The sequence below is a fragment of the Flavobacterium sp. genome (assembly GCF_035292545.1).
In the GTDB taxonomy this organism is placed as follows: Bacteria; Bacteroidota; Bacteroidia; order Flavobacteriales; family Flavobacteriaceae; genus Flavobacterium.
In genome coordinates this window covers 1-103,706 of record NZ_DATDPV010000067.1, presented here as the reverse complement: position 1 = coordinate 103,706, position 103,706 = coordinate 1, and the positions used below count along the sequence as shown (strand labels likewise).

At 34.4% G+C, this 103,706-nt stretch carries 92 protein-coding genes; 60 read left to right on the top strand and 32 right to left on the bottom strand.

What is annotated here, in order from left to right; translation table 11 throughout:
* Positions 1-2,232, bottom strand: a 2,232-nt coding sequence (locus VI621_RS11510) for a BamA/TamA family outer membrane protein (protein WP_324218537.1), incomplete at its 3' end; no start/stop codon positions are given.
* A 1-nt stretch (position 2,233) separates the two neighbouring features.
* Positions 2,234-7,240, bottom strand: a complete 5,007-nt coding sequence (locus tag VI621_RS11505) for a translocation/assembly module TamB domain-containing protein (protein ID WP_324218536.1) — start codon at positions 7,238-7,240, stop codon at positions 2,234-2,236.
* Between the two features lie 246 nt (positions 7,241-7,486).
* On the opposite strand from VI621_RS11505, the gene VI621_RS11500 reads away from it, so the two are divergent.
* From VI621_RS11500 to VI621_RS11460, 9 genes are all read left to right on the top strand, one after another.
* Entirely contained in the window at positions 7,487-8,722 is a 1,236-nt protein-coding gene (locus VI621_RS11500) for an HD domain-containing protein (protein WP_324218535.1), read from the top strand.
* 33 nt (positions 8,723-8,755) lie between these two features.
* Positions 8,756-9,799 carry a UDP-3-O-(3-hydroxymyristoyl)glucosamine N-acyltransferase gene (gene lpxD / locus VI621_RS11495; RefSeq protein ID WP_324218534.1) on the top strand — a complete coding sequence of 348 codons (1,044 nt, stop codon included), beginning with the start codon at positions 8,756-8,758 and terminating at the stop codon, positions 9,797-9,799.
* Positions 9,792-11,180, top strand: a complete 1,389-nt coding sequence (locus VI621_RS11490; RefSeq protein ID WP_324218533.1) for a bifunctional UDP-3-O-[3-hydroxymyristoyl] N-acetylglucosamine deacetylase/3-hydroxyacyl-ACP dehydratase — start codon at positions 9,792-9,794, stop codon at positions 11,178-11,180. The genes lpxD and VI621_RS11490 overlap by 8 nt, the downstream gene beginning before the upstream one ends.
* A gap of 9 nt (positions 11,181-11,189) precedes the next feature.
* Positions 11,190-11,975: an acyl-ACP--UDP-N-acetylglucosamine O-acyltransferase gene (gene lpxA, locus VI621_RS11485; RefSeq protein ID WP_324218532.1), complete on the top strand. Its 786-nt coding sequence runs from the start codon at positions 11,190-11,192 to the stop codon at positions 11,973-11,975.
* Between the two features lie 58 nt (positions 11,976-12,033).
* A complete protein-coding gene (gene efp, locus VI621_RS11480; RefSeq protein ID WP_324218531.1) occupies positions 12,034-12,600 on the top strand; it encodes an elongation factor P in 567 nt (188 codons plus the stop codon).
* A gap of 6 nt (positions 12,601-12,606) precedes the next feature.
* Complete coding sequence (locus tag VI621_RS11475; RefSeq protein ID WP_324218530.1) at positions 12,607-13,536, top strand: UDP-3-O-(3-hydroxymyristoyl)glucosamine N-acyltransferase; 930 nt, start codon at positions 12,607-12,609, stop codon at positions 13,534-13,536.
* A gap of 3 nt (positions 13,537-13,539) precedes the next feature.
* Positions 13,540-13,902: a nuclear transport factor 2 family protein gene (locus VI621_RS11470; protein WP_324218529.1), complete on the top strand. Its 363-nt coding sequence runs from the start codon at positions 13,540-13,542 to the stop codon at positions 13,900-13,902.
* Positions 13,903-13,998: 96 nt separating this feature from the next.
* Positions 13,999-14,871: a succinate--CoA ligase subunit alpha gene (gene sucD, locus VI621_RS11465; RefSeq protein WP_324218528.1), complete on the top strand. Its 873-nt coding sequence runs from the start codon at positions 13,999-14,001 to the stop codon at positions 14,869-14,871.
* 71 nt (positions 14,872-14,942) lie between these two features.
* Complete coding sequence (locus tag VI621_RS11460) at positions 14,943-15,371, top strand: hypothetical protein (protein WP_324218527.1); 429 nt, start codon at positions 14,943-14,945, stop codon at positions 15,369-15,371.
* Positions 15,372-15,438: 67 nt separating this feature from the next.
* Here VI621_RS11460 and VI621_RS11455 read toward each other — a convergent pair whose 3' ends face one another.
* The gene (locus VI621_RS11455) at positions 15,439-16,623 is read right to left on the bottom strand and encodes a cytochrome-c peroxidase (protein WP_324218526.1); all 1,185 of its coding nucleotides are present in this window, start codon (positions 16,621-16,623) and stop codon (positions 15,439-15,441) included.
* 197 nt (positions 16,624-16,820) lie between these two features.
* Here VI621_RS11455 and fabG point away from each other — a divergent pair, with 197 nt between their 5' ends.
* Both fabG and VI621_RS11445 read left to right on the top strand, forming a co-directional pair.
* Positions 16,821-17,567, top strand: coding sequence for a 3-oxoacyl-[acyl-carrier-protein] reductase (gene fabG, locus VI621_RS11450; RefSeq protein ID WP_324218525.1), 747 nt, complete (start codon positions 16,821-16,823; stop codon positions 17,565-17,567).
* 14 nt (positions 17,568-17,581) lie between these two features.
* Positions 17,582-19,609 carry a hypothetical protein gene (locus VI621_RS11445; protein ID WP_324218524.1) on the top strand — a complete coding sequence of 676 codons (2,028 nt, stop codon included), beginning with the start codon at positions 17,582-17,584 and terminating at the stop codon, positions 19,607-19,609.
* On the opposite strand, the gene VI621_RS11440 is transcribed toward VI621_RS11445, so the two are convergent.
* On the bottom strand, positions 19,610-20,341 hold the full coding sequence (locus VI621_RS11440; protein WP_324218523.1) for a YoaK family protein: 732 nt from the start codon (positions 20,339-20,341) through the stop codon (positions 19,610-19,612). It abuts the gene before it with no gap.
* A 240-nt stretch (positions 20,342-20,581) separates the two neighbouring features.
* Between VI621_RS11440 and VI621_RS11435 the strand changes: the two genes are divergently transcribed.
* From VI621_RS11435 to hisIE, 17 genes are all read left to right on the top strand, one after another.
* On the top strand, positions 20,582-21,007 hold the full coding sequence (locus VI621_RS11435) for a thioredoxin family protein (RefSeq protein ID WP_324218522.1): 426 nt from the start codon (positions 20,582-20,584) through the stop codon (positions 21,005-21,007).
* Between the two features lie 7 nt (positions 21,008-21,014).
* The gene (locus VI621_RS11430) at positions 21,015-21,998 is read left to right on the top strand and encodes an FAD:protein FMN transferase (RefSeq protein ID WP_324218521.1); all 984 of its coding nucleotides are present in this window, start codon (positions 21,015-21,017) and stop codon (positions 21,996-21,998) included.
* A gap of 3 nt (positions 21,999-22,001) precedes the next feature.
* Complete coding sequence (locus VI621_RS11425) at positions 22,002-22,211, top strand: DUF4266 domain-containing protein (protein WP_324218520.1); 210 nt, start codon at positions 22,002-22,004, stop codon at positions 22,209-22,211.
* 2 nt (positions 22,212-22,213) lie between these two features.
* Positions 22,214-23,527 (top strand): DUF3570 domain-containing protein, encoded by a 1,314-nt coding sequence (locus VI621_RS11420; protein ID WP_324218519.1) that lies wholly within the window; start codon positions 22,214-22,216, stop codon positions 23,525-23,527.
* A gap of 33 nt (positions 23,528-23,560) precedes the next feature.
* Entirely contained in the window at positions 23,561-24,223 is a 663-nt protein-coding gene (locus VI621_RS11415) for a response regulator transcription factor (protein WP_324218518.1), read from the top strand.
* 7 nt (positions 24,224-24,230) lie between these two features.
* On the top strand, positions 24,231-25,610 hold the full coding sequence (locus VI621_RS11410; protein WP_324218517.1) for a sensor histidine kinase: 1,380 nt from the start codon (positions 24,231-24,233) through the stop codon (positions 25,608-25,610).
* 168 nt (positions 25,611-25,778) lie between these two features.
* Positions 25,779-27,731, top strand: a complete 1,953-nt coding sequence (locus tag VI621_RS11405) for an LTA synthase family protein (protein ID WP_324218516.1) — start codon at positions 25,779-25,781, stop codon at positions 27,729-27,731.
* Positions 27,732-27,817: 86 nt separating this feature from the next.
* On the top strand, positions 27,818-28,936 hold the full coding sequence (locus tag VI621_RS11400; RefSeq protein WP_324218515.1) for a VIT1/CCC1 transporter family protein: 1,119 nt from the start codon (positions 27,818-27,820) through the stop codon (positions 28,934-28,936).
* 60 nt (positions 28,937-28,996) lie between these two features.
* On the top strand, positions 28,997-29,509 hold the full coding sequence (locus VI621_RS11395; RefSeq protein ID WP_324218514.1) for a hypothetical protein: 513 nt from the start codon (positions 28,997-28,999) through the stop codon (positions 29,507-29,509).
* A 247-nt stretch (positions 29,510-29,756) separates the two neighbouring features.
* Positions 29,757-30,614 (top strand): ATP phosphoribosyltransferase, encoded by an 858-nt coding sequence (hisG, locus tag VI621_RS11390; protein ID WP_324218513.1) that lies wholly within the window; start codon positions 29,757-29,759, stop codon positions 30,612-30,614.
* Positions 30,615-30,630: 16 nt separating this feature from the next.
* Positions 30,631-31,920, top strand: coding sequence for a histidinol dehydrogenase (hisD, locus tag VI621_RS11385; RefSeq protein WP_324218512.1), 1,290 nt, complete (start codon positions 30,631-30,633; stop codon positions 31,918-31,920).
* Positions 31,913-32,953: a histidinol-phosphate transaminase gene (gene hisC / locus VI621_RS11380; protein WP_324218511.1), complete on the top strand. Its 1,041-nt coding sequence runs from the start codon at positions 31,913-31,915 to the stop codon at positions 32,951-32,953. The genes hisD and hisC overlap by 8 nt, the downstream gene beginning before the upstream one ends.
* Positions 32,953-34,092 carry a bifunctional histidinol-phosphatase/imidazoleglycerol-phosphate dehydratase HisB gene (gene hisB / locus VI621_RS11375; protein ID WP_324218510.1) on the top strand — a complete coding sequence of 380 codons (1,140 nt, stop codon included), beginning with the start codon at positions 32,953-32,955 and terminating at the stop codon, positions 34,090-34,092. Before hisC ends, hisB begins: the two co-directional genes overlap by 1 nt.
* The gene (gene hisH, locus VI621_RS11370; protein WP_324218509.1) at positions 34,092-34,679 is read left to right on the top strand and encodes an imidazole glycerol phosphate synthase subunit HisH; all 588 of its coding nucleotides are present in this window, start codon (positions 34,092-34,094) and stop codon (positions 34,677-34,679) included. The genes hisB and hisH overlap by 1 nt, the downstream gene beginning before the upstream one ends.
* Before the next feature lie 7 nt (positions 34,680-34,686).
* A complete protein-coding gene (hisA, locus tag VI621_RS11365; RefSeq protein WP_324218508.1) occupies positions 34,687-35,427 on the top strand; it encodes a 1-(5-phosphoribosyl)-5-[(5-phosphoribosylamino)methylideneamino]imidazole-4-carboxamide isomerase in 741 nt (246 codons plus the stop codon).
* Positions 35,428-35,434: 7 nt separating this feature from the next.
* Complete coding sequence (gene hisF / locus VI621_RS11360; RefSeq protein ID WP_324218507.1) at positions 35,435-36,190, top strand: imidazole glycerol phosphate synthase subunit HisF; 756 nt, start codon at positions 35,435-35,437, stop codon at positions 36,188-36,190.
* Positions 36,191-36,208: 18 nt separating this feature from the next.
* A complete protein-coding gene (gene hisIE, locus VI621_RS11355) occupies positions 36,209-36,808 on the top strand; it encodes a bifunctional phosphoribosyl-AMP cyclohydrolase/phosphoribosyl-ATP diphosphatase HisIE (RefSeq protein ID WP_324218506.1) in 600 nt (199 codons plus the stop codon).
* On the opposite strand, the gene VI621_RS11350 is transcribed toward hisIE, so the two are convergent.
* Complete coding sequence (locus VI621_RS11350; protein WP_324218505.1) at positions 36,809-37,201, bottom strand: glyoxalase; 393 nt, start codon at positions 37,199-37,201, stop codon at positions 36,809-36,811.
* A 76-nt stretch (positions 37,202-37,277) separates the two neighbouring features.
* A complete protein-coding gene (locus VI621_RS11345) occupies positions 37,278-38,549 on the bottom strand; it encodes an OmpA family protein (RefSeq protein ID WP_324218504.1) in 1,272 nt (423 codons plus the stop codon).
* Between the two features lie 207 nt (positions 38,550-38,756).
* Here VI621_RS11345 and VI621_RS11340 point away from each other — a divergent pair, with 207 nt between their 5' ends.
* Together VI621_RS11340 and VI621_RS11335 are read left to right on the top strand one after the other, a co-directional pair.
* Complete coding sequence (locus VI621_RS11340; protein ID WP_324218503.1) at positions 38,757-39,176, top strand: NUDIX hydrolase; 420 nt, start codon at positions 38,757-38,759, stop codon at positions 39,174-39,176.
* Positions 39,173-39,559, top strand: a complete 387-nt coding sequence (locus VI621_RS11335) for an acyl-CoA thioesterase (protein WP_324218502.1) — start codon at positions 39,173-39,175, stop codon at positions 39,557-39,559. The genes VI621_RS11340 and VI621_RS11335 overlap by 4 nt, the downstream gene beginning before the upstream one ends.
* Position 39,560: 1 nt before the next feature.
* Here VI621_RS11335 and VI621_RS11330 read toward each other — a convergent pair whose 3' ends face one another.
* Both VI621_RS11330 and VI621_RS11325 read right to left on the bottom strand, forming a co-directional pair.
* Entirely contained in the window at positions 39,561-40,826 is a 1,266-nt protein-coding gene (locus VI621_RS11330) for a mechanosensitive ion channel family protein (protein ID WP_324218501.1), read from the bottom strand.
* On the bottom strand, positions 40,819-41,103 hold the full coding sequence (locus VI621_RS11325) for a DUF3817 domain-containing protein (RefSeq protein WP_324218500.1): 285 nt from the start codon (positions 41,101-41,103) through the stop codon (positions 40,819-40,821). The genes VI621_RS11330 and VI621_RS11325 overlap by 8 nt, the downstream gene beginning before the upstream one ends.
* Positions 41,104-41,205: 102 nt before the next feature.
* Here VI621_RS11325 and VI621_RS11320 point away from each other — a divergent pair, with 102 nt between their 5' ends.
* The 7 genes from VI621_RS11320 to VI621_RS11290 all read left to right on the top strand — a co-directional run bounded on the left by VI621_RS11320 (position 41,206) and on the right by VI621_RS11290 (position 53,627).
* Positions 41,206-41,721, top strand: coding sequence for a DUF6155 family protein (locus tag VI621_RS11320; protein WP_324218499.1), 516 nt, complete (start codon positions 41,206-41,208; stop codon positions 41,719-41,721).
* Between the two features lie 81 nt (positions 41,722-41,802).
* Positions 41,803-43,341, top strand: coding sequence for a DEAD/DEAH box helicase (locus tag VI621_RS11315; RefSeq protein ID WP_324218498.1), 1,539 nt, complete (start codon positions 41,803-41,805; stop codon positions 43,339-43,341).
* 359 nt (positions 43,342-43,700) lie between these two features.
* Positions 43,701-45,242 (top strand): GT4 family glycosyltransferase PelF, encoded by a 1,542-nt coding sequence (gene pelF / locus VI621_RS11310; protein ID WP_324218497.1) that lies wholly within the window; start codon positions 43,701-43,703, stop codon positions 45,240-45,242.
* A gap of 40 nt (positions 45,243-45,282) precedes the next feature.
* A complete protein-coding gene (locus VI621_RS11305; protein WP_324218496.1) occupies positions 45,283-46,896 on the top strand; it encodes a hypothetical protein in 1,614 nt (537 codons plus the stop codon).
* A gap of 16 nt (positions 46,897-46,912) precedes the next feature.
* On the top strand, positions 46,913-47,692 hold the full coding sequence (locus VI621_RS11300; RefSeq protein WP_324218495.1) for an endo alpha-1,4 polygalactosaminidase: 780 nt from the start codon (positions 46,913-46,915) through the stop codon (positions 47,690-47,692).
* 7 nt (positions 47,693-47,699) lie between these two features.
* Positions 47,700-49,664, top strand: coding sequence for a hypothetical protein (locus VI621_RS11295; RefSeq protein WP_324218494.1), 1,965 nt, complete (start codon positions 47,700-47,702; stop codon positions 49,662-49,664).
* Positions 49,665-49,739: 75 nt separating this feature from the next.
* Positions 49,740-53,627 carry a DUF2194 domain-containing protein gene (locus VI621_RS11290; protein WP_324218493.1) on the top strand — a complete coding sequence of 1,296 codons (3,888 nt, stop codon included), beginning with the start codon at positions 49,740-49,742 and terminating at the stop codon, positions 53,625-53,627.
* A 67-nt stretch (positions 53,628-53,694) separates the two neighbouring features.
* Here the strand turns inward: VI621_RS11290 and VI621_RS11285 are convergent, their stop codons facing one another.
* Complete coding sequence (locus VI621_RS11285) at positions 53,695-55,362, bottom strand: DUF4832 domain-containing protein (protein ID WP_324218492.1); 1,668 nt, start codon at positions 55,360-55,362, stop codon at positions 53,695-53,697.
* Between the two features lie 262 nt (positions 55,363-55,624).
* Between VI621_RS11285 and VI621_RS11280 the strand changes: the two genes are divergently transcribed.
* From VI621_RS11280 to VI621_RS11270, 3 genes are all read left to right on the top strand, one after another.
* The gene (locus VI621_RS11280) at positions 55,625-56,965 is read left to right on the top strand and encodes a DEAD/DEAH box helicase (RefSeq protein WP_324218491.1); all 1,341 of its coding nucleotides are present in this window, start codon (positions 55,625-55,627) and stop codon (positions 56,963-56,965) included.
* Positions 56,966-57,135: 170 nt separating this feature from the next.
* On the top strand, positions 57,136-59,049 hold the full coding sequence (locus VI621_RS11275) for a DUF294 nucleotidyltransferase-like domain-containing protein (RefSeq protein ID WP_324218490.1): 1,914 nt from the start codon (positions 57,136-57,138) through the stop codon (positions 59,047-59,049).
* A 2-nt stretch (positions 59,050-59,051) separates the two neighbouring features.
* On the top strand, positions 59,052-59,654 hold the full coding sequence (locus VI621_RS11270) for a 3'-5' exonuclease (RefSeq protein ID WP_324218489.1): 603 nt from the start codon (positions 59,052-59,054) through the stop codon (positions 59,652-59,654).
* Here VI621_RS11270 and VI621_RS11265 read toward each other — a convergent pair whose 3' ends face one another.
* The 16 genes from VI621_RS11265 to VI621_RS11190 all read right to left on the bottom strand — a co-directional run bounded on the left by VI621_RS11265 (position 59,655) and on the right by VI621_RS11190 (position 76,807).
* Positions 59,655-60,140: a 4'-phosphopantetheinyl transferase superfamily protein gene (locus VI621_RS11265; RefSeq protein ID WP_324218488.1), complete on the bottom strand. Its 486-nt coding sequence runs from the start codon at positions 60,138-60,140 to the stop codon at positions 59,655-59,657.
* The gene (locus tag VI621_RS11260) at positions 60,137-60,391 is read right to left on the bottom strand and encodes an acyl carrier protein (RefSeq protein ID WP_324218487.1); all 255 of its coding nucleotides are present in this window, start codon (positions 60,389-60,391) and stop codon (positions 60,137-60,139) included. Before VI621_RS11260 ends, VI621_RS11265 begins: the two co-directional genes overlap by 4 nt.
* 3 nt (positions 60,392-60,394) lie before the next feature.
* Positions 60,395-61,666 (bottom strand): beta-ketoacyl-[acyl-carrier-protein] synthase family protein, encoded by a 1,272-nt coding sequence (locus VI621_RS11255; protein WP_324218486.1) that lies wholly within the window; start codon positions 61,664-61,666, stop codon positions 60,395-60,397.
* Positions 61,667-62,101 (bottom strand): 3-hydroxyacyl-ACP dehydratase FabZ family protein, encoded by a 435-nt coding sequence (locus VI621_RS11250; RefSeq protein WP_324218485.1) that lies wholly within the window; start codon positions 62,099-62,101, stop codon positions 61,667-61,669. It abuts the gene before it with no gap.
* Positions 62,102-62,109: 8 nt separating this feature from the next.
* A complete protein-coding gene (locus tag VI621_RS11245) occupies positions 62,110-62,904 on the bottom strand; it encodes an enoyl-ACP reductase FabI (protein ID WP_324218484.1) in 795 nt (264 codons plus the stop codon).
* 8 nt (positions 62,905-62,912) lie between these two features.
* Positions 62,913-63,965: a type III polyketide synthase gene (locus tag VI621_RS11240; protein WP_324218538.1), complete on the bottom strand. Its 1,053-nt coding sequence runs from the start codon at positions 63,963-63,965 to the stop codon at positions 62,913-62,915.
* Positions 63,962-64,675, bottom strand: coding sequence for a methyltransferase domain-containing protein (locus VI621_RS11235; protein ID WP_324218483.1), 714 nt, complete (start codon positions 64,673-64,675; stop codon positions 63,962-63,964). The genes VI621_RS11240 and VI621_RS11235 overlap by 4 nt, the downstream gene beginning before the upstream one ends.
* Before the next feature lie 8 nt (positions 64,676-64,683).
* Positions 64,684-65,808, bottom strand: coding sequence for an NAD(P)/FAD-dependent oxidoreductase (locus VI621_RS11230; RefSeq protein ID WP_324218482.1), 1,125 nt, complete (start codon positions 65,806-65,808; stop codon positions 64,684-64,686).
* Between the two features lie 259 nt (positions 65,809-66,067).
* On the bottom strand, positions 66,068-67,975 hold the full coding sequence (acs, locus tag VI621_RS11225) for an acetate--CoA ligase (protein WP_324218481.1): 1,908 nt from the start codon (positions 67,973-67,975) through the stop codon (positions 66,068-66,070).
* 24 nt (positions 67,976-67,999) lie between these two features.
* Complete coding sequence (locus VI621_RS11220) at positions 68,000-69,901, bottom strand: acetate--CoA ligase (RefSeq protein ID WP_324218480.1); 1,902 nt, start codon at positions 69,899-69,901, stop codon at positions 68,000-68,002.
* Between the two features lie 17 nt (positions 69,902-69,918).
* Positions 69,919-70,281, bottom strand: coding sequence for a response regulator (locus tag VI621_RS11215; protein WP_324218479.1), 363 nt, complete (start codon positions 70,279-70,281; stop codon positions 69,919-69,921).
* Positions 70,282-70,283: 2 nt separating this feature from the next.
* Complete coding sequence (locus VI621_RS11210) at positions 70,284-72,989, bottom strand: sensor histidine kinase (RefSeq protein ID WP_324218478.1); 2,706 nt, start codon at positions 72,987-72,989, stop codon at positions 70,284-70,286.
* A 254-nt stretch (positions 72,990-73,243) separates the two neighbouring features.
* Entirely contained in the window at positions 73,244-73,471 is a 228-nt protein-coding gene (locus VI621_RS11205; RefSeq protein ID WP_324218477.1) for a DUF6814 family protein, read from the bottom strand.
* A 12-nt stretch (positions 73,472-73,483) separates the two neighbouring features.
* Positions 73,484-75,019, bottom strand: coding sequence for an MFS transporter (locus VI621_RS11200; RefSeq protein ID WP_324218476.1), 1,536 nt, complete (start codon positions 75,017-75,019; stop codon positions 73,484-73,486).
* Positions 75,020-75,039: 20 nt separating this feature from the next.
* A complete protein-coding gene (locus VI621_RS11195; RefSeq protein WP_324218475.1) occupies positions 75,040-76,278 on the bottom strand; it encodes a hypothetical protein in 1,239 nt (412 codons plus the stop codon).
* A 109-nt stretch (positions 76,279-76,387) separates the two neighbouring features.
* On the bottom strand, positions 76,388-76,807 hold the full coding sequence (locus tag VI621_RS11190; protein ID WP_324218474.1) for an IS1/IS1595 family N-terminal zinc-binding domain-containing protein: 420 nt from the start codon (positions 76,805-76,807) through the stop codon (positions 76,388-76,390).
* A gap of 241 nt (positions 76,808-77,048) precedes the next feature.
* Between VI621_RS11190 and VI621_RS11185 the strand changes: the two genes are divergently transcribed.
* From VI621_RS11185 to VI621_RS11145, 9 genes are all read left to right on the top strand, one after another.
* Positions 77,049-77,654, top strand: a complete 606-nt coding sequence (locus VI621_RS11185) for a flavin reductase family protein (RefSeq protein WP_324218473.1) — start codon at positions 77,049-77,051, stop codon at positions 77,652-77,654.
* 53 nt (positions 77,655-77,707) lie between these two features.
* On the top strand, positions 77,708-80,002 hold the full coding sequence (locus VI621_RS11180; protein ID WP_324218472.1) for an FAD-dependent monooxygenase: 2,295 nt from the start codon (positions 77,708-77,710) through the stop codon (positions 80,000-80,002).
* A 6-nt stretch (positions 80,003-80,008) separates the two neighbouring features.
* Positions 80,009-81,610, top strand: coding sequence for an AMP-binding protein (locus tag VI621_RS11175; protein WP_324218471.1), 1,602 nt, complete (start codon positions 80,009-80,011; stop codon positions 81,608-81,610).
* A gap of 2 nt (positions 81,611-81,612) precedes the next feature.
* Positions 81,613-82,038 carry a thioesterase family protein gene (locus VI621_RS11170; RefSeq protein ID WP_324218470.1) on the top strand — a complete coding sequence of 142 codons (426 nt, stop codon included), beginning with the start codon at positions 81,613-81,615 and terminating at the stop codon, positions 82,036-82,038.
* Positions 82,039-82,083: 45 nt separating this feature from the next.
* The gene (locus VI621_RS11165) at positions 82,084-83,064 is read left to right on the top strand and encodes a carbon-nitrogen hydrolase family protein (RefSeq protein ID WP_324218469.1); all 981 of its coding nucleotides are present in this window, start codon (positions 82,084-82,086) and stop codon (positions 83,062-83,064) included.
* A gap of 1 nt (position 83,065) precedes the next feature.
* The gene (locus VI621_RS11160; RefSeq protein WP_324218468.1) at positions 83,066-84,178 is read left to right on the top strand and encodes a cupin domain-containing protein; all 1,113 of its coding nucleotides are present in this window, start codon (positions 83,066-83,068) and stop codon (positions 84,176-84,178) included.
* Positions 84,179-84,184: 6 nt separating this feature from the next.
* On the top strand, positions 84,185-85,093 hold the full coding sequence (locus VI621_RS11155; protein WP_324218467.1) for a fumarylacetoacetate hydrolase family protein: 909 nt from the start codon (positions 84,185-84,187) through the stop codon (positions 85,091-85,093).
* A 57-nt stretch (positions 85,094-85,150) separates the two neighbouring features.
* Positions 85,151-85,903, top strand: a complete 753-nt coding sequence (locus VI621_RS11150; protein WP_324218466.1) for an Asp/Glu racemase — start codon at positions 85,151-85,153, stop codon at positions 85,901-85,903.
* A gap of 96 nt (positions 85,904-85,999) precedes the next feature.
* A complete protein-coding gene (locus VI621_RS11145; protein WP_324218465.1) occupies positions 86,000-86,149 on the top strand; it encodes a hypothetical protein in 150 nt (49 codons plus the stop codon).
* Positions 86,150-86,435: 286 nt separating this feature from the next.
* Here the strand turns inward: VI621_RS11145 and VI621_RS11140 are convergent, their stop codons facing one another.
* Entirely contained in the window at positions 86,436-86,624 is a 189-nt protein-coding gene (locus VI621_RS11140; RefSeq protein ID WP_324218464.1) for a hypothetical protein, read from the bottom strand.
* 1 nt (position 86,625) lies between these two features.
* Here VI621_RS11140 and VI621_RS11135 point away from each other — a divergent pair, with 1 nt between their 5' ends.
* A complete protein-coding gene (locus VI621_RS11135) occupies positions 86,626-86,835 on the top strand; it encodes a hypothetical protein (RefSeq protein WP_324218463.1) in 210 nt (69 codons plus the stop codon).
* Positions 86,836-86,887: 52 nt separating this feature from the next.
* Here the strand turns inward: VI621_RS11135 and VI621_RS11130 are convergent, their stop codons facing one another.
* The 4 genes from VI621_RS11130 to VI621_RS11115 form a co-directional block, all read right to left on the bottom strand.
* On the bottom strand, positions 86,888-87,604 hold the full coding sequence (locus tag VI621_RS11130) for a 3-ketoacyl-ACP reductase (RefSeq protein WP_324218462.1): 717 nt from the start codon (positions 87,602-87,604) through the stop codon (positions 86,888-86,890).
* A gap of 430 nt (positions 87,605-88,034) precedes the next feature.
* On the bottom strand, positions 88,035-88,526 hold the full coding sequence (locus VI621_RS11125) for a hypothetical protein (protein WP_324218461.1): 492 nt from the start codon (positions 88,524-88,526) through the stop codon (positions 88,035-88,037).
* 441 nt (positions 88,527-88,967) lie between these two features.
* Positions 88,968-91,160: a T9SS type B sorting domain-containing protein gene (locus tag VI621_RS11120; RefSeq protein WP_324218460.1), complete on the bottom strand. Its 2,193-nt coding sequence runs from the start codon at positions 91,158-91,160 to the stop codon at positions 88,968-88,970.
* Positions 91,161-91,472: 312 nt separating this feature from the next.
* Positions 91,473-93,449, bottom strand: a complete 1,977-nt coding sequence (locus VI621_RS11115; RefSeq protein WP_324218459.1) for a dehydrogenase E1 component subunit alpha/beta — start codon at positions 93,447-93,449, stop codon at positions 91,473-91,475.
* 184 nt (positions 93,450-93,633) lie between these two features.
* On the opposite strand from VI621_RS11115, the gene VI621_RS11110 reads away from it, so the two are divergent.
* The 8 genes from VI621_RS11110 to VI621_RS11075 all read left to right on the top strand — a co-directional run bounded on the left by VI621_RS11110 (position 93,634) and on the right by VI621_RS11075 (position 99,504).
* Positions 93,634-94,584, top strand: coding sequence for an isopenicillin N synthase family dioxygenase (locus VI621_RS11110; RefSeq protein WP_324218458.1), 951 nt, complete (start codon positions 93,634-93,636; stop codon positions 94,582-94,584).
* 76 nt (positions 94,585-94,660) lie between these two features.
* Positions 94,661-95,011, top strand: coding sequence for a translation initiation factor (locus VI621_RS11105; RefSeq protein WP_324218457.1), 351 nt, complete (start codon positions 94,661-94,663; stop codon positions 95,009-95,011).
* Positions 95,012-95,062: 51 nt separating this feature from the next.
* Positions 95,063-95,932 (top strand): nucleoside phosphorylase, encoded by an 870-nt coding sequence (locus VI621_RS11100; RefSeq protein WP_324218456.1) that lies wholly within the window; start codon positions 95,063-95,065, stop codon positions 95,930-95,932.
* A gap of 3 nt (positions 95,933-95,935) precedes the next feature.
* The gene (locus tag VI621_RS11095) at positions 95,936-96,466 is read left to right on the top strand and encodes a GNAT family N-acetyltransferase (protein WP_324218455.1); all 531 of its coding nucleotides are present in this window, start codon (positions 95,936-95,938) and stop codon (positions 96,464-96,466) included.
* The gene (locus tag VI621_RS11090; protein ID WP_324218454.1) at positions 96,463-97,311 is read left to right on the top strand and encodes a substrate-binding domain-containing protein; all 849 of its coding nucleotides are present in this window, start codon (positions 96,463-96,465) and stop codon (positions 97,309-97,311) included. The genes VI621_RS11095 and VI621_RS11090 overlap by 4 nt, the downstream gene beginning before the upstream one ends.
* Before the next feature lie 25 nt (positions 97,312-97,336).
* Positions 97,337-98,269, top strand: coding sequence for a transglutaminase (locus VI621_RS11085; protein WP_324218453.1), 933 nt, complete (start codon positions 97,337-97,339; stop codon positions 98,267-98,269).
* A 75-nt stretch (positions 98,270-98,344) separates the two neighbouring features.
* Complete coding sequence (locus tag VI621_RS11080) at positions 98,345-98,908, top strand: DUF3575 domain-containing protein (RefSeq protein WP_324218452.1); 564 nt, start codon at positions 98,345-98,347, stop codon at positions 98,906-98,908.
* Positions 98,909-98,919: 11 nt separating this feature from the next.
* Positions 98,920-99,504 (top strand): hypothetical protein, encoded by a 585-nt coding sequence (locus VI621_RS11075; RefSeq protein WP_324218451.1) that lies wholly within the window; start codon positions 98,920-98,922, stop codon positions 99,502-99,504.
* Between the two features lie 4 nt (positions 99,505-99,508).
* On the opposite strand, the gene ung is transcribed toward VI621_RS11075, so the two are convergent.
* A complete protein-coding gene (gene ung, locus VI621_RS11070; protein ID WP_324218450.1) occupies positions 99,509-100,177 on the bottom strand; it encodes a uracil-DNA glycosylase in 669 nt (222 codons plus the stop codon).
* A gap of 130 nt (positions 100,178-100,307) precedes the next feature.
* On the opposite strand from ung, the gene VI621_RS11065 reads away from it, so the two are divergent.
* Positions 100,308-102,476, top strand: coding sequence for an endonuclease MutS2 (locus VI621_RS11065; protein WP_324218449.1), 2,169 nt, complete (start codon positions 100,308-100,310; stop codon positions 102,474-102,476).
* Position 102,477: 1 nt separating this feature from the next.
* Positions 102,478-102,891, top strand: coding sequence for a thiol-disulfide oxidoreductase DCC family protein (locus VI621_RS11060; protein WP_324218448.1), 414 nt, complete (start codon positions 102,478-102,480; stop codon positions 102,889-102,891).
* Between the two features lie 52 nt (positions 102,892-102,943).
* Here VI621_RS11060 and VI621_RS11055 read toward each other — a convergent pair.
* Positions 102,944-103,706: T9SS type A sorting domain-containing protein (locus VI621_RS11055; RefSeq protein ID WP_324218447.1), on the bottom strand; the 763-nt coding region annotated here is incomplete at its 5' end.

Here is a 103,706-nt window from a genome sequence, read left to right as displayed (position 1 = left end):
GCCAAAATTCACCTGATCTAAAACCCAACGCTGTCCGTCCGGCAAATAGGGTTTGCGGATAGGGAAGGCGAGGTCGGTTCGTAAAATCAAAAATGAAAAATCGAAACGCAATCCGGCACCGGTTCCCACAGCGAGTTCGTTCATGAATTTACCAGAGAATTGGGAACCCGCTTTGTCATCATTTTTGTTCATCAGCCAGATGTTTCCGGCATCAACAAACAAGGCGCCATGCACGATACTGAACAGTTTGGCTCTTAATTCGGTATTCATTTCGAGTTTCAAATCACCGGACTGATCGGGTAAAAAAGCAGTCGTTTCGGTGGTCGCATCATACGTTCCCGGACCTATAGATCGCGCCCGAAAAGCCCTGATGCTATTGGTTCCGCCAATAAAGAACTGTTTGATAAAAGGTAATTCGTAGGAGTTTCCATAAGGGTAACCCGCACCGGCAATAACACGGCTGGCGATTTGTACTTTTTCATTTATTTTAAAATAATGTCGGAACTCGGCTTCCACTTTCATAAATTGACTGAACGGCACTTTGAAAACCGTCACGGTATCGCCTTTTTTTACATTGGCACCGGTAAGCAATCCGGCAACATTTCCGGCCAGATCGAATCCGGTTTTGAAATAAATAGTATTCCTTTTTGCCGTTTCCATCGTATTGGTATAGGTGTAGGAGTAGGTCGAACCAAAAATAAGCTGCTTTTCGATCACTTTGTTTAAGGTAGAATTCTGTAGGCTTTGCTCTTTGTATAAATCGGTCACATTGGTCGGACTCACAAAAGTGATATCCACGATGTTGAGCTGATGTTCCTTGCGAATGTTTTCTTTCCATAAATAACCGAACGACCCTTTTACTGAATTCAGGGAATACAATTTGGCCCTGTTTTGATATTCATAACCCAAAGTAGCTTTGGTTCTCGGTACAAAACCGCTGGACGGATTTGTTTTTATCGGTGCAATAAATCGCGGCCAGATTAAGCTGGCTTCTGTTCCGACACGATAAACATCAAAGCCTTTATTAAGTCCTGACATTTGGACTTCTAATCCGCCAAAAGCACTAATGGTCAGTAATTCCGCTCCTTTGAAAGTGTTTCTGTTGCTCCAGTTTACATTTAATTCTGTTCCGGTATAATTCGCCGAATTGGTTTTGGCCAATACTTCCACACGAATCGATTTTTTGGTCAATGGCGTTAAATAATAATAGGCATCCAGATAGTTTCCTGTGGTATCCGCCACTTTGAACTGGTTTTTTACGAATTTAAAAACACCCAGATTTACCAATCTATTTAAGGACAAATTGTGATTGGTTCTGTTGTATAGATCATTCTTTTTGAAATACAGCGTTCGGTCAAAAATCCTCGGATTGAAAAGGTTTTCAGGATCTATAATCGTGAAATCTTTGTATTTTGTTATCGATTTGCTGGTTTTTAAGGAATCAGCTGTCAACAGCGAATAATTTGGATAAATGATAATATCATTGATTCGGAAAACTTTTTTTGCTATTGCCGGAGTCTCATCTTTTACTTTCACAATCAAATCTACCTGATGGTCGGCCACAGTGCTGTCGATCTGCACTTTTAAAAAATCGGGACTGAAATAAAAATAGCCCTGTTCTTTTAAATACAGGTCAATTCGCTCTCTGTCAGCTTTAATTTTATCCAAATCATAGCCTTCGCCCACTTTAAGGAAGCTTTTGTCTTTAGTCGCTGACACTGCTTTTTCTAATTCGGTAGAATCCGAAGGAAAAATGACTTGTTTGATTTTATATTGGCGGAATGGTTTTACGGTGAAATAAGCCGTTACTTTTCTCTTTTTTTCTTTCGATTCGGAAGTGGTTTGCGCATTGAAATACCCTTTGTTTTCCGCATGGTTCTGCAATACTTTGGTGTTGTAATCTAAAGCCATCGGACGATACAGAACGGGAGCTTCGCCGACTTTATTTCGAAGCCAGTGGCGGATTCCTTTTTCTTTTTTGGGTTCCCCCGCCAAATTATAGATGTATAATTTTGGTCGTAAGCCTAGGATTTTTTTGTTGGGTCTTGGCCGCAGTAAATCTTCAAATTCGTTCTTTAATTTTTTGCGTTCTTTTTTGGTGATTTCCTTTCCTTCGACTTTTACTTTTCCGCCTACATAGAGCGATTCGCCTTCCGGCAAATACTTGATGTTGCTACAGGAGGAAGCCAAAAAGAGTATGAAAACAGTATAATATAAAGATTTTATTTTCATGTTATTTCTTTTTTGGAGCGGGTACTTTCTTTTTCAATTGGGACTTTTCTGTTTTTGCTTTTTGAAACAATTCACGGAATTTATTGTAATTCATCGTGATGATAAAAGCGACACCGGTTTCGATAATTTGGCCTTGTAAAGCCACCTGATATTGGTTTTTGCGGTAGGCTCTCACACGGTATCTTCCGTCTTTGGAAAGTTGGTATTCCAGTGAAATATCATCAGCAATGGTATTGGCAGCCTGATTGGCTTGTTGTTGTCCTTCTAATCCGAAAGTACTTCCGACAGTGACTTTCAATCGGTCATTTAGCAATTGTTTTGTTACACCCACACTCAAATCGGTTTTACTTTGCTGTTGTCCCGAAGTATAATCATCTGAGGAATTTAAATCGAAATTAAGATCCACCCCTTTAATCAAATCGCCGGCTAAATTGTTTAATTGTTGCGACAGAATTTTACTGGCACTTTGTCTGGCTATAGATTCTGCCGTAATACCACCGGCTTCGCTGGCAAAAGGATTTTCTCCAATGAAACGGTTCAATAACAATAATGCAAAAACCTGTTTGTTCAACTCTGAGGGTTGTTGACGCAATTGGGCCAGTTTGGTTTGCGTACCGGTTATAATTTCTGCGGCAACGGTATTATTACCTTCCGGCAGAATAATATCAAAAGTAATCTCGGGTTTCATCAAATCACCTTTCATAACCAGATTGGTTTCAAAAGGGATTTTTTGTTTATATGTATTTCTTATTTCAGGTGTCATATCGCCCAATTGGTCGCCCAATAAATCGATGGGAGCGGCATCCGTTTTATAAACAGCCGTTATATTGATATCAGCAGTGGTAGGTTCGCCGGTCCATAAAATGTAACTGCCTTCTTTGATATCAAATTTTCTTTTGATCAGGTTAAAGGTCATTTCATAGCTACCTCCGGTAAATTCATATCTTCCTGTTAAGGTCGTTTTTCCTGATGGATCAATTCCGCCATTCAGTTGGCCTTCGCCTTTTAGTTTTAAATAATCTCCATTTCCTTTGTCAATAACCAGGCTTAATTCGGCTTCCTTGTCAATTTCAATATTTACGGAAGCTTCAATTCCTCTGAATCTCGTATTGCTTATCGAATCAAGTACAATGGTTTTATTCAGCTCGGGATGATCCTGATCGATAAATTCCACAATACCTTCACGATCGGCTACAGAAGGATCATCTTGTGGCAATATAACGGTCAGGTCGGTGCCTTTTTTAACTTTGATATTTCCTTCTACAATAGGTTTGCTTAAATCGCCCGTTACTTGCAGGCGGGTATCTAAATACAGTTTTCCATAATACAAATCATTGTCTTTGGCTTTTGAATCCATTGCTCTGAAATTATCTGCATTTATAGCTAAATTTAATCCGTAATCCATGAAATTATTCGTGGTCATTTTCCCGTCTACAATCAGGATATTATCCTCTTCGTCGCTTATGGTGAAGTTGTCAAAAAGAATTCCGCTGTCATTGATCACGACTTTGTCATTCATCGATTTGAAGTAGGAGTTGAGCTGTTTCACCCGAAAGGCAATATCATTGAATTGCAAATCGCCATTTACTTTAGGTTCTTTCGCCGTTCCTTTTATTTTGAATTGTCCTGATAAAAATCCGCTGCTTTCGGTTATATTGCCCATAGAAAATCCCTGGATGCTTTTCAGATTCAGCTTTTGCATATCCAGATCCATATCAAAATTACCGGTACCTGTTTTGTAAAAGCCGTCTAAATTTACCTGATTGCCCTGACCGGTCAGGATGACGTTTGCTTTATAGGTATTCGCAATTTCGTTATTGACTTTAATATTTAAGGATCCCACTGTATCGGTTTTGAAACTAAAATCGGCAATTTCTAAATCGGCGGTGAAAACCGGACTTTTAGTTAAATTTGTCAGTAAAGCATTTCCGTTAATTCTTCCGCCCATAACCAATGAATCTTTTTGAACGATACTGGTAATGGTTTCGATTTTGAAATCTTTAAAATCAACCGCTATTGGAGCATTTGGTTTTTCGGATTGCGATTGGATGTGTATGGCACTTCCGTCTTTGCTCAGGTCGACGGCATTAGCATAAATCCCGCTTTTCCCAAAACGCAACAGATTGTCGGCATCCATTTTCCAGGAATCATAGTTCAATACCAAATTGTCATTTAATTTAATTTCGGTATTATTACCAGACGCTTTCAAATTTCCGGCGATAAGATAACGCTCTTTGTCTTTAATGTCTTTTAATTGCAAAGTATAGTTGGCAATATTATCCTTAACAGTACCGGATAAATTAGTATACGGCAGGTTCATTTGAGGATTAACAATATTATCTACTTCAATGTTGTAAACTAAAGCCTCCTCTTTGGTATCAACTTTAATAATAGCATTGCTAATCGTAATGTCGTTATAAATCAGTTTAGGAATTTTGCCATCCAGAACAATAGAATCGTTAACGGAGTTGTATCGACCGGTTATCGAAAGTGGTTCCAATCCTTTCAATTCAGGAACTAATTGCATGACAACAGGCGTATTTTTTACTGTCAGGGTAAATACCAATTGTTGTGGTTCTGTTTTTATTTTTTTAGCAGAAGGATCGTAATCGTAATATTTAGCAATTGAATTGGATATTGCATCGGCTATTTGTGTCAGATTATATTTTCCGGTAACATTGGCATCCAAAAACTCTGATTTTACAGCAATTTCATTTTTTTCCGGTGTTGCCGTTGCTATGATATTAATGGTATCCAAAATGAATTCTCCTTTTACATTCGCAATTTTCATATGATGCAGATTGATGGTTCCATTAAGGTAATCCGGATCAGCAGTCGGAATATCAGCATCAATTTGTCCTTTTAATTTTAAAGGGCCGGCATGAAGATTCAGTTTTTCCAAATCGGCAATATCCACATTCATTTTTAATTTAACGGCCGGATATTTGTCTTTGAAACTTCCGTTGGTCACCAAATCAAATGCCAGATTGGGATCATTCATCACTATCGTGGCGTTGTAAGTTCCGCTTTTGATATTGCCTTTTAGATTGGCATTGCGATAGGTGTATTTATTGTACTGTGCGCTGGCTATTTTTCCGTCCACAGTAGCATTAGCGGTTTTTGGATTGAAACCCGTTCCGTTTACTTTGGCTTTTAAAGTTACTTTTCCAAGTTCTTTGTTTTTGATAAGTTTTCCAATATCAAAATTAGTCAGTTCGGCATCTGCCTGATATTTCTCGTAATTTTTTCTGGTTTGATCGAAATTTCCTTTAACGGTTGCCGCACCATAACTGCTGGTCAGGCTTAAATTGGTGAAAAAATCATTGATTGTCCCTTTAAAAGTACCTTTAGCAGCCAGTTGTGAAGGCAGCTGAATGGTATTTGGTATTGAACCTGACGGAACAAACTGATTGATGTCTTTTGCGGTAGAGACTAAATTTTTGATGTTCAAATCGAAATACGCTTTCTTCATATCGGGCAATCCGGTAATCTTTCCGCTGGCTGCAACTCTCGTATCACCGATACCGCTGACTTCAAGATTTGCAATTTTAATGTTATTTAATTTTCCAATGACCTTACCGTTAATGGTCATAATAGCATTCGGATTGCTTTTGAAAGGATTCGTATTGGCTAATTCCGGAGCAAAAATCAGTACGTCTTTAAACCCGACTTTGCTTCCTATTAATGAAGCATTAATATCCATGGCACCAATGTTTTTTGTTAATGAAGCAATTGATGGATACCCAATAATAATCTGATCTTTTAAAAGAGTTTGTGGCGTTTTTAAATATAATTTTTTAGCATAGGCTGATTTCGGACCATAATAAAATTCGGTTTTCAAAGATTGAATATTCAGACCGCTTTTATCCCGAGCCTTAAAGGCATATATTTTTCCTGAAATCACATCAGCAGTATAACTGAACTGTTCTCCATCTAAATTAAAGTCTTTTAAATCAAGATGTTTATAATCGATTCCTTTTTTTAAACGCGCCGCATTTTCATCGTCAAAACGGAAATCAATTAGTTTTAAATCGGCTTGGTTTACTTTAATTTTCCAATTGTTAGAAGTAGTGTTTGTTTCAGAATCAGCAACTGCCGTTTTCCTTACAGTCTTGAATTTTCCAATAGTCAAACCGCTTTTCATGTCGTCAATTTCCAGACTTTCGATATCAATAATTTGTTTTTGAAGATCAAAAACATTCATTCGGACTAACATTTTTTCTAATTTTAATCCTGTATTGAGTTGGGTTCCGGCATTGTCGTATCCAATATTGATTTTTGATAATGCAATTTCTCCAAATTTTAATTTTATATTGGAGTTTCTTGAAAGCGAATCCACCACTTCAGCTGTGTTTTCTGCAATTTCCTCAACGAGTTGCCCTTGTTTTAGTTTCAGGTTTAATCCGTCGAGTTTGATTTTTGGAATTTCAAAATCCAGGTTATCCACATCAAATTTTTCAATTTTGGTATTGAAATGATTGAAGTAAAAATTTAAATCATTTCGGGTAATGGCATCTTCAAATTTCACCTTGATTTTATCCAGACTGACTTCGTCAATCGAAATTGTCATTGGTTTAGAATCGGGTTTCGGTTTTTCTTTAGAGGCAAATGCTTTGATGATATAATCGAAATTGAAAACGGAGTCTTTATTTCTTTTGATATTTGCGGTAATCCCTTTTAAATCAATCGAATTTATATCGACCTGATTGTTTATTAATTGGAAAAGATTAATGTTGACCGCTAATTTATCGCCATACAAAAGCGTATCTTTTTCCTGGCTTTCAACATACACATTTTCCAGAATAATTTTCTTTGGAAGCCCGATTTCAATGCGTCCGATAGTCACTTTCGTATGAATTTTTCCTTCTAAATAGGTAACCGCTTTGTCTTTAATCTTATTTTGTACATACGGAATTTGAAAAAGAAGCACCAATAACAAAAACAACGCGATAACAGAAGCGATTGTCCAAAGTAAGATTTTTGCGCTTTTTCTAAAGTATTTTTTCAAATCCAAATTTTGTGGTTTACGGTATAAAAATAGCCAAATAAAACAGGATTTCCAATTTCTTCAATAAAATTAAGTTTCCTGTATTTGGCTGTAAAGATGGTGATTTAAGTCTTAATTTAATCATATAATTATGATTAAAAGTTATATAATTATCACTTAAAAGTATAAGATTTTAGCGTTGAAATTAGTTGAATGTTTATAAACCTATTATTTGCTATCTTTGTTTTCCAAAATTCTATCAAAAAAGTGACTCAAATCAATAAATTAAAAATCCTCAACGATCCGATTTACGGATTTATAATCATCCCCAATCCTTTTATTTACGATTTAGTTCAGCATCCGTATTTTCAACGATTGCGACGTATTTCTCAAATGGGATTGTCCTATTTAGTTTATCCAGGTGCGCATCATACTCGTTTTCATCATGCTTTGGGTTGTATGCACATCATGCAGAAAGCCATAGAAGTATTGCGGTTTAAAGGAATTTCAATCTCTGAAGAAGAAGAAAAAGCGTTATATATTGCCATTTTATTGCACGATATTGGACATGGACCATTTTCGCATGCCATGGAACACAGTATCGTAGAAGATGTCAATCATGAAGCCATTTCGTTGTTGTTTATGAATAAATTAAACGAAGATTTTAATGGACAATTGGATTTGGCAATTCAAATTTTTAAAGGTGAATACCATCGAAAATTTATGCTGCAACTCATTTCCAGTCAGTTGGATATGGACCGAATGGATTATCTGAAACGGGATAGTTTTTATTCTGGTGTCGCCGAAGGAAATATCAATTCCGATCGTTTGATTCAGATGATGACTGTTGTGGATGACACTTTGGTTATCGAAGAAAAAGGCATTTATTCGGTCGAAAAATTCCTAATGGCCCGACGGTTGATGTATTGGCAGGTCTATTTTCATAAAACCAGTTTAGTCGCCGAATTGATATTGACGAAAGCCTTAAAAAGGGCTAAAGAATTGACTCAGAAAGGCATTGTTTTGCCTTGTAGTGAACCATTACTTTTTTTTATGCAAAATAAAGTCGAGATGGACACTTTCGATAATGGAACGCTTGATAAATTTTCGCAATTAGATGATTACGATATTGTTAGTGCTTTAAAATCCTGGCAAACTCATGATGATTTTATTTTGAGTTCCTTAAGTAAAATGATTATCAACAGAGACTTATTAAAAATAAAACTAAACAGCGAAAAGTTTACCAAAGAAGAGGCTGATGGTTATATTGCTGCTTTTTCAAAATTAAATAACATTTCATTACAAGAAGCGAGTTATTTCGTTTTCAAAGGAAAAATAAAAAACCAAGCCTACAGTAAAGAGGCGGAACCCATACGAATTCTGAAAAAAGACAAAACTATTGAAGATGTAGTGGAAGCTTCCGATCAATTGAATTTGAAGGCGTTATCAAAACCGGTTACTAAGTACTACATTTGTTTTCCAAAACAACTGGTTGAAAATTAATAATTAAAATCTATTTTTTATATTTTTGTCAAGATGAAATTTACAGCAGAACAAATAGCGGAGATTTTAGGAGGTGAAGTTGTTGGAAATCCCAAGGCTGAAGTTCATACATTGTCTAAAATTGAAGAAGGAATAAACGGTTCTTTAACTTTTTTGGCAAATCCAAAATACAATAATTATATATATACTACTCAGGCAACAATAACCATTGTAAACCATACTTTTATTCCTGATGGAGATTTGACCACTACGCTTATAAAGGTAGACGATGCTTACTTGGCTTTTTCAAAATTACTGGAATTTTACGATCAGGCCAAAAGCAAAAAAAATGGTATAGAACAACCATCAGTTATTTCTGAAAATGTTAAATATGGCGAAAATCTTTATTTAGGAAGTTTTAGTTACATAGGTGCTAATGTTGTTTTAGGAAATAATGTCAAGATTTATCCCAATTGTTTTATTGGAGATAATGTTATCTTTGGAGATAATGTTACTATTTTTGCGGGTGCAAAAATACATTCGGAAACCAAAATTGGTCATCATTGTGTGATTCAATCCGGTGCTATCATTGGAGCAGATGGTTTTGGCTTTGCCCCAAATCAAGATGGGACTTTTAGTAAAATCCCACAAATTGGGAATGTAATTATAGAAGACAATGTAGATGTCGGCTCTTGCACAACAATTGACAGAGCTACAATGGGGTCTACAATTATCAGAAAAGGAGTGAAATTGGACAATCAGATTCAGATTGCCCATAATGTTGAAATTGGAGAAAATACCGTGATTGCGGCCCAAACTGGAATAGCAGGTTCTACCAAAATTGGTAAAAGCTGTATGATTGGCGGTCAGGTTGGAATAGCAGGACATTTAACCATTGGGAATAATGTTCGCATTCAGGCACAATCCGGAGTAGGAAAAAATGTAAAAGATGGTGAAATCTTGCAAGGAAGCCCCGCATTTAGCTATAGTGATTATAGTAAATCGTATGTACACTTCAAGAATTTGCCGAAAATAATGACTGAATTTGAAGAATTAAAAAAACTAATGATAAACAATAAAAGCGTAAACAATGGTTAAACAAACAACCATCAAATCCGAAATTTCTTTGACTGGAGTTGGACTGCATACTGGGAAGGAAGTAAAAATGACTTTCAAACCAGCACCAATTAATAATGGATATACCTTTGTTAGGGTAGATTTGGAAGGGCATCCTATTATTGAGGCCGATGCGAATTATGTGGTAAACACACAAAGAGGCACCAATTTAGAAAAATTAGGCGTTAAAATTCAAACTTCAGAACATGTTTTAGCAGCCTTTGTTGGTTGTGATGTAGATAATGTTATTATTGAACTGGATGCTTCAGAACCGCCAATTATGGACGGTTCTTCAAAATATTTTGTAGAAGCAATAGAGAAAGTAGGCGTTGAGGAACAAGAGGCCAAAAGAAACGTTTATGTTGTAAAAGAAATTATTTCTTTTACTGACGAAGCTACCGGAAGCGAAATCCTGGTTATGCCAAGCGATGATTATCAAGTTACCGCTATGGTCGATTTTGGGACTAAAGTTTTAGGGACCCAAAATGCCACCATGAAAAGCATTGCTGATTTTAAAACTGAAATTGCAGATGCAAGAACCTTTAGTTTTCTTCATGAGTTAGAATCACTTTTAGAAAACGGATTAATCAAAGGAGGCGATTTAAATAATGCTATTGTTTATGTAGATAAAGAAATTTCTGCAAGCACAATGGAAAATTTAAAAACAGCTTTTGGAAAAGAGGACATTTCAGTAAAGCCAAACGGTATTTTAGACAATCTTACTTTGCATTATCCAAATGAAGCCGCAAGACACAAACTGCTTGATATAGTTGGTGATTTAGCCTTGATTGGCACCCGAATAAAAGGGAAAGTTATTGCCAATAAACCAGGCCATTTCGTAAATACTCAATTTGCGAAAAAAATGGCCAAGATTATCAAAATAGAACAAAGAAACCATGTTCCTGTTTATGATTTGAATCAGGAACCTTTGATGGATATTCATAAGATTATGAGTATTTTGCCACACAGACCCCCATTTTTATTTATTGACAGAATTATTGAAATGTCAGACAGTCATGTTGTTGGTTTAAAGAATGTTACCATGAACGAAAGTTTCTTCGTAGGACATTTTCCAGGTGCACCGGTAATGCCTGGTGTCATCATTGTTGAAGCTATGGCACAAACCGGCGGAATCTTAATTTTAAGTTCTGTGCCGGATCCGGAAAACTACCTGACCTATTTTATGAAAATAGATAATGTAAAGTTCAAATACAAAGTTTTACCAGGTGATACTTTAATTTTCAAATGTGATTTGATTACGCCAATCAGAAGAGGGATTTGCCATATGCAAGCCCATGCTTATGCCAACGGAAAATTAGTGGCAGAAGCAGAATTGATGGCTCAAATTGCAAAAAAACAATAAAACTAAATTATGAATCAACCCTTAGCATACGTTCATCCCGGCGCAAAAATCGCCAAAAATGTAGTCATAGAGCCATTTACTACCATTCATAATAACGTTGTTATTGGAGACGGAACCTGGATAGGATCCAATGTAACCATCATGGAAGGCGCAAGAATAGGAAAAAATTGCAATATATTTCCAGGAGCTGTTATTTCGGCTGTACCCCAAGATTTAAAATTTGGAGGCGAAGACTCATTGGCTATTATTGGAGACAATACAACCATTAGAGAATGCGTTACCATTAACAGAGGAACTATTGCTTCCGGGCAAACTACCATTGGTAAGAATTGTTTAATCATGGCAACCGCGCATATTGCACACGATTGTCATATTGGCGACAATGCTATTATTGTTAATGGTGTTGCTCTTGCAGGACACGTTATCGTTGGGAAATATGCTATTATTGGAGGTTTGGCAGCTATTCATCAGTTTATTCACATTGGCGATCATGCTATGATTTCCGGGGGTTCATTGGTAAGAAAAGATGTTCCGCCATTTACAAAAGCAGCAAAAGAACCTTTATCATACGTAGGAATTAACTCCGTTGGATTAAGAAGAAGAGGTTTTTCGACTGAAAAAATCAGGGAAATACAAGAAATTTATAGAATTCTGTATCAAAAAAATTACAATACAACCCAAGCAATTGGCATCATTGAAGCAGAAATGGAAGCAACTCCTGAGCGTGATGAAATTTTGGATTTTATCAGAAATTCTTCAAGAGGAGTAATGAAAGGTTATACAGGAAATTATTAAAAAGTCAATAATTTTATTTTTGACAATTAACAAAACAACGAATTAAAAAAACATCAAAATGGCATCTACATCAGATATTAAAAACGGATTGTGTATTAAATACAATAATGACATATACAAAATCATTGAATTTCTTCATGTTAAACCGGGAAAAGGACCAGCATTTGTTAGAACAAAATTAAGAAGTCTTACTAACGGAAAAGTTTTGGACAATACTTTTTCTGCCGGACATAAAATTGAAGAAGTAAGAGTTGAAAACCATAAATTTCAATTTTTATATCCAGAAGGCGATTTATTTCATTTCATGAATACAGAAACTTTTGAACAAATCTCTTTGAATAAAAACATTCTGGATTCACCAGATTTATTAAAAGAAGGAGAAAACGTAATGGTAAGTATAAATACCGAAACTGATTTACCTCTTTCGGTAGATATGCCAGCATCTGTTATACTTCAGGTTACTTATGCAGAGCCAGGAATAAAAGGAAATACAGCTACGAATGCTACAAAATCGGCAACGGTTGAAACCGGAGCAACAGTAAACGTTCCATTGTTTATCAATGAAGGGGATAGAATTAAAATCGATACAACATCAGGTTCTTATATGGAGCGTGTGAAAGAATAGTTATTTATGAAATTTCCAAAAGTCTATTCTTTACAAGAAATTGCCAAAATGCTCAATTGTGAGTTTGTTGGCGACAAAAATTTTTCGATTCGCGGGATGAATGAAATTCATGTTGTCGAACACGGAGATATTGTTTTTGTTGATCATCCAAAATACTATGATAAGGCATTGCAATCGGCGGCGTCTATTGTTTTAATTAATAAAAATGTAGATTGTCCCGAAGGAAAAGGGCTTTTAATTTCTGATGATCCTTTTAGAGATTTCAATAAATTGACACAATATTTCAGGCCTTTTCAGTCTTCAAATACTTCAATTGCTGATTCAGCCAGGATAGGCGAAGGGACTGTAATTCAGCCAAATACTTTTGTTGGAAACAATGTGGTCATTGGGGTAAATTGTCGGATTCATTCCAATGTTTCAATTTATGACCATACCATAATTGGTGATAATGTGGTTATTCACGCAGGAACCGTTCTTGGTGCGGATGCTTTTTATTATAAGAAACGCCCCGATGGTTATGATCAATTGATTTCCGGAGGAAGAGTGGTTATCCAGAACAATGTTGGTATCGGCGCACTTTGTACAATTGACAAAGGTGTTACTGGCGATACCACTATTGGAGAAGGAACCAAAATCGATAATCAGGTTCATGTAGGCCACGATACCGTAATTGGGAAAAATTGCCTGATTGCTTCGCAAACCGGAATTGCAGGCTGTGTGATCATTGAAGATGATGTGACGCTTTGGGGTCAAGTCGGAACAACAAGTGGAATTACCATTGGTGAAAAAGCTGTAGTTTTAGGACAAACAGGAGTTACAAAATCTATTGCAGGCGGAAAAACCTATTTTGGAACACCGGTGCAAGAATCACGTGAGAAATTGAAACAGTTGGCCAATATTAAGAAAATCCCTGAAATTCTAAGTAAATTGAAATAAAATATGACTGCTAAAGAACTTGTTCAAAATTTTTACCAATCCGATGCGCTTGTTAATAGTGAATTGATGAAATCCTATTTGCATCCGGAAATTATTTTGGATTGGAATAGCAGTAAAGGATTTATTCAAATGAAATCTGATGATATTGTAGCATTATCGAATGAACTTAGTATTGCTTATTTAGATTCGAAAATTGAAATCAGTCATATTCTCGAAGAGGAAAATTTAGTTTCTGTGCGTTATTCTCATTTTGTAAAAACGATTGAAAATCCGAGAGAAGAAATGTTATTGGCTCATTTCATTGTAATATGGGAGGTCAAGGAAGGTAAATTATTCCGAGGGTACCAAATGAGTCAGTTGTCTTAAATTTATCAAATATAAAGTTTGAAAAAACTTTACAATTAGGTATCAAAACCTTACTTTTGCAGCACAATAATCAAAATATAATTTAATATATATATCATGAGTGTTTTAGTTAATAAAGATTCTAAAATAATTGTTCAAGGATTTACAGGAAGTGAAGGAACTTTTCACGCTTCTCAAATGATTGAATACGGAACGAATGTTGTTGGTGGTGTTACTCCGGGTAAAGGTGGAACAACTCATTTAGACCGTCCGGTTTTCAATACAGTAAAAGATGCTGTAGAACAAGCAGGGGCTGATACGACTATCATTTTTGTACCGCCGGCTTTTGCAGCTGATGCAATTATGGAAGCGGCTGACGCAGGTATCAAAGTAATCATCACGATTACAGAAGGTATTCCTGTTGCCGATATGATTAAAGCAAATGAATATATTAAAAGCAGAAATTGTACCTTAATCGGGCCAAACTGTCCAGGTGTAATTACACCGGGTGAAGCTAAAGTTGGTATCATGCCAGGTTTTGTTTTCAAAAAAGGAACGGTTGGAATTGTTTCTAAATCAGGAACATTAACTTACGAAGCTGCTGACCAAGTAGTAAAACAAGGATTAGGAATTACAACAGCTATCGGAATTGGTGGAGATCCTATCATTGGAACTACAACAAAACAAGCCGTTGAATTGTTGATGAATGACCCGGAAACCAAATGTATCGTTATGATTGGTGAAATCGGTGGTCAATTGGAAGCTGATGCTGCAAAATGGATTAAAGCAGACGGAAACCGTAAACCAGTTGTTGGTTTTATTGCTGGTGAAACTGCTCCAAAAGGAAGAACAATGGGTCACGCCGGTGCAATTGTTGGTGGTGATGATGATACGGCAGAAGCTAAAAAACGCATCATGAAAGAATGTGGAATTCACGTTGTGGATTCTCCAGCTGAAATTGGTAAAAAAGTAAAAGAAGTTTTAGGTTAATCTAAAACCTAAGATAAAATCTAATACCTCACGGTTTTCGTGGGGTATTTTTTTAAATTAAAAGAGATAAAATGTATAAAGAGTTAAAAAAATTCAAAGTCAACAATAGTTTTACTTTCACCACTGATGATAGTTTGGAAGAAGTATGTAACGCATCCGAAACCGGAAGTGGTATTTTCCTTGTTTATGCTGTTGATGGAGAAGAGAAAGAATTGATCATGGTAAGTTCTACCGGAACAGTTCAAAACGACGGAACCTTAAAAAGCAAAAATGGCGGATTGCACGACAAAATCGTAAACGGGCACCAGTTTGCAAAAACAGGAAGAAAATATTCTTGGCCGGCACAAATGAAATTAGAAAATATCGAAAGATTAGAAGTGCTTTGGTTTGAAACTTTCAATGATAAAGTAAAAGCAATCCCAACATTTGTAGAAGGACAAATTTTACAAAATTTCTTGGATGAAACTGGGAAATTACCAAGATGGAATGTGGCATTCTAGAGAAATCTAAAACTATATTTATTATATTAAAAAAGCTCCACAAATTGTGGAGCTTTTTTAGTTTCATTTAAAAAGGACTTGACCATTTTGCATCAACATAGACATTCGAGCCGGATAATGTTTTTATAAAAGCGATTAAAGCATTCACCTCCGTTGCATTTAAATTTAATTGCTGACCAATGCCATTAGGCCTCAGTCTTGGATCAAGATTTGTATTTCCAGGCGCTAAATTGATTGTTCCATAATGCCCGATTGTATTTTGTACTGTAGCAAGATTTCCAGTATGCATCATCGGACCATTTGTTGTTCCGTCTTGTTTGACCAGATCTCTCAATGATGGTGCGCGGGTATTGGTAATATCAATTCCTGTTCCATTCAAAGTACCAATTATTCCATTGTTACCTGTGTTTGGGTCAATATCAAATTCTGGTGCAGCATGACACCCTGCACAACCCACACCGCCACCAGTCCTGGAACTGGCTGCATTAAAAACCGGAGGTGCCAAAAATAAATTTTTACCTAGATTTTCTTGTGCTGTAAAATTAGAAAAGGGCTGATTATCATTTGCCGTCAAGGCTCTTCCCGCATCATATTTAGAATCAAAAGATTGAATACTTCTTACAAATTGAGCTAAAGCCGTTTGAATTTTAGATTCGGTAATTTCTTCGGAACCATAAACAAATTTGAATAGTTCTTTATAATAGCCAATGGTACTGAGTTTAGTTATTAAAATACCAAAAGCCGGATCACCATTAGCACCACTAAATCCCATTTCTCCATGATCTTTGATTGGCATCGTGGTTTGTAATTCTAAAGACAAAGCTCTTTCGTCCCAAAAGAATTTAGATTCATTAGCAAATCTGGTATTGATTAAACGCATGGAATGTCTTGTTGTAGTTCCGTTTACACCATCGCTGACAACAGCCAAATCACTAAAGGCATTTGCCTGAACATGGCAATTTGAACAAGAAATGGTATTGTCAGATGATAAATTTTTGTCATAAAAGAGAACTCTTCCTAATGTTGCCCCTTTATCGGTTACAGGATTTAAAATGGAATTGTCCTTAGTGATATAAGTCGGAATAAATTGTGTAGCATAATTATCCAGATTACCTAAATCTAAACTGCTTCCAAAAGTCGCTTCAACATTCGGATATAAATTGGTAGGTAAGTTTTCATAATTGTTATCATCTTTGTTACATGAGGTCAAAAAGAAATAAATTCCGCCTAATAACATAATTTTTTTTATCATAATTAGCTGGTTTTGGTTGGTTTTTTTAATGGTTTGATTGATATGACTTGAATTAATTTAAATGGTTTAATTGAAATAATTTAAATTTTCTATTTTTTGAAAAATCTTTAAAAAAAATGTATAAACTGTAAACTACAAACTACAAACAATTTCTATATTTGTTTCCAATTTCTAACGAATCAAACTTAAACAATAATATGAAATTACTAGAAGGGAAAGTAGCCATAATAACAGGCGCAAGCCGCGGAATTGGAAAAGGAATTGCCGAAACTTTTGCAAAACAAGGAGCAAACGTAGCCTTTACTTATAGTTCATCTGCCGAATCAGCAATGGTGCTTGAAACCGAATTAAACGCTTTAGGAATTAAAGCCAAAGGATATCAATCAAATGCAGCTGATTTTAATGAAGCACAAACTTTAGTAGATGCCGTAATCGCTGAATTTGGAACAGTGGATATTTTAATCAACAATGCTGGAATTACCAAAGACAATTTATTAATGAGAATGTGCGAAGAAGATTTCGATAAAGTAATCGAAGTTAACTTAAAGTCGGTTTTCAATATGACCAAAGCTATTCAAAAAACATTTTTGAAAAAACGCTCCGGTTCAATCATCAATATGAGTTCCGTAGTCGGAGTGAAGGGAAATGCGGGTCAGACCAATTATGCTGCTTCAAAAGCGGGTGTTATTGGATTCACAAAATCGGTAGCCCTTGAATTAGGTTCTCGTAATATCCGTTGTAATGCCATTGCGCCAGGATTTATCGAAACTGAGATGACAGCAAAACTAAACGAAGATGTTGTACAAGGCTGGAGAGAAAGTATCCCGTTGCGTCGTGGCGGAACTGCCGAAGATGTGGCTAATGCCTGTCTTTTCTTTGCTTCTGATATGAGTACTTACGTTACTGGTCAGGTTATGAATGTTGATGGAGGAATGTTGACATAAAACTAAAAAGGTAAATGACTACAGCTGCTATTTTATTGATTGTACTTTCTTTAGTTGCAGCATTTGCATTGTCATTTTATCAATATTTTTATAAAGCCAAAAACAAGTCAAAAGTGTACTTGTTTTTGGCTTCTTTGCGTTTTTTATCAGTTTTCGGAATTTTATTGTTATTAATTAATCCAATCATAACAAAGAAAACGTTTGAAATTGTGAAAACACCATTGCCGATTGTAGTAGACAATTCGAGCTCAATAGTGGACTTAAAAGCCAATCAAACGGCATTTGAAGTGTATGAAAAATTAGTGTCAAATAAGGCTTTGCAGGAAAAATTTGATATTGCTTCATTTCAATTTGACAATGACTTTGAGCTTTCTGAAAAATTTGATTTCAAAGGAAGTCAGTCCAATTTCGAAGAAGTTTCAAAAAATCTAAAAAGTATCTACAAAAACAAAACTTATCCAACGGTTTTGATTACCGACGGAAACCAGACTTCGGGAAATGATTATGTATATAGTTTTGACTCTAATAATAAAGTATATCCTTTGGTATTAGGAGATACTACCACATTTTTAGATTTAAAAATCAATCAGCTGAATGTCAATAAATACGCTTTTCACAAGAATAAATTTCCCGTAGAAGTGTTTTTAAATTATTCAGGAACCAAAAGCATTACCGCAAATTTCAGTATTTCACAAGGAAATTCAGTTTTGAACAAACAAAGTATTTCTTTTTCGCCATCAAAAAAATCGGCAATTATCAATGTTTTGCTTCCGGCAAATAATGTGGGTTTGCAAATTTTTAAAGCATCTGTCTCTTCCAAAGAACCAGAAAAAAACACCTATAATAATACCAAGAATTTCGCAGTAGAAGTGATCGATCAAAAGTCAGAAATTGCAATTGTATCTGCTATAAATCATCCTGACATTGGAGCTATTAAACGTGCGATTGAAACTAATGCGCAACGTAAAGTAACTATTGTTAAACCAAACCAAATCAAATCATTACAAGATTATAATGTTTTAATTTTATACCAGCCAACAAATGAATTCAAATCTGTTTTTGAAAATAACAAAACAGCCGGGATTAACGCTTTTATCATAACCGGAACCAACACAGATTTTGCTTTTTTGAACCAACAACAAAGCAATTTGGTTTTCAAAATGAGCAGTCAAAAAGAAGATTATTTGGCGGATTTCAGTTCTCAGTTCAATCTCTTTGCAACAGACAATATTGGTTTTGAAAATTTCCCGCCATTGCAAAATGCATTTGGAACGGTTACGACCAATGGCAATGTTGATGTTTTATTATCTTCCAGAATTCGAAATATTCCCACGAATGCTCCATTATTGGCTTATGCAGAGAATCAAGGCAAACGGACGGCTTTTCTTTTGGGAGAAAATATTTGGAAATGGCGTTTACAAAGTCATTTAGACCATCACTCGTTTGAAAAATTCGATGTTTTTTTGGATAAAACCATTCAGTTTTTGGCTTCCAGTAATTCCAGAAAAGCGCTGGTTGTTAATCATGAGAGTTTCTATAATTCTGGAGAAGCGATTGAAATCACGGCACAGTATTTCAACAAAAATTACGAATTTGATGAAAAAGCGCGTTTAACAATCTCGTTAACCAATAAAGATACCAAACAAACCAAAAACTACGATTTGTTGAAAGGGAATAACACTTTTAAAGTTAATCTTGATGGACTTACAGCCGGAAAATACAATTTTACCGTAAAAGAATTGACTTCCAAAACAACATATAACGGTTATTTTGAAGTGTTGGATTTTGATATTGAAAAGCAATTCGTAAATCCGGATTTGATTAAATTAAATCAATTAACTGCCCAAACACAAGGAAAAACATATCTTCCGAATCAAATAGAAGGTCTGATTAAGAGTTTATTGGAAAACAACAGTTATACTGCAACTCAAAAAGAAATAACCACAAAAACCCCACTGATAGATTGGACCTTATTGTTAGTTCTTTTGGCTGTTTTACTGGCATCGGAATGGTTCATTAGAAAATACAACGGCATGTTGTAATTAATGATGCGATTTTTTTCTTCGGGTAACCAAATATTTAAATCGGATAGTATCATAAAATAGTGCTATTATCAGAAAAAATGCCGCCACTAAAAGCGTTTTTATTTCTATTATCTGATAAATAAACCCTCCTGAAACACAACCAATAAAGAAAAAAGTAATTATAGAAAGACGTAAAAAAATACTGGTCTTCAATTTTTTTGTTTCCTCTTCTTTTTTATAAAAAAACAATTGAGACAATTCAATTCCCAAATCGGTAAAAAGCCCGGTTAAATGGGTAGTTCTTACAGTTGATTGCGATATTTTCGTCACTAAAGAATTTTGGATTCCCATAGCAAAAAGCATGGAAAATGCAATAAATTGTCCGCTAAAGTTAGTTAAATCGGCTTGTATTCCAAAAAAACCAATAACCAATAATACTATGATTTCTAAAGAAATAGGAGCAACATGAGAAAATTCAGGGGAAATTCTCAGCATATATTCGGATAGAAAACTGGATGTAAAGGATCCTATTAAAAAAAATACAGTAAAAACAAAAAAGGTTAATGCCGCTGAATAATTGTGAACCAATAACTCTTCTGCAAAAAAAGCGAAATGTCCGGTTACATTCGTGGTGAGTGTTTTTACGGCTAAAACACCTGTAACGTTTACAATTCCCGCAACAAAAGACAGTAATGTTGCCAGACGTAAATTATGACTAAAGGTTCTGTTTTTTCCTTTGTGGCGAAACATAGTATGATTTTTCTAAATATATTAAAAAGAACTCAAAATAAAAAAATGATACTGCAAAAATAGCCAAAAATGAACCATTACTTTAGATAAAGCTATTCCTAGATTTTTTTTAAATTTAACTAAAATTAATATTAGCTTAAATTCGTAGTAGCATAAATTCTTTTATCAATAAAACCAATAACTTTACTTCTTAAATAAAAAAACAGATTTTTATTTTTTTAAAATATTTATTGTAAAAGCATGAAAAAAATAATGGTATATGTGTTTCTTTTATTGGGAACACTTGGTTACTCTCAGGATTGGAAAACTAATTTTGATGAAGCAAAAAAAGAAGCAACTGAACAAAACAAAAAGATTCTTTTGGTCTTTTCTGGGTCTGATTGGTGTGCACCATGCATCAAACTAGATAAAAATGTTTGGCAATCTGAAGTTTTTAGAACTGAAAGCAAAAGTAAGCTAATTTTGTTAAAAGCAGATTTCCCTAAGAAAAAAGCCCACTTGCTTTCTGCCGAATTAACGGAAAGCAATAAAAAATTAGCAGAAAAATATAACAAAGAGGGAAATTTTCCATTGGTTGTCTTATTAGACAAAAACGGAAAAGTCATCAGTATGACTGGTTACAAGAATGTCTCTGCCGAAGAATACCTGAAATTATTAATGCTTTAGAAAATAAATGAAAAAAATCATCCTGTTTACAATATTGTTTCTTTCAATTTATGCTTCGGGACAAGTAGTTCACAAACGCAAACTGGCAATGCTTGGCAGCCCTTTCGAAATAACGGTAATTGCCAATGACACGATTCAGGGAAATCAATATGCTAATTTTGCTGTAGCCGAAGTAAAACGCATTGAAAACTTAATTTCCGATTGGATTCCTACCACACAAATTTCAGAAATAAATAAAAATGCCGGCATAAAACCCGTAAAAGTAGATACGGAAGTTTTTGAATTAATTCAAAGAGCCATAAAAATTTCAAAACTTACCAACGGAGCTTTTGATATTTCATATGCTTCAATGGATAAAATTTGGAAGTTTGACGGGAGCATGAAGGAAATGCCATCAGAAGAAGCGATAAAAAAATCAGTAGAGCGAATAGGATATCAAAATATTATTCTTGATGAAAAAGAAAAAACAGTTTTTCTAAAATTACAAGGAATGAAATTAGGTCTCGGTGGTATTGGTCAGGGTTATATTGCTGATAAAGTGAAATTTTTATTGCAAAGTAAAGGTTGCTTATCCGGAATTGTAAATGTTTCGGGAGATATAAATACCTGGGGAAAACAGTTCGATGGGAAGCCTTGGACAGTCGGAATTATAAATCCGATGAACAAAAATAAAGTTTTCGCTACTTTTTCGCTTGAAGACAGTGCGGTTGAAACTTCTGGAAGCTATGAGAAATTTGTTGTTTTCAACGGAAAACGATATTCGCACATCATCGACCCAAGAACGGGTTATCCGGCATCTGGGATTGTAAGTGTTTCTGTCTTTGCAAAGCAAACCGAAATTGCAGATGCGCTTGCTACAGGGATTTTTGTACTTGGCACAGAGGTAGGATTAGATCTAATCAATCAATTAAAAGGAATTGAATGCGTAATTGTTGATGATCAAGGAAAAATCCATTCATCTAAAGGAATTGATATTAAAAAATACGAATAAATTATGAAGAAGCTACTAATTGTCGCTGTGGTATTTTTTGTTTTGCAATCTTGTACTGCTGTCAAAGAATACGAAAAAGAGCGGATTAATGATCCCGAAATGAAATTGGCATCCAAATCTTCTGAACGCTTCGAAACTAATTTCCAAGTGTATCGCGAAGCTGCTGCTGGAGCTAATGGTGGTAAAACAGGTGGAGGCTGCGGCTGCAATTAATTATGAAAAAATTACTTTACCTATCAATTTTTATTTCATTTTCTGTTTTTGCACAGGAAAAAGATAGTACTGCCGTTACTTTTAAAAAACGTGTTTTAGAAAGTACCGAAGTGGACTTCTTGGTTAGTTACTACAAACAGGATGGCGAACATTCGGCAGTGGCAGGAGGAAGGGGAAAAGAAAATCTAACCGATATCACGCCAACTATTGTAGTTACAATGCCGTTAAGCGAAGATGATGTTTTAACCGTCGATGCAGGTATTTCAGCCTATACATCAGCTTCTTCAAGTAATATTAATCCCTTTGACACAGACAATCCAACCCCATGGCAAGCCAGCTCAGGGGCTTCTATGCAAGATGTTTTAACATCATTAAGTGTCAGTTACAGTCATCGTTCCGACGATAGAAATACCATATATACAGGGCATGGTTCCGGTTCTATTGAATATGATTATTCTTCCATAGGCTTTGGCGGCGGAATTGTGAAATTATTTAATGATAAAAACACAGAAGTCGGCATTTCTGCAAATGTGTATTTAGATACTTGGAAGCCAATTTATGCAAAAGAATTACATGATTTTTCGGATAACGGCAATAATTTAAACGGCGGCATTTTTGATGATTTTACAATTACGGGAAACACCGATTATAATCCTTCAAGATTTACTATGTTCGGTAAGAAAAACAGAAACTCTTATGCCTTGTCATTCTCTTTTTCGCAAGTGATTAATAAAAAATTGCAGGGATCTATTTTCTTTGATGTTTTACACCAGCAAGGTTTATTGTCAACACCTTACCAGCGTATTTATTTTGCCGATGTTGCTAATTCTTATATTCAGGACTTTCAGTTGGCTGATGACATTGAACGTTTGCCAGATACGCGTTTTAAATTGCCAATTGGCGCACGTTTGAATTATTATATCAATCAGCAATTTTTGTTACGAACGTATTACCGTTTTTATTCAGATAATTGGGGAATCCAATCGCATACCGGAAGTTTAGAATTACCAATTAAAGTTTCTGACCGTTTTACTGTTTTTCCAATGTATCGCTATTATACCCAAGTTGCTTCCAAATATTTTGCACCTTATGAAGCGCATCTATCAACAGAGCAATATTATACTTCCGATTATGATTTATCTAAATTTGACAGCCATCAATATGGTTTCGGTGTAACTTATACTGATATTTTTACAGGAAGTAAAATTTGGAGATTTGGTATAAAAAATATTGATTTCCGATTCAATCATTATCAAAGAAGTGATGGTTTAAAAGCTAATATTGTTTCTGCAGGAATCAAATTTGTTTTGCAATAAAGCGTTTTATATTTTTAAAATTCCAAAAGAATCATGCATATATTAATTGTAGAAGACGAAGCCGGTATTGTTCAATTCCTCCAACAAGGTTTGGAAGAAGAAGGCTATCAGATTACCAGCGCTTCTGATGGTTTAAAAGGATTTGAATTAACTCAAAAAGAAAGCTTTGATCTGATTTTATTAGATTGGATGCTGCCCAAAATGACGGGTTTAGAACTTTGTAAAGCCATCCGGTTAAAAAACACGACTACTCCGATTATTTTTCTGACCGCAAAAGATACCATACAGGAAACGATTGAAGGGTTAAAAGCCGGAGCCAACGATTATATCAAAAAACCATTCAGTTTTGACGAATTGGTGGAGCGCATTAAAATTCATTTTAGGGATCAGAAAGAAGACGAAATACTTACCCTTGGTACCATTGAAATTCATAATGCCCAGCATCAGGTATTTGTGAATGGAAGTGAAGTTTCATTAACCCAGCGTGAGTTTGAACTGTTAAGCTATCTGGTTAAAAATAAAGGAAAAGTATGCACCAGAACTCAAATTATCGAGGATGTCTGGCACATCCATTTTGAATATGATACCGGTGTCATTGATGTTTTTATGAATGCAATTCGTAAAAAATTAAATTTAAAAATTGAACAAGACTATATAAAAACAATTCGTGGTGTAGGCTATATTGCTAACGACTAAATAGAAAATGCAACAACTTTCCTTTAAAAATAGAATCGCGTCAAATTACATAATCACTACAGCTTTATTGATTTTTGTAGTTTTCTTTGTGATCTATTCCATTGTTAAATTTAGTGTTTACAGTCATGTTAATAATGACATTAATAGTGAAGTTGAAAAACATTTATCAGAAATAGAAATTGAAGGGAATCATTTCCATCTGACACATGAAGAGGAATGGAGAGAAAGGGAGCATAATACTATTGATGTAAACCCCGTTTTTATCCAATTTTTGGATGATAATAAAAAAATTGTTGAAAAATCTCCCAATCTAAAAAAGCTAAAATTAAAATTTCATCCGGAAATGGATGATAATATGCTGTTTGATACTGAATTTGTAAATAAAACCATCCGACAAATCCAAGTTCCAATTTATCATAAAACAAAAATTATTGGATATATCATTGTTGCTATGTCATTAGAAGATTCATCTATGGTTCTTCATAATTTATTCGAAGTACTAATCATTGCCTATCCTTTAATTCTTATTGTACTTTTCCTGATTGCCCGATTCATTGTTGGAAGAAGTATCAAACCCATTAGCTCCATCATTGAAACCTCAAATATCATTACGAAAGACAATCTGAAATCCAGAATTCCATTACCGCAAAATCGGGATGAACTTTATATTCTTTCTCAAACCATCAATAATTTATTAGATCGGGTGGAAACCGCCATTGAAAGAGAAAAACAATTCACTTCTGATGCCTCACATGAATTAAGAACTCCGCTGACCGTAATCAAAGGAACCCTCGAAGTGTTGATTAGAAAGCCTAGAAATCATGCTGAATATGAGGAAAAAATCAACTTTTGCATAACGGAAGTCAATCGGTTGAATCATCTGGTGGATCAATTGCTTTTATTGGCAAGATTTGAGAATCAAAAGCAAAGCCTTAAAATGGAAAAAGTCTATTTGAACGCTACCATTTTGGATACCATTTCTCGCTATTCAAATGTAATTCAATCTAAAAACATTCAGGTAGTCACAGAATTCGTAACAGATTATTATGCAGTCACCGATAGTTATTTATTTTCTATTATCATTAATAATTTGGTTTCAAACGCCTTAAAATACTCTAATGAAAATAGCACTTTAGCTATCAATATTACCAATGTTGACAACAAAATGGAATGCCGTATAACCGATACCGGAATTGGCATTTCCACGGAAGATTTAGAAAGGATATTCGACCAGTTTTATCGCTCTAATTCAACGGAACATCCTGAAATTAAAGGAACCGGGTTGGGTTTGTCTATTGTTAAAAGATTGTGTTCCTTATTAAATATAGACATTAAAATTTCCAGTCAGGAAAATATTGGAACCACCGTTATTTTAAGCTTACACTAACTAGTTGTTATTTAATTGTTCAATATTCATTTTTAGCTTTTAAAAATTATTGTCATGAAAAAAATATTTGATTAGATAAAACAAAGTAAATAATGACAAACAACCGGAAGTAATTCATCTTCAGTTTAAAAGATTAGCATATTTTTACAAAAAAATAATTTTCTCTTAATGAAAAAAATATCATTCCTAAAACCCGTATTTAGTTTTCTAATTATTGGATTACTTATAACCACTTTAAGTAGACTTTTTCTATTTATTTTATTTAAAGACAGGGTTTTAGAAACAGAAAATTTTTGGTATATCTTTCCCATTGGTTTAAGAATGGATTTAATTCTGTTCAGTTACCTGCTTTTACTTCCGACAATTTTGATTACGGTATTGTCCGATACTTTGTTAAAAAAAATGAGGTGTTTTTTTAACATCTATTTTATTTTTTTCCTGGTTGCGATATTCTTGTTTGAACTTGCCACGCCTAACTTTATCAGTCAATACGATACCAGACCAAACAAATTATTTATCGATTATCTGATTTATCCAAAAGAAGTAATAGGAATGCTTTACAAAAGTTTTCTGCCCTCGATAATAGCCACAATTGCATTACTTGTCGGATTGTCTTATGTTTTAATTAAATTCAGAAAAAGACATTTCGGTATGCAATTTACCGAGTATAAAACCAAAATGATGCTGTTTCCATTAATCGCATTTATGCTTTTTTTGGGTGCCCGTTCGAGTCTGACTTCAAAAAGACCAATTAATGCCAGTAATGCCGTTTTTTCAATGGATCAGCTGACAAACTGTTTAGGGTTGAACTCTTTTTATACCGTTGCATTTGCATTGTACTCTATAAAAAATGAAGGAGATTCTGAAAAAATGTACGGAAAAATGGATCATCAAGAAGCCATTTCGAGAGTAAAAAAATACATGAATGTTGATGAAAATGATTTTATCGATAAAGACATTCCATTGCTCCATACTCAAAAATCAGAAACGCAATTGGAGCAACCTTATAATATCGTAATTATCCTCGAAGAAAGTTTGGGTGCGGAATATGTGGGAAGTTTAGGAGGATTGCCGTTAACACCGGAGTTTGATAAACTTACAAAAGAAGGTTTGCTGTTTACCAATTTATATGCAACTGGAACACGCAGCGTTCGCGGAATTGAAGCTGTAGTCACCGGTTTTTTACCCTCACCATCGGAAAGTGTGGTGAAATTGAATAATTCCCAAACAGAATTTTATACGATTGCCAGTTTGTTAAAAGAGAAAGGTTATGACACCAGTTTTATTTACGGGGGAATGGTAAATTTTGATAATATGGGCGCTTTTTTTAACGGAAACGGATTTGATAATATTATTGATGAGGAAGATTTCGACCCAAAAGAAAGTGTCTTTCATGCAACTTGGGGTTGGTCCGACGAAGATTTAATGGTTAAGGCAAATAATTATTTCAAATCAAAAAAAGAAAAACCATTTGTATCATTAGTGTTTTCTTCCTCCAATCACGAACCATTTGAATATCCTGAAGGAAGAATTAAATTGCATGACAAACAAAAGAATACGGTTAATAATGCTATGAAATACGCCGATTTTTCAATTGGCAAATTTTTCGAGTTGGCTAAAAAAGAAGCTTATTACAAGAATACCATTTTTATAGTCATTGCCGACCACAATACCAGAACTTACGGAAAACATCTGGTGCCAATTCATAAGTTTCATATTCCGGCATTAATCATCGGACCCAATATTCCGAAAGGAGAAAAATATAATAAATTATGCAGCCAGATAGATATTCAACCAACGATTTTAAGTAAAATCGGAATGGCGGTCACAACTCCAATGCCAGGAAGAAATTTGTTTAAATTACCCGAACAGGTAAAAGGTCGCGCCATAATGCAATTTCACGACATCAATGCCTTCAGAGTCGGCGATGAAGTAATCATTATGCAGCCAAACAAAGCGCCATTGCAATTTCAGGTTTTCAATGATACCGTATTTACACCGGTAAAGCTTGATAATGAATTTGCAAAAGATGCTCTGGGACACGTTGTTTCCGCTTCCTATTTATATAAAGAAAGAAAATACAAATTGAATAAAAAAAAGGTTTACTTAAGTCAATTTTAAGGCTTCGCATGTTTGTAATAGTATGATTTAGACTACCTTTATTTCAAATTAAATCAGATTATTTATTGATTTTAAATAAATGAATTATGGATTTGAATAAATTAAAGAATCAACTGCAAACCGAAGTTGACACTGCTTTTTTATATAATAGCATTGCGGCAATTCAATCGGATGATAACTTAAAGCGCGTTTTGCAAAGTTTAGCCGAAATAGAGAATGGCCATGCACAGCACATGCTTGAAAAAGTCATGGGTTTTGAACCCAATTATGTCATGCCTTTGCCTTCATTAAGAGCAAAGTTCCAATTGAAATTAGGTAAGATTTTCGGTTATACTTCCATTATCAGTAGTTTATCAAATATTGAAAAACAATTTGCGGTAAACGCGATAAAAAATAAAATTGAAAAGGGAGAAAAACTAACAGGTTTTGAGCACAACCACCTCAATATTATTGAAGCTGTAAATAGCAACGCAGCGTTGAATGTTTCCGGTGGATTTTTATCAAAATTTGAAAGCCGCCACAAATCTGTCGGCGGAAATGCACTGCGCGCAGCAGTTTTAGGGTCTAACGACGGTTTAGTTTCCAATATGAGTTTGGTCATGGGTGTTGCCGGAGCCGCAGTTTCTAATAATACCATTTTATTGACAGGAATTGCCGGCCTTATGGCGGGAGCAATTTCAATGGCATTAGGCGAATGGCTTTCGGTACAAAGTTCAAGAGAATTAAACCAGCGTCAAATTGAACTGGAGACAGAAGAATTAGAAGCCTCCCCAGAAGAAGAAAAAAAAGAGCTGGTATTGCTTTATCAGGCAAAAGGAATGACTATTACAGAAGCTCAAAAATTAGCGGATAAAGCATTCGAAAATCATCAGACTGCAATTGACGCGATTATTACCGAAGAATTGGGAATCGATAAAGAAGAATTAGGGGGTTCAGCATGGGAAGCCGCAATTGCCTCTTTTATTCTTTTCGCAATTGGAGCCATTATTCCACTGTATCCTTTCATTATTTTAGATGGAAATGATGCCATTTTATTGAGTCTTGCCAGTTGTATTGTCGGGCTTTTCGGAATTGGAGCAGCAATTACATTATTAACCGGTAAAAGCGTTTTGTTTTCCGGTTTTAGACAAGTCACTTTCGGATTGGCTGCCGCAGCAGTAACTTACGGAGTCGGCTCTTTAATAGGGGTTTCATTGGCTGGATAAAGCTCCTTTGATTCAAAAAGTAACATAAAAAATTAGTATTAAACTTTAAATGAAAAAATTATGAACGACGCACATTTACACATGGTGGTAAACCATTTTCCAATCATTGGAACTATTTTTGGACTGGGAATTTTAATTGCAGGATTAATTCTGAAAAACAATTCGATAAAAAATGTTGCCTATATACTATTTGTAGTTGCCGCCATTTTTGGATTTTTGTCAATGAATACAGGTGAAGGAGCTGAAGAAATGGTAGAAGATTTCCCAAATATTGGAAAAAAAATTATCCATGAACATGAAGAATTAGCAGAAAAACTGTCTATTGTATTATATCTTTTAGGAGGTATTTCATTATTAGGCTTATTTTTCAATCTGAAGAATCATGCAAAAGCAAAATTTGTTTCTTTTGCTGCTCTTATTATAGCTGTTGTAGCAGTAATTTTGGGAGCACAAGTTGGAACTACTGGAGGTGAAATTCGTCATACGGAAATAAGAGCAAATGCAGTTCAGAGTGCCGGCGGGGAACAAAATACAGGAGAACAAGCTCAAGGCAAACAAGAAGATGAAGATTAAACAAATCATAAATTTTTAAAAAGAGTTGTTTACTAAATTCTTTTAACGTTACATTTGCATTATTAAAATACGACAAAAAAATGTTTACAATTCAATTACATCACCATCATCATACCTCCGCTCAAGCGAAGTGTTAATGATATGTAAGTAATTCATCATATTTTAAAACCCGTTTGAGTACATCAAACGGGTTTTTTATTTCTCAAATCTTTTGGTGTACTCTTTTTCAAAATAACAAAAAGAAAAAATGAAAACACTCAAAATTGCCATTCAAAAATCAGGACGTCTTAATGAAGACAGTCTGAAAATCTTAAAAGATTGCGGAATTTCCATCAACAACGGAAACGACCAACTCAAAGCAGAAGCCACAAACTTTTCTCTTGAAGTCTTATTTCTAAGAAACTCCGATATTCCACAATATTTAATCGATGGTGTCGTAGATGCTGCCATTGTCGGTGATAATTTATTGGTAGAAAAAGGAAATACAATCCAAATCATTGAAAAATTAGGGTTTTCCAAATGCAAAGTTTCCGTTGCTGTCCCAAAAACATTCGAATACAATTCTATTCAGGATCTGAACGGATTGCGTATCGCCACTTCTTATCCGAATACCGTTCTAAATTATTTCAATGACCGAAATGTGACGGTGGATTTACACCAGATTTCAGGTTCGGTTGAAATTGCCCCCAGTATTGGTTTAGCCGACGCTATTGTGGACATTGTTTCCAGCGGAAGCACCTTATTCAAAAACAATCTGAAAGAAGTGGAAGTGATTCTAAAAAGTGAAGCCGTTCTGGCTGTTTCTCCAAAAATTTCATTTGAAGCAAAAGTAATTTTAGACAAACTGCAATTCCGAATTCAATCGGTTCTTAAAGCGAGAAAATCAAAATACGTTTTGATGAATGTCCCTAATGACAAAATTGAATTAATAAGCCAAATACTTCCGGTATTAAAAAGTCCAACCGTAATGCCATTAGCTGAAGAAGGATGGAGCAGTGTTCATTCTGTAATTAATGAGGACCAGTTTTGGGAAGTCATCGATCAACTAAAAGAAGCCGGTGCCGAAGGGATTTTAGTATGTCCAATTGAAAAAATGGTGCTCTAATAATAACATTTATAAAATGAAAAAAATATATAATCCATCCATAGAAAATTGGTCAGAAATTTTAAAAAGACCGACACCCACTTTTAACGATATTGAAGAAACCGTAAAAGGAATTTTTAAAGAAGTACAAACCAAAGGAGATTCAGCTGTTGCAAAATATACCTCTTTGTTTGACGGAACAACATTAGAGAATATGGAAGTTACGGAAGATGAAATCGAAAAAGCCGCAACATTGATTTCAGAAGAATTGAAGCAAGCCATTCAATTAGCGAAATCAAATATCGAAAAATTCCACGCAGCTCAAAAAACGTCCAAAATAGAAATTGAAACAACCGACGGTGTTTTATGTTGGCAGGAAAAACGTCCAATCCAAAAAATAGGATTGTATATTCCCGGTGGTTCAGCACCTTTATTTTCAACGGTTTTGATGTTAGCTATCCCTGCACAACTGGCCGGTTGTAACGAAATAGTATTGTGTTCGCCACCCGATAAAAACGGAAATATCAATCCAGCCATTTTATACACAGCTGATTTGTGTGGTGTGACAAAAATTATGAAAGTTGGCGGAATTCAGGCCATTGCAGGAATGACTTTTGGAACAGAAACCATTCCGAAAGTCTATAAGATTTTCGGTCCAGGAAACCAATTTGTGACCGTAGCAAAACAGTTTGCTACCCAATTTGGCGTAGCGATTGATATGCCGGCAGGACCAAGTGAATTATTAGTAGTTGCCGATGAAAGTGCCAATCCAAGTTTCGTAGCTTCTGATTTGTTGAGCCAAGCGGAACATGGATCTGATAGCCAGGTAATTTTGGTTTCGACTTCAAAAATATTTATTGACAAAGTGGAACAGGAGATTGAAAGCCAAATAAAACAACTTCCCAGAAAAGAAATTGCTCAAAAAGCAATAGATAACTCGAAGTTGATTTATGTTGAAAACGATGCAATTGCTCTGGATTTAATCAATGAATATGGTCCGGAACACTTCATAATTTGTGTAGAAAACGAAGATTTTTATAGCAATGGTATAGACAATGCAGGTTCAGTTTTCATTGGAAATTTCACTCCAGAAAGCGCAGGTGATTACGCATCCGGAACCAATCATACCTTGCCGACCAATGGTTATGCCAAAAATTACAGTGGGGTGAATCTAGATAGTTTCCTAAAATCAATGACTTTTCAAAAAATATCTAAAAAAGGAATTCAAAATATTGGCCGCACCATTGAAATAATGGCTGAAGCAGAAGGTTTATACGCACACAAAAATGCAGTTTCATTACGATTAAAATCAATAGAAAATGAGTAATTTCAATGTTCAAAATATAACAAGAGAAAATATAAAAATCATGAAATCATATTCATCAGCCAGGGATGAATATAAAGATTTCACTCACAATATGATTTATCTCGATGCCAACGAAAATCCATTTTCTAATGGTGTAAATCGGTATCCGGACCCGCAGCAAAAAAAATTAAAGGACATTTTGTCCAAACAAAAAAAGATAAATGAAAACCAAATTCTGATAGGAAACGGAAGTGACGAAGTTTTGGATTTATTGTTCAGGGCCTTTTGCGAACCCAATAAAGATAATGTAATTACGCTTCCGCCCACGTATGGAATGTATGGCGTTTTGGCAAATATCAATGCAATAGAAAATAAAGAAGTATTATTATCTATTGATTTTCAGCCTAATGTAGATGAAATTATTAAAAAAATAGATTTGTTTACTAAGATTATATTTCTTTGTTCACCCAATAATCCAACAGGAAATTCTTTTGATGATGAATCCGTTTTAAAATTATTAAAGAGTTTCAATGGATTAATTGTAATTGATGAAGCGTATATTGATTTTTCAAAAAATAAAAGTTGGATTGATGAAATGAATAATTATCCTAATCTTGTGATCACGCAAACACTTTCAAAAGCATATGCTATGGCAGGATTGCGAATTGGGATTTTATATGCTTCAGCAGAGATTATCTCAATTTTAAATAAAATTAAACCGCCATATAATATCAATAACTTATCCCAAGAAACCGCAGAAAAAAAATTAGAACAAAACACGTTGCAATTTCAAATAAATAAAATTGTAAATGAAAGACAACGATTGATTAAAAATTTATCCACAATTTCATTTGTAAAAAAGGTATATCCAACAGATGCTAACTTTATTTTGATTAAAGTAGATGATGCAGAGAAGCGATACAATCAACTATTAAACAAAGGAATAGTAATCAGAAACAGAAGCAATCAAGCTTTGTGTGAAAACTGTCTGCGAATCACCATTGGGACAAAAATCGAAAACGAACAACTTATCAATACTTTAAAATTATTGTAATGGCACAAAAAGTTTTATTTATAGACCGCGACGGAACTTTGGTTTTGGAACCCGAAAATTATCAATTGGATAGTTTGTCAAAATTGGAATTTTATCCAAAAGTATTTCAATATTTAGGCAAAATTGCGAAAGAATTGGATTATGAATTGGTAATCGTAACCAACCAGGACGGATTGGGAACGGAAAGTTTTCCAGAGGAAACTTTTTGGCCAACGCAAAACTTTGTATTGAAAGCATTTGAAAACGAAGGTGTCATTTTCAAAAGTATTTTAATAGATCGAAGTTTTCCGAAAGAAAATGCATCAACCAGAAAACCACGTATAGGATTGCTTACTGAATTCATCAATAATTCAAATTATGATTTGGAAAATTCTTTCGTTATCGGTGATCGTTTAACCGATGTGGAGTTGGCTAAAAACTTAGGCTCAAAAGCCATTTTCATCACAGGAAATGAAGCTTTGGGAAGCAGTGAAATCTCTTCAAAAAGAGAAGAATTAGACAAAATAATCGTCCTGGAAACGCTTTCATGGCAAAATATTTATGAGTTTTTGAAATTAGAGAACAGAAGCGCTTCAATAGTTCGTAAAACCAATGAAACCGATATAGCAATCACCGTGAATCTCGATGGAACCGGAAAAAGCAATATCAGCACAGGAATAGACTTTTTTGATCATATGTTAGACCAAATTGCTCGTCACGGTCAAATGGATTTGGATATTCAGGTAAAAGGTGATCTGGAAGTGGATGAACACCATACCATTGAGGATACTGCAATTGCTTTGGGCGAAGTTTTTGCTAAAGCATTAGGAAACAAGCTCGGTATGGAGCGTTACGGATTTTGTCTGCCGATGGACGATTGTTTGGCACAGGTAGCCATCGACTTTGGTGGAAGAAACTGGTTGGTTTGGGAAACGGAATTCAAACGGGAAATGATTGGAAAAATGCCTACGGAAATGTTTTTTCACTTTTTTAAATCCTTTACCGATGGCGCTAAAGCCAATTTAAACATCAAAGCAGAAGGAACCAACGAACATCACAAAATTGAAGCCATTTTTAAAGCTTTTGCAAAAGCTATAAAAATGGCCGTAAAACGGGATGCAGATAAAATGATTTTGCCATCAACAAAAGGAGTACTGTAATGAAAATTGTAATCATAAATTATGGTGCGGGAAATGTACAAAGTGTTCAGTTTGCCTTGCAGCGATTGGGATTTGAAGGAATCCTGAGCAGCGATTGGAAAACCATAAAATCGGCTGACAAAGTGATTTTTCCTGGAGTAGGTGAGGCAAGTACCGCTATGAAAAAATTAATAGAAACCGGATTGGATATCCTTATTCCGACTTTAAAGCAGCCTGTTTTAGGCATTTGTTTAGGGATGCAGTTGCTTTGTAACTCATCCGAAGAAGGAAATATCAGAGGGTTAGGCATTTTTGATGTGGATATTATTAAATTTTCAAAAAAAGTGAAAGTGCCTCAAATGGGTTGGAATACCATTAATACTTTAAAATCGGAACTATTTAAGGGTATAAATGAGAATGAATTCATGTATTTGGTTCATAGTTTTTATGCGCCAAAATGTGCTGAAAGTATCGCTTTTACGGATTATGAAAAAGAATATTCATCCGCTTTGAAGAAAGATAATTTTTATGGTGTACAATTTCACCCGGAAAAAAGCGGAAAAATAGGAGAGCAAATTTTGAGCAACTTTTTAAACATTAAACTTTAAACCAATTATGCGAATAATTCCAGCAATAGACATCATCGACGGAAAATGTGTGCGACTTTCGAAAGGAAATTATGACACCAAAAAAATATACAATGAAAACCCGTTGGAAGTAGCTAAAAATTTTGAAGCCCACGGTATTCAGTATTTACATCTGGTTGATTTGGATGGAGCGAAATCCAGTCAGATTGTAAACCATAAGATTTTGGAACAAATTGCTTCAAATACGACATTAAAAATTGATTTTGGTGGCGGCTTAAAATCGGATGACGACTTGAGAATCGCTTTTGAAAGCGGAGCCAATCAAATTACGGGGGGAAGTATAGCGGTAAAAAATCCAATCCTTTTTAAACAATGGATTGCAAAGTATGGCACAGAAAAAATCATTTTGGGAGCGGATGCTCATAATGAAAAAATTGCGGTTTCAGGTTGGCTGGAAGAAAGTGAAGAAGAGTTGCTTCCGTTTATTCAAAACTATCAAAAAGAAGGCATTCACTATGTAATTTGTACCGATATTGCAAAAGATGGCATGCTCGAAGGCCCTAGCTTTAATCTATATGATAAAATTTTAATGGAAGTTCAAGGAATAAAACTCATCGCTTCTGGAGGGATTTCAACCTTTGACGAATTACCCAGATTATCAGAATTGGGTTGTGAGGGGACCATTATCGGAAAAGCGATATACGAAAACAGAATTTCATTGAAACAACTCGAAAACTTTATAATTACAACGCCGCTCAGGTTTAATTAGATAAAAAATGCTTACAAAAAGAATTATTCCTTGTCTGGATATTAAAAACGGAAGAACGGTAAAAGGCGTTAATTTTGTGGATTTGATTGATGCCGGAGACCCAGTGGAATTAGCACGAAAATATGCAGAAACTGGTGCAGATGAACTCGTTTTTTTGGATATTTCGGCCACGGAAGAACGCCGAAAAACTTTAATTAATCTGGTTCGAAAAGTTGCGGAAACCATTAATATTCCATTTACGGTGGGTGGCGGGATTTCATCGGTCGAAGATGTTTCTATTTTATTGCAAAATGGTGCCGACAAAGTTTCCATTAATTCTGCGGCGATAAAAAATCCTGATTTGATTAATGAATTGGCCAAAGAATTTGGGAGCCAATGTATTGTTCTTGCCATTGATGCCAAACAAATCGAAGGGATTTGGAAAGTACATTTAATGGGCGGAAAAATAGCTACGGAACGCAATCTATTCGATTGGGCAATTGAAGTGGAACAGCGTGGCGCAGGCGAAATCCTGTTTACCTCAATGGATAACGACGGAACTAAAAATGGTTTTGCAAACGAAGCTTTAGCTAAATTATCGGCAATGGTAAATATTCCGATTATTGCTTCAGGCGGAGCAGGGAATATGCAACATTTTACAGATGCATTTCTTGTTGGTAAAGCTGATGCCGCTTTGGCTGCGAGTGTTTTTCATTTTCAGGAAATTGAGATTCCGGAATTAAAACAAGAATTGAGAAAAAACAATATAGCAGTACGATTTTAAATTATAATACTAAAAAAGATGAAAATAGATTTCAGTAAAAATAAAGATGGATTGGTTCCGGTGATTGTTCAGGATGCAACTACCAAAACGGTTTTGATGCTCGGTTATATGAATCAAGAGGCGTATCAAAAAACATTTGAAACAAAAAAAGTTACATTTTTTAGCCGTTCCAAAAACAGACTGTGGACAAAAGGCGAGGAGAGTGGTAACTTTTTGAATTTAGTGGATTTGAAAGTAGACTGTGATAACGATACGATTTTAGTAAAAGTAAATCCCCAAGGTCCGACTTGTCATACCGGTTCCGATACTTGCTGGCAAGAGCGTAACAATCAGGATTATGGTTTTATCTCCAAATTAGAGGAAACCATAAAAGACAGAAAAGAAAATGCCAATGCTGAGCAAAGTTATGTAGCCTCTTTATTTGAAAAAGGAATTAATAAAATCGCACAAAAAGTAGGCGAGGAAGCTATCGAAGTCGTAATCGAAGCCAAAGATAATGATGACCATTTATTTTTAAACGAAAGCGCTGATTTACTGTTTCACTATCTCATTTTATTGCAAGCCAAAGGCTTTCAATTACAAGATGTGGTTTCTATTTTAGAGTCAAGGGAGAAATAATTATTGCTCCAATAATTGTACCTGGCTTTTTAATCTTTCGATCAGCATATTCATCATTCTTTTATTTAAGTTTGATGAATTTTTTATGTATTCTCGATATTCTTCAATCGTAAAAAGCCCTATCACCATCCCTTTTAAGGCATTTCTGAATTTTATATCACGTTGGATGGCGTTCTCGATAAATTGCATTTTTTTATCGGGAGAAAACGTGTAAAATTCATTTTTATATTTACCAATAAAATTTTGGAAAGATTCGATAAACAAATCATTCTGCAATTTTAGTATCGGTCGCAAGGTCTGATTTTGAAACAATTCTTCGGAAGAAGATTCATTGGAAACAGTACCAATTGTTTCTCCTCGAAATTCGCTGATAAAAGTGTCTCTTGTTTCCATTTTTTATTTAAAGATAAAAAAAAACCGCTGTATTGCTACAGCGGTTAATTATAAGTTATGAATAACTAATTGTTAATTACTTTATTTTGAAAGTAACTCTTCTAACAATGCTACGGGCAACTTTTGAATCTTTGTCTACAGAAGCATCTTCTCCGTTACCAACAATATCCATTCTTGAAGCATCAATTCCTGCGCTTACAAGTATGTTTTTAACGCTAGTAGCTCTTCTTGAAGATAAATCGTTATTGTATTCAGCATTTCCAATCTCATCAGCATAACCAATTACGTCAGCTTTTGCAGATGGATTAGCTTTCAAATATTTAACTAAATAGTTAATACTTCCAACTGAATTTTCATTAGGTTGAGTTGAATTTGTATCAAAATAGATATTTACATATCCACCATTGATTAATTCTTCAATTGTACTTTGACTTGCAGTAGCACTTGATCCTTCACCGTAAGTTTTAGTTAAATAGCTTTCCAATTCGTCAGCAACACCATTATTGTTTCTATCGATTGTTCTTCCTTTAGAATCTACAGCAACACCAGTAATAGTATTTGGCTCAAGATCTAAATAATCAACTATACCATCTTTATCAGAATCATTATTCAATGTTTCTAAATCACCAACTCTGGTTTCTAACGCTGCAACTTTATCAGTTAAATTTTCTTCAAAATACCAATCTGCATGTTTTTCGTTTTTACCTAAGTAGATAGAAAGACCTATGGATGCATTGAATAGAGTTCCATTAAAACCTCTATTGTCAGGATTTTCTTGCGTACCGTCAAAAGTTCTGTTTTGTCTAATGTTATTCACCATTGTGAAATCACCATTTAAAGCAATTTTTTCAGTTAATTTTATTTGGCCCGTTAAACCCAATAAAAAGTTAGCCATGTTATCAGTACTACCTTCAAAAGCATCATTTTTCATAAATGAATATCCAGCTCCTGTGTGCGCCTGAAGATTTAATCTTTGTGTCCAGTCTTCAAAATTTAATAATCTTCCAACATTTAAAACACCTTGAAGGCTAGTTCTGTAATATTGTCCGTCAAATTCTAAGCTATTCTCATCATTTTTTAATTGGTCATAACCAAAATCAGCTTTAATACCAAATTTGTTATTAAACATATATCTAACTCCTAAATCTGCATGAAATAAACTTGGAGTATTTGTATAATAACCTTGTGCAAAAGGAGTTGTAGGTTTATTAACACCCGCATTGATATCTACGGACCATTGATTAAATTCCTTTCCTAAATTTTCCGTGTTTTCTTCTTTAACTTCTTGTGCGATAAGTGCAGATACAGAAAGTACCGTTACTATGGCTGATAATACAATTTTTTTCATAAATAATTTGTTTGTTAATTTTTAACCTTGTCTTAAAAATTTTAATTCGGGTACAAATCTAATATATTTTAACATAATTAAAGTTACATAATTATTATCCTTAAATTTACAAGGTCATAATTTGGCTTTTTTTGGGGTAATATGGCTTACATTTTAGTAATTATTGCTTCATTAGTTTATTATATAATCAATTTATAACTTTAAAAAATGAGAATATCAAAAATATTTGTCACTGTTGATGTGATTATCGCAAAAATAGAACAATCCGATTTTTTTTTACTTTTAATTAAAAGAAAAAATGACCCTTTTAAAGATTTTTGGGCATTACCCGGAGGTTTTGTTGATGAAAATGAAGATCTGGAGATTGCCGCAATACGTGAATTGGAAGAAGAGACACAAATTAAAGTAACACATTTAGAACAAGTCGGCGCTTTCGGAAAGCCGTTTCGTGATCCAAGGGGACATATGGTTTCTGTGGCTTATTTTGGAATGGTTCCTGAAAATACTATTGCCGTTGCCGCTGATGATGCCAAGGAAGCCCAATGGTTTTCTATTAAAAATTTACCGAAATTAGCATTCGATCATCTAGATATTATAAATACAACACTACAAAAACAAAACTTATGAGATTTCACACTAGGAAATGGGTAAAACCCGAAGATTTAAATCCAAATGGATCTTTATTTGGAGGAAAGTTATTAGCTTGGATTGATGAAGAACTGGCTCTGTATTCGATAATTCAATTGGAAAATTCACGAATTGTGACTAAACATATGTCAGAAATCAATTTTAGAAGTTCAGTCATACAAGGTGATATTGTAGAAATTGGAATCGATGTGGTAAAATTCGGTATGTCTTCCCTTACTTTAAAATGTGAAGCACGAAATATTATGACTCGAGAAACTATCATTACCATTGATACCATTACTATGGTAAGTTTAGGAATTGACGGAAAACCAAAAGCACATGGAAAAACAGAAATAGAATTTATTAGGGATCGATTAAAATAATCTATTCCTCTTCAATGACATTTTTACCTTCAGATGGCAACTCAAAAATTTCTAAATCAAAATAGACTATCGAAGCAAAAATATGATCGAAAATATCAGACATAATATATTCGTAATTTTCAAAACGCTTATCATTTGAAAAAGTATAAATCTCTAACGGGATTCCGTGCTGAGTTGGCTGCAATTGTCTACAAAGCAAAATCATGTCTTTATTCAACCCGGGATAATTCTCTAAATATTGTGTAATATATTTTCGAAACAACCCGAAATTGGTCAGATTCCTACCATTTATAGATAGCGTTTTGTCAATTTTATTATTGATATTAAATTTATCAATTTCAGCTTGCCTGGTGTCGATAAAGGAAGTGATAAGTTGGATTTTCTTTAAATCCTGCAATTCATCTTCATTCAAAAAACGAATACTTTTTGCTTTAATCAGAATATGGCGTTTTATTCTTCGTCCATCAGAATTCAACATACCGCGCCAGTTTCGGAATGAATCTGAAATCAAACTATAGGTAGGAACGGTGGTAGTGGTATTATCAAAATTTCGAACTTTTACTGTTGCCAGATTAATTTCGATTACATCTCCGTCGGCACCAAATTTATCCATAGTTATCCAGTCGCCAATGCGTATCATGTCATTTACAGAAACCTGAACGCTGGCAACAAAGCCAAGAATCGTATCTCTGAAGATTAAAATGATAACAGCTGAAATTGCCCCTAAAAGAGTCAAAAGATCTTTTTGATTGATTCCAAATATTTTGGAGATAATAACGGCAACTCCTATAACCCAGAGGATAATCATAACCACCTGAATGTAACTGTCTATAGGTTTGTCGCTGTATCTCGGTTTTTGTTTGAGATGGTCCCGTAATGCATTAAAAATGGTTCGGATAATCAGTAAAATCAATAAAACAATATAAATACCAACTAATTTTCCGAAAATAGTTTCCCAATAAACGAAATCATTCAGAATAACAAATACTGATTTGTAGATGAATAAGAGTGGAATTAAATGCGCAATATATTTTGCCGTTTTGTTTGTAACTAAAAAATCATCAAATTTGGTTTTAGTTTTTTTAGCAGTAGTTACCAACAAGCTTATTAAAACAAACTTGAATATAACGTAAATAGCATAAGCTAAAAAACAAAGAATTACAATGTTTATAAACAAACTTGCATAGGAAGCTATTGCGTCATCAATTTCCAGTTTTCTTAATAAAGGATAACACCAACCAAATATTTTTTCGATGATTTTATGCATTTTTCAAATATTTTCTTTCAATATAAAAAGTTGCAAATGGCAGGAGTGAGGCAACTAAAATTATTCCGAAGGTTTTATAATTCCACTTTTGAGCATTTTTTAATAAAAAAGCCAATAAAACATAAAGGATAAATAAAACACCATGACTCATTCCGATAGGATATAATAATGTTTTATAAAGTACTAAATTGTTTGGTTTTATAAAAAGCATATTAAAAAATAAGACCAAGTAAGATATTCCTTCCAGAATAGCGATAATTTTGAAAAATCTAAGCATTTTTTTAATTTATAAATTGTGAGGACAAAATTAAGTATTATCATTGATTATTAAAGTATCGAAACCAAAAGTAATTTATTTTTGCAGTAATAAAAGAGAGCAATGAGTAAACGTGATTTAAAAAAATACCTTAACGAACTCGATAAAAAACAGCTCGAAGAGCAAATTCTGGAATTATATGACAAATTCAGTACCGTAAAAACTTATTATGATTTTGTTTTCAATCCTAAAGAAGACAAACTCGTGCAAGAATGTAAACTCAAAATAGCAAACGAATATTTTCCTGTAAAAGGCAAAAAAGCCAAAGCCAGACGTTCTATTGCTCAAAAGTATATCAAGCATTTTATAATCCTTGGCGTCGACCCGTTTATTATTGCCGATGTTATGTTATATTCCATCGAAATTGCACAAACCTATGCTGCAGAAAAAGTTGTAAAACAGGAATTGTTTTACAAAAGTATGCTCAATTCATTTGAACAAGCAATTAGTTATATGATTGAAAACGGTATTTTATATGAATTTCAAAATAGGGTGATAGCCATTAAAAATGAAACTGTAGCCCAAGATTGGATCAATTTTTTTGAATTTAATGCCATTGTAGAACGTTTTGATTATTAAAAATAATTTGATGATTTTGATTTTAATTGATGGAAAAACTCTTTTTTAAGCGTATTTTTGCAAAAACCATTAAGAAATACAATGCCTCACAAAGATTTAGAACTTGAAATCGAAGATAAAAAGGAGCTTTACGGCTACCAACAAGGGGACATTGATGCCATTTTTGAGCGATTGGACAATGCACCTAAAAATCATCATTTGTTGTATCAACTGCCAACAGGTGGGGGGAAAACAGTAATTTTTTCAGAAATTGTCAGACAATATTTATCCAAACATAATAAAAAAGTTGTTGTTTTAACGCACCGAATTGAACTTTGTAAGCAAACCTCAAAAATGCTCAAAGGTTTTGATGTAAAAAACAAAATCATTAATAGTAAAGTCAAAGAATTACCGGATCAAAACGATTATTCGTGTTTTGTTGCGATGGTTGAAACTTTGAAAAACCGTATCAACGACGAAAAACTGCATTTAGACCATGTGGGTTTAGTAATTATTGATGAAGCCCATTATAATTCCTTCCGAAAATTATTGAGTTCATTCAAAAATGCCTTTATTCTTGGCGTTACTGCGACTCCATTGAGTTCGAACGTAAAATTGCCCATGAATGAAAATTATGATGAACTGATTGTTGGAGACACGATTGGTTCCTTAATAGAAAAAGGATTTTTGGCAAAAGCGATTACCTATAGTTATGATGTGGGTTTAACTTCTTTAAAAGTAGGGATAAACGGGGATTATACCGTAAAATCTTCGGATGATTTATATTCCAATATGGTCATGCAGGAAAAATTGCTGCATGCCTATACCGAAAAATCTTTGGGAAAGAAAACGTTAATTTTCAATAACGGGATCAACACCTCTTTATATGTTTATGAAACTTTTAGAGAAGCCGGTTATGCGATTCGCCATTTAGATAATACAAGTAGTCCTGAGGAGCGAAAAGACATTTTACATTGGTTTAAGAAAACACCGGATGCGATTTTGACTTCAGTTGGAATTCTTACCACTGGTTTTGATGAACCAACTGTAGAAACTATTATTCTAAATCGTGCTACAAAATCATTGACTTTATATTACCAAATGATTGGTCGTGGTTCTAGAAAATTACCAAATAAAAATACTTTTGCAGTAATTGATCTAGGAAACAATGCAGCGCGTTTCGGACTGTGGAGCGCCCCAATCGATTGGCAGCATATATTTAAATCACCAGAATTTTACTTAGAAAATTTGCGTGATGATGTTGAAATAGAATTGTATTTTAAATATCAAATGCCTCCGGAATTAAGAGCCAAATTCGCTAAAACTGCCGTTGTAACCTTTGATATTGACGAAGAACATAAAATAGCCATCGCTCAAAACCTGCGCTCGAAAATAGTGCTTGAGAAATCAATAGAGCAACATGCAACGATGTGTGTTGAAAATGCCGAAGAATTGCAAGAAGCCAAACTTCTGGCTCGTGAACTTCAGGATGATATTGAATGCCGCATGAAACGTTATGCGAGTTGTTTAAGTCATTGCAGTAAAAACTATCGTGAATGGCTTGTGGACGATTACAAAATTAAACTAACCTTATTAATCGGTAAGAAATACCGGGAAAAAATAATGAATGAAGAAGATTAACTTTTAGATAATTTTTTCCAGCCACACAAATACATAATTTAAATTTTTTTCAGGTAAATAAAATTGCCTGAAAAAGATTTTCTCTTTAAATACAATCACTCATTGCTTATTTAAATTTTTGATTTTAAGCAGTTTATCGATTTTCCATTACGTTAAACAGAACAATTTTTTCTTCCTTTTTTTTCAATATATATTTGTTGTAAGTCTTATTCTAAAGAAAAGGCTTTAAATGAAAATGATATATATTTTTAATTTTTTTATATTTTAAAAATATAAGCCAGCCCTAAATTTACATAGTTTTTTTATGTCTATATATCTTATTTCAGAGGTATAGATAATTGGATTTAATATTTATTATTATGAAAGATAAATATGATGTATTGTTGATTTTAGAAGGCACCTATCCTTATAATGGCGGCGGAGTTTCTACCTGGTCTCACATGTTATGTAATGAAGTTAAAAATGTTGATTATACACTTTATTCCATTAATGCTAATTATGAATTAAAATCTAAATACGAGCTCAGCAACAATGTGAAAAATGTTATTCAGGTGCCGTTATGGTCTCCTCTTGAACCGCAGGAAATAATTAATTATGGAAATAAATATTACAAATTTGTAGATCGGAAAGAGCATAATGACAATGCGCATGTTTATCAGGTTTTTTTGCCGATTTTTGAGCGACTAATTGCAAATATTTATTCAGAAACACGGAATTTGGAAGTATTAGACAAGACCTTTTTTGAAATGTGGCAATTTTTTCAAAAGCACGATTATAAAAAAACAATGAAGAGCATTCTCGTCTGGAAAACATTTTGCAGCATGGTTTCTGAGGTAATTGCCAAAGAAAAAGAGCAGGATGTAACTTTGTATGATTTGACAGTTGGTATGCGATGGTTGTATCGCTTTTTAATTCCTATATCTATTGATGTTCCGAAAGTGGATATTTCGCATTTAACGGTATCTGGTTTCCCGGTAATTCCGGCTTTAGTTCTAAAATATAAATACGGAACACCTATCATCGCAACAGAGCATGGTGTATTTATCAGAGAACGGCTTTTGGCTATCAATACTTCTGAATATTCGTTTTTTCTCAAAAAACTGCTTATAAAACTCTCTGAGTGCATTACCGAATTGGTTTATTACAAAGCAGATTTGATTTTATCCGTTAATAAATTCAATATTAACTGGGAAAAATTATACGGTGCAAATACAAATAAAATTGAAGTTATTTATAATGGAATTGACCATCAGCTTTTCGCTCCGGCTCCAAAACCAAAGCATTTGCAAGGAATTCCAACAGTGGTTGCCGCAGCGAGAATTTTTGAATTAAAAGATATTATTACCATGATTCGATCTTGCGATATAGTGAGAAAGGTAATTCCTAATGTAAAATATTTGGTTTATGGAGATAAAGATGCAGTTCCGGAATATACCAAAGAATGTGAAAACATGATCGAAGAACTCGGATTACAGGATAATTTTACGCTTGCGGGATTTCATGAAAAACCGCATTTACTTTTCTCTGAAGGAGATATTTCTATTCTGACTTCTATTTCAGAAGGTTTTCCATACACCGTTTTAGAATCCATGAGTTGCGGCACACCAGTTGTTGCTACTGATGTTGGTGGCGTAAATGAAGCTTTAGATGACAAATGTGGTTTCTTATGTAAACCAAAAGATTACGTTGAAATTGGAAATCGTGTTATCGAATTATTACAAAATGAGTCGTTAAGAACTCAAATGGGAATTTACGCCCGCAATAAGGTAATTGAAAATTTCACGATAGGGAAATTTATCCGAGAATACGAAATCGCTTATAATAAAGTAATTAGTGGCGAAATTACCGAAGTTCATACCCCAATTTTAATTCAATTGGAAAACCATCAGGCAGCTTCTTAAAAAATGCTAAAAATAACATTGAATTTGTTCCCAAATCAACATGGAAAATCATGATGAAAATATCAGGTCCTTAATACTGAAAATCAAAGATAAAATCGGTAAGCCAGTCAGTAACAGAGTGGTTATGGCTACTATTGAATCTATGGGAATTCGAGACAAGGATACTGAATTTGATTTTGGAGTTCCATCTATTAGCTATTTGGCAGATTTGATTTTTAATGAACTGACTTTTTCTGATGAGCATAAAGGAGCCAAAAATATAAAAGAAAGAGAATCCATATTAAAAAATACAAAATCAATTCAAATCTCAGATTATTTATGGATTAAGGCCAAGATTTTTGCACAATATTATCCGTTAGGAATATTTCATTTGTTGCCCGTTTTTTTACAAATTATAGCCATTATTGTATTTGGATATTCCTTGTGGACCTTTGTAGGTTTTAATCATGTTCAGTCTACAGCAGTCGTTTTGGGGGTCATTATCGGACTTGTTGCAACGGGCGGTTTTGTTCAGGTAATTGGAAGACAGGCTTCGTTTTATTGGAATCATGAGGATTTTGTAATGACAAAACAAACGGTTAATCACCTGCTGAAAATGGGAACCTTATCGCTGTGTTTTATTCTAATAAGCATTTTTTTAGTTAACTTTTTTTTTCACGTTTATCCTTTTAAGGTCTTATTTGTGGTTTTTACGTATGCTTTTCTAATAGGAATTCTTCTATTGTTTTTAGCGCCTTTACACACTATTAAACAGCGTTGGGTTATTTCGTTAGCCATTTTTGTGGGTACGACAATCGCTGTCCTTTTAAAAACACAGACTGATTTAATGATTTATTTTACGCATTGGATTGGAATTTTAATCGCAATTATAATTTCGAAGAGTTATCTCTCAATGTTTTTTAAAAAATTACTTCAAAAAGAAAAATCAAATTCTAATATTGAAGTTCGGTCAACGGTAGTTCTGTATCATAATTACAAATATTTTTTTTATGGACTTTTTCTTTATCTTTTTATTTTTACTGACCGGATTTTAGCCTGGTCATCCACCATAAATGGTTCATTGCCATTTATAGTTTATTTTGAAAAGGACTATGAACTTGGAATGGATTTGGGAATTTTGGTTTTTCTGTTGCTCTCGGGTGTTTTGGAATATGGAGTAGCTTCATTCAGCCAGTTTTTAGATATCGGACAAAAAAACACTTCCTATAAATCGCCGGAACTATTTAATAATCAGCTTTCCAAAATGTATTGGCAACATGTGAGTATATTATTATTGACAACTGTTGCCATATTTGTTTTGATTTATTTCCTGATTAATGCTTCATGGGGTTATAACGCCCAGTTTGATGAACCATTGGAAGATATTAGTATAAACGTAGGCATAATAGGAGGGATTGGGTATGCTTTTTTGGCTTGGGGAATGCTAAATACCCTTTATCTATTTACCCTCGGCCAGCCAACAAAACCATTACGGGCAATTATTCTGGCTTTCATTTTTAACTTAATTATCGGATTGATTTTCAGTCGTTTCATAGCTTACGAGTATAGTGTAATTGGAATGCTTTGTGGCTCAATGCTTTTTATGATTCTAACGCTTAAGGCAAATCTTTATTTTTTTAAAAAACTAGACTATTACTACTATGCAACTTATTAAAATTATATTATTTGTTTTGCCATCAATACTTTTTTCAAATGTATATGGAAATGGAATATCCAAAAATTCCATATTAGTTTGTTATGGAAGGTTGGAACCCGAAACAATAAAAGGATATAGCTATGTGATTCTTGAATCTCAATATTACAATATTTATGAAATTAAAAAAATAAAATCACAAAACGAAAAAGTAGTTGCTTATATCAGCTTAGGCGAAATAAATGCAAATTCTCAATATTACAGCCTGTTAAAGGAGAACTCATTCGGGAAAAATGAAATCTGGAATAGTCATTATTTGAATTTAAAATTAGAAAACACAATCGAAATACTAATGAAAATGGTAAAAAACACCTTAGCCTTTGGTTATGATGGATTGTTTTTTGACAATATTGATAATTTTGCATCATTTGGCCCACAATCACAACAAAAAGCAGAATTAATAAACTTATTGAAAGCTATTGACACGCAATATCCCAATCACATTTTTGTTCAAAATGCAGGAATCCAAATCATTAATGAAACAGCTCCTTTTGTAGATGCTATCATGATAGAATCAGTTGCAAGCAATTATACTTTTGATGATAAAAAGTATAAATTAAGAGAAGAAAAAGAGTTTGAAAATTATATAGAAGACCTAAAAATAGTCAACAAAAAGTACGAGCTTCCGATAATTCTAATCGAATATGCCGACAACTTAAAACTTCGCGATGCCATTCAAAAACGAATAAAGCCATCAAAATTCGACTATTTTATTGGAAATATAGATTTACAAACGATTCCGAAATTTTCAAATTAAATGAGATATGCTGTTCACAAGTTCTATACTATTAGGATTTATGAGGCTTTGTGCCATGCTACTTTTTTTATTCTACGTGAATAGAAAATGGGTAAGCAAATCAGCGTCCAATACTTTTTTAGAATTTTTGGTACATCAATGGTTCAGATATGGAAGTATCATTGGAATTGTAATTTTTGTGACCATTCAGTTAAGTATCTATGATTTACTAAATTGTGTTTTGATACTGCTTTTTATAATTGCTGTTGATATTATTGGTTTCCGAAATCTAAAAAATCCGGGAACCTATTTTGATAATAAAATAAAATCTATTGTCCATAAATTATTAAAAAAAATAGAACTCAACAAATCACTTTCTTCTTGGTTTGTTTTCAAAAAAAAAGATCCCGTTCAAATAAATGGCTATTTCATTCTTCTTCTGGTAATTGTTTTAACTGCAATTACATTTATAAGCCGCTTTTATTTCTTTAAATATGATTTGTATACCTTATCCGGCATTTGGGTTTCAGATTTAGAACAAGTGGTTAATTTTGATAATCAGAAATGGTTTTTTCACGGCATGACCGTTGCCGGTAATTTAGCATTTGTGAATTTCTATGCAAAAATCACTGATGTTAGCCCGGAAATTGCCTTACAATCAATTGGAATATTAGAATCTGTTTTGATTAGTGTTTTGTTATTTTGGACTATCAGAACAATCACATTTTCGAAATATATGGCACCAATAATTGCAACATTTTCATTTGCGATGCTTTATACAATAATACCTATAAATATTAATTTTTTATTACAAAGTAAATCTACCTTTTTAGCCCTTACATTTGCCTTTCCCTCCATGGTTTTCCTATTAAAACCGGGTTTATTGAAACTAAAAAAAATTAATTATTTTTTCAGTTTCTTTCTCGTTTTTATAGTAATTGGGCTCATAGATTTATTTACGCTTTGTATACTATTGCCTCCATTTTTGGTTATTTCGATATTTTTAACAAAGCATTTTGCCAGCAGACGTTTTTGGCTTGGTTTAGCAGCTTATTGTTTTTCTGTCGGAATAGTATTTGGAATTTATGCTTTGGCATGTTACCAATTAGAAACAGATTTTATGATGTTTTTGCATACCAATTTGCTGTCCGTAAATTCATATACTTATATTCCTCAATTGGTTATGCCATTAAACAGACTGATAAATTATTATGTCATTAGTGCTTTTATTGGAATTATTTTTTTGCTGAAATTCCTTTTTCATAATAAAGAAGATTGGAAAGCTTCGATTGCTTTTCTAATTTATTTTATCACTTTAATTCTATTGGGGAGTATAAAAAATCCATGGGTCGATTCGGATTTACTGATTCAATCTTTACCAGCATTTATTCCTATTGTTATCGGAATTAATTCGGCTATTATAATTCGGCTATTTAATCCATTATTTATAAAATTAGTGCAGTTCAATAAATATGCTATTGGAATTTTGGTTCTTGGAATTCAATTTTTTGCCATCTATTATCAAAAAAACACGATTAATAAATTTGTCGAATCTGACGAAACTCCTAAACAGATTCTAGATGTATATGACCAAATATCAAGTAATTATTTTCCATATACATATGCAGTCGTAAATGATGACAGAACGCAAGTGATAAGTGAAAACAAACATTTTTTTATGAATTATTCTATTTTTTTGAATGATTATTTGGAACAGGATTCTATCTATTTTAAGAATATCCGAAATCCGAAATTTTTTAAAAAAAATCCGCAAAATGTAATTCCTAAAAGCGTTTTACTTTTTGTTTTCATCAATAAAAAATCAGGCACCTATAATGACAATGATGCACTCTCGCAGCCATTAATGAACCAATTGTACTTACTGAAAAAAAGAAACAGAAAAGTTGAATTATTTTATATCAATGAAAATTTCAAAGTCTATGAAATAATTAACGAACCAAAATCAAGTAAAATTTCAGATTTAATATTCTAATTATCAAAAGAGTAATGACTCAGATGAAGATTTATACGAATTCCATATTCTTAAAAAAACAAATATTATCTATCTATGAAATTGTTTGTAAATAAAATAAAATCAAATTATAAATTGCTGCTTGCTCTGGCAATAACTTTAGTATTTATAAATTGCGGAACGATTGATAATCTTGATCCGGATAGTTTTAATTTTTTTGAAGGTGAAAATAAAAATGAACTCACAGAATTTCGAAGATATTCAGAAAACAAATTGAACCAACCCCCGTTAATTGAATTCTTAGTAGATTATCAAGATCCGGAAAGTATAAAATTCAATAATAATATTAAAAAAATATGTGATTATACCAAGTTACCGTATAAGACCACTGATATAAAAACATGGAATGCCTTGCCTGCATTTTCACCATCAACAAGGGTAATATGCATGGCAGGAACAATAAAATTCAGCAATGAATCAATTGATAAAATAACGGAATTTGTTATTAATGGAGGTACCTTTTTTTTACCAATTGCCAATGAGGACAAAAGGTTAGCATTTTTATTAGGATTTAAGCCTGAAGCGGAACATTTTACAGATATAACGTCTAGAGGTTTTAATTTTAAAGTCCCAATGTTGCCAAATTTAAATAATGCCAAAATTAACGAACAAGAACTTCATTACGGGTTTGCAAAACATAATTTTTCTGAAAAAATAAAAGTACTGGCAACTGCAATAGATGACCCTGGCTTTCCCGCCATAGTTGAAAACTCAGTTGGAAAAGGGCGTGTAATTCTTTATAACACACAAAAAGCCTTTAAAAAAAGAGATAGGGGATTGCTTTTTTCGGGAATTTTGATGGGATTAGAAGGTATTCCATATCCGATAGCAAATACAAGCACCATTTTTTTAGATGATTTTCCATGTCCTCTATATGAAATAAAAAGTGAGCCAATAGCTTCTGAAATGAATCTTACCTCAAAAGATTTTGTGAAAAATGTGTGGTGGCCTGATATGCTGAAACTGGCAAAAAAATATAATATTAGTTATTCTGTGATGTTAACTTTTGATTATAAAAATAAAGTTGATCCTCCTTTTATTTTTGACCAATGGGATAATCATAAAATTAGACATAATAAAAAAATAGAATCCCTGAGTGATTGGTTTGTTTATGATGCTGCAAAAAACGGACATGAATTGTCCTTTCATGGATATAATCATGTGGAATATATGAAAAAATTGTGGAAAAATAAGGCTTTTATTGAAACTTCGTTAAAAGCCGTGCAAAAAAAATGGGAGGTGAATAATTTTGGAAAATTGCCTGTAACCTATGTCCCGCCATCAAATTTAATTGATAATATGGGCATTGATGAACTAAAAAAAGGGATGCCTTCCTTAAAATATCTATGTAGTTCTTATGAAGGTGATTCCGCTGAAGGCGAAAACAGAGAATTTGATTTTGACCCATACAATAAAGATTTTTTTGATTATCCGAGGGTTACGGGCGGTTATTATTTAAATCCGGCACAAGAATATTCACAACAATCTGTTTATATATTTACGGGTATTTGGACACATTTTATCCATCCGGATGATGTATACCAAATCAGTAATCAAAAAAATAACAGCAAAGGAAATTATGATTACAGGAATTCTTTAAATCTTGGTTGGTATAAAACTAAAGGCAAAAACATTGGATTGTTTACTGAATTTGACAAATATATAAATGAAATGACAACTTTGTTCTCTCAAATTAGGTTTCTAAATGCTGGTGAAGCCGCAAATATTGTATTGGATTGGAGAGCATCAAACTTTAGCCATAAAAGTGAAAAAGGAATTTATACTGTTGAAGAATTGAATCCCGAAGAATCAATTTCAGGCAATCAATATTGGTTTTCATATGTACGTTCCGAAAATACTCAAAAAATGGAGACAGCCTTGCAGAATAAAGTAGTTCGATTTACTAAAACACCATATCTGGAGGGTTTTTTATATTGCATATATACCAATACGTCCAAATTAAGCCTGCCGGACTTTAATTATAGTACAGATATTCAAAAAACACATATCGCAGAGGTTTCTAAAAAAGTGAAAAATGATGAAAAAGTATATTTCGAAAAAGTAAAACAATTCATCAAAGGTGAAAAATACGGGATAGATGATTCCGAAATAAAACTAAAATCAGAAATAAAATCTTTAAAAGAAACAATGCTTGCCGAAGAAAAAATTGATTCTGTCACATGGAATAAATATACCAAATACATGACTTGGGAAGATCGGGGAATTGAGGTTTGGAAATTATTAGAAAGCCATTGTGTAAGATATCCGTTATCGCAAAATATTATGTACTCGGTCGAATTAAATAAAATTGTTGAATACCCAAATGATCTGATAAAAGAAAAATGGTTAAACGCGCAAATATTAGTAACACCTAATGATGCTGCGCTTTTGAATGATTATATTGCTTCATTTTATACAGCTGAAAATCAAGAAAAAATTAAAAATGCGTTAATAAATTTATTAAAAACAGACACCAGTTCAGTTGCTTATCTGCAATACATTCAACATCTTTTGACCTATGAACCGAAAACAGCTTTAATAGAATTAAACAAGGTTGAGCCTTCCGAAAAATTCAAAAACATAGCAGCAGATATTTCGTGGTTATATGCCGACGACAACCAATTTAAAAAGGCTTACGATTGGTCAGTTTATAGTGATGAAATTGATTTTGCAACAAAAATGTCCTGGCTAATCGAACTAAAATCATATCCGATTTTAGAAGAAGAATATAGAAAATATATTGCAAAAAACACTTCAGATTATAAAGCCAAATCAATATTTAGTAATGTAAATCATGACATTGGTAAGTTTAAGGAAGCATGGATTTTAGCCAATTCACTTCCTGAAAGTACCGAAAAAGAAAACCTAAGAGCCACACTTAATAAAGACGTAATGTATGTAGAACCAGAATTGCAACTAGATTTACTGGAAAACCATCCGGAACTTTTTTATCAGGATATAAAACAGAATTTGATAAAAACCAACCGAAAAGGAAATGGAGATTTCATAGCAATTACTACGTCTTTGGAAAGTAATAAAAAAGATCCTTCAGCCTTTAAAAATGTTATTTCCTATAATTATTTTGATAAAAAGAAAAACCTCCATGGCTTTGGCGCAACATTTAGTAAAATGCATAGACTGAATTACGAAATTCAGGATGATGACAATGTGACCCACACACTTTACGGACTTCAATATCAATATAATAATCCCAAATATTTTGAAAAATTGCAATATTGGTCAAGGATAAGAGGTGAATATAGTGATTTTGACAAATTCTATTTTCAATTTGGAATAGGCGCTAATTTTTCAAAAAATAAAAGATATTCGTCTGCTGAGTTCAAAATTTTTCCAGCAGAAACAGGAGCCGCTCATAGCAAAAATATTTATAGAATGCAGGGGAATTTTTATCATGATGCCTATCTTTTTGGAATACTGAACGCAAGTTTATCGCTTGAAGCTAATTATTATACCCAAAGTAAATCCGGAACTGTTGCAAAAACAAGCGACTCGTATGAAGCATCATCAACGGCTAAAATTACTTTGGATAATGGTGCGGAAAAAAAATCAAAATGGCTGCCATTTATTGAGACTTCCTATCTGGAATCATCCATTGGTGATGCCACAATAAATCCATCGTCCGGATATCCTTATTGGATGATTGACAGTCGATTTTATGTTGGTGGCGGTTTAGGCTGGAAATTTGGTAAAGAAGAAAGTGATTTCAGTTCCAGACTCGAAGCGGCTTGGTTTTATGATGATTACAGTGGTGACTTCAAAAGATTTACAGGAAATATGTCCTATCAGATTTTTGATTATACGGCCATTACAACAACCTTTGAAGTATATTCACAATCGAAGTTTTATTCGAATGTGATTCAGTTTGGATTAAAATACAATTTGAAGAAAAGACAAAAAAAATAGTGATAGATGAAATTTGAATTCCATCTATCACTATTAAATCAAAACACTATATATCTAATCTTGAAAATTAGTGACTCACTACAACTCTCCTGGTTTCTTTTTTGTTATTATTTTGAAACTGAACAAAATAAACACCACTACTTAAACCTTGTGTATTCAAAATCATTTTATTTGTAGTTAGCGTCGAACTTAAACTTACTCTTTGCCCAAGTGAATTATAGACAGTAACTTTGTAATTACTTATCCCATCAAATTCAATTATTAATTCATTATCTGCAGGAACCGGATAAATTTTCATTTCTAAAGTTGGAATAGGATCATTATTTCCAAGAGTAGCTCCTCCAATGGTTACAGTATGTTTCAAATCATTATAACCCGTAGTGCTTTCCCAAGTAGTTTCATTTGCCATACGAATTGAATATTCAGGACGCGTACTTAAAGCCGAATCTGTATCTGGTAATTTCAAGTACAATTTATAACTTCCGGCAATGATATTAGCTGGCAAAGTTACATTTTGAGTAATGGTTTGTTCGACACCACTTGACCATAATCTTGGATCTGTATTCAAAGTAATAGGATATTCCTGATTACTGGAGGTATTTCTTAAAACCAAATAAACCGTTCTTTGATTGTATGGAGATGCAAAACCATTATTTTTTACTTTAAAGGTGATAGGCATTGCAGTTCCAATACTTGCCGATTGTGGGAATGTTCCATTCACCAATTCAAAACGATATCCTAATTTATTTTGAATCTCAGTAAAACAACTACCACTTTGGAAACCGCTAATTACATTAGGATTATAATCCAAATTTAAATAGGACCAGTGAAATTTTTGCATTTCATAAAGTGCAGAAGTACATGCAGATCTAGGCTCATTAACAGCACAAGTTTCACCACCCATTGGCGTAAATTTTGTCTCTTGTTCCAAATATGGATATTCTGTAGAGGTGTTACTATAAGTTCCAAAATCACTTGAGCTTGCTAAAAAACAGTCATTATGATGTCCGATTCTTGAAATATTTGTACCATTAAATGCTTGGCTTTGTGTCAAAGCTGTTGTTGTAGTATAGGTTTTTTGTTTCAATGAAGGAGTTCTAATCTGAATCATTCTCGAAGTTGGCAATGCCGAAAGAATACCGTCTACCACTTCTTTTCGATTAGCATAATCTGTTGTGGTTGGAGCCATTCCAAAATGATCCGTATAATACCATTCTCCCCAAGAACCGATAAATCCGGCTTGCATCACACTAATAACATCCACATTGGCTATCAATATTGGTTTTACTTGTGTAATATGTGCTAAAATTTGTGCTTTTGAAGCATCTCTTTGTCCAGCTACATCATTATCAGAATAAGCAAAACGAACAATACATTTCAATCCTGCATTTCTGATTTTAATAAAATCATCTTGCATTGCGCTTAAATAGGCACTAGATATTGGAGTGCTTTTAAAACTTTCCAAATAGAATACTCTTAATATTAAGGTTGTATTATTTGTGCGATAATTGTTTAATGTTGTTTGATTTAAGCTAGAATAACTAGTTGAATGTGTTTCCGTATGTCTGTAAAAACCTCTTTCCGGATTATTAATTATGACAGAACTTGGAGTATAATTTACTGTTGTTGTTGTTTGAGCAATTCCATAGAACGATAGAAGTAATAGCATTGCGGATAAAAAATACTTCACTTTAAACGTGAATCTAGAAATTGGGGTTGTTGTAGTTGCTTGCATTTTCGAATTGTTTAATATATTTTATTGTATAACATATTGCAAATGTATACGTTAGGTTTATTTTAAAAATAAAAAAGAATGTTAAAACTGTACTTTTTATCGATGAAAGGAGCATTTTAACATAATAAACAGAAAAATACTTACAGAAACACATTAAAATCGTAATCTATTATAAATCAACTATATATAACAAATAAGTTAAATATTACAACTTGATTATTTTTAAGGCAAAAGACTGTTTATCTTTGTCAAAATTAATTTTATGTCAAAACAATTCTCCGCCTTAGGAATTTCAGAACCAATACTAAAAAGCTTAACCGATATGAAGATTTCTGTTCCAACAGAGATCCAAGAAAAATCAATTCCAATTTTATTGACAAAAACCGATGATTTTGTTGGTTTAGCTAAAACCGGAACTGGAAAAACAGCTGCCTTTGGATTGCCTTTATTACAATTAATTGATTTAGATAATAAAAATATCCAAGCAATAATATTAGTTCCGACTAGAGAATTAGGGCACCAAATTTTTAGTAATATGGAAACATATGCTAAATATTTACCTGAAATTTCCATAGCGGCAACTTGCGGAGGAATTCCTATCAAACCACAAATAGAGCGTTTATCAAACCCTACACATATTGTCATTGCAACACCTGGGCGTTTGATTGATTTAATCAAACGAAATACAATAAACGTTAAACAAGCCAAGTATTTGGTTCTTGATGAAGCTGACGAAATGGTCACTGCATTAAAAGAAGGTTTAGACGAAATCATAGCTGAATTACCTAAAAACAGAAGAACGTTGTTGTTTTCTGCAACCATGCCTGGCACTATAAAGCAATTAGTGCAAAAGTACATGTCTAAACATGTAACACAAGTTAGTGCCGATATGAAAACCGTAGGTAACCTGGGTATTGATCACCAATATATAGTGGTAGATCCGATAGAAAAACTGGATGTCCTGATGCATTTTCTAACATCAAAAGAAGGAGAACGTGGTATTATTTTTTGCAAAACTAAAGCTGCAGTCAATAAATTAGCAAAGAATTTGGCAATAAACCGGTTTTCTTCAGGTGCTTTACACGGCAGTTTGACACAACCCATTCGTGATAGAATAATGGAGCAATTTCGTGAAGGGCATATTAATATATTAGTAGCCACCGATTTAGCTGCAAGAGGAATTGATGTAAAAGAAATTTCTTATGTGGTCAATTACCATTTACCGGACGTTTATGAAGCCTATGTTCACAGAAGCGGTAGGACTGCCAGAGCAGGAGCAAAGGGACTTTCATTGACTGTTTTACAAAAAGAGGAAGCGGGAGAATTAGCTGATTTTGAAAAAGAATTGGGAATCAAATTCACAGAATTCAAAAAACCGGATGCCAACAGTATCGAAGAAAATAATACTTTTTTATGGGCAAAGCAAATTTTCAAAACGAAACCCAATCATGAAGTTTCGCCAATTTTGAAGGATAAAATTAAAACTGTTTTTCATCATCTGACCAAAGATGAATTGATAGAAAAAATGTTAGCCAGTTATTTATTGCAAAATAAAAATGAAGCGATTTCAAAAACGGAAACTACAGTTAAAAAGAAAAGATAGTCTGTTGATGATTAATCCTAAAAAATAATTGATTTATCCGTTTTTCAAACTAGAGATTATTTGAACTATAATTTATATTATGTAAAATAGAATATTTTAAATCCCACTATCCTTGTATTTTTTCATAATAAAGTATATTTTTACAATACATTACTATTTTCCTATAGCTTATGAATACTATCGCTGCTCGCATCGCCGATTTTCTTAAAGAATACCAGCCGTTTCTTAATTTATCCTATGAGGAATTGATGGAAATTGCCAAGAGCATCCGTGTAGTAAATTTGGAAAAAAATAAAACCTTATTTCAAATTGATGATCTGCTTCATGATTGTTTTTATGTTGTTGCTTCTGGTACAATAAATTTATCAGTTATTGCAGATGCTGAGGAAACTTTACTGAATAAATGCCAAGTTGGAGATATTTTTGGTTTACGACCATTTTTTGCAAAAAACAATTACATGATGACGGCAAAAGCTCGGGAAGAAAGTATTTTATATGCTATTCCTATAGTTGCTTTTAAACCTTTTGTAGCCCAAAATTCGGAAGTTTTGAACTTTCTATTGGAAAGTTTTGCAACCAATACAAGAAATCCTACGGATAAAGAAAATCGAGGAAAATTTATTTCCGATAATATTGTTTATGGCGATAAACAGTCAGAAATTCATTATTTTCAATCTTTATCATACAATAAAGCACCGTTAAAAACCATAGCATCAACAATTATAAAAGATGTTGCGCAACTCATGACCGACAATCTCATGAATAGTATTATTGTCACAGAACAAAATATCCCGATTGGAATCGTAACGGATACCGATTTGCGTACTAAAATTGCTACCGGACGTTTCCCTATAACGGATACAATTGATAAAGTGATGTCTTCACCGGTTATTACTGTAGAACAGAACACATCGTTGCCAGAGGCGCAATTATTAATGCTAAAATATAATATTACTCATTTGTGCGTTACAGAAGATGGTTCTGATAAATCTGAAATTAAAGGAGTTATTTCTGAACATGATTTAATTGTCGCTCAATCCAACAATCCGGGTGTTTTGATAAAAGAAATCAAACGCTCACTGAATGCAAAAGATTTAAAATCAGTTAGAGAAAAATTATCGGAACTTATTCAAAATTCAATTTCAAAGAATATTCCACTTCCTCACATTTTTAACATTTCAGGAGAAATCACTTCAGCAATTGTAAAGCGTGCTGTTGAATTAGCCATTTTAGAAATGGGCTCACCTCCTGCTCGATTTGCTTGGTTGTGTATTGGAAGCCAAGGTAGAAAAGAACAATTATTGCTCGCCGATCAAGACAGTTTCTTAGTTTTTGAAGATGTTGCTGCTGATAAATACCGTGATGTAAAAGATTATTTTTTGAAATTAGCCAAAAAAGTAACTGCTACTTTAGAAAAAGTCGGTTATGAATTGTGCCCTTTTGGAAATATGGCAAGCAATATGTCTTGGTGTAAATCACTGACAGACTGGACAAAACAATACAATACCTGGATGAACACTCCAGGTGAAAATACAGATGAAATCGCTGGTATTTTCTTTGATTATGAAATTGCTTTTGGAGAAATTCAATTGGAAGAAGCACTGACAGATGCAATTTTTAAAAACGTCAAAAACAATCAATTATTTTTTGACTATTTAGGAAATGATGCCCTTAAGAAACCACCTCCATTAAGCTTTTTTAAGAAATTTAATGTAGAAGAAGAAGGTCGCAACAAAGATAAATTCGATATTAAAACCCGAGCTTTATTGCCGTTGATTGATGGTGCACGTTTATTTACGCTCAGTCATAATATAAAAGGAATCAATAATACGTATTTAAGATTTAAGCAATTAGCTATGGTAGAGCCTAAATTTTCTGAAATTTATCTCAGTTGTGCAGAATCATTTCTGACTTTATCAAAATTCAGGACTTTAGAAGGATTAAAAAATGATAATTCCGGGCAATTTATCAATTTAGAAGAATTATCAAAACCTGATAAAGAGAAACTTAAAAGCTGTTTTGCTCCAATAAAAGAGCTTGAAGAATTAATAAAAGACACGTTTCAACTTACACATTTTTCTTAGTTATGCTAGACTGGCTAAAAAATATTAACAAAGAATACCCGGAATTTTGGAAAGAATATCTTGCAAAATTTGAATCCAAATCCAAATTAAAACGATTTGTGATTTTGAGTATAGAAACCTCTGGTTTAAATCCGGTGAAAGATGTAATTTTATCTTTTGGATTAGTTGCTGTTGTCAATGATAACGTTATTATTAATGACAGTTTCGATATCGCTTTACTACAATATAAATACCTTCATGATAACGGACTTTCTAATGAGTTTTTAATAGAAAGTAAACAAGAAAAATTAGCTGAACCTCAAGCTATACAAGCATTAATAGAGTATATTGGAAATGCGGTTTTAGTGGGACATCGTATTGATTTTGATGTCGATATGATTAATGAAGCATTAGAAAAAATGCATTGTGGAAGATTAAAAAACGAAGCTTTGGACATTGAAATCATGTATAAAAAATGGAAAGACAGCAATGACAAAGCATTTTCATTAGATGAATTGTGTTCTGAGTTTAAAATTGCAAAAAGCGACAGACACACTTCCTCTGAAGATGCATACAATATCGCCCTACTTTTTTTGAAATTAAAATCGAGATTGGGAATACATTAGTTAAATCATAACCTTCATTTCAAATCTTCCGTGATGACTTATTGAAATAGGTTTTAAATTCTGACTTTTTTCATCGTAAACACTTGGAATTCCATTGTGTTTTTCAACTTTAATTCCATTATCAATCACAATTATTTTATTAAAGTCTTCTGATTTTGTAACTGCAATGGTGTGAATATAATCATCTGATATTTCCGTTTTTACAAAATAAGTGTGCTTGTTGTAAATGACTTTTCCAATTGATAAATGCGTATTAGAACAAACCAATTGTATAGGATTATAAACCCGAATTTGAGTTTGACGATTGTAGATTTTATAAGCTGCTTCTTTTCTGCTCCACAAATTCCAAACCATATCTTCTGAATTCGAAGATTTAAAAATCAACAATTGTTCTTCTTTAGTAAAGATTTTATCTAAAAAACCTTTACGTTGCCAATTGCTTTCTTTTCGGGCTAAAGCCAAATCTACAATGTCATTGCCTATCACTTTTGGGATAATTTGGTTTCGATAATTTCCATTGCGGACTTTACATCAAGCATGCGTTCCATCGATTGGTTATCGATTTCGATATCAAAAACTTCCTCTACATCTAAAATCACATCGACTAAATTGGCTGAGTTTATCTTTAAATCATTAATAAAATCAGTGTTTTCCGTAAGATTATCAAATGCTTCCTGATTCTTAATATACGGTTTGACAATAGCTTTCAATTTCTCGATTGTTTCTTCTTTGTTCATAGTTTATTTATATTTTTTTAAAATTACGCATCCATTTACATCACCAAAACCAAAACTGGCTTTCGCAACAATATTCAATTCTTTTTCAATCAATTGCTGTGGAATTCGTGAAGCATCGATTATAGCGGTAATTTCAGGATGCAAATCTTCGCAATTGATATTCGGAAAAATAAATCCGTGATGCAACTGCAATACTGAAGCTACGCTTTCGATGCTTCCGGCTGCCGACAAACAATGTCCAACCATTGATTTTGCCCCATTTATATAAGGAAAGTCAATTCCTTTTCTGCCCAAAGCTTCACTCCAATTTTTAATTTCGAGACTGTCTTTCGAAGTGGCTGTCAAATGTCCATTAACGGTATCGATGTCATTTGGATGAATTCCCGCATTTTCTATAGCATTTTTGATACAATTCTGCACCGCAACAGGATTTGGAGCTGTCATACTTCCCTGTCCGCGTTGTCCTCCGGAATTTATGTTTCCGCCAAGAACTTCCGCGTAAATTCTGGCTCCTCGGGCCAAAGCAGTTTCTAAATCCTCTATTATTAAAGCTCCTGCTCCGGCTCCAGGCACAAATCCTGATGCAGTTGCACTCATTGGCCTTGAACCTTGTTGAGGACTTTCATTGTGTCTGAATGTACATACTTTCATTGCATCAAACCCACCCCAGATATAAGGCCCGGAATCGGTTGTGCTACCGACTAACATGCGTTTGGCGTGACCTAATTTTATTCTTTCGTAAGCCATCAGAATACTTTCTGTTCCTGTTGTGCAGGCAGAAGAATTGGTTGTAACCTGATTCCCTAATCCTAATTTTCCTCCTAAATAGGCACTCACGCCGCTGCTCATCGTTTGTGCGACAGCAGTGCTTCCTAATCTACGGGTTTGAAAATCGTCAATTTTATAAATGCTCTCTCGAAATTTTTCAATTCCTGATGTTCCGGTTCCAAAAATAGTTCCACTGTCCCAATCCGGCTCATCGTTGATTTCCATTGATAATCCGGCATCTTTCCAGGCATCTATCCCTGCAATTACACCGTATAAAATCCCTGAAGAATTAAAATTTCGAAGTTCTAATTCTGAAAAATATTGCAATGATAATTCTGTCGAAATTTCAGGTTTCCCAGCAATTTGACAGGAAAATTGTAACCTTTCTAATTCAGGATCATGCTTTATTCCGGAAATTCCGTTTTTGATGGCATTAGTAAACGCATCAAGCCCTACTCCATTAGAAGCAACAACACCAAGACCTGTTATGACTACTCTTTTTTCCATTTATTTTGAAGTTATCATTCCTGCAATTGTTCCTGAGCAAACTTCCTCGCCCATTTCATTTTTCATGCTCACTTTACATTTTAATTTGCCAAATCTAAAGTAAATTTTTTCTGAAATCACCGTTACTTTTTCATTTGGAAAAACAGGTCTTAAAAATTCAATTTCATTTGATGTTAATGCAATTGTACTATTTTTATTAAAGGAATCATTTAGCAAATAAATCCCCAAACAAACCAATCCTATTTGTGCCATAACTTCGGTTAAAATTACGCCGGGAGTAACTGGCATTTCCTTAAAATGACCTTTATAAAAATCCAGATTTTCATCAAAAGTATAAATTCCTTCTACTCCATTTTCATCTATTTGCAGTAATTCATCCACAAACAAAAATGGTTTGGAATACGGTAATTTTGATATGATTTGTTCCTTATCCATTTTATAAATTAACTAATACGTTCGCCGCCATCAACTGGAATTATTGCACCATTAATCCATGAAGCCTCGTCTTTACATAATAAATAAACCACATTGGCAACATCTTCAGGCGTTGTTAATCGTTTGAACGGGTTTCTTTTTTCTGAATAGTTAATGATTTTATCACTATTGGGTATCATTTGCAACGATTGTGTATTGGTAACCCCAGCCTGAATACAATTGGAACGAATTCCGAATGGTGCAAATTCTAAAGCGATATTTCTGGAAATAGCTTCCAAAGCTGCTTTTGCAGCCGAAACTGCCCCGTAATAAGGCATTGCTTTGGTATTTCCTTCACTTGTAAATGAAATAATCCGGGCATCTTTTGCAAATAAATTGTCTTTAAAAATTGATTTTGTCCAATCGTATAAACTAATTGCCATGGCTTGCAATGTAATTTGGAAATCGTCGGTAGACAATGGAGTTTCGGTTTTGCTTGCCATTGGTTTTAAATTTCCTTTGGCAATACTATGAACTAAACAACGAATACTTCCTTTTTCTCCTATTTTATTTTTGATTTCTGAAATAACTTCAGCAATTTTATCTTTGTTAATGGCATCTGTATTAAAACTCAAAAATTCAATTCCGTTGGATCTTATTACATCAAAATCTGATTGAATAGCTTCCATTTCGGAACGCGGATTCCTGTGGATAATGCAGATGTTCATTCCGTGTTGTGCTAATTTTTTGGCAGAAGCCAACCCTAACCCACTGCTTCCGCCGAGAATAATTGCCCAATAATCAGTATTTTGAAATTCTTTCATTGTCTATTTTAAAATTGCAATAAAACTCTTTGTGCCGAAAATCCTGGTCCAAAACTCAACATTAAACCTTTCTCTCCTTTTTCGGGCCTATTGTTCATGAACCGCTCGAGAACATACAAAACAGTAGCGCTCGACATGTTTCCGTACAATTTTAAAACTTCTTTGGTATCGTCTATGTTTTTTCCTAAATCAGAAAATAAATCTTCAACGGTTTGAACAATTTTTTTACCACCAGGATGAAAAATCAAATGGTCTATATCCTCAATTTTCAAATTATTTTTTTCTAAAAATGGATGAATAATATCGGGGAAATGTGATGCAATAGTTTCCGGAACTTCAATATCCAAAATCATTTGCAACCCGGAATTCGTAAGTTTGAAACCCATCATGTGGATGTTATCATAAAAATGATACATTTCCTCTGCTATAATTTCAGGACCTTCATCATTTTCGTGAGAAGAAAGCAATACACATGCGGCTCCATCGCCAAAAATTGCGGCACTAACTATGTTTGCCATCGAAAAATCATCCAATTGAAACGTTGCCGTCGGGCTTTCAACTGCGATTACAGCGGCTCTTTTTCCGGGATTGGCCTGTAAGAAATTTTTAGCGTAAATAATTCCTGAAATTCCTGCGGCACAGCCCATTTCGGTTACCGGAAGCCTTATAATATCCTGACGCAATTTGAGTTTATTGATCAAATAAGCATCCAGGGACGGAATCATAATTCCAGTGCAGCTTACTGTAATGATATAATCTAAATCTTCGGGATTCCATTGTGCTTTTTGCAAGGCGCTTCCAAGTACTTTTTCACCCAAATCAATTACTTCTCGGATGTAAATATCGTTTCTTTCTTCAAAAGAAGTATTGGTGAACACTTCGATTGGATCCATGATCGAATATCTTTTGTCTACTGCTGCGCCTTCGAAAATCTTCTTCACTTTTCGGATAAAACGTTCGTCTTGCCCGATGAGCCAGGCATCTAGAAATGGAATAATTTCTTCGGTTGATCTGGAATATTTTGGTAACTGTTTTGTAACGGCTTTTATTTTTACACTCATATTTTTGAAATTATCCATTGGTAACGGAATGCCCATTTCCATTGGACTGTATAATTTTTAATATTTAATTTTTCTGAAAAATGAATCAGTTCTTCTTTTTTAAAACCTCTTAAAATCGAAGTTAATCCATCTTCTCTTGGCATTTCACTCAATTGAAACACAAAACATAATGCCTGAAATAATCGATAGGCTATTCTATTTCTATGTAAATCATTAATTACAATACCAATACTGGCCTGAGTATTAAAAATAGACATTAATTTAATAATTTCATCGTTTTTAAAATGATGCAATGTTAATGTACATAGTACAATATCATACTTTAAATCTTCAAAAGGTTTATCAAAAATATCTTCACATCGATAGCTTATATTTGAGTATTTTGTTGATAATTCCTGCGCATGGTTAATGGTGAAATTATTGGCATCAATTCCTATTAATTGAAGTTTTAAATTGTTCTTCAATCCATATTCTGCAATCGTTCGCAACATATCACCATTACCGCAACCTACATCAAAAATCGTGATTTCTGTTGACTTTGGAACAGTTGCAATCAAATCCTGAACGCCTTGTAAAGTTAATTGGTTTCCGCCTAAAAGGCGATTTATTTTGGCAATTTTATCCAAAGCATCAAGCAAGATTTCGCCTTTCATGGAAAAATCATCCATGATTTCTGGCTTATTGGTTCTGTATCTGGTATTTAGAAACATTAATGATTTTAGATTATAGGTTTTCCGTGGGTTTTCTTTATGATTTTGGGTAATAAAAACGGGAATTTACTCAATATATTTAACAGTTGTTCAGAAAGATTTTGTTTTTGTAAAAGTGAACTTAAAATTCGGCCCGTTTTTACCCGATTTTTGAAGTTTTTATTCCACTCCAAGATATATTTTTCTTCCAATGCTTTCCTTGAACTGATTTCTTTATTAAAGTATTTCTCTATTAATTCGGAAGCAATTTTTGCGCTGTGAATAGCCATTGCCATTCCGTTGCCGCATAAAGGATGGATTAAACCGGCAGTATCGCCGATCATCAGTATGTGGTTTTCGACAGCTTCTTTATTCTCGAAACAAATTTGGCTTATCGTTAAAGGTTTATCGAAAAGCAAAGTGCTATTTTTGAATATTTCTTTCAGATGTGGATTTTTGAAAACTACATTTTCCTGATAATTTTCAATGTTTTTATATTTCTGAAAAGTTTTGTAATCGGCTAAATAGCAAATATTAATAGCATCGTTTTCTACTTTTGAAACTCCGCAATAGCCGCCTTTAAAATTATGCAACCCAACGACATCATCTGGAAAATCTCCTGAATAATGAGCTTTTACAGCCAGCCAAGGCGATTTTTTCTGTATAAAATTGCGATATAATTTTTGGTCAATATTAGACCGTTTTCCAAAAGCGCCAATTACAATTTCTGATTTTAAAACGTTATTATTAGAAGTAGTTACTGTAAACTGATTGTCTTCAAAAACAACAGTTTCAACCGTTTCCTGGATGATTTTACAACCATTGGCAATTGCTTTTTTATATAAAAATTCATCCAACGTATATCGGCTGATTCCAAATCCGCCAAGAGGTAAATTACCGTTAATTACCTTTCCGTTGACGGTTGAAAATACAATTTTGGTTATGTTTTTTGGGTGCAATTCTGCCAGATTTATATCTAATTGTTTTAGATAAGGCAAAACTTCATTGGAAATATATTCGCCGCAAACTTTGTGTTTTGGAAACTCATTTTTTTCTAACAACGTAACATCACGCCCGATTTTGGACAAATGAATAGCAGCGGTTAATCCCGCTAAACCACCACCGATAATAAGTACTTCGTCAATTTTATTCATAGGGAAGTAAATTTATGAAATTGGCTTGAGAATAGTGCAGTTTTTTTTCGTTAAAAACTTACATAATTATATGCTTATTTATAGATAAAAAAGAGGCTATGTGATTTATTATTTGGTTTATACTTTAAATCAAATGATAAGTTACTTAGCCCCGATTATAGTGGAAATCTTTTTTGTTCGCCTTTTGGCGGACAAAAAAATTGAAGCGGAAAGCGGGAACATGATTTCTAAATGTGCCCAAACTTTTCGCTCCAAATAATTATAATTTTCCGTCTTTTATTTCCTCGACAATTTCAGGATTTAATAGTGTTGATGTGTCTCCAAAATTAGAAAAATCACCTTCTGCTATTTTTCTTAAGATTCTGCGCATGATTTTTCCGGAACGCGTTTTAGGTAATCCAGATACAAACTGAATTTTATCCAACTTGGCAATAGGACCAATATGATCAGCAACATGTTGGTTGATTTCTTTACTTAGATTTTCACGATCACGATATTCGCCGGTTTCTTTTAGAATCACGAAACCATACAAAGCATTTCCTTTAATATCATGCGGAAACCCAACAATGGCGCTTTCGGCCACTGCGGGATGCTCGTTTATGGCATCTTCAATTGGCGCCGTTCCAAGATTATGCCCGGAAACAATTACGACATCATCAACACGACCTGTAATTCTGTAATAGCCTACTTCATCACGTAAAGCACCGTCGCCAGTGAAATATTTTCCTGGAAAAGCTGAAAAATAAGTGTCTTTATAACGTTGATGGTCGCCCCAAATGGTTCTGGCAATTCCAGGCCAAGGGAACTTGATGCATAAACTCCCCGTAACCTGATTTCCTTCAATTTCATTTCGTTTTTCATCCATCAAGACGGGTTGAATTCCGGGTAATGGTAATGAGGCATAGGTTGGTTTTGTTGGTGTTACGAATGGAATTGGCGAAATCATGATACCGCCGGTTTCGGTTTGCCACCAAGTATCAACTACTGGGCAACGCTTCCCTCCTACGTGGTCGTTATACCAGTGCCATGCTTCTTCATTGATTGGCTCACCTACGGATCCGATTACTTTTAAGGTTTCTAATTGAAATTTTCGCACATATTCTAAACTTTCTTTTGCCAAAGCGCGGATGGCTGTTGGGGCCGTATAAAATTGGGTTACTTTGTGTTTTTCGATGGTTTCCCAAAAACGGCTGAAATCCGGATACGATGGAACGCCTTCGAAAATTACGGTCGTTGCGCCATTCAATAATGGGCCATAAAGAATATAGGAATGTCCGGTAATCCAACCAATATCGGCAGTACACCAAAAAATATCATTCTCTTCATAATTGAATACATTCTTGAAAGTATAAGCGGAATAAACCATATAACCTGCTGTTGTATGTACCATTCCTTTTGGTTTTCCGGTTGAACCGGAAGTGTATAAAATGAACAAAGGATCTTCGGCATCCATGATTTCTGCAACACAATTGTCTGAAGCCGAATCCAAAAGCGGTTGTAACCATTGGTCACGTCCAGTTTTCATATTTACCGAAGTATTGGTTCTTTTGGCCACTAAAACTTTTTCGACACAAGGACATTTTTCTAAGGCTTCGTCAATAATTCCTTTTAAATCAATAGATTTATTTCCACGATAACCACCATCGGAAGTGATGACCATTTTGCAATCGCTGTCATTTATTCTAGTTGCCACGGCTGATGATGAAAAACCGGCAAAAACTACCGAATGGATTGCTCCGATTCTGGCGCAAGCCAAAACCGCAACCGCTAATTCCGGAATCATCGGCAAATAGATACAAACCCGATCTCCTTTTTTGATCCCTTGTTCCCGAAGTACATTGGCCATTTTTGAAACGCGGACATATAATTCGTTATATGAAATGTGTTGTGCCTCTTCATTCGGATCATTGGGTTCAAAAATGATGGCCGTTTTATTCCCTCGTCTTGCTAAATGCCTGTCAATACAGTTTTTAACGATATTTACTTTTGCATCGGTAAACCATTTTATTTTGGCTTCAGCCATATCAAACTCCATTACTTTGTCCCATTGTTGGTACCAGGTAAAGTTTTCTTCTGCAATTTTGCCCCAAAACTTCCTTGGTTCGCGAACTGATTTGTTGTAATGTTTGAAGTATTGTTCTAAACTGTCAATTTTATAGTAACTCATAATTATTTATAAATTTATATATTCTTATTTTAGGTTATAAACCCCTATTTCATATTTCGTTAAAACTTCTCTGATTTCCTCTATAATGCTTTCGTCATCTATAGTTGAAGGGATTTGAAAGTTATCACCATCTGCAATACTACGCATTAGTTTTCGGAGAATTTTTCCGGAGCGCGTTTTTGGTAATCGTTGCACGATGACTACATTTCGTAAGGAAGCAACAGCTCCAATCTGTTGGCGTACCAATTGAACAATTTCCTGTTCCAATTGGAAATGTTCCATCGTTTCTCCTAATTTTATTACTACCAAAGCTAAAGGAATTTGCCCTTTTAATGCATCATTGATTCCTATTACAGCACATTCGGCAACCGAATTATGTGAAGCTACAATTTCTTCCATTTCGGCGGTGGAAAGGCGATGTCCGGCAACATTAATGACATCGTCTACTCTACCGGTTATAAAAATATAATCATCTTCATCTTTGAAACCTCCGTCACCGGAGAAATAATATCCGGGATATTTTTGCAAATAACCCGCTTTAAATCGTGGAGTATCATTCCATATATCAAGCATAGTTCCCGGAGGCAATGGCAATTTGATGACCACATACCCTTCTTCTTTTGGTCCTAATTCGGTTCCATTTTCTCCAAAAATTTTAATATCGTATCCACATACCGCTTTGCCTACTGAACCTGGTTTTATCGGCGCATATTCAATTCCCATCATATTGGCAATCATAGGCCAGCCTGATTCGGTTTGCCACCAATGATCGATTGTCGGAATGGGAATATGTTGTTGGTACCATTCTAAGGTAGCTACATCACAGCGTTCTCCTGCTAAAAACTGAATTTTAAGCGAACTTAAATCGTATTTTTTTATGAAATCTCCATTTGGATCTTCTTTTTTAATGGCACGAATGGCAGTTGGCGCCGTGAACATCACATTAACTTTGTGTTCTTCAATAATCCTCCAAAACGTACTGGCATCAGGTGTTCTGACAGGTTTTCCTTCAAAAATTATCGTTGTGTTTCTATTTAATAGCGGACCATACAAAATATAACTGTGCCCCACTGCCCAACCCATATCGGAAGCAGCCCAAAAAGTTTCGCCTTCTTTTACATCATAAATATATTTCATCGAGAATTTTAAAGCAACAGCATGACCGCCCGTATCTCTGACAATTCCTTTAGGTTTTCCGGTAGTTCCCGACGTATATAAAATGTATAATGGATGAGTTGAATTTAAAGGAACGCAGGGAGTTTCTTCTGAACCATAAACTAAAGCATCGTAATCGACATCATACTTTTTGAAAGGAATTCTTGCTCCCAGTTTTCTGTTGAAAACAACTACTTTTTTAGGTTTATGAGAAGCCAATTCAATTGCTTCATCCACTAAAGGTTTGTAGGCAATTAAACGGTCTATTTCAATTCCTGATGAAGCTGTTAATATAGCTCTGGGTTTACAATCGTCAATCCTAATCGCCAATTCATGTGGCGCAAATCCGCCAAAAACAACGGAATGGGTTACTCCTATTCTCGCGCAAGCCAACATGGCAAAAGCAGTTTGCGGAATCATTGGCATATAAATTATTGCCGTGTCGCCTTTTTTTAAACCTAAGGATAGTAATCCGCCAGCAAGTTTAGCTACTTCGGTTTTGGCTTCATTGAAAGTGTAATTTTTTATGGTCTGGGTAACTGGAGAATCATAAATAAAAGCGATTTGATCTCCATAACCGTCTTGAATATGCTTGTCTAAAGTCAGATAACAGATATTCAGTTCACCATCTTTGAACCAATTTGGATAACCGTTTTCATCTTTGGACAAGATAACTCCAGGTTTATTATACCATTCGATGGCATTGGCTTGTTCTTTCCAAAACTCTTCGGGCTGGTTGATGCTTTTTTCGTAGAAATCTTTATAATTCATGATATTGTAGGTCTAAATTATTGAATTAATTCATTTACTTGTTCCACTAATTTTTTGATGGAAAAAGGCTTGATTACATACAAATCAGCCCCTAATGAAAGTCCTTTTTCGATATCTTTTTCTTTGTTTTTTGCCGAAAGGAATAAGACTTTGCAATGTTGCAATCGTTCGTCTTCTTTTATTTGTTCCAAGGTGGCAAAACCATCCACCATAGGCATCATGACATCCAGAATGATAATATCCGGAAGTTGATTTTTTAAAATATCCAGCGCTTCTTGTCCGTCACGAGCAATAAAAACTTCAAAATTGTTCTTTTTGAAAGTATATTCCAATGCCATTACAATGTTTGGCTCATCGTCTACGATTAAAATTTTCTTCATTTTTAAAGGTTTTCAGTTGTATTATAATTGGGCAAGGTAAAGGTAAAAGTCGCTCCGTTTCCTTCCGTACTTTCCACCCATATTTTTCCTTTGTGATGTTCAATAATTTGTTTGCAAATCGCTAAACCCAAACCGCTTCCAATTGGTTTTTTTACGTTTTGATTTCGGGATTGATAGAATTTATCAAAAATAGCTTCAAAATCTTCTTCTTTAATTCCTTGGCCGTTGTTGTGAATTTTTACTTTCACTGCATTATTTTTTTCTATGATTGCAATAGAAATTTTTCCATTTGTTTGAGGACAGAATTTAATAGCATTCGACAATAAATTATGAATCACCTGAATAATTCGTTCTTCATCATAAAAGGCTTTTATTTCTTTGGAAGCATCCGAAAATTCTACAGTAATCCCTTTGTTTTTAATGAGTTGTTTTACTGAATCTAAAGTGTTTTCTATCGTCTTTGAAATGTTGTTTTTAGAAAGATAAATCTTTTGTTTACCGGTTTCGAATTTTTCTAAATCTAGAATTTTATCTATCAGACGGTTTAATCTATCGGATTCTGAAATGATATTTTGCAAAAACTGTTTTCTTAAATCTGCAGGAATGTCTTCGTCATCATGAAGAATTTCGCTGGCTGCCCGAATGGCGGTAATGGGTGTTCGTAATTCATGTGTAACGGTATCGAGAAACTCATCTTTTTGAATGTCTTTATTCACTAATTCCTGATTGGCATTTTTTAGCTGTTCGGATATTTTCTTTAATTCGTTCGAGGTTTCAGTTAATTTCTTGTTTACGATGATATTTTCTTTTGATTCTTCGAGGATTCGCAATACTTCCGTTAAGGTAATTTTGTCTTCTTTGACTACGCTGGATATCAAAATTTTGGCGGAAGCCGTACCAATATGTCCCGTCAATAAATTCTCTGCAAACTTGATAAATCGGGCATCAGCTGTTGTTATATCTTTATCGATATTGTATTTTAAATTAAAAATGTTCAAAGCGCGTTTTGTTCTTTCTTCTCCTAAAAAACGCTGTAAAACCCTTTGAATGTCTGATATATAAGCAGTTCCTTTCCATACAAAGGCATTTTCGTGATTGGTGATGTATTTATCGATATCAACAAACATTTCGGCATAATTGCGTTCTCTGTAATTCCCTTTGAAACTCACAGAAACGGCAAAATAACTCATAATATTAAAGAACAAACTCCAAAACACGGCATGCGGAATAGGGTCCAAATAATCCAGTCCAAAAAGCTGAAGGGGCTTCAGTAATTCAATTCCCCATGGACCTTCCTGAATAAAAAGACTGGTTGATTCAGAAATCCCAATAGCATACGGAACCAAAAGCGTATAAAAACAAATTAAAAAGCCAAGAATAATCCCAGTGACAGCGCCTTTTTTAGAACCTCTTCTCCAGAATAAGGCACCAAAAAAGGAAGGGGCTAATTGGGCAATAACTACAAAAGAAACCAATCCGATGGAAACCAAAGAATAATCTAATATAAAAATTCGGTATATGGCATAAGCCAGTATAATAAGTGAAAAAATCCCTATTTTCCGGCTATTTACAATCCTTTTACTATTTTTTTTCTGTGAAGAATTTTGAAGCGAACCAATAAAACCATACGGAATCAGTAAATTGTTGCTCAACATGGTTGACAAGGCAATAGATGATACGATGATCATGGATATTGCAGCCGAAAATCCACCCAGAAAGACCAAAACAGTCAGGAAATTATTGTCAAAGAACTGTGGAATCAGTAATGAATAAGTATCCGAGTTTAATCCTTTGCCTTCGAAAAGAATATTTCCACCCCAGGCAATTGGGAAAACAAAAACATTAAAAAGCAACAAATACAACGGAAACAACCACATGGCGGTTCGAATATGCGTTTCTTTATTGTTCTCTACAATAGCCGTATGAAATTGTCTCGGCAAAAGAAAAATAGCAAACATGGACAAGACGCAAAGAAAAAACCAGTTGATTCCGCTTGTGATATCGCCAATGGTATTCTTCTTGTCAAAATTTTCAAGAACCGAAGCTTTGGTATAAATATCTCCAAAACCATCATAAACAAAATAGGTTACATAAACTCCAATGATTATAAAGAAAACGAGCTTCAATATTGATTCAATAGCAACAGCGGTTACAATTCCGCGCCTTTTTTCAGAAGCATCTACATATTTTGTTCCATAATAAGAGGCAAATAAGGCCAATGCAATACAAACATAAGTTGTGGTATCTGTAAAAACATTAGAACTCGATTGCGTTTTGGTAACAATATGAAACGTGTCTGAAATGGATTTTAATTGTAATGCTATATAAGGTAAAATTCCAAAAACACAAACTAATGTAACTAATGCACCCAGGAATCGGCTGTTTCCATATCGTAAAGAAATAAAATCGGCAATGCTGGAAATTTTATTGACTCTCGAAATTCTGATAATTCTCTTCAGGATCACCATCCAGGTTGGAATGATTATAATGGGTCCCAAATAAATCGGGAAATAACTTAAACCCGAATCCGCTGCAACTCCAATACTACCGTAATAGGTCCAGGCGGTACAATATACTGCTAATGAAAAAGAATAAATATATGGATTGTTCGTCCATTTTGAATGGCTTCTTTTTTCGGACCAATGCGCGATGTAAAAAAGAATAGATACATATACAACCAAAATCAATAAAAGACCAATGCTACTCATAGTATCTTTTTATGATTAGGTAGGTCATGGCTATAGAAAATAACCATGCCGAAAATATATATATATATATTATTGGCAATCCAAAAAGGGGTTTCGAACTATCAAATAATAGCAAAAGCGGAATATTCAACGCTAATAATATTAGCATTGAAAGGATAACCAACTTTTGTTCGTGTCTTTTTTTCATATCGAAATAAAAATACACAATCCCTCCTATATAAAGGCAGAGATTGTATATTTTTTAATTGGGGTTACTATTTTTTTGAATGATCGTATTCGCCCATTAAGGAATAATAACCAAAGGTTCCTAGTCCTAAAACAATCAATGGAGTAAGCACAAAAAGTATGATTATTCCAAATACTAAATCCTCTTGTTTGCCAGATACAAATTTTGGCAATCCAAATTCGAAGATGCAAAAATAGGCTGCAGCGATTGCTAACGCTATCCAAACCATTCCTAAAGCTCTTTTTAACTGATCCATAATTATATATTTTTAGATGTGTTTATTATTCTTTGTATTATCAATATAAATCATTCCAATCACAAAACATATTGAAGTAATAACTATTGGATACCAAAGTCCCTCAAGATAGAATTCGTTTTGTCCTGCATCTTTCGCATGGGTTACAAAATAGGTGGAAATCGCCGGAAGTAATCCCCCAAAAATTCCGTTTCCTACGTGATAAGGCAATGACATCGATGTATATCTGATTTTTACAGGGAACATTTCTACAAGGAATGCAGCAATTGGTCCATAAACCATGGTTACAAACAAGACCTGAACAAATATTAAAAATATCAATGACCATTGATCACTCGTGTTGATATTGATGGTTGTTTTGGTTTCTGCTTTCGCTTTTCCATCAACAATTATCGCTTTTCCGTTTACTAAAGATACCGTTTTTACTTGTAATGAAGTGGTTCCATCAGTATATTCTTTGGTGGTTGTGTAAATGGAATCCTGGGTTTGTTTTTTATTTTCTTTTAATACGGCTACCAGTTTTGTTTTTTCAACAATTTCTGATTTATTTGCCACATTAGTAGTTTCGTACATGCTTTTGTAAATAGGTCTGTAAAGTAAAATGGCCAACAACATTCCGCCCATCATGATGTATTTCCTTCCTACTTTATCACTTAACCATCCAAAAAGAATGAAAAAAGGAGTTCCGAGTATTAATGCGATTCCTAATAAAGTATCCACTTGAGATGACTCGATTGACATTACTGTTTTCATAAAACTCATCGCGTAAAATTGCCCGGTATACCAAACGACCCCTTGTCCCATGGTAGCTCCAAATAAAGCCAATAAGACAAATTTTAAATTGTAACGATTTCCGAAACTTTCTTTTAATGGATTGGTACTTGTTTTTCCTTCCGCTTTAGCTTTTGCAAAAACAGGTGATTCATCCATATTTTTTCTAATCAAATAAGAAACTCCTACCATGATGATTGAAACCCAAAATGGCACTCTCCATCCCCACTCATCAAATTGTTCAGGAGTAAGAACATTTCTTGTGGCCAAAATAACCATTAATGAAATAAACAAACCTACTGTTGCCGTGGTTTGAATCCATGAAGTCCAATAACCTCTTTGACCAACCGGAGCATGTTCCGCTACATAAGTTGCAGCTCCTCCGTATTCTCCACCCAGCGCAAGACCTTGAAGTAATCGAAGTACCAATACTAATAATGGTGCCATAAAACCAATGGTTTCGTAACTTGGAATACAACCAATCAAAAAAGTGGCCCCACCCATTAATAATAAAGTAACCATGAAGGTGTACTTTCTTCCAATTAAATCACCTAATCTTCCAAAGAAAAGGGCTCCAAATGGGCGAACCACAAAACCGGCAGCAAAGGTTGCCAGTGTGGATAAAAACGCTGCTGTTGGATTTTCTGATGGAAAGAATTTAGTAGATATTACAACGGCTAAACTTCCGAAAATATAGAAATCATACCATTCAATCATTGTTCCCATGGAGGATGCGGAAATAACTTTCCAAATTCCTTTTGTAGATTTATTACTCATATTTCTTAAATTTTAAATTATTAAAGATAAATCATTGCTTGTAACGTAACAGTATTTACAGCTTTATTTGTTGCATATTTTAAGGTTTGATATTCTAAAGTTAATTTAGAATGATGTCCGTTAAAAAAAGCATTTGCTCCTATCCCAAATTGCGTAGCTTTGTCATTTAAAGCATCAATCTTTCTATCATCGAAAGATAAATAAGGTTGAAAACGGGTTTTTGATTTCCCCGGAAGCATATAACCCAAATGCGCATGAAGCATTGAACCGGTTTCATACGTAGTCCCAAGTCTAAAATCTTTTCCGTAATCCGCACTTTGAAACAAAGCATAAGCGGTAAGTGCAGAACCTTTAGTACCCACCGGCACATCATAAAAGGCATCAACTCCAAAAATCGACACGCTTTCTCCACTTAAATCACCCACATTATCAGCAATTACAGCTCCATTTGGATGCATGAAAAAACCAGCACCAACATTGAAAACTTTTTTAGTTCCTAAATAACTGCCCACTTTGTAAGGCAAAAAATTACTTTCCGCATCTAAAAAGCCGTATTCAAAGTAACCTGCAAATGTTTTACCGGCCTCTTTAGAACCCAATAATCTTCTGCCGGTATAAGTTGCTGCACCGTTATTTACTGGAACAACAGTTGCCTGCAAATTATTGGTTGATGCCTCATTAATAGCCACGCGATATTGGAATTTTCCTAAAGAACCTTTGGCATAAACACCAATATGTCTGGCAAATTGGTCTGACAAACCTAAAGTAGCCCAAGATTGTCTTTGATTATCCAAAGTCATGATGTTTAAGGTGCTTGAATTATTCATACGGGAAATCCCATTCCAATAATGCAATCCACCTCCAATAGCATTGTTTTTACCTAAACTGTATTGTGCCCAGACATCATGCAAAAATAATTGGGAACCTTCTCCGGTTCCGGTTGGACTTAAAGAATTCGCATTCAGACTATTTAATCCAAAATGAGTTAGGATTAAAAAGTCTTTGTTGATTTGTGCATACATCAAAATACGGGCTCTCCTTACACTAAAATCTAAATCAGCCTGTTCTTTACCACTCGCATCCAAAGGGCGATCGGAATTATATTGGGTCCAAAACTGCGCCCAGGAAATTATTCTAAGATATTTTGAACCATCATCGTTCAAATTGAATTTCATTCCGGCGCCATAATCCGGCGAGCCCTGTGAAAATCCTTTTAGAGATAAAAGCAGAAGTCCTGCCATTAAATAAATTTTCTTCATAAATAAATCAAAATTGTAGGTTAGTAAAATGGTTGGTTTTAACGGAGCCAAATTCTAATTTTTTATTTAAGAAAAAAATAATGATATATATATATGTAAACTACTATAGTTAATCTTTAAATCGCTCCCATTTTATGAGCATAAACTTATCACCAAGCTCGGTGATAATCATGCCTGCACCAGAAAGTGATTCTTTATTTTTTAAGTATTCAACCAACTCTAAATGATTAAAAATCTTGTAAGTAGGATGATAATTGGCATGGGATGGTTTTTTAATCTTAAAGGCCTTCACCCAATTGCTTACGGTAACATGCGAAACCCCGAGGATACGCTCAATTTCTCGATAGCTCAATCCTTCTAAATACAACTGCAAAGCCTTGGTGACATAATAATCGTCTATCTTTTTCCCTATTTTATTAACAGTGAAAAAATAATTGCATTTTTTACATAAATACCTTTGTTTATTATTAATCACACCACTTTTTATGATGTGAGTGTCTTGGCATTTTGGACAGGATAAAATCTCCATATATATAAATTTTGCATAAATATAGTAAATTAGCATTTATATAAAAATGAATTCAATAAAAAAATTGGTTGAAATTTATGGAGTGCTCAATTTTATTGGATAAATATTATATTCTAATTAAAAGAAATGATTTAATCACAAATTGGTTTTCTAAAATAAATAAAGATTATTAAAGCGTTTTTAATACTTTTCATACTAGATATTGATAATTTTTTTATTTTATTTGTAATAAACAATTACAATGCAATTCGATCCTCAGGAAATTGATCAAAAATCCATCTATAAATTGCTGACTGGCGCCGTAATTCCAAGACCTATTGGCTGGATTTCAAGTATTAGCGAGGAAGGTATTCTTAATTTAGCCCCTTTTTCATTTTTCAATGCAGTTGGTGACGATCCGCCGCATGTCATGTTTTCAACTGTTCGTACGAATGACTCCAATAAAGACACACTAAACAATGTTTTGGCAACCAAGCAATTTGTGGTCAATATGGTGACCGAAGAATTAGTCGAAAAAATGAATATCACCTCGCAGCCCATTCCTTCGGATGAAAGCGAATTTGATTTGGCCGGTTTAACGCCTAGCGCTTCTATAAAAGTAAAACCTCCAAGAGTAAAAGAAAGTCCAATTACAATGGAATGTGAATTGGTGCATCATTATACTTTGGAAAATCACAAATTTGGCGGTGCTACAATTATTATTGGTAAAGTTGTCATGTTTCATGTGGATGAAAGCGTATTGTTAGACGATTTTAAAATCAATCTCGAAACCTACAAACCAGTAGCACGTTTAGCGGGTTCCAATTATTCAAAATTAGGAGAGATTTTCTCGATTAAAAGAAATTAATATTTATGCACTTTTTCAGGGTTTGAAATACTGAAAGGGTTATTACTACAAATATGAAAATAGCAGTTATAGGTGGTGGACCAGGAGGTTTGTACTTTTCGATATTAACAAAAAAGGCAATGCCAGATTGCCAAATCGATGTTTACGAACGCAATAAAGCCGATGATAGTTTTGGTTTTGGAGTTGTGTTTTCAGATGAAACTTTAGGCGAATTCTTAACACGAGATACCGAATCTTACGACTTAATTCGTAGCAAATTTGCGTATTGGGATGATATTGCCGTGGCTCGTGATGGGGATATTGTAAGCATTTCCGGAAATGGATTTTGCGGGTGTTCCCGAAAAACATTGCTGCAATTATTGCAACAACGTTGCAAAGAAGTTGGCGTAAATCTCCATTTCGAGACTACTATTGAGGACGTTTCAAAATTAGAAGTAGATGTAATTGTGGCTTGTGATGGAATCGGAAGCCAAATCAGAACCCAATTTGCATCTGATTTTGGAACTAAAATTGAACTAAAGAAAAACCGCTTTGTTTGGCTAGGCTCGACAAAACCGTTAGATGCCTTTACCTATTTCTTCAGATCAACGCCTTACGGTATGATTGTCGCCCATTCCTATCAATACGAAAAAGGAATGAGTACCTGGATTTTTGAATGTTCGGATGAGACCTGGCAAAAAGTTGGTTTTGAAGTGGAGAACGAAGAAAGTACCATTAAAAAAATAAGTGAATTTTTTAAAGAAGAACTCGACGGACATTCGTTGATTTCTAACCGATCACACTGGCGTCAATTCCCTGCAATTACCAATGAAAAATGGCATAAAGACAATATTGTTTTATTGGGTGATGCAAAAGCGACTGCCCACTACTCTATTGGATCCGGAACTAAATTAGCGATGGAATGTGCCATTGCGCTTTCGGATGCCATAGTAGAAAATAGAACCGACGTCCAAGCCGCTTTTGAGCAATATGAAAAGTTGAGAAGAAATCGTGTCGAAATGATTCAGCACGCTGCCAACGTCTCTTTAGATTGGTTCGAAAACATGGACCGTAACAATCAGCATGATTTTATGCAGTTTGCTTTCGGCGTAATGACCCGTTCTAAAAAAGTTACTTTCGAGAATCTAGCGATACGGGATGCTTTATTTCCTAAAAAAGTCTTAGCTGATTTCAATAAGAAATTAGGAACTGATAAAAATACACCAGCCGCATTTACGCCGTTTCATTTGCGGAAAATGCAGTTGAACAATAGAATTGCAATGTCATCCATGGGACAATATTCCGCTGAAAACGGACTGGTTTCCAATTGGCATTTAATCCACTACGGAGCAAGAGCCACCGGAGGCGTTGGATTGATTATAACCGAAATGACAGCAGTTTCCGATACCGGACGTATCACTTTAGGTTGTGCCGGTATTTACTCTAAAGAACAGGTAGTTAAATGGAAAAATATAACTGATTTTCTCCATCAAAATAGTCAGGCTAAAATCGGAATTCAACTAGGACATTCTGGTCGTAAAGGGGCAACCACAAAACCTTGGGAAGGAGCCAGCAAACCTATTGAAGAACCTTGGGAATTAATGTCAGCCTCAGCAATAGCGTTCAATGAAAAAATGGCCGTTCCAAAAGAAATGTCTTTAGCAGATATGGATACAATTGTTTCCGAATTTGTTCAAGCTACAAAAAATGCTGAGGAAGCGGGATTTGATATGATTGAATTGCAGGCACATCACGGATTTTTATTAGCCTCTTTCCTATCCCCTTTAACCAATATTCGTAAAGATGAATTTGGCGGAAGCATTGAAAACAGATTAAAATTTCCGTTAAGGGTTTTCACCGAAATGCGAAAAGTATTTCCTGAACACAAACCAATGTCAGTTCGAATTTCGGCTACAGACTGGGCAGAAAATGGAATTTCAGAATCAGATGTATTTCTAATTTGTGAAGCATTTAAAAAAGCAGGTGCCGACATTATCAATGTTTCTACAGGAAATACGGTGTCCAATCAAAAACCACAAACAGGAAGAATGTGGCAGACTCCTTTTTCGGATGCAGTAAGGAATACCGTCCATATTTCAACAATTACTACTGGATATATTCAGGATATAGACCAGATTAATACCATTTTATTAAACGGAAAAGCTGATTTGGTGGCTTTAGGCAGACCATTGTTATTGGACGCCAGTTTTGTCAGAAATGCCCAGGCTTATGAACAATACCAAACGAATGACATCCCAAATCAATATCAGGCAGGCATTTCACATTTGTATCCATACAAAGGAGCTGAACGAAAAATGATGGAAGGAATGAAAAGAGCATTGAAACCGGAAAGCCATAAGAAATCATAATTAAGGATGAAACATTACGAAGATAATTTCGCTCACGATAGTTTACCAAATGTAACGTTACAGCCGGATTACATATATCCTGGACCTGAATTTCAACAACCGGAAATGCTCAATTGTGTCGAGCGTTTATTGGATTATCATATCGATAAAGGTGATGGAAATTCAGTTTGTTTACGGACTTTTGAAACTACCTGGACCTATCAGGATTTATATGACAAAGCCAATCAGATCGCACATGTTTTAGTGGAAGATTTGGGTTTGAAATCCGGAAATCGGGTATTAATTCGTTCTGCAAATAACCCAATGATGGTCGCTTGTTGGTTTGCCATTTTAAAAGCGGGCGGAATTGTAGTAGCAACAATGCCCTTATTACGTTCCAAAGAATTAACCACCATAATCGATTGTGCCGAAATATCACATGTATTTTGCGATGCGTCATTAGAGGAAGAAATGAAAGGTGTTGCATCTTCATTTCTTAAAAAAATCAGCTTTTTTGACGGTTCTGAAAAAAATCCTTCTGAATTAGAAAATTTAATGAAGGATAAGCCTAAAACTTTTTCCAATTATCATTCCAAATCAGAAAGTGTTGCTTTAATTGGATTTACATCGGGAACCACTGGTTTACCCAAAATGACGGCACATTTCCACAAGGATATTTTAAATATTTGTGAAGCATTTCCCAATTACTCACTTCAACCGACTAATAAAGATGTTTTCACCGGAAGTCCGCCATTAGGATTTACATTTGGTTTAGGAGGATTGGTTTTGTTTCCGATGTATTTCGGTGCTTCTACTTTTTTAATAGATAAACCGACTCCAGATTTACTGTTACAGGCTATTCAGGATTACAAAGTCAGCATTTGTTTTACCGCGCCAACTGCTTGGCGAATCATTACAACTAAAGTAAAAGAATACGATATTTCCAGCTTGCGCAAATGTATCTCAGCCGGAGAAACCTTACCTTTAAAAGTATGGGAAGACTGGTATAATGCCACAGGTTTAAAAATAATTGATGGTATTGGTGCCACCGAAATGTTGCATATTTTTATTTCTTCCAATGAAGAGCATATGAAACCTGGTTCAACCGGATTACCAGTCTTTGGTTATGAAGCTAAAATTATCGATAAAAAAGGAAACGAACTTCCTGCAAATGAACCCGGAAGATTAGCCGTAAGAGGAATTACCGGCTGCAAATATTTAAACCGCGAAGACAAACAAAGAGAATATGTAGAAAACGGCTGGAATATCACCGGAGATATTTTCCGTAAAGATGAAGATGGCTATTATTGGTTTGTTGCCCGTGGCGATGACATGATTATTTCTTCGGGATATAATATTGCCGCCATCGAAGTGGAAAGCGTATTGCTGACTCACGAAGAAATTTTAGAATGTGCCGTTATCGGTTTGCCCGATGAAGAACGAGGTATGTTGGTTTGCGCCTATATCGTTTTAAAAGATCATTCTAACGCAAAAGAAGAAACAGCAAAAATAATTAAAGACTGGTTCAAAGAAGTGGCCGCACCCTATAAATATCCAAGAGAAATCCGTTTTTTAGAAGCTTTACCAAAAACAGAAACCGGAAAAATCCAACGCTTTAAATTGAAATAAAAATGAATAAACCCTTTATAAAAAAAGAAAAAATACGTTTCAAACATGTCGATTATGCCGGTATCGTTTTTTACCCGCGATTTCTTGAAATGCTTAATGATTTGGTGGAAGATTGGTTTGAAGAAGCTTTAGAGAGACCGTTTTCTAAAATCCATGAAACTAATGGTATTCCGACAGTAGATTTGAAAGTACAGTTTAAAAAAGCCGCCAGAATAGGCGAAATACTGACCAAGTCCCTTTGGGTAAAAAATCTGGGAGGTGCTTCAGTTGCCTGTGGTTTTAAATTTGAGGATGAGGCGGGAAAAACCTGTTTAGAAGGCGAAGTTACTTTAGTGAACGTTGCTTTTCAAGAAAATAAAGAAACCATTAAAGCGGAGCCATTTTCAGAAGAAATGAAAGCTAAAATTTCCAACTACATAATTGAGTAAGAATTGCGTAATTTCGTAATTCCAAATTCGTAATTCATAACTATCATGGATTTTCCAAAATTCAAAGCCGCAACCGTTCAAACATCGCCCGTTTTCTTAAACGTTGAAAAAACGATTGACAAGGCAATAACATTTATAAAAGAAGCATCATCAAATGGTGCGCAATTAATAGCTTTTCCGGAAGTTTTTGTTGCGGGTTATCCTTATTGGAACTGGATAATGACGCCAGTTCAGGGAAGCAAATGGTATGAGGAATTATATAGAAATTCTGTGGCTGTTTCTGATCCCGAGATGGAGCGTTTGTATCAGGCTGCCAAAGAAAATAACATCCATATTGTTATCGGAATCAACGAAAGAGGACAGAGTTATGGCGAAATCTATAACACCAATTTGATTATTGATAATCATGGAACCATCATTGGAAAACACCGAAAATTAGTACCGACTTGGGCGGAAAAACTAACCTGGACTTCAGGGGATGGTTCTTCGTTAAAAGTATATGATACTGAAATCGGTCCAATCGGAACATTAGCCTGTGGCGAAAACACCAATACTTTAGCACGATTTACACTATTAGCGCAAGGCGAATTAATTCATATTGCCAATTACATTTCGTTACCTGTTGCGCCACCGGATTATGATATGGCTGAAGCGATAAAAATAAGAGCCTGCGCCCATTCATTCGAGGGAAAATTATTCACCATCGTATCTTGTTCTACTATTTCGCAGGAAATCAAAGACGCACTACGTGATGATGTTCCGAATGTAGATGAATTGTTGACCAGAAAAAATTCTGCTTTTTCCGGATTTATTGGGCCAAACGGATCGGTAATCGGTGAGCCATTAATCGATAAAGAAGGAATTGTATATGCTGAAATTGATTTAGCAAAATGCATCCAACCGAAACAAATGCATGATATTCTTGGGCATTATAACCGTTTTGATATTTTTGATTTGAGAGTAAATATTGCTCCTACAAGAAAGATTACGTTTATTGATAATCACGAAGAGTTTAATAAAAAATAATATGGAAGGAAAATATTCAGATGACCAAATTGGTCGCGCAAGAGTAAAAGATACTCCCGAACTCGAAGCCTATTACAAAGAACTCGAAACTCTTGGTGCCGGTGCTTTATGGACTGTTGCTAATGATATTGAGCCTTGGGAACCGAGAACTTCTTCCGTTCCTATGTTATGGAAATATGATGATTTACGCGAATTAGTTCTAAAATCATCCGAATTGGTAACACCGGAACAAGCGGGTCGCCGTGTAGTATATTTGGTAAATGACAAACGTAAAGATGTAAGTGCCGCTGTAGGTTGGTTATATACCGGAATTCAGGTTACGCGTCCGGGCGAAAGCACTTCGGCACACCGCCATAAAGCATCAGCTCTACGGTTTATCATGGAGGGCTCAGGTGGTTATACCGTGGTAAATGGCAACAAAATCACCTTTGAAGTCAACGATTTTGTGATTACCCCAAATGGAACTTGGCACGAACATGGCGTGGCACCCGACGGAAAAACCTGCATCTGGCAGGACGGTTTGGACATTCCGTTAGTGAATGCTTTAGAAGCCAATGATTATGCTGTTTATGAGGGTAAACAAGACTTAAAGTGTCCTGTTAATTATTCTCCTCTAACTTATGGAGGAACAGGATTATTGCCAGCAGATGTAGTTTGGGACAAACCTTATTCTCCACTTTTTAAATATTCCTGGAAAACAGTTTATCCGGCCCTTTTAGAAACGGCCAAAGTCAACGAAGGCTCTCCTTTTGATGGCATTTTAATGAATTATTCCAATCCGCTTACTGGCGGTCCGGTAATGCAAACTATGGGCGCTTCGATGCAGTTATTGCGTCCGAGCGAACATACCAAAGCACACAAACATACTGGTTCATTTGTCTATCAATGCGCCAAAGGGAAAGGATATTCCGTTATAGATGGAAAACGCTTCGACTGGAAAGAACGAGATATATTTTGTATTCCGTCATGGGCGAATCATGAACATGTAAACCTTTCGGATACTGAAGACGCTTGCTTGTTTTCATTTAACGATTTACCGGTAATAAATGCTTTGGGATTGTACCAGGAAAAAGAATATACCGAAAACAATGGTTATCAAACAATTGAAAAATAAAGATCTATGAAACTAACTACATACAGAATCAATCACACAACACCGAGATTAGGAGTTGTAGAAGGCAATCACATCATTGACTTAGAAGATGTTGCCAAAATAAAAAAGGAAGTTTTACCAAAAACAATGCTGGATCTAATAGATTTAGGATTACCGGAAGTGGCGAGGATTCAGATTTTAATTGATAGTTTAACCGCCGAAGAACGCAGTAATTGCGTCTATCCTTTATCGAATGCAATTTTACTCGCTCCTATTCCAAAACCAAGAAAGAACATTATAGGAATTGGGTTGAATTATACAGAACATGTAGCTGAAAGCGCGAGAACATTGGATACCTCAAACGATTTGCCGCAACAACCGGTGATTTTCTCTAAACCACCAACAACCGTTACTGGAACAAACACAGAGATTCTTCTAAATACAAAACTGACCCAACAATTAGACTGGGAAGTCGAATTGGCCGTAATTATTGGCAAAAAAGGAAAATATGTTCCGGCAGCAAAAGCGATGGATTATGTATTCGGTTATACCGTAATCAATGATATTTCTGCCAGAGATTGCCGTCGTTCCGGACAATGGATTGTTTCCAAAGGACAAGATACTTTTGCTCCTATGGGACCTTTTTTAGTGACCAAAGACGAAATTTCAAACCCGCACAATTTAAATTTATCTTTAAAAGTAAACGGTGTCGAAAAACAAAACTCGAATACCCAATTCATGTTATTCAATATCAATGATTTAATTGAGGATTTAAGTACAGTTTTCACACTGGAACCAGGTGATATCATTGCTACAGGAACTCCTGCAGGGGTTGGTGCCGGTAGAAATCCACAAGAATGGATGTGGGACGGTGATGTTGTTGAAGCAACCGTAGAAGGTATTGGAACAATTGTCAATACAATTAAAGAAATATAAATAAGTAACAGTTTTCAGTTGCAGAACGCACCTTCAAACTTTAAACTTCAAACAATAATGAATAAAAAATACCGCATAGGCCAAATAGTTCCATCTTCAAATGTGACGATGGAAACTGAAATTCCAGCTATTTTCCGTTCCCGTGAAACCATTTTACCCGAACGATTTACCTTTCATTCCAGTCGCATGCGAATGAAAAAAGTAACCAAAGAAGAACTCGAAGCCATGGATGCCATGAGTTTGAAATGTGCACAAGAATTGTCTGATGCGCATGTTGATGTGATGGGTTACGCCTGTTTAGTTGCTATTATGAGCATGGGACGTGGCTATCACTGCGTTTCTGAAGTAAACTTGCACCAGGAAACCATCGCCAACGACTTCCCTACTCCTATTGTTACCAGTGCGGGAGCTTTGATAAACGGACTAAGAGTTTTAGGAGCCAAAAAAGTAGCGATAATTACGCCTTATATGCGTCCGTTAACGGATATGGTAGTAGATTATATTGAGCATCAGGGTTTTGAAGTAGTAGATTCTATCGCTTTGGAAATTCCGGATAATTTAGAAGTAGCCGCTCAAGATCCAATGAATTTACTGGAAATCTATAAACGATTAAATTTAGAAGGCGTTGATGTTTTGGTAGCTTCGGCCTGCGTGCAAATGCCCTCTTTAGAAGCGATTGATTTAATCCAGAAAGAAATCGGGATTCCGGTTACCTCTGCTGCGGTTTGTACGACTTATGAAATGATGAAAAAGTTAGGCATTGAAGCGAAATCAAATATTGGTGGGGAATTGTTGAACGGAAAATATTAAGTGATAATTGTGTAAGTTTTTCTCAAAATTATATAAGTCATATTGCTGTCAGTTATTTGAAATTTGCATTACAATAACTATCAAAAATATTTAACCTTGGAAAAGCTTAACACTTCAATTATAGATCACGATTTCAGTACTGATTTAAACAACATCATGAGCATTAATAATTCTATTGATGAGGAAGTTGAAGGTTTCGAGGATTTTGACATTGATTTTGACTTAAATTTTTGTAGCAATTTCTAAAGGAATCAGTTAAGAGACAAACTTTGGTAGTTGATAAATTGTAATTTACTATCTCAAAAAAAATTATTATATTTAACTAAATTAAAACTAAAAAATATGAACGGTTTCTTCAAAACAATCTTAGCAGGTTACGGAGCAAAAAAAATGGGTTTTGGTTGCTTTGGAACCATTATCGTATTTGTAATCATTTATTACATATTGGGTTATCTTTAGAATTAATAAATAACCGAAAATAAAAAAGCGCTCAAAATATTTTTTTGAGCGCTTTTTTATTTTGCATACATGATTAATTTAAAAACAACTTCTTTAAATGTTCCTTGTATAATTTAAGGTCATTTACTACATCCGCATTTTTTTCAATATCATGAAAATGCATACTTTCCAATGAAGTCATTCCTGTAAAAGCATTCATAGAATGAAAACCAAATAATGCACCTTCATCAACGCTATGCTGATTAAAAAATTCCCCCGGCATTGTGCTTGTAGGAGGAAGTGAAATTGATGATACCGCTTTTACTATTGTCCCTTATTTTTTATGCCAACAGGAAATTGATAATGGACTGATTAAACTGCTTTGGAAAGGAAACAAGCCATTAGAAATTACGCTCTACTTCGCTGCACGAAAGAAAACAATATATCAGGAGGAAATAACTTTGATTAAGAAAATATTTATTGAAGTCATGTAATTTTACTATATAGCCAAAAAAAATCCCACCGAAAAAACGATGGGAATATAATTTATGGATTGGTCGACCAAATAGAAGCTGATTTTAGTAAAACCCTTCTGTTGAATTTCAACTGAGCCACTACCAATTCGGCAAAATCTTCGGGTTGCAGCACGGTATCCGGATTACCATCTGTTATTTTTAAAGCCAATGACATATCTGAAGCAATAGTGCTTGGCATCAAAGTAGACACGCGAATATTGTGTTTTCTTACCTCCATCATCAAAGCTTCTGAAAGACCGATAACGGCAAATTTTGAAGCACTATAAGCACTCGTTCCGGCATTACCGCGAATTCCTGCAGTCGAAGAAACATTGATAATATCTCCGGTATTTTTAGCAATCATTCCCGGAAGAATTTCATGGGTTACATAATACATGCCAAATACATTGGTTTTCATGATGTCTTCCCATTGTTGCGGATCCATCTCAAGAAAACTGCCAAAGGCGGCTACTCCGGCATTATTAATTAAAATATCAACATCGCCAAAAGCTTCTTTTATCTTCGAAATTCCCTTTTTTACTGCTTCAAAATCAGAGATATCAAATACCGAATAAATGGCTTTTACTCCCAAAGCCTCAATTTCGCTTACTGTTTTTTGCAATGCAGTTTCATCTCTTCCGGTGATGGCTATGGAAACCCCTTCGGCAGCTAAGGCCAGCGCCGTTGCTTTTCCAAGACCTCGGCTTCCGCCGGTTATTAATGCTTTTTTACCTTGTAATTGTTCCATTTTTAGAAGTTTAATTGGAGTCAAAGTTAAGCATTTGGGGGTTTTTATTTTAGTTTTTAACGTCTTGTTAGGTCTAAAAGGCTTCGGATTAAATTGGAGTTTCAACCTCAGATTATTGATATTAAAATCTTAATAAATAAAAAAAGCATCTCATCTAAATAATTAATAGCGTATTCCGAATAATCTGCAATATGTAATAAAACGCCAAATTTGGGGTTATAGACGTCAAAGTTGTGGTTATCATACGTCAAATTTGGCGTTCTGAGCGTCAAATCTGGGGTTATAGACGTCAAATTTGGGGTTATCATACATCAAATTTGGGATTCTGAGCGTCAAATTTGGGGTAAGGGACGTCAAATTTGAGGTTTCCAAAAAAATACCCTTTCAAAATTAGTGTTCTGAAAGGGTTTTAGGAATCGATAATTTAATATTATGGATTTGAATTCGTATCTGCAGATTTGTTAATAGTTCCGGTTCTGTTAAAGAATTGCGCCATTTCGTTGACTTTGGTTTCAAAACCTGCCGTTTTAGTATTCATTTTATATTTACTAAAATCGTAATCCGTTAACGCTGCTTGATAATTATCATAATCATGCAGGATTTTGTTATTTACAAGTCCGTCAATCAGATTTTGCAATCGGGCAATAGCAGCCTGAATAAAATCTCTGGATTCAAAATCATTTTGAAACTCTGCCCAGTCTATATCCGGACTACTCATTCCCGGCTGACTGGTTCTATAATCCCGGACTTTATTTACTATAAGCTTATTCTGCTCGTTGATGCTTCCGAACTTTTGGCGCTCCTCTGGCGAAAGGTTTCTGAATTTAGCAATTAATGAACCTTCTAATGCCGTAAGGCTTGTTACTACCGCAGTTTTTTCGGCAGGAGTGTAATGGTTGCCGTTTAAATTATCGAATGGCATAATAAATTGATTTTAAAATTAATAGAATGATTTTTATAAATGTATTGTAACAAATGAGATTCGTTACTTTTCCTTTTTAGCTGTTTGCTTTTTGATAACGATAGGAATTTCATCTTGATTTTATTGCCTTATTTATGCATAACTATCCGTTTTATTCTTGTATTGTGCTTCTTTTTTAATTGAATTCGTAAATCATAATACTACCCTCCTCGTCTATTCACTTACTGTCGAAGTTTGGTTGTTAAATGTTTACAATATCCAAAATGAAATTTTATTTTTATCAGCTAAGGATTTAAGTTGATCGTTAATTTCCATGGTTTAGTGGGGTTTTATTAGATTTCAAACATAACACCAATGGAAATAATATCCTAACAGGAAACCGTAAAAAGAGCATTTTATTTTTTTGTTTTTTGGACGCAGTCTAAAATCGGAGTTTTTATTTTATCTTTTTAACGAAAAGTGTGCTTTAAACTTTTTAGAAATACTTTGCTCCGTGTATTCAACATAAAACCAATAATCTGTGCTAGGCATTGGGTGTCCTATATAAGTTCCGTCCCATCCCAAACCTCTTGGGCTTATTTCTTTCAAAAGTTTGCCATAACGATCAAATATGAAAATTTTAGAATTTGATTGATCACTTAATTCAAAAATGTTCCAAGTTTCATTGTAACCATCTCCATTTGGGGTAAAAAATGTGGGGTAATTAATAACTAATATATTATCTCTGGTTATTGGCGGCGCACATCCATTGGCATCATAAACGGTTAAAGTATGTGTTCCTAAAGCAACATTTTCAAAAACAGGATTAGTTTGCAAGGGCCCAAAGTCTAATTGATACAAATAATTCCCTGGAGGCGAAGCAGCTACGGTTATAATTTGATTTTCAGCAAAAGCTTCACTAACGCTCCATTCAAAACTCAAAAGAGTAGCTTGGTTAACTGTTACATCAATGGTTTGCGATGATGCACATTCATTTATATTGGGAGTAAAAACATAACTGCCATTTGTCGTACCGTCAATAATTGGTGGCGACCAAGTTCCGGTAATTCCATTTGGAGAAGTGTTATTCAAACTAGGTATCGGACCGCCTAAACAGATTGATATATTATCAAAATCAGGGAGAGTAAGAGGATTCACAGTTACATTTAAAATCTGTGTAGTGGCACATTGACTTGCATCTGGTGTGAATATATAAGTTCCGCTTGCCGTGTTATTAATTATAGGTGGCGACCAATTCCCACTGATTCCATTTGGAGATGTGGCTCCTAATAATGGTGGGGTAGTTCCGGTACAAAAGGAAGGAATCGCCTGGAAATCAGGAACTATTCTTGGTATTATCGTTACATTCAATGTTTGCGTTGTGGCACATTGATTTGGATTTGGCGTAAAAACATAACTTCTACTTGTGGTATTACTGATTGTTGCTGGCGACCAGGTACCTGTAATTCCATTTGGAGATGTATTTAATAAAAGCGGTGCTGTTGTTCCAGAACATAAAGCAGGAATATTTGCAAAATTTGGAGTAACAACCGACACTATTGTTATTGATACTGTTGTTGGAGTTGCTGTTACGCACTGACCTGGGTTTGGTATAAAAGTATACACTGTTGTCCCTAATGTTGCAGTATTTATTACTGCAGGATTCCAAGTTCCTGTAATTGATGGAGAATTTGTAGAACTTGTGGGTAAACTTGGCGCTGTTGCATTCTGACAAATAGAACCTGGAATAGCTGTAAATGTTGGCGAAACCCTTGGTGACACTGTTACGCTCAATGTTTGATTGGTGGCGCAAGGTTTTAGAGTTAAATTTGGCGTAAAAACATAACTTCCACTTACTGTATTGCTGACAACTGCGGGTGACCAAGTGCCTACAATTCCATTTGGTGATGTTGTGGCTAATATTGGCGCCACTGTTCCTGAACAAAAAGCGGGAATAGCCGGGAAGTTTGGAGTTATAGTTGAAGTACCACAAGGAACAGTACAAGTAATAGTTTGCGGAGGCACGCAGGGTGATGTTGCAGATGTTAATGTTAATGTTACAGATTGCCCAGGCAGCAAACCAAATACTTGAAGATGAGAAACACCTACACTTCCGGTAACCGCAGCGCCACCCTGAACTGTGTATGAATAATTATAGGTGTTAGAAATCAGCGGGTTATTTGACCAATCAAAAAATACTGAAGTACCCACATCCGGTGGTAGTATTTGTGAAGGATCACATCTTAAATTAAGTATAACTGCTCCATTATCAGCGACCACATTAACGACAATTGGTACACGAGAACTTTCGCAGCCACCAATTGTTTGGCTAACATAATAAGTTGTAGAACCAACTGTTGTTGTAGAAGGAGTTGGCGGAATAGCAGAAGCCGTTCCTCCTGTTGCATTTGTTCCATACCAAGTCAAAATTCCTCCGGTCGATGGTGTTACAATTATGGGAGTCGCGGTGCTATTTTGACATAAATATAATGGTGAAGTTACCACTGGCGGATCACAAGGTGCTAATAATGTTGCATTTGGTGCGTTTCCATTCTCAAAATCATCATTATTGATGAAATTTTGAGAGTAGCTTCTTAGAGTTGAAAAAATAGTAATTAAAAATACAAAGACAAACAGTTTAGTAAATTTTCCCATACTTATAGTTTTTTATGTGCTTTAAAAAATCAAGGGGGCTAATTGTAGTAAATGTATGAAAATTAACACTTTAAAAAAAATATTTATTTAATTTCAAAAAAAAAAAATTATAACCCATAATGAAATCGTACTCTAAGAAGTAATCGCACGATCCTTTTACTTCGTCACTGTCGTTTTTTAAATTTATGGAATGGCGAAAATAGCAGCAATGGAGCTGAAATGGTAATTTAAAGTAATTTTCGAATGGTAAGTATTAATAACAAAACAGCCTCTCGAAATCGAGAGGCTGTTTTCTATATATCTACAAAAAGACTAATATTCCAATAATTCTTTTAAAGCATTTTCAAATCTACCTTTCGGTAAAAATTGATCTTCCAAAGCTTTTGTAAACGGAATCGGGCTGTCTAAACTCGCCACACGTTTTACGGGAGCGTCTAAATATTCGAAACAATTTTCCATTATCATTGCAGAAATATCACTGGCTACACCGCCAAACAGGGTATCTTCCTGATAAATAATAACTTTACCGGTTTTCTTAACAGAAGCATAAATAGCTTCGGTATCCATAGGCTGCAACGTTCTTAAATCCAATAAATCGGCTGAAATTTCAGGATTTTTAGATAAAGTGTCTAAAGCCCAATGCACTGCTGCTCCAAAAGAAATAATCGTGACATCGTTTCCTTCTTTCAACAAAGCGGCTTTTCCTAAAGGAATGGTATAATAATCTTTTGGCACATCTTGTGACATACTTCTGTATAATTGTTTGTGTTCAAAGAACATCACAGGATTTGGATCGTTGATAGAAGCGTTTAACAAACCTTTTACATCATATGGAAAGGCAGGATAGACGACTTTCAAACCTGGCGTTTTAGTAAACCACGCTTCATTGGTTTGTGAGTGAAAAGGACCTGCTTGAGTTCCTCCACCGCAAGGCATACGCACCACAACATCGGCTTTTTCTAACCAACGATAATGTGATTTGGCCAACAAATTTACAACTGGATTAAATCCTGTAGAAACGAAATCGGCAAACTGCATCTCTACAATTGCTTTGTGTCCGTTTATAGATAATCCCATTGCCGCAGAAACTACTGCACTTTCACAAATTGGAGTATTACGAACACGCTCTTTACCAAATTGAGCCACAAAACCATCGGTGATTTTGAAAGCACCGCCATATTCGGCGATGTCTTGTCCCATGATTACCAAGTTATCATGGCGCTCCATTGATTGTCTAAGACCTTGTGAAATACCATCAATATAACGAACATTTTCTACTTCATCTGAATGATTAAACTCTTCAAAATCATAAGGTTTATAAACGTCATTTAATTCTCCTCTATAAGTAGCTTCTATTTCTGCCTCGTTGTTGGCGATTAACAAATTATCGTCAATTTCTTTTTTTATTTCGGCACGCAAGGCTTCATCGAAATCAGCTTTAAGAATATTATTTTCTGACAGGTATTTTCTGAAATTATCCACAGGATCTTTAATGGCCCACATATCCATCAGTTCCTGAGGAACATATTTGGTACCACTCGCCTCTTCATGTCCACGCATACGGAACGTTTTGAATTCCAATAAAACCGGACGTGGTCTTTCTATCATCGAAGCCTTTAATTCTGATAATAAATTATAAACTTCCAGAATATTATTTCCATCCACAATGTGGCTTTCCATTCCGTAACCAATTCCTTTATCAGCAAGGTTTTTGCAACGGTATTGTTCATCCGTTGGTGTCGAAAGTCCGTAACCATTATTCTCTATAACAAACATCACAGGTAATTCCCAAACAGCTGCAATATTCAATGCTTCGTGAAAATCTCCTTCGGATGTTGCTCCTTCACCAGTAAAAACAGCGGTAACTTTTCCGTTTTTTTTCAATTTATTGGCCAATGCTACTCCGTCAGCCACACCTAATTGTGGCCCTAAATGCGAAATCATTCCAATAATTTTATATTCTTGTGTTCCAAAATGAAACGAACGGTCACGACCTTTGGTAAAACCACTAGCTTTTCCCTGCCATTGTGAAAATAATCGGTACAAAGGAATGTCTCTTCCTGTAAATACACCTAAATTTCGATGCATCGGCAAGATGTATTCATCTTTGTCTAAAACAGCGGTAACTCCAACAGAAATCGCTTCCTGACCAATTCCGGAAAACCATTTGGATACTTTTCCCTGACGGATAAGAATCAACATTTTTTCTTCAATTAATCGTGGTTTGAGTATTCTTTTATATAAATCTAATAAGGTTTCGTCGGTCAGATTTTTTCTATCGAAATTCATAGCTTTTTTTGATAAATGAGTGTTTTTTTACGCCCTCAAAAGTATAAAAAAATAACTGTTTGGCCTTAAATTGTTATATTTTTTTACGTTGTTAATAACTTTTGAAATTTACATTAAAAATTATTCTATATATTTGTCTTTATAAGGCTTTTGGCCTTAAAAGTTATTAACAATTATTGATTATATGCAAAACATTCCTAGTGTTGACTTGCGTGATTTCCTTTCGGGCGAACCGGAACGTAAACAAAAATTTGTAAATGAAATCGGAAAAGCATTTGAAGACATTGGCTTCGTAGCTTTAAAAGGGCATTTTTTAGATGACCAATTGGTTGGTGAATTGTATGGTGAGATCAGAAATTTCTTTTCTTTGCCACTTGAAACCAAAGACAGTTATGAAATTCCCGGAATTGGTGGCCAGCGTGGTTATGTTTCCTTTGGAAAAGAGCATGCTAAAGGCAGAAAAGAAGGCGATTTGAAAGAGTTTTGGCACTTTGGACAATATGTGGACAAAGATTCAAAATATGCTGCTGAATATCCTGACAACGTTGAGGTTAAAGAATTACCTCTTTTTAATGCTGCAGGAAAAGAAGCTTATCAAATGCTGGAGAAAACCGGTGTTTATGTATTGAGAGCACTGGCCTTGCATTTAGGTTTGGACGAATTTTATTTTGATCAATATGCCTATGAAGGAAACAGTATTTTGAGACCAATTCATTATCCGCCCATTACAAAAGAACCGGAAAATGCTATTCGTGCTGCTGCTCACGGCGATATCAATTTGATTACTCTTTTAATGGGTGCGCAAGGAAGAGGATTACAGGTTCAAAATCACAATGGCGACTGGATTGATGCTATTGCTGAGCCAGACGAATTGGTGATTAATGTAGGTGATATGTTATCGCGTCACACAAATAATAAATTGAAATCTACGATTCATCAAGTGGTTAATCCGCCAAGAGAATTATGGGGAACTTCACGTTATTCGGTTCCGTTTTTTATGCATCCGGTTAGCGATATGCGTTTGGATTGTCTGGAAAGCTGTATTGATGCCGAAAATCCTAAAAAATACGAGGATATTTCTGCAGGAGAATTCTTGTATGAAAGATTAGTTGATTTAGGGTTAATCAAAAAATAATACCTAATTTTATACTTTTAAAAAAAGACATTGAGTTTTATGCTCGATGTCTTTTTCAATTTTATAGCTATAAAGAATGGCAAAGAAAATAAGCAACTTAGAAGATTTAGGAGGATTTGTATTCTCCACTAATGAAAATTTCGAATTTGATTCTAATCAGGAAAACGAAGAAACTTTAGCCCCAAAGCATCAACGGCTTGAAGCGCATTTGGACAAGAAAAATCGTGGCGGAAAAGTAGCCACTATTATCAGAGGCTTTCAAGGTAACGAAGAAGATTTGAAAACGCTGGGTAAAATTCTAAAAACAAAATGCGGTGTTGGCGGCGCCGTAAAAGACAATGAAATCATCATTCAGGGTAATTTTCGCGATAAAGTCATTCAGATTTTGCAAAGCGAAGGGTATAATGTAAAACGTGTTGGAGGGTAATTACAAATTTTCCAAATTATTAAATTTTTCAATCAAAAATATAAACCAAAAATGAAAATAAAATCATCCGAATTAATACTTAATCCTGACGGAAGTGTATATCATTTGAATTTAAAACCAGAACATATTGCACACGATATCATCTTTGTTGGAGATCAGAATCGTGTCGAAAAAATAACCCAGTTCTTTGACAGTATCGAATTTTCTACTCAAAAAAGAGAATTCAAAACCCAAACCGGAACTTTAAAAGGGAAACGAATTACCGTGATGTCAACCGGAATCGGGCCTGACAATATCGATATTGTAATGAACGAACTGGATGCTTTGGTCAATATTGATTTAGAAACCAGACAACCAAAAGAAAAATTGACTTCACTAAATATCATCCGAATCGGAACTTCCGGTTCACTTCAGGCAGATATTCCTGTAGATAGTTTTGTGATGGCTAAATTCGGATTGGGTTTAGACAACATGCTTCGCTCCTATTTAATTGATGAAGTTTCCAATCCGGCTATGGAAGATGCTTTCATTGCGCATACCAATTGGGATTTACGAAAAGGAAAACCGTATGTAATTTCCTGTTCTGAAAAGTTGGAAAAAATTATTGAAAGTGACAATATCCACAAAGGAATTACTGCAACTGCCGGAGGATTTTATGGCCCACAAGGACGCGTTTTACGTTTGAATATTCAAGATGAAAATTTGAATTCAAAAATGGATAATTTCAAATTTGAAGACAACAGAATTACCAATCTGGAAATGGAAACTGGGGCTATTTATGGACTTTCTAAACTTTTGGGTCACAATGCTTTGTCATTAAATGCAATTATAGCTAACCGTGCATCAGGAACTTTTAGCGACGATCCGTATAAAGCCGTGGATGAATTGATTGCCTATACTTTGAAGAAATTAACCAATTAATTTGTGGAATTTTTTATAGAAACAGAAAGACTATTACTTCGAGAATTACAATTGTCAGACTCTGAAGCGATGTTTGAAATGGACAAAAATCCGAATGTTCACAAATACTTATGGAATAAACCTAATCAATCTATCTTAGAATCTCAAAAAGTAATTGAATTTGTCAGAAATCAATACATTAAAAATAATATCGGGAGATTTGCAGTAATTTTAAAAGAAACCAACGAGTTTATCGGTTGGGCCGGATTAAAATTTAATACTGAAGAGGTAAACGGCAAAATTAACTTCTTTGACATTGGATATCGTCTAGATGAAAAATTTTGGGGCAAAGGGTATGCTTCCGAAGCAACTTATGCCTGGTTAGATTATGGATTCAATAGCATGAAAATAAAAACGATGACTGCGGCTGCTCAAACAGAAAACGGTGCATCAAATAGAATACTTCAAAAAATAGGAATGCTTTTAACAGAACAATATTTAGAAGATAATGTTTCTTGGAATTGGTATGAATTAGAAAACCCTAATATATCATGAAAACTATAAAAATCGCCGGCGTTCCGGAACATTTCAATCTTCCTTGGCATCTATGCATCGAAAATGGCGAGTTTCAAGACGCTGGTATCGATTTACAATGGACAGACGTTCCGGAAGGAACAGGAAAAATGTGTAAAATGCTTCGTGATGGAGAAACTGATATCGCGGTAATCTTAACTGAAGGAATTGTAAAAGATATTGTTGCAGGAAATCCGAGTAAAATTGTTCAAATTTATGTGCAATCGCCTTTAATCTGGGGGATTCATGTCGCAGCTAAATCAAAATATAAAACCCTTTCGGATTTAGAAAACACAAAAGTGGCTATTTCCCGTTTGGGTTCCGGTTCGCAATTAATGGCATACGTGAATGCCGATAATCAAGGCTGGAAGACCGGTAATTTGCAATTCGAAATTGTAAATACGATTGATGGCGCGGTTGAAGCTTTAACGAACGGAACAGCCGATTATTTTATGTGGGAACGTTTTATGACCAAACCCTTGGTCGATAAAGGTATTTTTAGAAGAATTGCCGATTGTCCAACGCCCTGGCCTTGTTTTGTTATTGCAGTTCGCAATGAAATATTAGAAAAAGAGCCACAAATCATTGCGAAAATTCTTGAAATTATTAATCAAACCACGGAAGATTTCAAAGAAATTCCAAGTATTGACAGAACGCTATCTGAAAAATACCATCAAAAAACAGAAGATATTCAAGAATGGTTATCTTTGACAGAATGGTCTCAGAAGCCATTAGATGAAAAAATGTTAAACAAAATTCAAAATCAGTTGCTTGAACTATCTATTATTGATAAAAAAGGTACATTTACTGAAATAGTAAAAAGCTAAATCGCTCCTGACTTTTTTAGTTCTTATGATAAAATTTCAAGATATTTCTTTTCAAAAAATAAAAGCCATGCTTGAGGTTAAAAAACCTTGGGATAATGTCATTATTTTCGCATTGAATATTCTAATTGCCATTCCTGTTTTTATCATAATTCATCAAAATTTTATAGAATACAGTTTCTATTTTAATATAGATAGAATTGTACTTTTTGTCCTGATATTAATTATTATACAATTGATATTAAGATTGTTAAAGACAGTAATTATAGTTTTTCTTGGCTTATATTTAATTGCACTGCTCTTAGGGTCATTATTAGGGAGATACGGTTTTAATGCTGTTTTTGAAGACTATCGGTCTATGATTTATTCCATGTCGGACAATCCGAATCCGCAGGACCTGATTATTTCCAAGTTGCTTCCGTTTCCCAATAAATCAAAAGTTTTGAATGCGATTGAATATCAAAATCCCAAAGTGAGAAATTTTGCGATAATGGCCACCACGAAGCATCTCAAAAATATGAAAGGATACGGTGACTATCGAACCGTGATTCAGTGTTTTGCGGTATTCAAAGAAATAAATAGCCGCTGGAACTACGTTAGCGACCCTAAAGGAACAGATTATATTGCTCGTGCCACTGAATCCATGTTATATTTTTCTGGCGATTGTGATGATCATTCCATCTTAATGGCAGCTTGTGTAAAATCCATTGGGGGAACACCGAGATTGATTCATACCGGCGGACATATTTATCCAGAAATATTAATTGGGGATAAAAGTGATTTAGAAGCAATCAATTATTTAATCAAAAAAATACTTTTTGTAGAAGAAAGTAAAGGAATGCAACTTCATTATCATATTGATGAACGTGGACAGATATGGCTTAACTTAGATTATACGGCAAAATATCCTGGCGGACCATTTATGCGAGAAGAAATTCTTGGTGCTTTAACCTTGGATTGATTTTATTTTAATAGAATAAATATTTAATACTTCCTTTTTTATATATTAGCTATTCCAAATTAATAATTCATTCTTATGAAGAAATTCTTTTTTATAGCATTGCTTTCATTTCAGTTTATGAATGCTCAAGATTCAACTTCAATCAGAAAAAATGAAGTTCGGTTTGATGTATTATCATTGATTGCTTCATCAAAATTTAATATCAGTTACGAACGATTTCTGAATGATCGTTTTTCAGCTGGTTTAAGCACCAGTTATGCTAACAGTAAAAAGATAAATGATGATTTTGATGAAGGCTACAGAAATACAATGCCAAAATATGAAATCACGCCTTTCGTTAGATATAATTTATCAAAAGGAATATCCAGTTTTTATTTTGCCGAAGTCTTTATGTCAGCAAATGGAGGTGATTTCAAAGAATCTGTTCGGTTAGTTGATGAAAATAATAATGGTTATTATGTGAACCAAAAAAGTGATTATTTCGATTTGGCTTTAGGTGGCGGATTAGGGTACAAAATGTATTTTAAACAAAAATTTGCAGTCGAGGTTTTAGTCGGATTTGGAAGAAATCTAATAAATACTGACAAAAGTCCTGATGTACTCTCCCGTGTAGGTTTAAATTTTGGTTACAGATTTTAAAAAATAAAAAAATGAAAACTATAAAATATTTCTTATTGTTTACTTTAGGTTTATTTATCACCACAAGCTGTGATACCAACGATGATGGTTTCTATAATACCATATACCTTCATAGTTCAAATCTAATTGCAACTGAAACCCAACCCTCCTATTTGGTTGGAGATAATCTGTATATCAATGCGGATTTTTCTCGTTATCAGGAAGAAGCTGGTCAAACTGAACCATTGGATATTTATAAAACTACAGGCAATGCTAATGAATTTAATTTCTCTTATGTCTTAGAAATAAAAAATGGCGCCGATTGGGAATTAGTTGAATTTTCGAACAATCAATTAGATATAGTTAAAGGAAATGCAGTTTCTGGTGCCTATGTTTATGGAAGTGCTATTTATAATCCCAATAATGAATTTTACGAATATAGAGTTGGAATGCCTTTAACTCAAGCCGGAGAATATCGATTGAGTTTTGGGTATAACAGCGGTTCGAATGAGGTAGAAATTATCTCAAAAAGTATCGGCTTAAACTTATCCATGACTATTTTTTCAAGTACAAACAATATAAATTCCGAAGGATATTACCTATTTACGGTAAACTAATTAATTACCAGTCTATTTCTGAAATTCCTTTTGATTTAAGGTATTTATTGGTTTTACTAAAATGTTTGTTACCAAACCATTTTCCCTGATTGGCGCTCATTGGCGAAGGATGACCTGCTTCTAAAACCAAATGTTTGGTCCGATCAATTTTCAAACCTTTTTTATGTGCGAAATTTCCCCAAAGTAAGAAAACCACATTTTCTTTTTCATCGGATATTTTCTGGATTACGGCATCGGTAAAGAGATTCCATTTCAAATGTTTATGGCTGTTAGGATTGTCTTTTCTAACAGTTAAAGAGGCATTCAATAGTAAAACACCTTGTTTTGCCCATCGTTCTAAATTTCCGGAAGTGGGGAAAAATACTTTTCCTAAATCATCATTTACTTCCCTAAATATGTTGCGTAAAGAAGGTGGAATTCTGACACCGTTATTGACTGAAAAACACAATCCATTGGCTTCTCCATCGCCGTGATAAGGATCCTGACCAATAATAACGACTTTCAAATCTTTGAAAGAGCAATATTCAAATGCAGCAAAAATCAATTCTTTTGGAGGAAAACAAGTATGTTCCGCATATTCTTTATCCATAAAATTCATCAAATCATGAAAATAAGGTTTCTGAATTTCGTCCGATAAAATAGTTTGCCAGGAATTATTAAGATTAATTTTCATCCATAAAAGTTATTTCGCAAAGATACACAGATAAGTTTCTCTATGAGCAACCGTGAAAACTTTGTGAAACTCCATACAATAGTTTCAACTATTCCTTATTTTTGCAGTGTTAAAAGCGCTAAAAAGAAAAATGATTAACATCACAGAAAAAACACTTCAAGACTTACAATTCACAACCATTCTCGAAACCATTTCGGGAATTTGCAATACGGATATTGGAAAGCAAAAAGCTCTCGAAATTATTCCTTTCAAAGACAAGGAAACCTTGATGAATGCACTGATGCAAACCTCAGAATATGTTTCTTCTTTCCAAAATAACAATGCCATTCCCAATCACGGATTTGATGCCATTACGCATGAAATTAAATTTCTGGCTATCGAAGACAGTTTTTTGGAAGTGGGAAGTTTTAGAAAAATTGCAACAATTTCGGAAACGACGAATATTTTATTGCAATACTTTAAAAAATTTGATGACTATTATCCTTATCTGAATACCAAAGCTTCTCAGGTTGAATTCACTAGAGAAATCATCCAAAAAGTTGATGAAATAGTTGATAAATACGGAGAAATAAAAGACAATGCTTCGCCTGAATTACAACATATTCGTAGAGAAATGAATTCGGTTCGTGGTAAAGTCAATCAAAGTTTCGGCATAGCGCTTACACAATACAATGCGTTGAATTATTTGGATGACATTAAAGAAAGTTTTGTCCAAAATCGTAGAGTTTTGGCAGTTTTGTCGATGTATCGTCGTAAAGTGAAAGGTTCAATTCTGGGAAGTTCAAAAACCGGAAGCATTGCATACATTGAACCCGAAACTACTTTGAAATATTCCCGTGAACTGAGTAATCTGGAGTATGAAGAAAAAGAAGAAATCACCCGGATCTTAAAACAATTATCCAATCAAATCAGGCCGTTTTTGCCATTGATTATTCAGTATCAGGATTTTTTGAGCGATATTGATGTCATTGCTTCCAAAGCAAAATATGCCAGAAAAATTAATGGTATTTTGCCTACTATTACTGAAGAACGAAGACTATTTTTTCGGGAAGCCTTCCACCCTATTTTGTTTTTAAATAACAAAGAAAAAAACGCAATTACGCATCCCCAAACCATCGAGTTGAATCAGGAAAACAGAATTATTGTTATTTCTGGTCCGAATGCAGGAGGAAAAACAATTTCATTAAAAACGGTTGGTTTATTGCAATTGATGTTGCAAAGCGGTATGCTTATTCCGGTACACGAACGAAGTGAAACTTTTTTATTCGATAGAATTTTAACGGATATCGGGGATAATCAATCGATTGAAAATCATCTGAGCACTTATAGTTACCGATTAAAAAACATGAATTATTTTCTAAAAAAATGCAATAGTAAAACCATGTTCCTGATTGATGAATTCGGAACGGGTTCTGATCCGGAATTGGGTGGCGCTTTGGCAGAAATTTTCTTAGAAGAATTTTATCATAGAGAAGCTTTCGGGATTATAACGACGCATTATTCGAATTTAAAGATTTTGGCTAATGAATTGCCGTTTGCCATGAATGCCAATATGCTTTTTGATGAAAAGACTTTGGAACCGATGTATCAATTGGTATTAGGACAAGCCGGAAGTTCTTTTACATTTGAAGTCGCGCAAAAAAATGGCATCCCGTTTGGTTTAATCAATCGTGCAAAAAAGAAGATTGAAGTCGGAAAAGTACGTTTTGATAAAACCATTGCAACGCTTCAAAAAGAACGCTCTAAAATGGAAAAAACTTCCCAAACACTGAAGGAAGAAGAAATCAAAGCACGTGAAGAAAGCAAAAAGATGGAAAACATAAATGTGAAAATCAAGCATAAATTAGAAAGCTATCAGGAATTGTATGACAGCAATCAAAAAACAATATACATTGGCCAGAAAGTTGAAGATCTTGCGGAAAAATATTTCAATAATAAAAGTAAAAAAGACCTTATTGGTGAATTTTTGAAAATTGTTGAAATCGAAAATTCAAAAAGAACAAAAGCTACTGCCAAAGAAATCAAAGTCAAAGAAGAAAAGAAAAAGGAGATAATCCAGGAAGTTACCATTCAGGTGGAGGAAATCCGTCAGGAGAAAAAAGAGAAAAAATTAAAAGCCAATTTGGTTCCAGAAAAGCCAAAACCTATCCTGAAAGTCGGAGACCGAGTAAGAATGTTCGACGGAAAAGCAGTGGGAAGTATTGATGTTATCGAAAAAAATAAAGCAACCGTAAACTACGGCATGTTTACTTCAAAAGTAAGTTTAGATGTTTTAGAATTAGTTGAAGCCAAAAAATAATATGGAAAGTTTACCGAAAAATAAAAAAATAATTCTGTTTGATGGTGTTTGCAATTTATGTAATGCATCGGTTCAATTTGTAATAAAACACGACAAAAAAGACATTTTCCGATTCGTTGCTTTACAATCCGATTTAGGAAAAGAAATCATCAAACATATTGGAATAGATCAAAAAAATATTGACAGCGTTATTTTATATGAACCTGGAGTCGCATACTATTATAAGTCAAGCGCAGCTTTAGAAATCGCGAAGCATTTGGGTGGTTTTTTTAATTTTGCTACATTATTTAGAATAATCCCTGCTTTTTTAAGAAATCAGATTTATGTTTATATTGCCAAAAACCGTTACGAATGGTATGGAAAAAATGAAAGTTGCATGATTCCGACTGCTGAATTAAAATCAAAATTTTTATAAATAAAAAACTCCTTAATTTCTTAAGGAGTTTTTTTAAATCAAAAATTAATAATTAGTTTTTGATTATTTTTTTAGTAGCTGAACCTTGATCAGAATTGATATTCATCATATAAATTCCTGAAGCTAAATCTGAAATATTTACTTGGATATCCGAAACTTGATTAAATGTTTTTTGTTTAACAACTCTTCCATTTAAATCAGTAAGTTGAATCTCATTAATAGTAATATTTTCTGAGTTCGTAATTGAAATTACATCTTTTACCGGATTTGGATATACTGAAAATTTAGAGGATAAAAATTCGTCTGTTTTTAATGTTTGCGTAACTGTAAAGTTATCAATTATTAAAGCATGAGTTCCAGTGGCATTCATAGGAGTATAATTTCTAAAACCAAAATAATAAACTCCTGTAGAAGGAGGCGTAAAAGTATACGTTTTCAATACAAATGGAGCGCCTGTAACTCCCGTTTCATTTGCTAAGACAGTTGTTTGTGATGCGATAGACTGACTATTACCAACAGTTAACTGATAACTTCCCGTTGCAGTTGTTGTATTTTGAAAATTACTTAAATAATAAGTAATAGTTACAGAACTTCCAGCAGTTAAATTTATTCCTCTTGAAAACAACCAGTTATTTGCAGCAGCTGCAGCGGGTGTAATAGAAACAACAGATGAAACACCATCTTGAACCAATGCTCCAGCACCAAAGTTACCAATCTCCCAATCTCCAGCAACTGGAATAGTGTTTGGAGTAGCCCATCCAATAAAAGAGATGCCTTCTTGTTCAAAACCAGTATTATAGGTTGGAGATGTAGCT

Coding starts and splice junctions, on each gene's coding strand:
- lpxD (WP_324218534.1), top strand. CDS start 8,756: ATGAAATTTACAGCAGAACAAATAGCGGAGATTTTAGGAGGTGAAGTT.
- VI621_RS11490 (WP_324218533.1), top strand. CDS start 9,792: ATGGTTAAACAAACAACCATCAAATCCGAAATTTCTTTGACTGGAGTT.
- lpxA (WP_324218532.1), top strand. CDS start 11,190: ATGAATCAACCCTTAGCATACGTTCATCCCGGCGCAAAAATCGCCAAA.
- efp (WP_324218531.1), top strand. CDS start 12,034: ATGGCATCTACATCAGATATTAAAAACGGATTGTGTATTAAATACAAT.
- VI621_RS11475 (WP_324218530.1), top strand. CDS start 12,607: ATGAAATTTCCAAAAGTCTATTCTTTACAAGAAATTGCCAAAATGCTC.
- VI621_RS11470 (WP_324218529.1), top strand. CDS start 13,540: ATGACTGCTAAAGAACTTGTTCAAAATTTTTACCAATCCGATGCGCTT.
- sucD (WP_324218528.1), top strand. CDS start 13,999: ATGAGTGTTTTAGTTAATAAAGATTCTAAAATAATTGTTCAAGGATTT.
- VI621_RS11460 (WP_324218527.1), top strand. CDS start 14,943: ATGTATAAAGAGTTAAAAAAATTCAAAGTCAACAATAGTTTTACTTTC.
- VI621_RS11455 (WP_324218526.1), bottom strand. CDS start 16,623: ATGATAAAAAAAATTATGTTATTAGGCGGAATTTATTTCTTTTTGACC.
- fabG (WP_324218525.1), top strand. CDS start 16,821: ATGAAATTACTAGAAGGGAAAGTAGCCATAATAACAGGCGCAAGCCGC.
- VI621_RS11445 (WP_324218524.1), top strand. CDS start 17,582: ATGACTACAGCTGCTATTTTATTGATTGTACTTTCTTTAGTTGCAGCA.
- VI621_RS11440 (WP_324218523.1), bottom strand. CDS start 20,341: ATGTTTCGCCACAAAGGAAAAAACAGAACCTTTAGTCATAATTTACGT.
- VI621_RS11435 (WP_324218522.1), top strand. CDS start 20,582: ATGAAAAAAATAATGGTATATGTGTTTCTTTTATTGGGAACACTTGGT.
- VI621_RS11430 (WP_324218521.1), top strand. CDS start 21,015: ATGAAAAAAATCATCCTGTTTACAATATTGTTTCTTTCAATTTATGCT.
- VI621_RS11425 (WP_324218520.1), top strand. CDS start 22,002: ATGAAGAAGCTACTAATTGTCGCTGTGGTATTTTTTGTTTTGCAATCT.
- VI621_RS11420 (WP_324218519.1), top strand. CDS start 22,214: ATGAAAAAATTACTTTACCTATCAATTTTTATTTCATTTTCTGTTTTT.
- VI621_RS11415 (WP_324218518.1), top strand. CDS start 23,561: ATGCATATATTAATTGTAGAAGACGAAGCCGGTATTGTTCAATTCCTC.
- VI621_RS11410 (WP_324218517.1), top strand. CDS start 24,231: ATGCAACAACTTTCCTTTAAAAATAGAATCGCGTCAAATTACATAATC.
- VI621_RS11405 (WP_324218516.1), top strand. CDS start 25,779: ATGAAAAAAATATCATTCCTAAAACCCGTATTTAGTTTTCTAATTATT.
- VI621_RS11400 (WP_324218515.1), top strand. CDS start 27,818: ATGGATTTGAATAAATTAAAGAATCAACTGCAAACCGAAGTTGACACT.
- VI621_RS11395 (WP_324218514.1), top strand. CDS start 28,997: ATGAACGACGCACATTTACACATGGTGGTAAACCATTTTCCAATCATT.
- hisG (WP_324218513.1), top strand. CDS start 29,757: ATGAAAACACTCAAAATTGCCATTCAAAAATCAGGACGTCTTAATGAA.
- hisD (WP_324218512.1), top strand. CDS start 30,631: ATGAAAAAAATATATAATCCATCCATAGAAAATTGGTCAGAAATTTTA.
- hisC (WP_324218511.1), top strand. CDS start 31,913: ATGAGTAATTTCAATGTTCAAAATATAACAAGAGAAAATATAAAAATC.
- hisB (WP_324218510.1), top strand. CDS start 32,953: ATGGCACAAAAAGTTTTATTTATAGACCGCGACGGAACTTTGGTTTTG.
- hisH (WP_324218509.1), top strand. CDS start 34,092: ATGAAAATTGTAATCATAAATTATGGTGCGGGAAATGTACAAAGTGTT.
- hisA (WP_324218508.1), top strand. CDS start 34,687: ATGCGAATAATTCCAGCAATAGACATCATCGACGGAAAATGTGTGCGA.
- hisF (WP_324218507.1), top strand. CDS start 35,435: ATGCTTACAAAAAGAATTATTCCTTGTCTGGATATTAAAAACGGAAGA.
- hisIE (WP_324218506.1), top strand. CDS start 36,209: ATGAAAATAGATTTCAGTAAAAATAAAGATGGATTGGTTCCGGTGATT.
- VI621_RS11350 (WP_324218505.1), bottom strand. CDS start 37,201: ATGGAAACAAGAGACACTTTTATCAGCGAATTTCGAGGAGAAACAATT.
- VI621_RS11345 (WP_324218504.1), bottom strand. CDS start 38,549: ATGAAAAAAATTGTATTATCAGCCATAGTAACGGTACTTTCTGTATCT.
- VI621_RS11340 (WP_324218503.1), top strand. CDS start 38,757: ATGAGAATATCAAAAATATTTGTCACTGTTGATGTGATTATCGCAAAA.
- VI621_RS11335 (WP_324218502.1), top strand. CDS start 39,173: ATGAGATTTCACACTAGGAAATGGGTAAAACCCGAAGATTTAAATCCA.
- VI621_RS11330 (WP_324218501.1), bottom strand. CDS start 40,826: ATGCATAAAATCATCGAAAAAATATTTGGTTGGTGTTATCCTTTATTA.
- VI621_RS11325 (WP_324218500.1), bottom strand. CDS start 41,103: ATGCTTAGATTTTTCAAAATTATCGCTATTCTGGAAGGAATATCTTAC.
- VI621_RS11320 (WP_324218499.1), top strand. CDS start 41,206: ATGAGTAAACGTGATTTAAAAAAATACCTTAACGAACTCGATAAAAAA.
- VI621_RS11315 (WP_324218498.1), top strand. CDS start 41,803: ATGCCTCACAAAGATTTAGAACTTGAAATCGAAGATAAAAAGGAGCTT.
- pelF (WP_324218497.1), top strand. CDS start 43,701: ATGAAAGATAAATATGATGTATTGTTGATTTTAGAAGGCACCTATCCT.
- VI621_RS11305 (WP_324218496.1), top strand. CDS start 45,283: ATGGAAAATCATGATGAAAATATCAGGTCCTTAATACTGAAAATCAAA.
- VI621_RS11295 (WP_324218494.1), top strand. CDS start 47,700: ATGCTGTTCACAAGTTCTATACTATTAGGATTTATGAGGCTTTGTGCC.
- VI621_RS11290 (WP_324218493.1), top strand. CDS start 49,740: ATGAAATTGTTTGTAAATAAAATAAAATCAAATTATAAATTGCTGCTT.
- VI621_RS11285 (WP_324218492.1), bottom strand. CDS start 55,362: ATGCAAGCAACTACAACAACCCCAATTTCTAGATTCACGTTTAAAGTG.
- VI621_RS11280 (WP_324218491.1), top strand. CDS start 55,625: ATGTCAAAACAATTCTCCGCCTTAGGAATTTCAGAACCAATACTAAAA.
- VI621_RS11275 (WP_324218490.1), top strand. CDS start 57,136: ATGAATACTATCGCTGCTCGCATCGCCGATTTTCTTAAAGAATACCAG.
- VI621_RS11270 (WP_324218489.1), top strand. CDS start 59,052: ATGCTAGACTGGCTAAAAAATATTAACAAAGAATACCCGGAATTTTGG.
- VI621_RS11260 (WP_324218487.1), bottom strand. CDS start 60,391: ATGAACAAAGAAGAAACAATCGAGAAATTGAAAGCTATTGTCAAACCG.
- VI621_RS11255 (WP_324218486.1), bottom strand. CDS start 61,666: ATGGAAAAAAGAGTAGTCATAACAGGTCTTGGTGTTGTTGCTTCTAAT.
- VI621_RS11250 (WP_324218485.1), bottom strand. CDS start 62,101: ATGGATAAGGAACAAATCATATCAAAATTACCGTATTCCAAACCATTT.
- VI621_RS11245 (WP_324218484.1), bottom strand. CDS start 62,904: ATGAAAGAATTTCAAAATACTGATTATTGGGCAATTATTCTCGGCGGA.
- VI621_RS11240 (WP_324218538.1), bottom strand. CDS start 63,965: ATGAGTGTAAAAATAAAAGCCGTTACAAAACAGTTACCAAAATATTCC.
- VI621_RS11235 (WP_324218483.1), bottom strand. CDS start 64,675: ATGTTTCTAAATACCAGATACAGAACCAATAAGCCAGAAATCATGGAT.
- VI621_RS11230 (WP_324218482.1), bottom strand. CDS start 65,808: ATGAATAAAATTGACGAAGTACTTATTATCGGTGGTGGTTTAGCGGGA.
- acs (WP_324218481.1), bottom strand. CDS start 67,975: ATGAGTTACTATAAAATTGACAGTTTAGAACAATACTTCAAACATTAC.
- VI621_RS11220 (WP_324218480.1), bottom strand. CDS start 69,901: ATGAATTATAAAGATTTCTACGAAAAAAGCATCAACCAGCCCGAAGAG.
- VI621_RS11215 (WP_324218479.1), bottom strand. CDS start 70,281: ATGAAGAAAATTTTAATCGTAGACGATGAGCCAAACATTGTAATGGCA.
- VI621_RS11210 (WP_324218478.1), bottom strand. CDS start 72,989: ATGAGTAGCATTGGTCTTTTATTGATTTTGGTTGTATATGTATCTATT.
- VI621_RS11205 (WP_324218477.1), bottom strand. CDS start 73,471: ATGGATCAGTTAAAAAGAGCTTTAGGAATGGTTTGGATAGCGTTAGCA.
- VI621_RS11200 (WP_324218476.1), bottom strand. CDS start 75,019: ATGAGTAATAAATCTACAAAAGGAATTTGGAAAGTTATTTCCGCATCC.
- VI621_RS11195 (WP_324218475.1), bottom strand. CDS start 76,278: ATGAAGAAAATTTATTTAATGGCAGGACTTCTGCTTTTATCTCTAAAA.
- VI621_RS11190 (WP_324218474.1), bottom strand. CDS start 76,807: ATGGAGATTTTATCCTGTCCAAAATGCCAAGACACTCACATCATAAAA.
- VI621_RS11185 (WP_324218473.1), top strand. CDS start 77,049: ATGCAATTCGATCCTCAGGAAATTGATCAAAAATCCATCTATAAATTG.
- VI621_RS11180 (WP_324218472.1), top strand. CDS start 77,708: ATGAAAATAGCAGTTATAGGTGGTGGACCAGGAGGTTTGTACTTTTCG.
- VI621_RS11175 (WP_324218471.1), top strand. CDS start 80,009: ATGAAACATTACGAAGATAATTTCGCTCACGATAGTTTACCAAATGTA.
- VI621_RS11170 (WP_324218470.1), top strand. CDS start 81,613: ATGAATAAACCCTTTATAAAAAAAGAAAAAATACGTTTCAAACATGTC.
- VI621_RS11165 (WP_324218469.1), top strand. CDS start 82,084: ATGGATTTTCCAAAATTCAAAGCCGCAACCGTTCAAACATCGCCCGTT.
- VI621_RS11160 (WP_324218468.1), top strand. CDS start 83,066: ATGGAAGGAAAATATTCAGATGACCAAATTGGTCGCGCAAGAGTAAAA.
- VI621_RS11155 (WP_324218467.1), top strand. CDS start 84,185: ATGAAACTAACTACATACAGAATCAATCACACAACACCGAGATTAGGA.
- VI621_RS11150 (WP_324218466.1), top strand. CDS start 85,151: ATGAATAAAAAATACCGCATAGGCCAAATAGTTCCATCTTCAAATGTG.
- VI621_RS11140 (WP_324218464.1), bottom strand. CDS start 86,624: ATGCCGGGGGAATTTTTTAATCAGCATAGCGTTGATGAAGGTGCATTA.
- VI621_RS11130 (WP_324218462.1), bottom strand. CDS start 87,604: ATGGAACAATTACAAGGTAAAAAAGCATTAATAACCGGCGGAAGCCGA.
- VI621_RS11125 (WP_324218461.1), bottom strand. CDS start 88,526: ATGCCATTCGATAATTTAAACGGCAACCATTACACTCCTGCCGAAAAA.
- VI621_RS11120 (WP_324218460.1), bottom strand. CDS start 91,160: ATGGGAAAATTTACTAAACTGTTTGTCTTTGTATTTTTAATTACTATT.
- VI621_RS11115 (WP_324218459.1), bottom strand. CDS start 93,449: ATGAATTTCGATAGAAAAAATCTGACCGACGAAACCTTATTAGATTTA.
- VI621_RS11110 (WP_324218458.1), top strand. CDS start 93,634: ATGCAAAACATTCCTAGTGTTGACTTGCGTGATTTCCTTTCGGGCGAA.
- VI621_RS11105 (WP_324218457.1), top strand. CDS start 94,661: ATGGCAAAGAAAATAAGCAACTTAGAAGATTTAGGAGGATTTGTATTC.
- VI621_RS11100 (WP_324218456.1), top strand. CDS start 95,063: ATGAAAATAAAATCATCCGAATTAATACTTAATCCTGACGGAAGTGTA.
- VI621_RS11090 (WP_324218454.1), top strand. CDS start 96,463: ATGAAAACTATAAAAATCGCCGGCGTTCCGGAACATTTCAATCTTCCT.
- VI621_RS11085 (WP_324218453.1), top strand. CDS start 97,337: ATGATAAAATTTCAAGATATTTCTTTTCAAAAAATAAAAGCCATGCTT.
- VI621_RS11080 (WP_324218452.1), top strand. CDS start 98,345: ATGAAGAAATTCTTTTTTATAGCATTGCTTTCATTTCAGTTTATGAAT.
- VI621_RS11075 (WP_324218451.1), top strand. CDS start 98,920: ATGAAAACTATAAAATATTTCTTATTGTTTACTTTAGGTTTATTTATC.
- ung (WP_324218450.1), bottom strand. CDS start 100,177: ATGAAAATTAATCTTAATAATTCCTGGCAAACTATTTTATCGGACGAA.
- VI621_RS11065 (WP_324218449.1), top strand. CDS start 100,308: ATGATTAACATCACAGAAAAAACACTTCAAGACTTACAATTCACAACC.
- VI621_RS11060 (WP_324218448.1), top strand. CDS start 102,478: ATGGAAAGTTTACCGAAAAATAAAAAAATAATTCTGTTTGATGGTGTT.